Source organism: Kitasatospora sp. NPDC058170 (assembly GCF_042883905.1).
In the GTDB taxonomy this organism is placed as follows: Bacteria; Actinomycetota; Actinomycetes; order Streptomycetales; family Streptomycetaceae; genus Kitasatospora.
On the sequence record NZ_JBHVUV010000004.1, the window covers coordinates 226,948 to 337,854 of the forward strand.

The following is a 110,907-nucleotide window of genomic DNA, read 5'->3' on the forward strand; positions in this document are numbered from 1 at the left end:
TGCTGTTTATCAGACCCAGCCGCCGCGGCGGCGCTGGGGCGCCGTGTCGCCCCGCCCCCCCCGGCGTCACCCCCCGGGGTGGGGGACGTCGCCCCCCCCGACTCCCCACTCCTCGGCTGCAAACGAGCGCGGCCCCCGCTCGGTGAGCGAGGGCCGCGCAACGCCCGTCCATCAGGTCAGAGCCAGGAACCCCGAGCACGCTTCAGGGGATCCGGCCGAGCCGACGGTGGACGGTCAGGCCTTGCGGATGGAGTAGGCCATGCCGCTGCCGACGCAGCTGTTGGTGCTGTACGACCTCGTGACGACCCAGCCGGTGGGGATCGGCGAGAAGGAGCACACGTCGGCGCCGGTGAGGTTGGCGGTGTTGTTGATCGTGTAGCCGACGCCGGTGCCGACGCAGCTGTTGGTGCTGTACGACCAGGTGACGACCCACCCCGGCGGGATCGGCGTCATCGAACACACGCTCATGCTGCTGGCGTTGGCGGTGTTGTTGATCGTGTAGCCGACACCGGTACCGATGCAGCTGTTGGTGCTGTACGACCAGGTGATCACCCACCCCGGCGGGATCGGGGTCATCGAACACACGCTCATGCTGGTCGCGTTGGCGGTGTTGTTGATCGTGTAACCCACCCCGGTGCCGACGCAGCTGTTGGTGCTGTACGACCAGGTGATCACCCACCCCGGCGGGATCGGCGTCATCGAACACACGCTCATGCTCGTGGCGTTGGCGGTGTTGTTGATCGTGTAACCCACCCCGGTACCGGCACAGCTGTTACTGCTGTACGACCAGGTGATCACCCACCCCGGCGGGATCGGCGTCATCGAACACACGCCAATGCTGGTCAGCCCGGTCGAGTCGGTGATGCTGTAGGCGACTCCGGTGCCGGGACAGCTGCTGCTGCTGTACGACCAGGTGATCACCCACCCCGCCGGGATGGGGGAGTTGGAGCAGACGGTGGTACTGGCGGTGACCCGCTGCGGGGCCGCCTGCGCCTGCGCACCGGCGGCGGTCATCACGCCCAGCAGGAGGAGCACGGCCGCCAGCAGATGCGGGATGCGGTTCCGTAAGGTCTTCATTTCAGCCTCAGATCATCTCGACGCTCTACGACTACGTTGATGCAGGTGAGATGACCATCGGCTTACTTGTCTGATCATCTCGGCTGAGATGGTGTCAGAGTTGTTCCAGGGGTACCAGAGTGCCTCGGAGCACCCCGCCCCGCTTCGGACATCGCTGCCCGGCCCCCTCTGACCAGCGGGTTTCCCCAGACCTTGGAGGAGTCGACCGGCCCCCGCTCAGCGAGCGGGGGCCGCGCCGCGAAGACCAGCCGTCACCCGAGGTCCAGCAGCTGCTCGTAGAAACCGCCGAAACCGCGCTCCCTGTCGACCAGGTGCAGCTCCAGGATCCAGTGGCAGACCGCACCCGTCCGGTCCGTCCGGCGCAGCGGGTTGTGGTTCTCCGGCGTGATGTACGACTCCGACTTGGCGCCGTCGTTGGTCTCGTGGGGGAACTCCCCGACCAGGTGGCCCGCGTGCCAGATGCCGATCGCCCAACCCGCCTCGGTGGCAAGGCGGTCGACCTCCGCGTACAGCTGCGCGCCGGTGATGTCCGGGTGCGCGGCGAAGAACGCCCGCCCGGCGTCGAAGATCCGCGGGAGGTCCTGCGCCAGCCGGTGCTTCTCGGCGTCCTCGCCGAAGACGTACGTCCGCCCGAAGTCGGCCTCGTACTCCTCGAAGATGGGCCCGAAGTCGGCGAAGGCGATGTCGTCCGCACCGATGATCCGGTCCGGCGGGTTGTCCTTGTACGGCGCCAGGGTGTTCGGCCCGGAGCGGATGATGCGCTTGTGCCAGTGCTTGGTGGTACCGAACAGCTCGTTGGCCAGGTCGCGGATCCGGTCGCTGACCTCCCGCTCGCCGACGCCCGGGGCGACCAGGCCGCGGGCCTCCATCTCGGCGAACAGCGCGATCGCCTTCTCCTGCGCCGCCACCAGGCCCTCGGCCCGCCCGGCCTCACGCGCCGCCTGGGATATCTCAACTGCCATGTCGGATGACCTCTTTCGGGATGTGATGGTGCTGCCACCAGCGCGGCGGGCCGGCCGGGCCGCACCCACACCCCGACCCCGCCCTCCTCCACCCCATGATCGCAATCCGCTTGGCACGCGCAAGGCCTTATCGGCGAACACCTGTGGCCGGCGCCCGTACGGCGCCGGCCACATCGGACCAGAGGACGGTCGGCCCGGAGTCCGCCTGCCGGGACAGCCGGGCCGACCGGGCCGACTACGAGGACGGCTCGCCATCCGCCTCCGGCTCGGCGGTGTCGTCCGCGGGCGTCTCGGGCTTCACATGGAGGATCTCCCGGGCCTGCTCGGCGGCGCGGGTGATGCTCTCGCTGACGAAGTCGAGGAAGCGGGCGATGTTCTCCAGACGGTTACCGGCCGGGGTGGCCCCGCCGAGGATGCCGACGCCCTCCCGTGCGATCTCGACGAGTTGGGCGGTGGAGCGGGCGCTGGCCATCATCGACTGGTACCAGACGTCGTCGTCGACGGCATAGCGCTCGCGGCGGCGCTCGTCGCGCTCCCGGCGGACCAGGCCCTGGGCGTCGAGGAACATGATCGCCTTGGAGATGGACGCCGGACTGACCTGGAGGTGCTGGGCGAGTTCGGACGCGGTGAGGCTGCCGGCATCGGTGAGGGTGAGGCAGGCCATCACCCGGCCCATCATCTTGGGCATGCCGGACGCTATCAGGAGCGTGGTGAACGTTTCCTCGAACTCGCGCACGGCCTCGGCGTCGCGCCCGTGGGTCTGCGGGGAGGACGCCGGCCCCCGGGGTGCGGCCTGCCTGCGCCGGTGGGTCCGGCGCTCGGTGGCGCGGTGGGCCAGGTCGGCGCGGTAGGCGGTGGGGCCGCCGTTGCGCATGACCTCGCGCGTGACGGTCGAGGTCGGACGGTCGAGACGTCTGGCGATCTCCGCGTAGGCGAGGCCGTCGGCCACCCCCAGCGCGATCTGCTGGCGTTCCTGCTGGGTGAGTCTGCCTCCCGGCATCGTGGTCTCCTTCGTGGTCCGTGGTGGCCTCAGCATAGCGTTCGCTCCCAATTCATTGCAACGACCACACCCCTTGTCATTGCATTTGATTCGAGACCATCGCAACGATATTGGTCCCATGAGCTGCAGTGATGCACATTCTGCGCAACGAATCCATTGCACGGACTTGGAATGCAACGTAGCTTTTCCCTCGTCAGAAACGACGAGCACACAGGAGAGCACGATGCAGAAGTTCGCCACCCCCGCCCCGATCGCCACCGTCCTCGACATCCCCGCGGGGCGCATCCGGTTCATCGCCGCCGACCGCGCCGACACCGTGGTCGAGGTCCTGCCGGCGAACGCCGCGAAGGGCCGCGACGTGAAGGCGGCGGAGCAGACCACGATCGAGTACCGCGACGGCGTCCTGCGGATCGAGGCCACGGCGAAGAACCAGTACCTCGGCGCTTCCGGTTCCGTCGAGGTGACGGTCCAGCTGCCCGCCGGCTCCCGGATCGAGGCGAAGGCGGCCAGCGCCGACCTCCGCGGCGTCGGACGGCTCGGTGACGTCGCCTTCGAGGCCGCGCAGAGCTCGGTCAAGCTCGACGAGGCCGCGAGCGCCCACCTCACCCTCCAGGCCGGCGACATCGCGATCGGCCGCCTGAGCGGCACCGCCGAGCTCAGCACCCAGAAGGGCGACCTCCACATCACCGAGGCCGTCCGCGGCACGGTCACGCTGCGCACCGAGTACGGCGAGATCGCCGTCGGCGCCGCCCGCGGAGCCTCCGCCTCGCTGGACGCCGGCACCTCCTACGGCCGGATCCACAACACCCTCCGGAACACCGACGGCGCCGCAGACCTGAACATCCACGCGACCACCGCCTACGGCAACATCACCGCCCGCAGCCTCTAGCCGTTACGTCCGCCGGACGCCACCGTCCGCAGCCTCCGAAGGAGCACCTCCCATGACCAACCTGGCCATCGCGGCGAACGGGCTGCGCAAGTCCTACGGCGACAAGGTCGTCCTCGACGGTATCGACCTGGCCGTCCCCGAGGGCACGATCTTCTCCCTCCTCGGCCCGAACGGCGCCGGCAAGACCACCGCCGTCAAGATCCTCTCCACCCTCGTCTCCGCCGACGCCGGCGAGCTGTACGTCGGCGGGCACGACCTTGCCACCGACCCGCAGGCGGTGCGCGCCGCGATCGGCGTCACCGGCCAGTTCTCGGCCGTCGACGGCCTGATCACCGGCGAGGAGAACATGCTCCTCATGGCGGACCTGCACCACCTGTCCCGCAGCGAGGGCCGGCGCACCGCCGCCGAACTGCTGGAGCGCTTCGACCTGGTGGACGCCGCGAAGAAGCCCGCCGCCAGCTACTCCGGCGGCATGAAGCGCCGCCTGGACATCGCCATGACGCTGGTCGGCAGCCCACGGATCATCTTCCTCGACGAGCCGACCACCGGCCTCGACCCGCGCTCGCGCCACACCATGTGGGGGATCATCCGCGAGCTGGTCTCCGGCGGCACCACCGTCTTCCTCACCACCCAGTACCTGGAGGAGGCCGACGAACTCGCCGACCGCATCGCCGTCCTGAACGACGGCCGGATCGCCGCCCAGGGCACCGCCGAGGAGCTCAAGCGCCTCGTCCCCGGCGGACACGTCCGACTGCGGTTCGCCGACCCGGCCGCCTACCGGCACGCCGCCACCGCCCTGCCCGAGGCCACCCGCGACGACGAGGCGCTCGCCCTGCAGATCCCCAGCGACGGCAGCCAGCGCGAACTGCGCGCCATCCTCGACCGGTTGGACTCCGCCGGCATCGAGGCGAACGAACTGACCGTCCACACCCCCGACCTGGACGACGTGTTCTTCGCCCTCACCGACACCGCCGCCGCCGGTGCCACCGGCGCCACCACCACCGCCACCGTCCCGAACCAGTCCAAGGAGACAGTCCGATGAGCGCCCTCTCCCTCGCCCTGCGCGACTCGAACACGATGCTGCGCCGCAACCTCCTGCACGCCCGGCGCTACCCGTCGCTCACGCTGAACCTGCTGCTCACCCCGATCATGCTGCTGCTGCTCTTCGTCTACATCTTCGGAGACACGATGAGCGCGGGCATCGGCGGCGGCGCCGCGGACCGCTCCGCTTACATCGCGTACGTCGTCCCGGGCCTGCTGCTGATGACCATCGGCAGCACCGTGGTCGGAACCGCGGTGTCCGTCGCCACCGACATGAACGAGGGCATCATCGCCCGCTTCCGCACGATGGCGATCCACCGCCCGTCGGTCCTGGTCGGGCACGTCGTGGGCAGCGTGCTGCAGTCGGTCGCCAGCGTCGTCCTGGTGGGCGCGGTCGGCGTGGCCATCGGCTTCCGCTCCACGGACGCCACCGCCCTGGAGTGGCTCGCGGCGTTCGGGCTGCTGGTGCTGTTCGCCACGGCACTGACCTGGATCGCCGTCGGGATGGGCCTGATCAGCCCGAACGCCGAGGCCGCCAGCAACAGCGCGATGCCGCTGATCCTGCTGCCGCTGCTGTCCAGCGCCTTCACCCCGATCCACTCCATGCCGGGCTGGTTCCAGCCGGTCGCCGAGTACCAGCCGTTCACGCCCGCCATCGAGACGCTGCGCGGCCTGCTGCTCGGCACGGAGATCGGCCACAACGGCTGGCTCGCCGTCGCCTGGTGCCTGGCCCTCGCGGCGCTCGGCTACCGCTGGTCGACCTCGACGTTCAACCGCGACCCGAAGTAACCGCCATGACCACGCGGGCCGCCTCCCGCAATCCGCACCGCCCCAGGGCGGCGCACACCGACACCGCGTCGGAGTGCGCCGCCCTGTTCGCGTGCGGGGCGGGGGCGGGTCCGGCCGCCGGGGCGCCTCGGGCCGTCGGTGCGCCGGGGCCGAGAAAAAGTGGCGAGACGATACGTCTCGTATTGACATCGGCCCGGCGAGGCATCAGAGTGGAGCTCGCGAGACGATACGTCTCGTTCAGCCACTGGACCACCGAAAGGCCACGACGATGACCCGAAACACCACCGACCGCGTCTGGCTCGTCACCGGAGCCTCCAGCGGCCTCGGCCTCGCCTTCACCCGCGCCGCACTCGCCGCCGGCGACCGGGTGGTGGCCACCGCCCGCCGGACCTCCCCGCTCGACGCCACCGCCTCCGAGCACCCGGGACGCCTGGTCGTCCTCCCCCTCGACGTCACCGACCGCGAGGCCGTCCGCGCCACCGTCGACAAGGCCGCCGCCGCGTTCGGCCGGCTCGACGTCGTCGTCAACAACGCGGGCATCATGGCGAGCGGCACCGTCGAGGAGTTCACCGAGGACGACGCCCGCGCCCAGCTGGAGACCAACTTCTTCGGCGCGCTCTGGGTCACCCAGGCCGTCCTCCCCCACCTGCGCGCCCAGCAGAGCGGACACATCATCCAGATCTCCAGCATCGGCGGCGTGATCGGCTTCGCCACCACCGGCCTGTACAGCGCGAGCAAGTGGGCGCTGGAGGGCATGAGCGAGGCGCTCGCCCAGGAGGTCGCGCCGTTCGGCATCAGGGTGAGCATCGTCGAGCCCGGCGGCTACACCACCGGCCTCTACACCGCGATGCGCACCGAGCCCCGCCACGAGGCCTACGAACCGCTGCACGCCGCGCTCGCCGAGATGTGGGGCGACGCGGAGGACTCCGACCCGGCCGACGCCGCGCGCGCCCTCCTCGCCCTGGTGGACAGCGACGAGCCGCCGCTGCGGCTGGTCCTCGGCGGCGCCATGTACGACGTCGCCCAGCAGGCGGCGGACCGGCGCAAGGCGGACTGGGCCGGTTGGGAGGCCACCAGCCGCGCGGCCGGCAGGTAGCACGGGGCTGCCGGGGGCTATACCTGGTCGAAGTCCCAGACGAGCGCCACCAGGCCCTCCTCCGGTACGCCTCCGGCGCGGCCGTACGTCGCCAGGGCCGCCTCGTTGTCCTCCTCGGTGATCGACCACATGCCGTAGCAGTCGCGCTCCCGCGCCAGGTCCGCGAGCGCCGACACCAGGGCCCGGCCAACGCCGCGGCCGCGGAACGAATCGTCCACGCCCAGCTCGTACAGGAACAGCTCGGTGCCCTTGTCCGGGTGCGTCATCTCGACACCGCTGACCATGCCCGCCGGGACGTCGTCCAGGTAGGCGATCAGCAGGTGGTGTCGTTCGTCCGCCAGGAACCGCTCGGTCGCCCCCCGCCGAGGGGGGGCGTCGAAGAGGTGCCCGGCCGCCTCGACGGCCTCGACCTGGGTGATACGACGGATCTCCATGCGGGGATGGTCCCAGGTTCCGCCGCGATGGCACCGCTATTTCCGAAGAGGTTGGAGAGGTCGGAGAGACAGGGGAGGCCGGGGAGGCCTACCGGGGCGCGATGATCCCCGTCAGCCACCTGAAGGCCGGGACGACCAGCGGCTTCCACGTCGACGTCAGGTGCGGGCCGGTGGTCTCGACCGGGGTCACGGTGGTCGGGCTCTTCGCCGCCTGCTGGAGTGCGGTCGCGTCCTCCAGCCCGTCGCCCCGCTTCCCGGACACGTAGAGCGCGACGTTCGGCGGGGTCGGGGCGTGCGTGAGGAGGTAGAGCGGGTTGGAGGTCTCCCGGAGCCGGCGGTCCTTGGCGGTCAGCGAGGAGGGCTCGCCCGCCGGGTCGTTGTAGCCGGACATGCTGATCCCCGCGCGGTACCGGTTGGGGTGGGCGAGGGCCAGGCGGGAGGCGCAGTGGGCGCCCGCCGAGTAGCCGGCCAGGGCCCAGCGGTCCGGGGTGGTGTCGGCCCGGAAGTTGTCCACGATCATCTGCGGGACGTCCCGCGCGAACCAGGTCTCGGCGTTGACCTTGCCCGGGACGTCGGCGCAGCCGGTGTCGGTACCGCCGAGCAGGGTGACCCGGGGCGCGACCAGGATGAACGGGGTCACCTGACCGGACTTCATCAGCGGTTCGAGCTGGCCGATCGCGTCCATGGTGTCGCCGAACCAGGCGCTGGAGGCGCCCGGGTAGCCGGCCAGCAGCTCGACGACCGGGAAGGTCCTGTCCTTGTGCGCGGGATCGTCGTACTGCGGGGGCGTCCAGACCAGGACCTCGCCGTCGACGCCGGAGAGCCTGCCCTTGAGGTCGGCCTGCTTCACGTTCCTGGGCACGGCGTCCGAGTCCGGGGCGTGGAAGGACTGCGCCACCTTGGGCGGGGCGGTGGCCGCCGGGGCCGCGGAGGCGCCGGGCGTGGCGGTACCGGGCGCCGGGGCCGCGGCCCGGTCCCCGGCGAGGCCCTCGTCCTTCGGCGGCACGGGGACGGCCCGGACATGGTTGGAGGTGCCCAGCAGGTCGCCCCAGCTGTCGTAGAGCTGGTTCTCGTTGTTGACCAGGACGAAGACCATGGCCACGGCGGTGAACTGACAGAGCAGGACCGTCCCCAGGTAGGACAGGACCCGCAGCGGTCCGCGCCGCTGCTCGGCGGCCGCCACCCGCCCGAGGAAAGCCCATCTGCCGCCCCACTGCACCATCGCCAGGGCGATGGAGGCCACGAACAGAACAATCGTGAGAACGAGGAAGGGCGTGCCTGTCAGATTCATCGCGTTCCGGTACCCAGCTCCTGTGCCGCCCGGGCCGAATGCCCGACGACATGGTGGACGGCGCGGAACAGCCGTTCGGTTGCCCGTCCCTGGGAGAAAGCCGAAAGCCCGCCCGGGGGCCGCGAATTCCGTGATGGTTCGTCACGGAACAGGAAACGCCCGGGGAATCCCGCGCCGATGGCGCCCTACCGTCCGCCGCCGGCGTAGCGGGCCGGTGAAGTCCCCACCGCCGCCGTGAAGTCCCGGGTGAAATGCGCCTGATCGGCGTACCCGAGTTCCACCGCGAGCGCCGCCCAGTCGACGTCCGCGCCCTGGTCGGCGCGGCGGGCGGCCTCGTGCAGCCGGGCCCGGCGCAGGACCCACTTGGGCGGGGCGCCGACGTACTCGGCGAACAGCCGCTGCAGCCTGCGCACGGTGATGCCGAACTCCTCGGCCACCTGGTCCACCCGGCGCAGGTCGGCGGCCCCGGTGATGCGCTCCACCATCGCGGCGGCCTGCTCCGCGGCCGGATCGGGCGCGGGCAGGCGGTCGAGGAGGAAGGAGTCGACCCGGGCGGCCAGCGCGGCGAGGTCCTCGACGCCCTCCAGCACCACGTCGTTCAGCCGGTCCACCTCGGGCCCGAAGATCCCGGCCGCGGGCACGGACCGGTCGGCGAGCGCGGACACCGGGCGGTCGGTGAACGAGCGGAAGCCGCCCGGGCGGAACTTGACCCCCAGCGCCCGGCCCGCCCCCTCCAGCCGGCGCACGAACAGCGACCGGTCGACCCCGTAGACGCGGGCCGCCGGCGGCTCGAAGACCAGGTGGACGTTGGGGTGGGAGAGCACCTGCTGCTCGTAGGCGGGCAGGCCCCGGCGGTCCCAGCGCACCATCCAGTAGAACTCGACGACCCGCGCCGGCCCCGGGGCGGGCTCGTGCCGGTCCAGGCTGATCACGGCTGCCGCCCGGTCGGGGTGGAGCACCCCGCGCCCGAGGTCTGTCATACCCACCAGGCTAGCCGTCGCGTTTGTTCAAGACCCCGGCCCGGTGGGCGAACCAGGATCGACCCATGAACGGTCACGCACTCCACCCCCTCATGGCTCAGGCAGCGGCCGAGGCCGCCCGCATCGCCCACGGCGTCCGCGCGGAGCAGCTGGACGGACCCACCCCCTGCACGGGGTTCGACACCCGCGCCCTGGTCGGCCACTGGGTGCTCTACACCTCCCACGGGCTTGAGCACCGGGCCCGCCGGGAGCAGCTGCCGCAGGAGCTGACGGAACGCGACTTCACCGCCGACCCGGCCTGGGCCGAGGGCTACGCGAAGCAGCTGGACCGGGCCGTGGCGGCCTGGGCCGATCCGCGGGCCTGGGAGGGGGAGATCGATCTGGGCGGCGGGGCGGTCATGCCCGCGACGGCGATCGCCCGGATGCTGATCGCCGAACTGCTGGTGCACGGCTGGGACGTCGCCGCGGCCACCGGCCAGCGGGTCGAGGTCACGGACGAGCTCGCCCGGCTGGTGCTCGGGCTGGTCGAGGAGTTCGCGGAGATGTTCCGCCAGTACGATGGCTTCGCCGACCCGGTGGCGGTACCCGCCGCCGCCCCGCTCTTCGAGCGCGCCCTGGCCGCCTCCGGCCGCGACCCGCGCTGGGCTCCGGCCGCCGGCTGACCGGCGGACGGCAGCGGCAGCGGCAGCGGCAGCGGCAGGGGTGTTTGCAAAGTCCCGCCGGGTCCGACGGGACTTTGCAAAGACTCGCTAGCCCTGGACGGCGGGCCGGTAGGTGGCCACGTGCACGCCCGTCTTGGCGGTGACGGTGGAGACCAGCTCCAGCGTGCGCAGCACACCGTCCTCCGGGAAGATCCGCTTCCCGCCGCCGAGGATGACCGGCATGATCATCAGCCGGAGCTCGTCGAACAGGCCCTCGGCCAGCAGGGTACGGACCAGGGTGGGGCTCCCCAGGACGGAGAGGTCGCCGCCCTCGGTCGCGCGCAGCTCCCGGATCCGGGCGAGGGCGTCCCCGCCGGGGATCCGGACGGTGTTGTTCCAGGTCAGCTCGTCATCGCCGAGCGTCCCGGTCACCACGTACTTCCGGAAGGCGTTCATCTGGTCGGCGAACGGGTCGCCGCCCCGCTCGGGCCACGCACCGGCCATGGTCTGCCAGGTGCGGCGGCCGAACAGCAGCGCCTCCGCCCTGCCCGCCGCCTCGCCGATGGCGGCGCCCATGACCTCCGGGTCGAAGAACGGGTGCGACCAGCCGCCGTGGGCGAAGCCGCCGTCGACGTCCTCCTGGGGACCGCCGGGCGCCTGCACGACACCGTCGAGGCTGATGAACTCACTGATCACGATGCGCATGGTGGCGCTCCTTGTTTCTCGCTGCGGGCTTACATGAGGTTGGACCGGCACGCCGACCGGAACTCATCGCTCCCACCGAGACTTCTGCTGTGACCTGGAGCACACCGCCGCGCACCCCTCAGTCCGAAGCCTCCGAAGCCCCGGAAGCCGCGGAAGCTCCCGGCGCCTCCGGAGCTTCCGCGGGCGCCCCCAGGGCGCGCCGCACCAGCCGCGTCGCGGCCGGGACGGCCTCCCGCAGGTCCCCGTCCGGGCCGACCGTCTCGCCCGCCAGCGCGTCGAAGGCCTCGAAGCCGGTGAGGACGAACAGCAGCGCCGCCGCGTCCTGCGGCACACCGTCGAGCCGGCCGACGAGCACCCGCGCGCCCTCGCGCCGCCGGGCGTCGCGCTCGCCGACGACCCGGCCCACCTCCTCGTCCAGTGCGGCCAGCGCCCGCAGCCGGCGGGTGCAGGTCCGGTCCACCGCCCAGAAGCCGCCCATGATCCCGACGAAGCGGTCGACGGCCGCCCAGGGGTCGGCGAGGGTGAACGCCTCGGGGAGCCGCGCCAGCCCGCCCTCGGCGGCGAGCGCGTCGCAGACCGCCTCCAGCAGGCCCGGCTTCGAGCCGAACTGGTAGTAGACGGTGGCCCGGGCGACGTCCGCCCGCCGGGCCACCGCGTCCAGCGAGAGGGTGCCCGCCCCGGTCAACTGATCTCGCGCGGCCCGGACGATCCGCGCACGCGTCTCGTCCACATCCGACTGCCGCTGTCCCATCCGGTAGGCCCGGGGGCTCATGGCGCTCGCCTCCACATGCTCGCCCCGGCCGCGGGCGCGGCCGTGGACACCTCGTGAACAGGCAGTATCGCCGATCCCCCGCGAGCGGCTGCGGGGGATCGGCGAGCTCATGGGCCGGAGGCCTCAGACGATGACCCGGCCGCCGCTGACGTCCAGCGTCTGGCCGGTGATCCAGGAGGACGCGGCGGAGGCCAGGAACAGGGTGGCCGACGCGATGTCCTCCGGTTCGCCGAGCCGTCCGATCGGGTGGGCGGCGGCGACCGCGGCCTGGACCTCGGGCGGCATCACGGCGGCCGTCCGCTCGGTGCGGACCGCGCCGGGCGCGATGGCGTTGACCCGGACGCCGGCGCCCGCCAGCTCCAGGGCGAGGTGGCGGGTGTACATCAGCACCCCCGCCTTGGCGGCCGCGTACGCGGCGGAGGAGCCGCTGGGCAGCCGGCCGGCCGTGGACGCCATCGTGACCACCGAGCCGGCGCCGCGCTTCAGCAGGCCGGGCAGAAAGGCCTGGACGGTCAGGAAGGTGGCGTTGAGGTTGGCGTCCAGCACGGCCCGCCAGTGCTCCTCGGTCTCCCGGACGGTCGGTACGGGGTAGCCGTCGCCCCCGACGAACGCCGCGAGCACGCCGACCGGTCCGAGCCCCTCCTCGATCCGCTCGGCGGCCCGGGCGAGCGCGGCGGCGTCGGTGCAGTCGGCGACCAGGCCGAGCGCCTCGACGCCGATCGCGCGCAGCTCCGCGGCGACGGCGGCGAGGGCCTCCTCGTCCCGGCCGAGGACGGCGACCGCCGCGCCCTGCCGGGCGAACGCGCGGGCGGTCTCCGCGCCGATCCCGCGACTGCCTCCGGTGATCACGACGACCGTGCCGGCCAGGTCGGGGTACTGAACTCCCATGTGCCATCGCTCCTTCGGGTCCGACTGTGGTTCACTGAGTTCAGTCATACAGTCCGTCTGAATGAATTGGCAAGGGCGGACCCGGACCCGAACCCCGAGGAGCAACCCGATGAAACTCGCCGTCGTCGGCGCCGCCGGACGCACCGGCCGCCTGGTCGTCGACCTCGCCCTGGCCGCCGGGCACACCGTCACCGCGGTGGCCCGCACCCCCTCCCGGCTACCGGACTTCGAGCACGGCACACCGCTCACCGCGCAGGCCGACGTCCAGCGGCCCGGCTCCCTGCACGCGCCGCTGGCCGGGCAGGACGCGGTGGTGTCCACGCTCGGCACGACCGGCCGGGCGGCCACCACCGTCTTCTCCGACGGCGCGCGGGAGCTGGTCGCCGCCGCCCGGGCGGGCGGGGTGCGGCACGTGGTGGCGATGTCCTCGGCGGGGCTGGACAGCGACCACCTCCCCCTCGCCCAGCGGGTGGTCACCAGGCTGGTGGTCGACCGGCTCTACCGGGAGGTCCACCGCGACCTCGCCCGGATGGAGGCCGTCCTGACCGACTCCGACACGATCTGGACGGTCGTCCGGGTCCCGATGCTCAAGGACGGTCCGGCCTCGACCGCGCCCTGGGTGTCCTACGGCCTCCCGCTCCCGAAGGCCGGCACCGCCACCCGGGCCACCGTCGCCACCTGGATCGTCGGGCACCTCGGCGCCGCGGAGACCTTCCGTCACCTGGTGTCCATCGCCGACGGCTGACCGGGGGCGCCCACCGGCCGGGCCCCGGCTCCCGGCCCGGCCCCAGCTCAGCCCCCCGGCCCGGCTCCCGGCTCAGCCCTCCTGCGGGACGCGCCGCCGCATCGCCACCACGAACAGGAACGCCGCCGACAGCACCGCCGACACCTTCAGCACCCCGGGGGCGGCCGACCAGGCGACCTGGCCGACCTGCTGGTCAGGCTGCAGCGCCTGGCCCCAACGGCCCTGGGCCCGGCCCCAGAACCAGACGGTGGTCGCGGTCATCGTCATCAGCGGGATGCCCAGGATGGCGAACTTCCGCATGATGTCCGTCAGTTGCCGGGACAGGTAGCCGAGCGCCCAGCCCACCAGCATCGCCAGGATCTGCCCGGTGACCGCGCCGCCCACCAGCACCGCCGCCGACAGCAGCAGCAGCGGCGACGGGCGGCGGGCACCCCGCGCCATCCGGCGCTCCGCCCTGGCCGCCGCCCGCGCCGCAGCCCTCGCCGCAGCCGTCCCGGCCCGGTCCGGCCGCTTCGAGGCGCCCGCCCCGGCCGCTGCCTGCGCCTCCTCGACCGCCTCCCCCGCCGCCGGCGCGCCCTCCTCGGCCGCCCGCTGCTCGGGGATCGGCTTCGCGGGAGCCGGCGGCGCGTCCGAGAAGTTGAGCATCACCAGGTCCCAGCCGCCGGTGTCCGCCGAGGTGTACAGCTGCGGCGGCGGCAGGGCGTCCGGGTCGGCGGCCGGCCGGGGCGGCGGCGCGACGGGCGGCATCCCGGGCACGCCGGGCGCCCCGGAGGCGTACACGCTGTCCTCGTCCGCCGCGTCGCCGACGCCCCCGCCGGAAGCCCCGCCACCCCCGCCAGACGTACCACCGCCACCGGACGCACCGCCACCGACGGCACCGCCACCCGCCGGTCCGCTCCACGGCCCGCGCTTACGCCACCACTCGCCGCCGTCCGACATCACCCGACACCCCGCCTCACCCGAGCCCGCCCACGTCCCCGCTGATCGTGACGCTACCCACCCGGCCGCCGCCCACGCGAGCCCGGCCCGCCCGCAGGCATGACGCCCCGCCGACGGATCCCCACCGCCGGTGTGCCCGACTAACCTAGGTCGAATGACCACACAGCAGGGCCCCCAACGCACCGGCAAGGCGCCCGCCGGCCCCCGCACCCTCGCCGAGGAGCTCCGGACCCGCCCGGACGACGCCCTCGCCACCCTGCTGCGGTCCCGACCCGACCTGCTCAACCCGGTGCCCGGCGACCTCACCCAGCTCGCCGCCCGGCTCTCCTCCCGGGCCTCCGCACTGCGCGCCCTGGAACGCCTCGACCGCTTCACCCTGCAGGTCGCCGAGGCCCTGGCGGCCGCCCCCGACGGCGCGCCGCTGGCCACCGTGCGCACCCTGCTGACCGGCCCGGCCAAGGTCAAGCCGCACCCCGGCGCCACCCCGCTCACCAGCGCCGACCGCGCCGCCGTCGCCGCCGCCCTCCCCCGGGCCCTCACCACCCTGCGCGACCGCGCCCTGCTCTGGGGCCCCGACAACGGTCTGCGCCTGGTCATCGCCGTCCGCGAGGCCCTCGCCCCGACCGCCGCCAACCCCGGGCGCACCGGCCTCGGCCCGACCCTTTCGGACGCCACCGTCGGCATGTCCCCGGCCCGGCTCCAGCAGCTGCTGACCTCCGCCGGCCTGCCGGCCACCCCCGACCCGGTCACCGCCGTCGCCGCGCTCACCGGCCTGCTCACCGACCGCGCCCGCTGCGACGCCCTGCTCGCCACCGCGCCCGAGCCCGCCCTGCGCCTGCTGGAACGCCTGGTCTGGGGCCCGCCCACCGGCACCGTCCCGGACGCCACCCGCCCGGTCACCGCCGAGGACGCGCAGAGCCCGGTCGAATGGCTGCTGGCCCGCGGCCTGCTGCTGCCCACCAGCCCCGGCAGCGTCGTCCTGCCCCGCGAACTCGCCCTGCACCTGCGCGGCGGCCGCACCCACCGCCTGGTCGAGCCCGCCCAGCCCGAGCCCGCCCCGGCCGGGCCGCCGCGCGATCCACAGGCTGTGGACAGCGCCGCGGCCGGCCAGGCCCACACCGCCGTCCGGATCGTCGAGGAACTGCTCGACCTCTGGGGCCTCACCCCTCCGGCCACCCTGCGCGCCGGCGGCCTCGGCGTCCGCGACCTCAAGCGCACCGCACAGGCCCTCGAAAGCACCGAGCAGCAGACCGCCTTCTGGCTCGAACTCGCCTACACCTCGGGCCTGCTGGCCCCCGACGGCGAGGCCGACGAGCACTGGGCCCCGACCCCCGCGTACGACACCTGGCTGCAGCAGGACACCGCCGAGCGCTGGGCCCGGCTCGCCTCCTGCTGGCTCACCGCCACCCGGGTCGCCCCGCTCACCGGCAGCCCCGACGGCAAGGGCCGGCCGCGCGCCGCGCTCGGCCCCGAACTCGACCGTACGCTGGCCCCGTCGGTGCGCCGCGCCACCCTCGCCCTGCTCGCCGAACTCCCGCCCGGCACCCCTGCCACCGCGGACGAGCTGCTGCCCACCCTGCGCTGGCAGCGCCCGCTGCGCGGCGGCCCGGTCAACGCCGAGGGCCGCGAGCTGCGCGACGACCTCACCGCCTGGACCCTCGCCGAGGCCGAGCTGATCGGCGTCACCGGCCGCGGCGCCCTCGCCGCCCCCGCCCGCGCCCTGCTCACCCGCGAGGCCGACCCCGCCGAGGTGCTCGCCCCGCTGCTGCCGCAGCCGCTGGACCACGTCATCCTCCAGCCGGACCTCACCGCGATCGCCCCCGGCCCGCTGCTCACCCCGCTCGCCCAGGCGCTCGCCCTCTGCGCCGACATCGAGTCCAAGGGCGGCGCCACCGTCTACCGGTTCACCCCCACGTCCGTCCGCCGCGCCCTCGACGCCGGCCGCAGCGCCGCCGACCTGCAGGGCTTCCTGGAGCAGCACTCCCGCACACCCGTCCCGCAGCCGCTCAGCTACCTGATCGACGACGTCGCCCGCCGCCACGGCATCCTGCGGGTCGGCGCGGCCTCCTCGTACCTGCGCTGCGACGACCCGGCCCTGCTCGCCGAGGTGCTCGCGGACCGCCGCTCCGTCGACCTGCGGCTGCGGCTGCTCGCGCCCACCGTCCTCGCCGCCCAGGCCGCGCCCGACCTGCTGCTCGCCGCCCTGCGCGGCATGGGGTTCGCCCCGGCCGCGGAGTCCGCCGAGGGCGACGTCCTGATCACCCGCCCGGACAGCCACCGGACCCCGCCGCGCTCGGCCCCCGTCCCCGTCCCGGACGGCCCGCCCACCCCCGACGACACCCTGCTCGGCGCCGCCATCAAGGCCATCCGGGCCGGCGACCGGGCCGCCACCGCCGTCCGCAAGGAGCCGACCCCCGACCCGCGCCACGTCCCGCGGACGGCCGCCGCCGAGACCCTCGCCACCCTGCAGACCGCCGTCCTGCTCGGCGAGCGGGTGTGGATCGGCTACCTCAACGCCGAGGGCCTCGCCAGCCAGCGCATCATCGACCCGGTCAAGGTCGAGGGCGGGTTCGTCACCGCCTTCGACCACCACGCCGACGAGATCCGCACCTTCGCCCTCCACCGGATCACCGGCGTGGCCGAACTGGAGGAGTAGGACCGCGGCCGCCCGGGGGTCCCGGACCGCCCCGCTCGACGGCCCGTCCGCGGACCTCGCGCTCAGTGGCCCTGCTGGGACTCCTTCAGCTTCTCCTTGATCGCCTGGTCGGCCATGCTGCCGACCTCGCCCTTGCCGACCGGCAGGCTGCCGCCGCTGACCACGTCGGCGAGCAGGAAGCCGGGCGCCGCCAGCGGCCCGCCGACACCCTCTCCGATGCCCGCGAGGGCGTGGGCGGAGGTGGCCGAGGAGGCGGTGGCGGCGAAGGCGGTACCGGCGAGGGCGAGAGCGGTGAGGACACGCTTCGACTTGTTCATGCCCTGCTCTAACGAGCGGCGGCGGCGCCGGTCACCGCCCTGCGGTTGACGCACCCGGCAGGGCGGCGTAGTCCGGAAGGCAGGGGGTTTCCCGCAAGGAGGCGTCATGCTCGGAGACCGGATAGGGACGCAGAGCACCACGGAGACCGGTCGGCGCGTGCTGGCCACCGCCGACGGGCTGCACCCCGTGGTGGAGGTCTCGTTCGAGGGGACCGGCACCGTACTCGGCGTCGGGGTCAAGGAGTTCGCCACCTACGAGTCGCAGATGCGCTCCGACGGCACGCTGTTCGGCGAGGGCCAGGGCGTGGGGATGAGCGAGAGCGGCGAGACGTACAGCTGGCACGGCAGCGGCATCGGCCGCTTCACCGGCCCGGGCGGCGCCATGTCCTGGCGCGGTTCGGTCTTCTTCGACAGCGACGCCGAGGCGTTCGTCCAGCTCAACGACACCGTGGGCCTCTTCGAGTACGACACCGACGGCACCGGTGCGGGCAAGGTCCTCGTCTTCGAGTGGAAGTAGCCGCCCGGCTTCCCCGCGGAATGCGCGACACTGGAGGGTCTGCGTCGAACCCGCCGACCCAGCCGACCCAGTGGAGGGCTCCCCCGCGTGAACGACGGACCACTCATCGTCCAGAGTGACAAGACTCTTCTCCTGGAGATCGACCACCCCAAGGCCTCCGACTGCCGCCGCGCCATCGCGCCGTTCGCCGAACTGGAGCGCGCCCCCGAGCACGTGCACACCTACCGGGTCACCCCGCTCGGGCTGTGGAACGCGCGCGCCGCCGGGCACGACGCCGAGCAGGTGGTCGACGCCCTGGTGAAGTACTCCCGCTACCCCGTCCCGCACGCACTGCTGGTCGACGTGGCCGACACCATGGCGCGCTACGGGCGGCTCAAGCTCACCAAGCACCCCGTCCACGGCCTGGTGCTCACCACCACCGACCGCCCGGTGCTGGAGGAGGTGCTGCGCTCCAAGAAGGTCGCGCCGCTGGTCGGCACCCGGGTCGACCCGGACACCGTCATCGTGCACCCGTCCGAGCGCGGCCAGATCAAGCAGGTGCTGCTCAAGCTCGGCTGGCCCGCCGAGGACTTCGCCGGGTACGTCGACGGCGAGGCGCACCCCATCGAGCTGGACCAGGACGGCTGGCAGCTGCGCCCCTACCAGGCCCAGGCCGTCGAGGGCTTCTGGCACGGCGGATCAGGCGTCGTGGTGCTGCCCTGCGGCGCCGGGAAGACGCTGGTCGGCGCCGCGGCGATGGCCGAGGCCAAGTCGACCACGCTGATCCTGGTCACCAACACCGTCTCGGCCCGGCAGTGGAAGCACGAGCTGGTCAAGCGCACCTCCCTCACCGAGGAGGAGATCGGCGAGTACAGCGGGACGAAGAAGGAGATCCGCCCGGTCACCATCGCCACCTACCAGGTGATGACCACCAAGCGAAAGGGCGTCTACGCCCACCTCGAACTCTTCGACGCCCGCAACTGGGGGCTGGTGGTCTACGACGAGGTGCACCTGCTGCCCGCGCCGGTCTTCAAGTTCACCGCCGACCTCCAGGCCCGCCGCCGGCTCGGCCTGACCGCCACCCTGGTCCGCGAGGACGGCCGCGAGGGCGACGTCTTCTCGCTCATCGGGCCCAAGCGCTTCGACGCGCCGTGGAAGGAGATCGAGGCGCAGGGCTACATCGCGCCCGCCGACTGCTGCGAGGTCCGGGTCACCCTCACCGACTCCGAGCGGCTCGCCTACGCGACCGCCGAGCCCGAGGAGCGCTACCGCTTCTGCGCCACCACCGCGACCAAGCGGCGGGTGGTGGAGGCGCTGGTCAAGAAGCACGAGAAGGACCAGACCCTGATCATCGGCCAGTACATCGACCAGCTCGACGAGCTCGGCGAGGTGCTGAACGCCCCGGTGATCAAGGGCGAGACCAGCAACGCCCAGCGCGAGAAGCTCTTCGAGGCCTTCCGCACCAAGGAGATCAGCGTCCTGGTGGTCTCCAAGGTCGCCAACTTCTCCATCGACCTGCCCGAGGCGACCGTCGCCATCCAGGTCTCCGGCACCTTCGGCTCCCGCCAGGAGGAGGCCCAGCGCCTGGGCCGCGTGCTGCGCCCCAAGGCGGACGGCCACTCGGCCCACTTCTACTCGGTGGTGGCCCGCGACACCGTCGACCAGGACTTCGCCGCCCACCGGCAGCGCTTCCTCGCCGAGCAGGGCTACGCCTACCGCATCATCGACGCGGACGACGTGCTCTGACCCGACGCGCTCTGACCCGACGCGCTCCGGCGCAACGCGCTCCGGCGCGACACATGTGACGCCGCCCGGCCGCGCCACCACCGTGCGGCCGTGGCGGTGACGCTCAGTACTTGACGCCGTCGCGCCCGAGGAAGACCACGCGGGCGGCGGTGTCGAGGGCGATCCCCACGTTGCGGACGGCCTTGGCCAGCGGCTTGCGGCGGCGGCCGGGGCCGGCCGCGGCGGTGGCCCCGGCGGGGCGGGCGGGGGCGGACTTCTGGGACGGCACTCGCGGCGCCGTGATGTGTACGGTGCTCATGTCTTCAACGGTAGGTTCCGGATGCGCCGGACACATCACCCCAAAGGCCGTATCCGGCAGGACGTTCGTCGTCCTCCAGGTGTAGGCGGCCCCCGAGGGCTCCTCCGGGCGGCGGGGCTGGAACCCCGAGGCGGACAAGGTCTAGGATCGTTCGTCTGCCCCCTCCCGACCCGTGGTACCTGCTGAGTCCCGCAGGCAGCCGGGGGAGGCGCCGACCGCTCGGCAACCGGTCGGCTGTTCTCACCGTGAGCTCCAACGATCCGCTGCACCCGTACCGGGGCAGCCGGGAAGGTTCGCTGTGCCCGCCACCCCCACCACCACCGACCCCCTCCAGCGCGAACGCGACCACCTGGCCGCCTCCCGGGCCGCGCTGCGTGCGATGCGCGAGGACGTCCAGTCGCTCGACATCCGTGACGTGACCGGCACCTGGGTCACCGCGGTGATCCTCCAGAAGCAGATCGAGGCCCGGATCGCGGCCCTCGCCGACCTCTCGCACACCCCGCTGTTCTTCGGCCGCCTCGACTACCTGCACGCGATCAGCCAGGAGCTGTCCGAGGGCTCCGGCGGCGAGAGCTTCTACATCGGCCGGCGGCACGTCCACGACGCCGACGGCGACCCGATGGTGATCGACTGGCGCGCGCCGGTCTCCCAGCCGTTCTACCGCGCCAGCCGCACCGAGCCGCTGGACGTCGAGCGCCGCCGCCGCTTCGGCTACACCGGCGGCGAGCTGACCGCCTACGAGGACGAGCACCTCAGCGACCCGGCCGAGACCGAGACCTCCTCCGCCCTGCTCGCCGCCGAGATCGAGAAGCCCCGCGTAGGCCCGATGCGCGACATCGTCGCCACCATCCAGCCCGAGCAGGACGAGATCGTCCGCGCCGACATCACCGGCACGGTCTGCGTCCAGGGCGCCCCCGGCACCGGGAAGACCGCCGTCGGCCTGCACCGCGTGGCGTACCTGCTGTACGCGCACCGCGAGCGGCTGGCCCGCACGGGCACCCTGGTGATCGGCCCGAACAACGCCTTCCTCTCCTACATCGAGCAGGTGCTGCCCGCCCTCGGCGAGGTGGAGGTGGCCCAGGCCACCGTGCAGCAGCTGGTGGCGCACGTCGAGGTGCGCGGCGAGGACACCGCCGAGGCGGCCCGGCTGAAGGGCGACGCCCGGATGGCCGAGGTGCTGCGCCGGGCGGTGCGCTCGGGCATCACCACGCCCACCGAGCCCTGTGTGGTGGTCCGCGGCTCCCGGCGCTGGCGCGTACCGGTGTACGAGCTCGACGAGATCGTCGAGGAGCTGAAGGGCCGCGACATCCGCTACGGCGCGGCCAGGGACGCCCTGCCGCAGCGGATCGCGCACGCCGTGCTGGTGAAGATGGAGCAGGGCGGCGAGGCCCCGGACGACCGGGTGCAGGACGCGGTGGCCCGCAACGCCGCGGTCAAGGCGGCGGTCAAGGCCTGCTGGCCGCTGGTGGATCCGGCCAAGCTGGTGCTCCGGCTGCTCTCCGACCCGGAGTTCCTGGCGCAGTGCGCGGACGGCGTCCTCACCCCCGAGGAGCAGCAGGCGGTGCTCTGGCCCAAGCCCGGCCGCTCGGTGCGGACCGCCCGCTGGACGCAGGCCGACGCCGTCCTGGTGGACGAGGCCACCGACCTGGTGCAGCGCACGGCCTCGCTCGGCCACGTGGTGCTGGACGAGGCCCAGGACCTCTCCCCGATGCAGTACCGCGCGGTCGGCCGCCGCTGCACCACCGGCTCGGCGACCGTCCTCGGCGACCTCGCCCAGGGCACCACCCCGTGGGCCACCGCGAGCTGGCCGGAGGCCCTGCACCACCTGGGCAAGCCCGCCGCCCACATCGAGGAGCTGACCAAGGGCTTCCGGGTGCCCGAGGAGGTCATCGCGTACGCCTCCCGGCTGCTGCCCTCGATCGCGCCCGGGCTGGCCCCGGCGAGCTCGGTCCGCGAGTCGCCCGGCTCGCTGACGATCGAGCGCGTCGAGGGCGACGAGAGCGACGGGAACGGCGCGGACGCCGGAGATCTCACGGATGCCGCGGACGGCGTGATGGCGAAGGCGGTGGTCGCGGCCTGCCTCCGGGCGCTGGAGAACGAGGGCTCGACCGGCCTGATCGCCGCCGACGCGCGCATCCCGCTGTTCGCCGAGGCACTGACCCGGGCCGGTCTGGCGTACCTCTCCCCCGGCGCCGAGACCAGCGCCGAGGCCCGGCTGACCCTCGTCCCGGCCTCGCTGGCCAAGGGTCTGGAGTACGACTACGTGGTCCTCGACGAGCCGGCCGCCGTGGTCGCCGGGGAGCCGGACGAGCGGACCGGTCTGCGCCGCCTGTACGTGGCGCTCACCCGTGCCGTCTCCGGGCTGCAGGTGCTGCACGCCGAGCCGCTGCCGGAGCAGCTGGCCTGATCGCCTGATCCCGCCGGGCGCCGCGGCACCCGGCGGGCCGGTGACGTGCGAAGGGGACCGGCGGATACCACCGGTCCCCTTCCCACCGAGCCGGCGGCCGCCGATCCTCAGCCGTCGGCGCTTCCACGCTCAGCCATCGATCAGCGACCGCCACTCGGCGACCTTGGCGGCGTCCACCGGGGACTGCCATCCGTCGACCCGCACCGCGCCGCCGACGTGGAAGGCGTCGAACCCGGCCGCCCGCAGCCCCGGGAGGTGCTCGGCCCGCAGGCCGCCGCCGATCAGGATCCGCTGCCCGTACCCGGGCTCGCCGGCCCGGGCCAGCTCGGCCAGCAGCACCTCGCGGCCCGCGTCCACCCCGCCGGCCGCGCCCGAGGTGAGGAAGGTGTCCAGCCCCGGCAGCGCCCCCACGGCGGCGCGCACGGCGGCCCGGTCCGCACTGTGGTCGACCGCCCGGTGGAAGGTCCAGCGGCAACCGGCCACCGCCTCGGCGACGGCCCCGGTGGCGGCCAGGTCGACCGCGCCGTCGGCGTCCAGGAAGCCGAAGACGAACTCGTCGGCGCCCTCCGCCCGCAGCGCGGCGGCGCGGGCCCGCAGCTCGTCCAGGTCGCCCGGCGCGAAGCCGTCCCGGACGCGCAGCATGACCCGCAGCGGGATCTCCACGGCGGCGCGGATCCTGGCGAAGTCCTCGACCGACGGGGTGAGCCCGTCGGCGGCCATGTCCGTGACCAGTTCGAGCCGGTCGGCGCCGCCCGACTCGGCGGCCTGGGCGTCCTGGGGCGTCAGCGCGATGACTTCGAAAATTGGTCTAGACATATCAGACAGCCTGCCACATCCGACAGCCCCCGGCGAGCCCCCTGGCACCCGGTCGGTCAGGCCACCGACCGGCTACCGCGCACACCCCGGCCACCGACCACGGCCACCGCCATCATCAGCAGCGCCACGGCGCCGAGCAACGGCAACAGGTACCACATTCCACCGACCTCCTCCCAGAGACTGAACAGGCTGAACCCGACGGTCAGCGGCAGCAGCGCCAGGCCGATCGCCGCCGGCACCAGCCAGCCGCGCACCACGGCGAGCACCAGCAGCGCCGGCAGGAGCAGCAGCACGGACGACCAGGGCCCGTTCATCAGGAAGTGCGTGTCGTAGCCGCCCTGGGCGGCGACCACCAGCCCGCCGCCGACCGCCGACGCCAGCACCAGGACGCGGGTGCGCAGCCCCGGCTCGCTCAGCAGCTCGCGCGGCGCGGCGATCACCAGCAGACCGGAGAGCAGGAGGGGCAGCTGCGAGGTGCCCGTGTAGAACACCCACCACCAGCTGAACGCCTCCGGCCGGAACGCCTCCGCCATCCCGATCAGCCCGACCGCCATCACCGCGGCCGAGAGGACCCGCGCGGCCGTCCACCGGCCCAGCAGCGCGGCGACGGCCAGCAGCATGGTCGCCACCGGCTGGGCGAAGACGGTCAGGTGCACCAGGCTCGACGAGGTGCTCTCCAGCCGCCGGGCGACGCCCTCCGAGTCGGTGACCCAGGGGAACAGCCCGAGGCCCGCGAGCGCCCCGGCGATCAGCGGCGCGGCCAGCGCCAGCACCCGGCCGCGCGTGGAGAAGGCGGTGATGCCGGTACGCACCCGCAGGCCGTACGCGGCGAGGTCGAGCATCTCCCGGGCGATCGCGGGCCGGCCCGCCTCGGCCGTGGTGTCGAAGAAGACCGCGGCCAGCTCGTCGCCGCGCTCGCGGCGGTAGCGGGCCGGGTAGACCTGGAGCACGGCACGCAGGGCCGCGGCCGGTATCGAGACGGTCGGCGTGGAGATGGTGGGTGTAGTCATGCCAAGGTTCCCCTGACCCTCGGGCGGATAACGGCGAGGCGGCGCTCCGCCTCGGTGGCGACGGCCCGCAGGCGCTCCGCCTCGGTGGCCAGCGCGGCCCGGCCGGCGACGGTCAGCGCGTAGGAGCGCCGGGCCCGGCCGTCGACCACCTCCTCGGCCGCGACCTCGATCAGACCCTGCTGGAGCAGCCGGTCGAGAGCGCCGTAGAGCGTGCCGGTCCGCATGGTGACCCGGCCGTCGGAGATCGCGGCGACCTCCTGGATCAGGGCGTAGCCATGTCTGGGCGCGTCGGCCAGTGCGGTGAGCAGAAGCAGCGTGGGCTCCTGCATGGAGCGTTCTGTCATACGACTACATATATCGTCAACCTACCTATAGGTCCAGTGGAACCCTCCGATCGACCCCGGGGAACCGCCAGAATGTGGCCATGCCGAACACGCCGGACGCACCCGCCGACGCCCCAGGGGACCTCGCAGCCCCTCCGGCCGACCTGCCGACCGACCCGCCGACCGGGCCGCCGGCCGACCTGCCGACCGGGCCTCCGACCGACCTGCTCGCCGCCTGGGCCGCCCTGCTCCTGCGCTGCGGGGCGAACGCCGACCCCGAGCCGGCCGGGCGCGAACTGCTGCGCCGCTGGGCCGAGCCGCAGCGCCGGTACCACACCGTCGCGCACCTGCGGGCGGTGCTCGCCCACGTGGACACGCTGGCCGGGCACGCCGACGACCCGGACACCGTCCGGCTGGCCGCCTGGTTCCACGACGCGGTCTACCGGCCCGACCGCTCGGAGAACGAGGAGCGCAGCGCCGCCCTGGCCGTCCGGGCGCTCACCGAGGCCGGTCTGCCCGCCGCCCGGGTGGCCGGGGTCGAGCGGCTGGTCCGGCTCACCGTCACCCACCGCCCCGAGCCGGGCGACCGCGACGGCGAGGTGCTCTGCGACGCGGACCTGGCGGTCCTCGGCGGCCTCCCGGAGGAGTACGCGGCCTATGCCGCCGCCGTCCGCGAGGAGTACGCCTTCGTCCCGGAACCCGACTTCCGCGCCGGGCGCGCCGAGATCCTGCGCCGGCTGCTCGCGCTCCCCGCGCTGTACCGCACCCCCGTCGCCCGCGAGCGCTTCGACGCCCCCGCCCGCGCCAACCTGGCGGCCGAGCTCGGCCGGCTCGAACCGTAGCCGTCCGCCCGCCGTCCGCCCGCCGCCGCGGGCCGGGCGGCGGGGTCACCGGATCAGGACAGCCCTCCGACGGGCGCCACCACCGCGCCCTCCTTGCCGCAGACCCAGTGCGGCTCCGGCCCCAGCTCGGGCTCGACGCTCAGTGCGTGCGGGTCCCCGTCGGAGGCGCACCCGGTGCACAGCGGCCAGCGGCCGTACGCCTCCAGCAGCGCGTCCTGGACGTCCTGGGCGACCAGCCCGAGGACGTACTCGGTGCCGTCCGGCCACTGCTCCAGCCACCAGCGCCGGTGCGTCACGGCCTGTTCCACCAGCGACACCACGGCGGCGTCCGCCACGTCCCGGGCGGTCAGGTCGGCGAGGATCAGCGCCCGCGCGCTGTGCAGGGCGGTCTCGATGTCGTCAGCGGTAGCAGCCATCCGCCCATTGTCCCAAAGCCCGGCCCGGACACCGCCCGGAGCCCGAAGGCCCACCCGGGCGCCCACCCGGCGGCCCCCGGGAAACGCCGCACGGGCGGCCCCCCGAAGGGAACCGCCCGTGCGAACGAAGACCGTCCGATCCGCGAGGGGATCAGAAGTCCATGTCACCGCCCGGCATGCCGCCGCCGGCGGCCGCGGAGGCCTTCTCCGGCTTGTCGGCGATGACGGCCTCGGTGGTGAGGAAGAGCGCCGCGATGGAGGCGGCGTTCTGCAGCGCGGAGCGCGTGACCTTGGCCGGGTCGATGATGCCCGCGGCGACCAGGTCGACGTACTCGTTGGTGGCGGCGTTCAGGCCGTGACCGGCGGGGAGGTTGCGCACCTTCTCCACCACGACGCCACCCTCGAGGCCGGCGTTGGTCGCGATCTGCTTGATCGGGGCCTCCAGCGCGACCTTGACGATGTTGGCACCGGTGGCCTCGTCGCCCTCCAGCTCCAGCTTGTCGAACGCGACACCGGCCTGCAGCAGCGCGACGCCACCACCGGCGACGATGCCCTCCTCGACGGCGGCCTTCGCGTTGCGGACGGCGTCCTCGATGCGGTGCTTGCGCTCCTTGAGCTCCACCTCGGTGGCCGCGCCGGCCTTGATGACGGCCACGCCGCCGGCCAGCTTGGCGAGGCGCTCCTGGAGCTTCTCGCGGTCGTAGTCCGAGTCGCTGTTCTCGATCTCGGCACGGATCTGGTTCACGCGGCCGGCGACCTGGTCGCTGTCGCCGCCACCGTCGACGATGGTGGTCTCGTCCTTGGTGATGACCACCTTGCGGGCGGTGCCCAGCAGGTCGACGCCGGCGTTCTCCAGCTTGAGGCCGACCTCCTCGGAGATCACGGTGCCACCGGTGAGGATGGCGATGTCGCCGAGCATGGCCTTGCGGCGGTCACCGAAGCCCGGGGCCTTGACGGCGACGGACTTGAAGGTGCCGCGGATCTTGTTCACGACCAGGGTCGACAGGGCCTCGCCCTCGACGTCCTCGGCGATGATGACGAGCGGCTTGCCGCTCTGCATGACCTTCTCCAGCAGCGGGAGCAGGTCCTTGACCGAGCCGATCTTGGAGTTGGCGATCAGGATGTACGGGTCCTCGAAGGACGCCTCCATCCGCTCCAGGTCGGTGGCGAAGTAGGCCGAGATGTAGCCCTTGTCGAAGCGCATGCCCTCGGTGAGCTCAAGCTCCAGACCGAAGGTGTTGCTCTCCTCGACGGTGATGACGCCTTCCTTGCCGACCTTGTCCATCGCCTCGGCGATGAGCTCGCCGATCTGGGTGTCGGCGGCGGAGATGGACGCGGTGGAGGCGATCTGCTCCTTCGTCGTCACCTCCTGGGCCTGCGCGAGCAGCTGGTCCGAGACGGCCGCGACGGCCTTCTCGATACCGCGCTTCAGGGCCATCGGGTTGGCGCCGGCCGCGACGTTGCGCAGACCCTCGCGAACGAGCGCCTGGGCCAGCACGGTGGCGGTGGTGGTGCCGTCACCCGCGACGTCGTCGGTCTTCTTGGCGACCTCCTTGACGAGCTCGGCACCGATCTTCTCGTACGGGTCCTCGAGCTCGATCTCCTTGGCGATGGAGACACCGTCGTTGGTGATCGTGGGAGCGCCCCACTTCTTCTCCAGCACGACGTTGCGACCCTTGGGGCCGAGCGTGACCTTCACTGCGTCGGCGAGCTGGTTCATGCCACGCTCAAGGCCGCGGCGAGCTTCCTCATCAAAGGCGATGATCTTGGCCATCAGAAGTGGTCCTCCGGGACACGGTCGACTGCTCGGACCAAGGGGTGCCCGCGACGGACGGCCCTGGTGTGCGGGGGTCCTTTCCCCTACCGCTCCCGGGGGCCTCACCGACCCGGTCCGCTGTCACTCTCACGCTGTGAGTGCTAACGCCAATGATTAGCACTCCGGGTAGGCGAGTGCAAGCCCAATCGCCAACCCGCGAGCCGCACCGGCCACCCCGGGCCACCGGATCCGGACATGACTGCGGGCCCGTACGACGTGTCGTACGGGCCCGCAGCGAAGCAAGAGGTGCACCAGCCGATGGGCCGAGCCGAACTCCTGGGACCGGAAAGGTCAGACCGCCGCGCGGACCATGTCCGCCTGCGGGCCCTTCTGCCCCTGAGAGATCTCGAACTCGACCCGCTGGCCCTCCTCAAGGGTGCGGTAGCCGTCCATCTGGATCGCGCTGTAGTGGACGAAGACGTCCGCACCACCGTCGACCGCGATGAAGCCGTAGCCCTTCTCCGCGTTGAACCACTTGACGGTGCCCTGAGCCATTCCGAACTCCCCTAGTGCTGTGCTGGCCCTTCACGCGCCCGCAGGTCTGCGGGCCCGGGTCTGGTTGAGGCCGGCCCGGGGAACCCCCCCTGGGCACAGCCGTGCACGCCGCAATCCCCCGCCGAGCCCATCGGAGGCATCCGATGAACGGGCGATTGCGTCGACCGCGGCTGAATGTATCCGGACCGAAGCCCTCTGCAACAGAGCCCACCGCTGGGAATTCCCTAGGGGTGTCAGGGGACAGGACGGGCGAAAGCGGGAGAAATTCCGCATTCCACGCCGGACATAGCGGACGAATTGCCCAAATCCCCTGAAGAATTCTGACATCTGCCTGACATGTTTCGACGTCGCGGCCCCGGCGCCGGTCTCAGCGGCCGGACAGACACCGGCGGTACGGGCGCGGACGGATTCGACTGCCGGTGAAAGGGGGAGGGGGAGCCCTGTTCCCGGCTGAGCCACACTCTACTCCGACTTGACCGGGAAATATTCCGGCCGGAATGCGACCAGCCGCCCGCGCGTACGGGAAGCGGAATTCCGTACGCGCGAACGGCTGGTCGAAGAAGGAGCGGCTCAGCAGCCGCCGGCCACCGCGGGGATGATCGAGATGCCGGCGCCGTCCTTGATCTCGGTGGCCAGGCCCTCCGCGAAGCGCACGTCGTCGTCGTTGACGTAGACGTTGACGAAACGGCGCAGCTTGCCGGCGTCGTCCAGGATGCGGGCGGCGATGCCCGCGTGGTTCTTCTCCAGGTCGGCGATGACCTCACCCAGGGTGGCGCCCTCGGCGGTCACCTCGGCGACGCCGCCGGTGTAGGTGCGCAGGATGGTCGGGATGCGGACGGTGGCGCTCATGGGGGCTTCTCCTTGCTGCGGGTGGGTCAGGCGGACGCGAGGCCGGCGTCGCGGAACGACGCCAGCGTCGGGCGGATCACGGCGGTCATGCCGGCGTCGGAGACGGCGTCCAGGGTCTTCAGGCCGTCGCCGGTGTTGATCGCGACGGTCTCCTTGGCCGGGTCCAGCTGTCCGGTCTCGACCAGCTTCTTCAGCACGCCGACGGTCACCCCGCCCGCGGTCTCGGCGAAGACGCCCTCGGTGCGGGCCAGCAGCTTGATCGCGGCCACCACCTCGGCGTCGGTGACGTCCTCGACGGCGCCGCCGGTGCGGCGGGCGATGTCCAGCACGTAGGGGCCGTCGGCCGGGTTGCCGATCGCCAGCGACTTGGCGATGGTGTCCGGCTTGACCGGGCGGATCACGTCGTGGCCGGCCTTGAAGGCCGCCGACACCGGGGAGCAGCCCGCCGCCTGGGCGCCGAAGATCCGGTACGGCCGGTCCTCGACCAGGCCGAGCCTGATCAGCTCCTGCAGGCCCTTGTCGATCTTCGTCAGCTGCGACCCCGAGGCGATCGGGATGACGATCTGCTCCGGCAGCCGCCAGCCGAGCTGCTCGCAGATCTCGTACGCCAGCGTCTTGGAGCCCTCGCCGTAGTACGGGCGCAGGTTGACGTTGACGAAGCCCCAGCCCTCGCCGGCCGGGTCCCCGATCAGCTCCGAGCAGAAGCGGTTCACGTCGTCGTAGTTGCCCTCGATGCCGACCAGCTCGCCGCCGTAGACACCGGCCATCACGACCTTGCCCTGCTCCAGGTCGTGCGGGATGAACACGCAGGACTTGAACCCGGCCCGGGCCGCCGCCGCGCCCACCGCACCGGCCAGGTTGCCGGTCGACGAGCAGGACAGGGTGGTGAAGCCGAACGCCCGCGCGGCCTCGATGGCACAGGCCACCACGCGGTCCTTGAACGAGTGCGTCGGGTTGCCCGAGTCGTCCTTGATGTGCAGCTGGGCGGTGAAACCGAGCTCGCGGCCCAGGTTGTCCGCCTTCACCAGCGGGGTCCACCCCGGGTTGAGGTTCGGCTTCCCGGCCACGTCGGCCGGCACCGGCAGCAGCGGGGCGTAGCGCCAGATCGACGCCGGTCCGGCCTCGATCCGCTTGCGCAGCTCCTCGGCGCCCTCGCTGCCGAAGTCGTAGGCGATCTCCAGCGGCCCGAAACACTCCACACAGGCGAAGCTCGGACCGAGCGGGAACCGGGTGCCACACTCCCGACAGGACAGGGCGGCGGCGGGGCCGAGGTCAACGGACGCGGGAGCGGGTGCAACGGTGTCGATAGCCATGATGGCGGAGGCCTCTCTCCTCATCTTCCCCGTGACGCGGGCGCGCCACAGGCCGGAATTGGCACCTGTCCCGCCGGGGCCTGTCGAACAGCCGCGCGAGAAGGTTGCCGGGACGTCAACGGGCCGTTCCCTCAGTCCCTCTGGATGAGCTCTGTGAAGTTGTTGGTCTTGCTCAGCGGTGACCCCGGCGTGCGAAGGTCCGACCGCTGTACGAAGACTGTATCCGAAGGCGTCAAGCCTGAACGGGACCGTCCGCCACGCGAGATGACCCGTCCCACCCGCTCAGCCGAGGAGTGCGCCCGTGCCCGCCGAACCGATCCCCGCGCTGCTACCGGAGGCCGCGTCCTGGCTGCGCCGCCGTTCGTGGAGCGCGGCCGACCGCCCGGTGCGCACCCTGCTGGACGCCAAGCGGGCGGCGGGCCGGGCCGGCACCGTCAGCGTGGTGCTGCCGGCCCTGGACGAGGAGGCCACCGTCGGCGACATCGTCCGGACCATCCGCCGCGAGCTGATGGAGCGCCTGCCCCTGGTCGACGAGCTCGTGGTCGTCGACTCCGGCTCCGCGGACGACACCGCCGCCGCGGCCGCCGCGGCCGGGGCCCGGGTGGTCCACCGCGACGACATCCTGCCGAGGCTGCCCGCCGCCCCCGGCAAGGGCGAGGTGCTCTGGCGCTCGCTGCTGGCCACCAGCGGCGAGATCGTCTGCTTCGTGGACGCCGACCTGCGCGAGTTCGACCCCGCCTTCGTCTCCGGCATCGTCGGCCCGCTGCTCACCGAACCCGGGATCCAGCTGGTCAAGGCCATGTACGACCGCCCGCTGGAGACCGACGGCGCGATCGTGCCGGCCGGCGGCGGCCGGGTCACCGAGCTCGTCGCCCGCCCGCTGCTCAACCTGCACTGGCCGGAACTCGCCGGCTTCGTCCAGCCGCTCGGCGGCGAGTACGCGGCCCGCCGTTCGCTGCTCGAACGGCTGCCCTTCCCCACCGGCTACGGCGTCGAGCTGGGCCTGCTGGTCGACGCCCTGGAGACGGCCGGCCTCGACGCCCTCGCCCAGGTGGACGTCGGCGTGCGACACCACCGCCACCAGGACGGCCAGGCGCTCGGCCGGATGGCCGCCACCATCTACCGCACCGCCCTCGAACGGCTCGACCGCGCCCACCGGCTCAAGGCCTCCGCCGACCTGCTGCACCCGTGGCTCACCCAGTTCACCCGCGACCCGGACACCCGCGCGTTCACCGCCCACACGCACCCGGTCACCGCCGTCGAGCGCCCCCCGATGCACACCGTCCCCGAGTACGTGAACCGCCACCTCCCCCGCTGAGGGGTTTGCGGGCCCGGAGCCACGGCAACGTACCAACCATGGGCGATCTCACGACCGAACGTTCGAGTCCGACCGGCACCGCCCCCGTCCTGGTGGCGTCCAACCGGGGGCCGGTGTCGTTCAGCGCCGCGGACGACGGCACACTGACCCTCCGCCGGGGCGGCGGCGGCCTGGTCTCCGGGCTCTCCGCCATCGACGACCCCAGCGCCGTCTGGGTCTGCGCCGCACTGGGCGAGGCGGACCGCCGGGCGGCCCGGCAGGCCCCCGACGGACGCCTCGACCTCGCCGGCCACGACGTCGGCGGCCAGGCCGTCCGGATGCTGGACATCGACCCGGAGACCTTCGCCCGCGCCTACAACGGCGTCGCCAACTCCACCCTCTGGTTCGTCCACCACCTGCTCTACGCCACCCCCACCGCCCCCGCCTTCGACGCCGGCTTCCGCACCGAGTGGCAGGCCTACCGGGCGTACAACACCGCCTTCGCCGAGGCGCTGGCCGCCGAGGCCGCCCCGGGCGCGGCCGTCCTCGTCCAGGACTACCACCTCTCGCTCGTCCCCGGACTGCTCCGCACGCTCCGCCCCGACCTGCGGATCGGCCACTTCTCGCACACCCCGTGGGCCCCGCCCGAGTACTTCCGGCTGCTGCCCGACGACGTCGCCGAGGCCGTCCTGACCGGCATCCTCGGCGCCGACCGGGCCGGCTTCCTCACCCGCCGCTGGGCGCTGGCCTTCGCCGAGTGCTGCGCGGACCAGCTCGGCGCCACCGTCGACCGGGACGCCCTCACCGTCACCCTCCCCCCGGCCGGGGGCGCCGCCACCGGCCGCACCACCCGGCTCGGCGTGCACGCGCTCGGCGCCGACGCCGACTTCCTGCGCGAGCGGTCCCACCGCCCGGACGTCGACGAACGCCTGGCCACCCTGCGCGAGGCCGTCGGCGGGCGCCGCACCGTCGTCCGGGTCGACCGCACCGAGCTGAGCAAGAACATCGTCCGCGGCTTCCAGGCCTACCGGCACCTGCTGCGCACCCGTCCCGACTGGCGGGACAAGGTCGTCCACATCGCCTTCGCCTACCCCTCCCGCACCGACCTGGCCGAGTACCGGGCCTACACCGCCGAGGTCCGGCGGCTCGCCGAGGAGATCAACGCCGAGTTCGCCACGCCCGCCTGGCAGCCGCTGATCGTGCACCTCGACGACGACTTCCCGCGGTCGCTGGCCGCCTACCGGATGGCCGACGTGGCCCTCGTCAACCCGATCCGGGACGGCATGAACCTGGTCGCCAAGGAGGTCCCGGTGGTCTCCGACCAGGGCTGCGCCCTCGTCCTGTCGCGCGAGGCCGGCGCCCACGCGGAGCTCGCCGACGACGCCGTCACCGTCAACCCGTACGACGTCATCGCCACCGCCGAGGCCCTGCACACGGCGCTCACCATGCCCGCCGGCGAACGCGCCGAGCGCACCAAGCGGCTGGCCGCCGCCGCGACCGCCCTGCCGCCCCAGCAGTGGTTCCTGGACCAGCTCAACGCCCTCGGCTGAGCTCCTCCCCCAGGGCCGTCAGCAGCCCCACCACGCCGGCCGGGCCCGCGACCACCAGGTCGGCCCGGTCGGCGAGCTCCCGCACGGGCGCGTCGCCGTCCACCGTCCCGCTGCACACCAGCAGCCCGGCCAGGCCCTCCCCGCGCAGCTTCTCCACCGCCGCGAAGGCGGGCACGTCCCCCAGGTCGTCCCCGGCGTACAGCACCGCCCGGGCCCCCCGCTCCCGCAGGAAGCCGGTCAGCGCGGCCCCCTTGTCCACCCCCGGCGGCCGCAGCTCCAGCACCAGCCGGCCCGGCTCCACCACCAGCCCGTGCCCGGCGGCCAGCGCCTCCACCGGCGCACGCAGCAGCTCGAACGCCTCCTGCGGCGCCTCCGTCCGCCGGGTGTGCACCGCGAGCGAGCGCCCCTTGTCCTCCACCCACGTCCCGTCCGGCGCCCCGGCCCCGGTCAGCACGCCCGGCAGCACCTCGCGGACCGCCGCCACCCCCGGGTGCACCGGTGGCGCCGTGACCTCGCCCGCCTCCCAGCGCTCGGCGCCGTAGTGCCCGAGCACCACCACGCCCCCGACCGCGCCGAACCCGCCGTACTCCACGGCCAGCGCCGCCGGCCGCCCGGTCACGACGACGATCGACCCGATGTGCGGGGCGAGCCCGCGCAGCGCCCGCGCCACCCCCGGATGCGCCCGCGCCAGGCTCGGATCGGCCACGATCGGCGCCAGCGTCCCGTCGAAGTCCAGCGCGACCACCGCGTCCCGGGGCGAGGCGAGCACCGCCTCCAGCCCCGCGCGCCCGGCATCCGTCCTCGGCAGCGACACGTCCTCAAGGCCCATGTCCGGACCCTACCCACGTCTCCCGGCGGCTAGTGCCGCGTCAGGTGTCCCGTCTCCTGTGTCCCATCCGGCCTATCTGGCCGCCCGCCGGGCCTCCCGCACCCGCCGCAGCCGGTTCACCAGCACCGGTGCGTGCGCCAGCGCCTCCGGCCGGTCCAGCAGCGCGTTCAGCAGCTGGTAGTACCGCGTACCGGAGAGTCCCAGCTCCTCCCGGATCGCCCGCTCCTTCGCCCCCGCGGTGCGCCACTGGCGCCCCTCCAGCTCCAGCACCGCCAGATCCCGCTCGCTCAGCTCACCCATGCCCGACCCGCCTCCGTCCACTACGGAGTGTCATTCTCGCCCCCGGCTCGGACACACTCTGCGCCCTCCACGCCACCGGCCGCCGGGCTAGCGTCGACGGTATGACCGACAGCTTCGCCGTGCACATCCCCACCGCCGACCTCGAACCCGACCCGCTCGACCCGGCCCAGATCGTCTCCGGCACCCCCGAGGTCTCCGGCCGGGTGCTCTGGGAGTCCCCCGACGGCCGCCAGCTGCGCGGCATCTGGCAGATCACCCCGGGCGTGGTCACCGACGTCGAGGCCGACGAGCTGTTCGTGGTGCTCAGCGGCCGGGCCACCATCGAGGTCGACGGCGGCCCGACCCTGGAGGTCGGCCCCGGTGACTGCGCCGTCCTGCGGGCCGGTGACCACACCACCTGGACCGTCCACGAGACCCTCCGCAAGGCCTACGCGATCACCCTCGCCTGAGCCCCCCACACACAGACGGCCCCCCACGGCCCGGGTTCACTTGCGGACCCGGGCCGTCTCCTTCACCGCGGCCTGCTGCAGCCCCTCCAGCACCTGCTTGGCGTCGCCCGTGACGGCCCCGCCGATCCCCGCCTTGATCCGGTTGCTGACGTCCGCCCACGCCGGGTCCCCGAACGGGTAGAAGCTCGCGTTGGTGAGCCCCGCGGCGAACTGCTTCAGGTCGTCGTGCCTGCCGTCCGAGGTCATCGCGGTGAAGGCGTCCTGGGTGACCGGCAGCAGGTTGTAGGTCTCGTCGAACTTCAGCTGGTTGTCCTTGGTGTAGACGAAGGACAGGAACTTCTTGATCTCGTTCTTGTGCCCGTTGGCCTTGAACGCCATCATCCAGTCGGCCACCCCGAGGCTCCCGGTCCTGGCGAGCCCGTCCTTGCGCGGGATCGCCGCCGTCCCGAAGTCGATCTTCCCGGCGGAGGCCATCCGCAGCAGCGTCGGGTGCCCGTTCAGCATCGCCACCTTGCCCGCCGCGAAGTCGGTGAACACCGGCGTGCGGTTCATCTTGCCCGGGTCGGGATAGGTCAGGCCGGTGGAGACCAGGTTGCTGCGCAGCCACCCGAAGGTGGCCTGGTTCTGCGGGCTGTCGATGGTGTAGTTGCCGACGTCGTCGGAGAGGCTGCCGCCCCCGCTCAGGGTCCAGAGCATCGACTCCGCCGGCGCCTCCTCCGGACCGAGCGGCAGCCCGTACGGGGTGACCCCGGGGACCTTCGCCTTGATCTTCTCGGCGGCCTGCTTGAGCTCGTTCCAGGTGGCCGGCGGCTGGGTGATCCCGGCCTTCTGGAAGATCGCCTTGTTGTAGAACAGCACCCGCGAGGAGGAGACGAACGGGATGCCGAACTGCGTGCCGAGCACCTGCCCGGCGTGCGAGAACGACTCCATGATGTTGGCCTGGGTCTCCAGCGAGAGCACGTCCGCGGCGGGGTAGAGGCGTTCCGCGGCGGCCTGGTCGGCGAACCCGCCGGTCTGCAGCAGGTCGGGCGACTTCCCGCTGCCGACCAGGTCGTCGACCCGCTTGCCGATGTCGGTCCAGCTCGTGACCTCGACGTCGATCCGGATCCCGGGGTTGGCGGCCTCGAAGCGCCGGGCGACGTCGTCCCAGTACAGCTTGGAGCTGGTCTCCGGGCTCTCGCCGTAGTCGGCCGCCACCAGCTTGAGGGTGACCGTGCCGTCGTCCTGGCCGCCGCAGCCGGTGAGCAGCAGCGCTCCGGCCAGCGCGGTGCCGAGCAGCCGGGTGGGGGCCTGGGCGCGTCGGTTCAACGCGGGTACCGCCTTCGGGGGGAGAGGAGGGAAAAGCAGCCGGCGGGGGAATCCGGCAGGGGGGAGGCGGCAACACTCCCAAACGCATTGCACAGTGGTCCACACCTGTGGGCGGTACGCGCCGGGTAGTTATCGAAGTGCGGAGGTCATTGCACGATGCGCAATGGCCGCGAGCCGCGAGGAGCCTCGCAAAGTGCCGCACACCACATGGTTATGCGACAAAGCTCACCTACTTTGGACCAGACCAATCCGACAACTGGACTAGACCTCTCCGACCCGACCAAGGGAAACTGTCCTCCGTGAAGCACGTCATCGCACTCGATGTAGGCGGCACCGGCATGAAGGCCGCGCTGCTCGCCCAGGACGGCTCCGTGCTGTTCGAAGCACGCCGACCGACCGGGCGGGAGCACGGCACGGATGCCGTCGTCGCCGCCATCCTCGACTTCGCCGCCGATCTGGCGGACGAGGGCCTCAGCCGTTTCGGCGCCGCCCCGCTGGCGGCGGGCGTCGCCGTCCCGGGGACGATCGACGAGAAGAACGGCATCGCGGTCTTCTCCGCCAACCTCGGCTGGCGGGACCTCCCGCTGCGCAGGCTGCTGGGCGAGCGCCTGGCCGGGCCGGGCGGTGCCCCGATCCCGGTCGCGCTCGGCCACGACGTGCGCTCGGGCGGTCTCGCCGAGGGCCGCCTCGGCGCCGGTCGGGGAGTCGAGCGCTTCCTGTTCATCGCGCTGGGCACCGGCATCGCCGGCGCCATCGGCATCGGTGACCGGATCGAGGCCGGTGCCCACGGCTACGGCGGCGAGATCGGCCATGTGGTGGTCCGCCCCGGCGGACCGCAGTGCGGCTGCGGCGCCCGGGGCTGTCTGGAGACCCTGGCCTCCGCCTCCGCCGTCTCCCGGGCCTGGGCCGCGGCCAGCGGGGACCCCGACGCCGACGCGGCATCCTGCGCCGTCGCGGTGGACGCCGGGGACCCCCGCGCGGTCGCGGTCTGGCAGCACGCGGTGGACGCCCTCGCCGACGGGATCGTGCTGGCCCAGAGCCTGCTCGACCCGTCCACGGTGATCGTCGGCGGCGGGCTGGCCGAGGCCGGCGACACCCTCTTCACGCCCCTGCGGGCGGCGGTCTCCGAGCGGCTGACCTTCCAGATGCCCCCCGAGGTCGTGCCCGCCATGCTCAAAGACACCGCCGCGTCCCTGGGCGCCGGCCTGCTCGCCTGGGATCTGCTCTCCATGGAGGTGACCGCGTGACCGCGGACCGAACTGCACTGGCCGGCGCCCGCCTGGTCCTGCCCGGCGGCACCGTCGACGGCGGCCGGATCACCATCGAGGGCGAGCGGATCACCGCCCTCGGCGGCCCGAACGAGCCCGGCGACCTCGACCTCACCGGATACACCGTCGTCCCCGGCTTCGTCGACCTGCACGTGCACGGCGGCGGCGGCGCCTCCTACGCCTCCGGGATCGCCGAGGAGGCCCTCAAGGCCGCCCGCACCCACCTCGAACACGGCACCACCACCACCATCGCCTCCACCGTCACCGGCGAGATCGACGAGGTCGCCCGGCAGGCCGCCGTCCTGTCCGAGCTCGTCGAGGACGGCACCCTGGCCGGCATCCACTTCGAGGGCCCCTTCATCTCCCCGGGCCGCTGCGGCGCCCACCGCCCCGACCTGCTGCGCGACCCCGACCCGGCCCTGGTGCGCAAGCTCGTCGACGCCGCCCGCGGCCACGCCAAGATGGTCACCCTCGCCCCCGAGCTGCCCGGCGGCCTGGACTCCGTGCGGATGCTCGCCGACCTCGGCGTGATCGCCGCCGTCGGCCACACCGACTCCGACTACGCCAAGACCCTCGAGGCCATCGAGGCCGGCGCCACCGTCGCCACCCACCTCTTCAACGCCATGCCCGGCATCGCCCACCGCGCCCCCGGCCCGATCGTGGCCCTGCTGGAGGACGAGCGGGTCACCGTCGAGCTCATCAACGACGGCATCCACCTCCACCCCTCCGTCCTCGACCTCGCCTACGGCACCGCCGGCGCCTCCCGGGTCGCCCTGATCACCGACGCCATGGGCGCCGCCGGCATGGGCGACGGCCTCTACCCCCTCGGCCCCCTCCAGGTCGAGGTCAAGGCCGGCGTCGCGCGCCTGGTGGAGGGCGGTGCGATCGCCGGCTCCACGCTCACCCTGGACGTGGCGTTCAAGCGCTCGGTGACGGTCAACGGCCTGACGCCGGACCAGGCGGTGGAGTCGCTCTGCGCCGTCCCGGCCCGCCTGCTCGGCCTCGCCGACTCGGTCGGCTCGCTGGAGACCGGCAAGAACGCCGACCTCGTCGTCCTCGACTCCGACAGCTACGACCTGGTCGCCGTCGTCCGCCGCGGCCGGTGGATCACCGGCCGCGACCGGTTCGCCGCGGTGAAGCCCGCCTGAACCGTCGACCGCCCGACCGCCCGAGCCGCTGACGGCCGGGCCCTGGACCGCCCGGCCGCCGGCCCCGACCATCCGGTCGTCCGGGCAACGCACCGCGGCCGCCCGCCCCCGACAGGGGAACGGGCGGCCGCGGTGCGTGCGGGGCCGAAGCCCGGCCGCAGAAGGTCAGGCGGCCTCCAGGACCACCTGGTCGATCAGCACCGTCCCGCCCGAGGGCCCCGAGATGGTGATCGTGTTCGGACCGGCCTGCAGCTGCGGGAGTATGAAGGTCGTGTACCAGGACGCGGCGGCGTCCTTGCCCGGCGAGTAGTTCTTGAAGGTCAGACCGCTCGGCCAGTCCTTGCCGTTCACCGTCGCCGCGGCCTTCACGTCGGTCGCGGGGTTGTTGAAGTGCACCGTGAGCTTGTAGGTGCCGGCCGCCGACACCTCGCCCGCCCAGGTGACCGAGCCGCCCGGCTGGAGCGTCAGGTAGCCGCCGTCCGCCGACTTGGCGCCCTTGACGGTGTTCCCGGACGGCGCGTTCTGGCCCTGCAGCTGGGTGGCGTCGTAGGTGCCCGGCCCGGCCGCGGTGGCACTCGCCGAGGAGGTGGCGGAGGCCGAGGCCGAGGGGCTGCCCGACCCGGAGCTCGGGACGACCGGCGCGGCGCTGGAGGTGCCGCCCTTGGCCTTCTTGTCGTCCGGGTCCCCGGTGGACAGCGCTATGCCCGCGCCGATCGCGATGGCCGCGACCACCGCCACCGCGCCGATCACCGCACCCTTGCCCCGGCCGCCGCTCGGCCGCTCCTCGCCCGGCTGCGGGCGGGAGTGCTCGGCGTAGCGGGTCTGCTGGGTGGGGGGCATCGCGCCGCCGTGCTCGGGCTGCTGCCCGTACGGCTGGCCGCCCTGCCCGCCCTGCGGGTACGGCTGCTGCTGCGGCGGGTACGGCTGCTGCGGGCGCGCCTGCTGCCCGTACTGGGCGCGGCCGACCTCCATCGGGCGGTTGTACGACGTGCGCGGAACGCCCTGCTGGGGCTCGGCCGGCTGCGCGGAGGCGCCTTCGGCCGGACGGTAGAGGTAGCCGAAGGGATCGTCGTCCTGCGGGGCACCGCCCTCCGGGCTCTCGGGCACTCCGTTGTTGCCGGCGGTCGTCACGGTGGTCAACTCCCCCGTCGCGTTCGCGCCGCCCGGCTGCCGTGCCGCCGGCGCAAGTGGTGGTCGCTCGTACCCGGGAACCCTACCTGCCGGGCGCGACCCTCGGAAAAGACCCCTTGACAACCCGCGAGTAGCTTTCCGCGCCGGGGGCGTGCGGCAGGGGGGCGCTCAGCCCGCCCGGCGGTGCGAGCGCTCGCCCCGGGCCCCGCGCATCGCGCCGCCCCGGGCCCGCTTCTCGTCGTACATCCGCTCGTCCGCCGTGTGCAGGACCTCCTCGGTGCTCATCCCGCAGCCCGCCCAGCCGACGCCGAGGCTGACCCCGACCCGCATCGCCCGGCCGTCGATCCGCATCGGCGGGATGATCGCGTTGCGCAGCCGGTGGGCGAGGTCCTTGGCCTCCTCCCGGCCGATGCCGTCGGCCAGCACCACGAACTCGTCGCCGCCGAGCCGGGCCACCGTGTCGCCGTCCCGGACGGCCTGGCTGAGCCGGCGGGCGACCTCGACCAGCACCGCGTCGCCCGCGTTGTGCCCGAACCGGTCGTTGATCGACTTGAAGCCGTCGAGGTCGCAGAAGAGCACCGCGAGCCCCTTCTCCGCCGTGGCCGCGCCGCCGGAGCGGAACGGGCCGGCCCAGGCGTCGCCGCCCGAGCCGAGGTCGGCGGGCACCACCGCGTGCACGTGCTCGCCGTAGCCGCCCGGCCGGTCCGCCCCGGCCAGGCCGGGACCGGGGTGCCCCTCGGGGGCCCCGTAGCCGTGCACCTGCCCCGGCCGCGGGTCCGTCCCCTCCAGTCCGTCGTACGCCGCGTGCGCGCTGTAGGAGTCGGCGGGGTAGCCCGCGTACTGCGGCGGGTACGGGCTCTCGGCGTGCGCGGCGACGGCGGTCTGCGGCTCGCCGCACAGCCGCCGCCCCAGCCGGGCCCTGAGCTCGGCGCTGTTCGGCAGGCCGGTGAGCGCGTCGTGGCTGGCCCGGTGGGCGAGCTGCAGCTCGTGGCGCTTGCGGTCCTCGATGTCCTCGACGTGGGTGAGCAGGAAGCTCGGGCCCTCGGCGGCGTCGGCGACGATCGAGTTGCGCAGGCACACCCACTGGTAGCCGCCGTCCCGCCGGGACAGTCGCAGTTCGGCCCGGCCGCTCTCGGCGCTGGTGCGCTCCAGCAGCGCGCGGTCCTCGGGGTGCACGAGGTCGGCGAAGCTCTGCTGGCGCAGCACCGCGCGGGGGCGGCCGAGCAGACGACAGAGCGCGTCGTTGACTCTGGTCAGCTGGCCTCGCCCGGCGCCGTGCAGCTCGGTGATGGCCATCCCGCTGGGCGCGTACTCGAAGGCCTGGCGGAAGCTCTCCTCGCTGGCCCGCAGCGCCTGCTGCTCCTTCTCCAGCCGCGCCAGCGCGCGCTGCATCTCGGCGCGCAGCCGGGCGTTGCCGATCGCGATGGAGGCCTGGAGGGAGAACATCTCCAACGCCTCGCGGGTCCAGGCGCCGGGCCGCTTGCCGCTGCGCGGGCGGTCCACCGAGAGAACGCCGAGCAGGTCGCCGCCGGCGCTGTACATCGGGGCGAGCAGGCCGTCGGCGGGGTGCCAGTCGTTGGCGTAGACGGGCAGCGAGCCGTCGCCGATCCAGCGCGGGATGTCGCTGGCGACGGCCCAGCCCCGGTCGTAGGGCAGGAAGCGGAGGGTGCCCCAGTGGTCGCTGACGCCGAGCAGCCGGTCCCAGGACTCCCGGGAGCCGACCTGGCCGAGCAGGACGGAGGGGCCGCCCATGGCGCTCTCCTCCAGCTCCCAGACGGCCGCCACCACGAGGTCGCCGTCCGGCCGGACCAGGCTGACCGCGGCGGCGTCGAATCCGAGCCCGTGGACCGCGCCCTCGACCACGGCCTGCAGCGTGCCCGCCAGGCTGCGGGCAGCGTTGAGGTCCGCCACGACCCGGTGCAAGGTGCGGAGGGTCGCGAGACGGACGTACGGCTCCGACTCGGCTTCCATGCGGGGGCTCCCCGGCTGCTTCGGATAGTTCTTGAATGGTTATCGTCCGATTGCCAGAAGAACTGAATCACAGGGAGCACAGCGTTCGGCACGCTCGGTCAGCAATAGGCAGCCACTTGTGACTTAAATCACACGACACTTATGCGCCCTTAATCAGCTCATCCGCCCCATAACAGGACATATGGCTTCATCGGAACATTTCTCGTGGTCGGCCGCATTGGCCGCACACTGAAGTCGACTGACGCCCGCCAGGCCCTCACCTTCACTCCCAGGGGTGAGCATCGCCGCCGGCCGTAACCTTCTGCAGCCCTGGTCCTACGACCACGGCCCGATGCCGTTCCCCCCGGCCGCCGACTACCGTGCGGTACGTGTACTCGTCCCCGCAGCCCGAGGCTGCCTCCCAAGCGACGCCCGACGAGTTCCGGGCTGCGCTCTCCCAGCTCGCCTCCGGAGTGAGCCTGGTGACCGTCCACGACCCGGAGGACGGCGAGGACGTCGGCATGACCGCCACGTCCTTCCTCTCCGTCTCGCTGGAGCCGCCGCTGGTGCTGATCTCCGTCCGCGAGGACTCCCGGATGGACGAGGTGCTCTCCCGGGCCGAGACCTGGGCGGTCTCGCTGCTCGCCGAGGGGCAGAAGGCGCTCGGCTCGCGGTTCGCGATGAAGGGCCGGCTCAGCGACCGGCTGCTCTTCGCCGACACCCCGCACCACCGCGGCCCGGCCAGCGGCGCACCGCTGATCGACGGCGCGCTGGCCACCGTGGAGTGCCGCACCGAGCAGCGGATAGCCGCCGGCGACCACACCCTGCTGCTCGGCCGCGTCCTGGAGGCCGTGGTGCCGAACCCGGGCGGCCGCCCGCTGCTCTACTTCCGCGGCGGCTACCGGCAGGTCGGCTGAGCTACTCGCCGCCCTGCGCGCGCCGGCCCTGCTTCAGCTCGGAGCGGTGCCGCTTGTTGGACAGCCGCCGCTCGACCATGCCCCGGCTGGGCTTGGTCGCCCGACGGGCCTTCGGCGGCGGCGCGGTCGCCTCGCCCAGCAGCGATGCCAGCCGGGCCGCGGCGACCTCGCGGTTGCGCCACTGCGAGCGGTGCTCGGAGGCGCGCACCACCAGGACCCGCCCGTCCACCAGCCGGCCGGCCAGCCGCTCCAGGGCGCGCTGCTTCCACACCTCGGGCAGCGCCGCGGAGGCGGCCAGGTCGTAGCGCAGCTCGACCTGGGTGTCGGAGGTGTTGACGTGCTGGCCACCGGGGCCGGAGGAACGGGAGAAGCGCCAGACGAGCTCGGCGTCAGGGACGACCACCGATCCCCGGACGCGAATGGGCTCGGGCATGGGCCCATCATCCCGCGCCCGGGCCCGCCGGGTCACCCGGTTATCCGGCACCGCCCGCAGCCCCGACAATGGCCTACGTGATCGAGCTCGGCTACTCCCTCTCCAACCGTTTCCCCGACCCCCCGCAGACCGACTACCGCAGCGCCTCGGTGCACGCCCTGCGGTACGACCTCTTCTGCGGCGACGTCTACCTCGACGCCGACGGGGCGGAACTGTCCACAGCCTGGGGCTGGGTGCCGGTCCTCGACTTCGCCTGGGCGCTGTGCGACATCGCCGAGGAGCTGGACCGCGATCCGGACGGCGGCCGCGCCGCCCGGGTGCAGAGCGCCGACCTCGACTTCACCCAGAACACCGAGCTGCTGCGCTTCGCCCGCCGCTTCAACTGGGTCGAGGTCAGCGCCACCTGGCTGCCGGACGAGCCGCCCGCCGTCCTGCGCCACGGCGACCTGCGGCGGGAGGCCCGGGACTTCCTCCAGGACACGCTCGCCGATCTCTTCGACATGCACCCCGACCTGGCCGACAATCCGAACATCTGGTCACTGCAGGGCCGCTTCCGCCGAATCTGACCGGGTTTCGATCCAGCCATTGCCCCGCCCTGATCCGCCCCGAAGAATTTGGCACAGGGCGCGGAACCAAGCCCGTGGTCTCTCGCGTTATCCCGGGCAAAAGCAACGAAGGGACAGCAAACACCATGCCAGTGAGCCTCTCCAAGGGTGGCAACGTCTCGCTGACCAAGGAGGCCCCCGGCCTGACCGCGGTCACCATCGGCCTCGGCTGGGACGTCCGGACCACGACCGGCGCCGAGTTCGACCTCGACGCCAGCGCGATCGTGCTGAACGCGGACGGGAAGGTGCTGTCCAACAGCCACTTCGTGTTCTTCAACAACACCAGCACCCCGGACAGCACCGTCGTCCACACCGGTGACAACCGCACCGGCGAGGGCGCGGGCGACGACGAGGCGATCAACGTCAACCTGGCCGGCCTCCCGGCCGAGGCCGTCAAGATCACCTTCCCGGTCTCGATCTACGACGCGGTGGCCCGCTCGCAGAACTTCGGCCAGGTCCGCAACGCCTACATCCGCGTGATCAACGCGGCCGGCGGTGCCGAGATCGCCCGCTACGACCTCTCCGAGGACGCCGCCACCGAGACCGCCATGATCTTCGGCGAGCTCTACCGCAACGGCGCCGAGTGGAAGTTCCGCGCCGTCGGCCAGGGCTACGCCTCCGGCCTGGCGGGCATCGCCCAGGACTTCGGCGTCCAGATCTGACGCCCGACCGCGAAGCGCCCGGCCCCCCTCCGTCAGGGGCCGGGCGCTTCGGCGTTCCCCGCCGGTGACGGGCCGGCCGGCGGCTCCCGCAACGACAGACGCGGCGCAGGACACCGGCCGGGCCGGTGTCCTGCGCCGCGTCGGAGCGGGGCTGCGGTTCAGCGCGAGGCGCGCAGCTCCGGGAGCTGGAGCAGCTCGGTCTCGTCGTGCGGCGTCAGGTCGACCACCTCCGGCACGGCCTGCTCCTCCTCGGCCTGCTCGACCTCGGCCAGGTCCACCACGGGCTGCTCGACCGGTGCCGCCGCCACGGGCTGCGCCTTGGCCGCGGCGACCGCCTCGTCGCCCACCACGTCCGCCAGGTCCGTGCGCTCGCCCAGCTCGGCGATGCTCCCGACGCCCGGCGCCGGAGCCGCCGCCCGGACGGCCGCACCCGAGGCACGGCCGAAGAAGCTGAAGCCCTGCCCCCGGGCCTGCCCGGCCTGCGGACGCGGCCGCTGCCGTTCCGCCGCCACGGGCGCGGGCGCGGCCTGCGCGGCGGGTGTCCCGCCCAGCTGTCCGACCGTCGCCGTCAGCACCGGCCGCACCGGCGTCGCCCCGACCGCGGGCCGCTCGGCCACCCCGGCGGCGGGCGCCGGCGTCGGCACCGTGGGCGCCACCGGAGCCGGCACCGCGGCGGCGGGCACCTGGGCGGCCGGCGCGGCGGCCACGGGGGCCGCCTCGGGCGAAGGCCGCGCCGCCCGCAGGGCGACCTGCGTACCGGCCGCGCGCTCGCGCTGCGCCTCCTGCTGCGCCGCGCGCCGCTCCAGGTGCCGCAGCACGGCCGCGGCACGGACGAAGGCCGCCGGGCTCGCGGGGTACTTGGGCCGGCTCGCGGCCAGGGCCTTCTGGGCCGCCTCGGCCTCCTTGAGGGCCTGCTCGGCGACCGCCACGGCGCGCTCGCGCAGCAACCGGGCGATCTCGGTCTCGGCCTTCGCCAGCCGGGACTTCTCCGCGGTCAGCCGCCGACCGAACCGGGTGGCCCGCTCCTCGGCGACCTCAGCGGCGTACTCGGCCTCGGCGAGCTGCTCCTCGAAGCGCTCCTCGGCCCGCAGCCGCTGGGCGGCGGACAGCTCGACGGCGGCCCGGGCGGCGCGGTCGCGCTGCCGCAGCAGCACCCCGATCCCGAGCGTGGCGAGCACCGCCGCGACGCCCACCGAGCGGACCAGGACGGTGTCCTGACTGAAAAGCAGCGCAGCCACCGCGGCGACGATGAGCACGCCGGCGGCGGTGGGGGGAAAGACCCGGCCGAGGACGGAGGAATGACGATGGCGTCCGCGAGACATGCCAAGAAACTAGCGTGCGAATTGGGGCCGTGTCAGCCCAGGGTGCCCTTTAACCCTTGACACTCCGCGAGCTTTACCGCACGTGCCCGGGCCTTCACCCAAGATCACAGAAAAGTGCCTGCTCAGCGGTGGGTGGCCGCGGGGCCCGTCGGGTCGTCGTGATCCTCCGGCAGCTTGCAGACGTGCTGCAGCCACAGCGCCGCCGCGATCACCGCCGCGCCGGCCAGCACCGCGAAGCCCGCCGTGATGGCCTGGTCCTGGCGCGCGGGCACGTCCAGCTCGCCGAGCAGGTAGATGCCGGCGCCCGCGTAGACGCCGGTGACCACCGCCGAGACCAGCGCGCTCGCCTGGCCCAGCACCACCGCCCGGGCCGCGCCGATCGGGTCGACCCCCTTGGCCCCGGGCTGCCGCTCCCGCGCCGCCTTCAGCCGCGACCGCAGCGAGATCGCGGTGGCCAGCAGGATCACCGCCACCGCGGCCAGCACCACCGGCGCCGCCGCCGGGACCGCGGGCAGCGTGTCCAGGGAGGCCCACAGCTTGGCGCCGGCCCAGGACAGCGCCGTCGTAGCGGCGGTGATGCCGACCAGCAGACGGAGGCGAAGCAGCTTCACTCGGACAGGGTCCTTCCCGGGTACCGGAGACGGGCGCCGCCCCGAACCGGGGTGCGGCGACGTCAGGCCACCGTACCGGGCCGCGCCTGACGGGCACCCGCGCGTGCGGCGGACACCTACTCGTACGGCCGGGCCGCCGCCCGAGTTCCCCGGCCGCCCGGCCGGCCCCGGGAGCGGACCGGCCGGCACCGGTCGGCTACTCCGGCAGCGTCAGCCGGATGTCCTCGCGGCGGCGGACGCCCTGGGCGACCTCCCCGCCGAGCGCCTGCAGCAGCTCGGCGACCTGGCCGCGGCCGGGCACCTCCGCCTCCGGCTGGGCGTCCAGCCAGGGGGCGAGGACGAAGGCCCGCTCGTGCGAGCGCGGGTGCGGCAGCAGCAGCTGCGGGTCGTCACTGGTGACGCCCTCGTAGGCCAGGATGTCGACGTCCAGGGTGCGCGGACCCCAGTGGACGGTGCGGACCCGGCCGAAGGCGTCCTCGATCGCGTTGCCGCGCTCGAGCAGGTCGCGCGGCGGCAGGCTGGTGCGCAGCACGACCACCGCGTTGTAGTAGTTGGGCTGCTCGTCGGGGCCCCCGACGGCCTCCGTCTCGTACACGGCGGAGACGGCCTTGATCCTCAGCCCGGGAGTGTCGGCGAGCGCGTCCACCGCGCCCTGCAGCGTCTCCAGGCGGTTGCCCAGGTTGCTGCCGAGGGCGATCACGGCGCAGCGCTGGCCGTGCAGCGTGGTGTCGACCGAGTCCACCCGGCGCTCCAGGTCGAACGTGGTCGGCGAGGCGGTCGGGTCGCTGGTGCTCATCGGACTTCCCCTGCAACTGGAATGGGCTCTGCGGCTGGCACGGTGCGCGCGGCGGTCATCCGCGGCCCCGGTGGATGGTCACGGTCACGTCGTCGAACGGCACGGTGATCGGGGCGTCCGGCTTGTGCACGGTGACCTCGACCTCCTCCACCGCGTCGTGCTTGAGGCACTGGTCGGCGATGCGCTGGGCGAGGGTCTCGATCAGGTCGACGGGCTCACCGGCGATGATCGCGGTGACCTCCTCGGCCACGACGCCGTAGTGCGCCGTGCGGGTGAGGTCGTCTCCGGACGCGGCGGGGCGGGTGTCCAGGTACAGCACGAGGTCCACCACGAAGGTCTGGCCCTCGACGCGCTCACGCTCGAAGACGCCGTGGTGACCCCGGGCACGCAGGCCCCGCAGGGTGACGCGGTCCAGCAAACGAATCACTGCTCCCAGTCGGACGGACCCTGCACGGCAACGGTCACAGGCAGGGCGAAGGCGGGCGTCGCGCCCGTCACTCCGTTTCGAATCTACCCGCGAGCACGGACAACGCCTGACCGTCCTACCCGGCACGAACCGTCGCCACGCCCGCCGGAATGGCGATTGACGTGAACGTTCGGTGACCGCTCGGGAATTCCCGGGCCAAATCCGGGCGCAATCGGCCGACCTGTGCCGGGTCTAGTCCTCGTCCTCGTCGTCACCGCTGGTCAGGACGGGTGAACCGTGGTGCGACCAGAGCTTCCACCCGGCCGGGGTACGCCGGAAGAGATTCGTCGAAACGACCTTTCCCCCGACCAGCGGGCCGAGTTCGCCCTCCTCCTCCGCCTCACCGCCGGAGAGGATGTTCTCGGTGCACGTGACAAGGGCCACATCACCGTGCACCTCGGCCTCGACATCGGTCAGGAAGAACTGGATGTACTCCGTGTTCATCATGATCAGCATGTACGAGCGGGTCACCTGGGCCCGTCCGCGCAGCATCGGCCAGCCGGGGTGCACGCACACCACGCCGCCCTTGTCGTCGGCGTCGGCGGCGCCCAGCCAGGCCTCCTCGACCGCCTCCAGATCGCCGTTCTCCATCGCCTCGTAGAACGCCTGGTTGGCCGCCAGGACGGCCTCCCGGTCCGCCTCCCGCGCCCGCTGACCCGCGGTCTCTCCGCTCAACCTGCCGTCACCTGCCACAGGACCTCCCCTCTCAGCCGCCCTCCGTGCCCGCCGACGGGCCGGAGACGTCCGGCCCGGCCGCGCGCTGCCAGGCGGCTACCACCCGGACGGCGTCCGCCGTTCCGGACACGTCGTGCACCCGCACCGCCCAGGCTCCGGCCCGGGCCGACAGCACCGACACCGCGGCGGTCGCGTCGTCGCGCTCCCTGGCCGGGCGCAGTTCCCCGGTTTCCGGGTCGGCGAGCAGCGTACCCAGGAACCGCTTGCGCGATGCGGCCACGAGGACGGGACGGCCGAGCGCGGTGAGCGCGTCGAGCCGGCCGAGCAGGGCCCAGTTGTGCTCGGCGGTCTTGGCGAAGCCCAGGCCCGGGTCCAGGATCAGCTGCTCCTCCTTGACGCCGGCCGCCTCCAGCGCCTCCACCCGGGCGGTCAGCTCGCCGAGCACGTCGGAGACCACGTCCCGGTAGACCGCCAGGCGGTCCATGTCGGCGGACTGGCCGCGCCAGTGCATCACCACGAAGGGCACCCCGGTCTCGGCCACCACCCGGGCCATCGCCGGGTCGGCGAGGCCGCCGGAGACGTCGTTGACGATCCGGGCGCCGGCCGCGACGGCCTGCTCGGCGACCGAGGCACGCATGGTGTCGACGGAGACCACCACCCCGGCCTCCGCCAGCTCGCGCACCACCGGGACCACCCGGCGCAGCTCCTCCTCCTCGGGCACCCGCTCCGAGCCGGGCCGGGTCGACTCGCCGCCGACGTCGACCAGGTCCGCGCCCCGGGCCCGCAGCGCCAGGCCGTGGGCGATCGCGCGCGCGGGGTCGTGCCACAGCCCGCCGTCCGAGAAGGAGTCGGGGGTCACGTTGACCACGCCCATCACGGCGCAGCGGTCGAGCCGCGGCAGCCCGGCCGGCAGGGTGAACGACAGCGGAGTGCTCATGCGCCCATTATCTGACGACTCACCCCCGCACCGCCGGGGCAGCCGGCCCGGGACGGCCGGGGCCCCCGCCGAGGAAGCTCGACGGGGGCCCGCGGGACGGCGGCGGCTCAGGCCGCCTCGGTGACCTCCGGGCGGGCCGGGGCGGGCATCAGGCCCTCCCGCTGGCGCTTGCGGCCGAAGCGCGGCATGCCGAGGGTGATGAAGGCCTCGGCCTGCATCGCGGCGAAGCCGATCCTGGGCAGGTCCCGGTTGTTCGGGAAGACCAGGAAGCGCGGCTCCCACTCGGGCTGGAACTTCGCGTTGAACTTGTACAGCGACTCGATCTGGAACCAGCGCGAGGAGAACACCAGCAGCCCGCGCCAGGCGCGCAGCACCGGACCGGCGCCGATCCGCTCACCGCGCGCCAGCGCCGAGCGGAACATCGCGAAGTTGAGCGACACCCGGCGGACGCCCAGCGCGGGCACCGCCTGCAGGGCCGCGACGATCAGCAGCTCGTTCAGGCCCGGGTCGGCGGCCCGGTCGCGGCGCATCAGCTCCAGCGAGATGCCGTCCGGCCCCCACGGCACGAAGTGCAGCACGGCCTTCAGGTCGTCGCCGCTCTCGCCCTCCTCCGGGGCCTTGTGGGCGGTGACCACCACGCACTCGTCGTCGCCCGGGTCGCCGAAGCGGCCCAGCGCCATCGAGAAGCCGCGCTCGGTGTCGGTGCCGCGCCAGCGGGCGGCCGCCTCGGCGACCCGGTACTTCTCGTCCGGGGTGAGCTCGGAGACCCGGCGCACCTGGCAGGAGTAGCCGTTGCGCTCGATCCGCTTCACCATCTGGCGGACGTTGCGCATGGCCCGCCCGGCGAGCGAGAAGGTGGTGGCGTCGACGATCGCCTCGTCGCCCAGCTCCAGCGCGTCCAGGCCCGCCTCGCGGGTCCAGACCTCGCCGCCGACCTCGCTGCAGCCCATCACGGCCGGCACCCAGGCGTGCTCGCGGGCCTCGGCCATGAACACCTTGATCGCGCCCGGCCAGGCCTCCACGTCGCCGACCGGGTCACCGGAGGCGAGCATCACGCCGGAGACCACCCGGTAGGAGATCGCCGCCTTGCCGGTCGGCGAGAACAGCACGCTCTTGTCGCGGCGCAGCGCGAAGTAGCCCAGCGAGTCCCGCTCGCCGTGCCGGGCGAGCAGCGCGCGGACCTTCTCCTCGTCCTCGGCGGTCAGCTCCGGCTTGGGCTTCTCCGGGCGCAGCGCCAGGTAGGCGGTGGTGAAGGCGGTGATCAGGCCCATCGCGCCGAGCAGGTAGCCGACCAGGTCGCCCATCCGGTCCGAGGTGTAGTGGACCGGTCCTTCGAAGCCGAACAACCCGTACCCGACATGCTCCAGGCGCTTCAGCAGGCCCGGGTGGCCGATCTCGTACCCGGTCCTGGTGCTGACCACCAGCAGGCCGAGCAGCACGCTGACGGTGCCGGTCACCACCAGGTTGACCGCCGCCCGCCAGCGGGTGCGCGGGTCGGCCTTGGCGTAGAACTCGCGGCGGTGCACCAGCATCACCGCGAACAGCACCAGCGAGACCACGGCCGGGCCGATCTGGTGCCAGCGCAGGATGTGCAGCGCGGCGCCGACCGGCAGCAGCACGCAGACCGCCCGCCAGGCGCGCACCTTGCGGCGGCGCAGCGCGTGGGCGAGCAGCACCAGCAGCAGGCCGACCATCAGGGTGCCGGCCGCGGCCAGGGTGGTGGTCCCGCCGGGCAGCTGCCCGGCGAAGGTGTGCATCTTGGTGTGCCGGAGCTTGGGGAACACCGCGCTCGCGATGTCCACCAGCCCGATCAGCAGGCAGGCATAACCGACCGCACCGGGGAGCCAGGCCCTCGGGACGGCGGCCGCTTGGGTACGAAGTGCCTGCAGACCGCGACGGCGGGGCGGCTGCTCGGGGCTCGGCTCAACGGACACGGGAACGCTCATGGGGGTTCAGCGTAGAGGCTTCGGAGCGCTGTCCTGTCACTCCGGAGGAGGAGTTGTGATGGACCTTCATGCCTTTTCCTTCATCAGGCAATGCGCACACCAAGGAACCGGAAACGGACGGTAACCGGTGCCGATCGCGCGCTGCGATTGAGCCGTGGGGTGGGAGCCGGGGCCCCGCGCCGCGTGGCGCGGCGGGACGTCGCGCACGCGGTACGTACGGTGGACGCCGCATTCTAGGGCGCCGGTTGCGTACCACTGCCACCGGCCTCCTGGCCCGCCCCGGCGTCCGGACAGCCTAGTCGCGCTGGCCCGGGCTGACGCACCGCCAGACGATGAAGCCTGCACCGACAGCGTCCCACCGGAAGGCCGACGGCATGGAACTGACCAGCGACGCACTGGTGAACTCGCTGCTCGCACTCGGTGCGGCGACCCTCGTCACCACGCTCTGGATCTGGCCCAGACTCGGCCGGCAGCGCCCGCTGCCGGTCCTCGGACGGGTCGCCCTGCTGACGGTCATTCAGGTGACCGCCCTCGCCGTGCTGGCGCTGTCCGTCAACAACTCCTTCGGCTTCTACACCTCCTGGGACGACCTGCTCAACCCCGGCGGCACCAAGCTCGCCCTGACCAGCAACGAGAACCAGAAGGGCGCGACCCCCGCCGACGAACTGCTCCAGCCGACCAACGAGGGCGGCCTGGAGACCATCACGGACCTGCCCAAAGGGGCACCCGAGGAGGTCGGCCGGGTGGAGGCGGTGAAGATCACCGGCCCCGAGAGCGGACTCTCCGACCAGCTGTTCGTCTACCTGCCGCCCGAGTACTTCAACCCGAAGTACGCCAAGGTGCGCTTCCCCGTGCTGCTCACCCTCTCCGGCTTCCCCGGCACCACCCTGCACCTGCTGAAGGAGCTGCCCGTCCCGCAGACCGCCTGGGAGCTCCAGCGCACCGGCAGGATGGCGCCCACCATCATCGTGATGGCCCGCCCGACCGTCGCCCCGCCGCGCAACACCGAGTGCGTGGACGTGCCCGGCGGCCCGCGCACCGAGACCTGGTTCGCCAAGGACGTCCCCGAGGCGCTGCGCTCCGCCTACCGGGTCAGCCGCTCCGCCGCCTCCTGGGGCGTGCTCGGCTACTCCACCGGCGGCAGCTGCGCCCTGCGGCTGGCCATGCGCTACCCCGATGTCTACCGCAGCGCGACCGGGATGCACGCCGACTTCAAGGTCGCCGAGGACGCCGGCACCGGCGGCAACCTGTTCGGCGGCGACCAGACGCTGACGAACCACAGCGACCTCTCCTGGCGGCTGCACAACCTGCCCGCGCCGGAGCTCTCGCTGCTGGTGGTCTCCACCCGCAAGGAGACCGACTACCCGGAGACGGTGAAGTTCGTCGACCTGGCCCAGCAGGTCGCGACCGGCAATCCGCAGTTCACCGTCGAGTCGCTCTACCTGGACGACGGCGGCCACAACTTCGACAGCTGGAGCCGCGAGCTGCCCGCCGCCCTGGAGTGGATGAGCGCCCGCCTCGCCTGGACGTAGGGGGTCCGTGGCACTCGTCCGGCCGCCGTCCGGGCCCGCAGCCGGGTGATTACCGGCCGGTCGGGCGCGGCGCGCCCCGCCGCGGGGGAACGTATCGCGACCGCGCCGCCGAACGGCCGGCGCCGCCCCGGATCCGGGCAGGAGGCCCCATGCTCAGCACCCGATCACTCTTCAACGAGATCTACCAGAACGACGAGGCGTACCAGCTGTTCTGCAGCATCGCCGCGGGCGGCGAGGACCAGGGCGGCTGGGAGAACGAGCGGATCACCGCGCTCACCCGCGACCCGGTGCTCGCCCCCAAGATCGCCCGGCACGGCGCCGACGAGCGCAAGCACGGCCGGATCTTCACCCAGCTGCTGAACAAGCGAGGTCTGCCCAAGGTGGACGTCCCCGCCGAGGCCGACTACTGCATGCTGCTGGAGCGCCGGGGCGTCGGCCTCTCGCACGAGCGGCTGAACGGCGAGGCGCCGCTGGCCGAGCGCGAGATCATCACCTACCTCGTGCACAGCCGGGTCACCGAGCAGCGCGCGGCCGAGCAGATGCGCCAGCTGGTCAAGGTCTACGCGGACAACCCGGACCTCGGCCGGGCGATGCGGATGATCTCGGCCGACGAGGACAACCACCTCGCCTACTGCCACGAGGAGCTGCTGCGGCTCTCCGCCGAGGGCCACGGCCCGTTCATCCGGCACGCCCTGGAGCACAGCGCGCGCGGCGAGATCCGCACCCACCGGGACGTCGGGCTCGCGGTGACCGCCCGGCTGGCGCGCATCCTCGGGTGGCCGCGCTGGCAGCGGGCGGTGGTCACCGCCGGGGTGCACGCGCTGTACCTCTACGACCTCGCGTACGGCTGGCGGCGGATGGTGCGGCTGCGGATGCCCGAGCGCCGCAACGCCCTGGGCACCCCGGCCCCGCCGCACGCCGCGTACGACGCGGTCTGACCGGTACCGCCGGCGGCTCCTGCCGCCGGCTACCCGGCTACCGCCCGATGATGAGGCTCATCGCCTCGGCCCGGGTGGCCGGGTCGCGCAGCTGGCCGCGCACGCAGGAGGTGATGGTCTTGGCACCGGGCTTACGGATGCCGCGCATCGACATGCACATGTGCTCGCACTCGACCACGACGATCGCGCCGCGCGGTTCGAGGATCCGCATCAGCGCGTCGGCGACCTGGCTGGTGAGCCGCTCCTGCACCTGCGGGCGGCGGGCGTAGACGTCGACCAGCCGGGCCAGCTTGGACAGGCCGGTGATCTTGCCGCTGGTGGACGGGATGTACCCGACGTGGGCCACACCCCGGAACGGCACCAGGTGGTGCTCGCAGACGGAGGTCAGCTCGATGTCCTTGACCAGCACCATCTCGTCGTGGCCGAGGTCGAAGGTGGTGGTCAGGACATCCTCCGGCTCCTGCCAGAGACCGGCGAATATCTCCTTGTAGGCCCGGGCGACCCGGGCCGGGGTCTCCAGCAGGCCCTCGCGGTCCGGGTCCTCCCCCACGGCGAGCAGCAGCTCGCGGATGGCGTTCTCGGCCCGCTTCTGGTCGAAGGTCCCGACGGTGGACGGACCGTCGAGCGTCACCGGGTCGATCATGCGAGCCTCGCTAACTAGTGAAACGAACTTGGGCTGAACAGCACGGATGCCGCGCCTCCAGGGTACAAACCCTGGTGACGCGGCATCCATTCCGTACGGTGCCCTGCGGGCCGGTCAGCCCTCGACGGGCGGCTCGGCCGGCAGCGGCGGGAGCTTCACCACGTCGACCGGGGCGGCCTCGGCGGCGATGGCGGCGGCGCCGTTGGTCAGCGCCAGCTCCTTCGGGGACTGCACCGGCGGCCGGGTGGACGGCGTCCGACGGGACGAGCCCGTCCAGGCCGGCCGGGCCGGGCGCTTGACGATGGTCGCGAAGATCTCGGCGATCTGCTCCTTGTTGAGGGTCTCCTTCTCCAGGAGCTCCAGGACCAGGTTGTCGAGCACGTCGCGGTTCTCGACCAGGATCTCCCAGGCCTCGTTGTGCGCGTTCTCGATGAGCTTCTTGACCTCTTCGTCGACCAGCCCGGCGACCTCTTCCGAGTAGTCGCGCTGGTGACCCATCTCACGACCGAGGAACGGCTCCGAGTTGTCCGAGCCGAACTTGATCGCGCCGAGGCGCTCGGTCATGCCGTACTGGGTGACCATGGCCCGCGCGGTGGCGGTGGCCTTCTCGATGTCGTTCGACGCACCGGTGGTCGGGTCGTGGAAGACGAGCTCCTCCGCCGCGCGCCCGCCCAGCATGTAGGCCAGCTGGTCGAGCATCTCGTTGCGGGTGGTGGAGTACTTGTCCTCGTCCGGCAGCACCATGGTGTAGCCGAGGGCCCGACCGCGGGACAGGATCGTGATCTTGTGCACCGGGTCGCTGTTGGGGCACGCCGCCGCCACCAGGGCGTGGCCGCCCTCGTGGTACGCGGTGATCTTCTTCTCCTTCTCGGACATGATCCGGGTCCGCTTCTGCGGTCCGGCCACGACGCGGTCGATCGCCTCGTCCAGCGTGAGGTTGTCGACCAGCTTCTTGTCCGAGCGGGCGGTCAGCAGAGCGGCCTCGTTGAGGACGTTCGCCAGGTCCGCACCGGTGAAGCCGGGGGTGCGCTTGGCGACGGCCGAGAGGTCGACGTCCGGCGCGACCGGCTTGCCCTTCTGGTGCACCTTGAGGATGTCCAGACGGCCCTGGAGGTCGGGGCGCTCGACCGCGATCTGGCGGTCGAAGCGGCCCGGGCGCAGCAGCGCCGGGTCCAGGATGTCGGGGCGGTTGGTCGCCGCGATCAGGATCACGCCGCCCTTGACGTCGAAGCCGTCCATCTCGACCAGCAGCTGGTTGAGGGTCTGCTCGCGCTCGTCGTGGCCGCCGCCGAGACCCGCACCGCGGTGCCGGCCGACGGCGTCGATCTCGTCGACGAAGACGATCGCCGGGGCGTTCGCCTTGGCCTGCTCGAAGAGGTCGCGGACCCGGCTGGCGCCGACACCGACGAACATCTCCACGAAGTCCGAGCCGGAGATCGAGTAGAACGGCACCCCGGCCTCGCCCGCGACGGCGCGTGCCAGCAGGGTCTTGCCCGTCCCGGGCGGGCCGTACAGCAGCACGCCCTTCGGGATCTTGGCGCCGACCGCCTGGAACTTGGCCGGCTCCTGCAGGAACTCCTTGATCTCGTGGAGTTCCTCGACCGCCTCGTCCGCGCCTGCGACGTCCGAGAAGGTGGTCTTCGGGGTGTCCTTGGTGAGCAGCTTGGCCTTGGACTTGCCGAACTGCATGACGCGCGAGCCGCCGCCCTGCATCTGGTTCATCAGGAACAGGAAGACCAGGACGATGATCACGATGGGGAGCATCGACAGCAGCAGGCTGACGAAGGTGCTCTGCTTCTCCGGGCTGATGGTGTAGCCCTCGGAGAGCGTGCTCTGGTCGTTGTCGTTGATCTGGGCCTGGAGCTTGTCGGCGATCGCAACACCCTGGTCGCCGATGTACGAGGCCTGGAACTTGCTGCCGGACGGGGTCTTGCCCGTACCGGCGTTGGACAGCGTGGCGCCGTCCTTCAGCTGGATCTTGATCGTGTTCGAGTCACCGGTGGTGATCTGCGCCGACTTGACCTGCTTGGCATCGATCGCTGCGACGACCTGCCCGGTGTCCACCGTCTTGTAGCCGTTGGAGTCGGAAACGACCTGCATCAGCACGATGACGGCGAGGACGGCCAGCACGATCCACATGATCGGCGCACGGAAGTATCGCTTGACGTCCATCCATGCGGGGCGTTGCCGCCCCGTCCCTCCTGCCACTCAACGGCGCCGCGGGGCCGTGGCCGCCGGCGCATCCGGTCTGTGCTCATGTGAAGAGCGGTTTTATTGGACCGTACCGCAGTCCGACCCGCCCGTGGCGGGAGCACAGCGACACGACGTATTACTTTGTCCCCCTCCAACGGGCGGGAACGGCGTACTGTTCCCGCCCGTAACCCGAACGGGTCCCGGGCGCCCTCAGCCGCCGTAGACGTGCGGCGCGAGGGTGCCGATGAAGGGGAGGTTGCGGAGCTTCTCCGCGTAGTCCAGGCCATAGCCGACCACGAACTCGTTGGGGATGTCGAAACCGACGTACTTGACGTCGATCTCGACCTTGGCCGCGTCGGGCTTGCGCAGCAGGGTGCAGACCTCCAGCGAGGCCGGGCCGCGCGAGCCCAGGTTGCCCAGCAGCCAGGACAGCGTCAGACCGGAGTCGATGATGTCCTCGACGATCAGGACGTCCCGGCCGGCGATGTCGGTGTCGAGGTCCTTGAGGATCCGCACCACGCCGGAGGACTTGGTGCCCATGCCGTACGACGAGACCGCCATCCAGTCCATGGTCACCTGCGAGTGCAGGGCGCGGGCGAGGTCCGCCATGACCATCACGGCCCCCTTGAGGACGCCGACGATCAGCAGGTCCTTGCCTGCGTAGTCCCGGTCGATGCGCTCGGCCAGCTCCAGGAGCTTGGCGTCGATCTCGTCCTTGCTGATGAGCACCTTCGCGAGGTCAGCGCCCATGTCGTTCTGGTCCACCGGGGATACGTCCTCAAACGTTCGGGGTCTGTGTGGCCGACGGCCCGGCGCCCCCGGGGCATGCCTGCCCGTCAGTCGCCCTGCCGCCGAAAGACCAGCGTGCCACACCTGCGGGTGGCTTCGACGCCCCCGGGTAGGTGCAGCGGCCCCTGACCGCGCCACCCGGTGACCAGCAGATCGATCGTTTCGAGGTGCCGCGCGAAGAGGTCCCCGGCCGGACAGCCCGCCCGCAGCGCGGCTCTGCGCAGCACCCGGCGGCGGACCGCCGGAGGCAGTTCGGCCAGTTTCACGGCGTCCAGGGTGCCTTCGCCCGTCCGGAGGTCGCGCTCGGCCAGCACGGCCCACTGGTCCAGCGCGTCGGCGTCGTCGCGGAACAGCCGGGCGGTGCGGGCCAGCGCCTCGACCACGCCGCCGCCCAGGTGCTTCTCCAGCACCGGCAGCACCTCGTGGCGGACCCGGGAGCGGGTGTAGGCGGGGTCGCAGTTGTGCGGGTCGTCCCAGACCGGGATCGCCTGGGCGGAGCAGGCCTGCCGGGTGGCGGCGCGGTCCAGCTCCAGCAGCGGGCGCCGGTAGCGGCCCTTCTGGGCGGGCATGCCGGCCAGCGAGCGGGAGCCGGAGCCCCGGGCCAGGCCCAGCAGCACCGTCTCGGCCTGGTCGTCGCGGGTGTGGCCGAGCAGGACGGCGACCGCGCCGTGGCGCTCGGCGGCGGCGTCCAGCGCGGCGTAGCGGGCGTCCCGGGCGGCGGCCTCGGGGCCGCCCTCCCGGCCCACCCGGACGGGGACCGCCTCCACCGGGTCCAGCCCGAGCGAGCGCAGCCGTTCGGCCACCTGGGCGGCGCGGTCGGCGGAGCCGCTCTGGAGGCCGTGGTCGACGGTGACGGCGCCGACCCGCAGGCCCAGCTTGGGCGCCTCGAAGGCGGTCGCGATGGCCAGCGCCATGGAGTCCGCACCGCCGCTGACGGCGACCAGGACCAGCGGGGAGCCGGGTGCGGCCGGGGTGCGGGGCAGCCCCGAGGGGTGGCGGTGGGCGTTGCCGATCAGGGTGGTCCCGACGGCGGCGACCGCCAGCGGCGCCCCGGTCGGGCGGTCACGGGGCTCGCGCACGGGCGCGGTGAAGGTGGTGCCGGCCTCGCTGGCGAGGTCGGTGAGCGTGCGGCGTACGGCCAGGCGTATCGCTGCGACGGCGGGGTGTGGGCCCACGGCGGACGACTCCTCGGCGGAGGGGGAACAGGACGGCGGGGGCGCGGCGGAGCGGCACACATCGTGAGCACCGTGTTACCGGGCGCTCACAGATGGTGGCAGAAAGGAGGCACCCGCTACGCCACCCGCGCCACCGGTACGACCACCGTCCCACGTACGGGTGAATGAAGAAACGTATCTTCACCCGCCATCTGCACGATTGGACCACTCGTACGAACGGGTTTGACCGCTGCCGACCGCCCTTCGGACCGAAGGCCCGCGCCCCGGGCCGCCGACGCCCGCCGGCGCCGGAGGCAGCGGGCGGGCGGGGGCGCGACCGGGGCGCGGCGGAGGAGCTGCCCGGGGGCGGAACGGGCGGGTGTCAGCGGCCCACCCGGGCGACCCAGGCGGCCGGGTCGTGGATCTCGTCCTTGGTCGGCAGGGTGTTCGGCGACGTCCAGACCCGGTTGAAGCCCTCCATGCCCACCCGGTCCACCACGCCGCGGACGAAGACCGCGCCGTCCTGGTACTGGCGCAGCTTGGCGTCCATGCCGAGCAGCCGGCGCAGCACCAGGTCCAGCCGGTTGGCACCGCGGTCGCGGCGCTGCTGGAACTTCTCCCGGATCTCCGCCACGCTCGGCACCACGGCCGGGCCGACCCCGTCCATGACCACGTCCGCGTGGCCCTCCAGCAGCGACATCACCGCCGTCAGGCGGCCCAGGATCTCGCGCTGCGCGGGCGACTGGACGACCTCCAGCAGCGTGCCGGGGGCCGCGCCGTCGCCGCGGCCGCCGAGGCCGGGCAGGCCTCCGCCGAGCGCGCCGGCCGCGTCCCGCAGCCGGTCCAGCAGGGCGCCCGGGTCCACGTCCGTCTCGGACAGGAAGGACTGCACCTCGGACTGGATGTGGTCGCGCAGCCACGGCACCGCGGTGAACTGGGTGCGGTGGGTCTCCTCGTGCAGGCAGACCCAGAGCCGGAAGTCGGCCGGGTCGACGTCCAGCTCCCGCTCGACGTGCACGATGTTCGGCGCCACCAGCAGCAGGCGGCCGGGGCCGGGGCCGTCCGGGCCGAGCCGGGGCTTGTCGAACAGCGCGGCCGGGCTGTCCGGCGCCTCCAGCGAGGGCTCCGCCGGGGCGAAGGTCTCGTACTGGCCGAGCACCTTGGTGGACAGGAAGGCCAGCAGCGCGCCCACCTCGATGCCGGTGGCCTTCTCCCCCACCGTGCCGAGGACACCGGCCGCGGCGCCGCCCGTCCGGCGCGCCTGGAGCTTCTCCACCAGCGGCTGGACGATGGTGCGGAAGCCCGCCACGTTGGCGCGCACCCAGCCGGGGCGGTCCACGATCAGGACCGGGGTGGCGGCCGCCTCGGTGAGGCTGCTGGAGCGCATCCCGGTGAACTCCCGGACGTGCTCCTCGGCCTCCAGGGCGTGGCGGCGCAGCTCGGCCACCACGGCGGCCGCCTCGGCGCGGCTCACCTCCGGCCCGGGCCGCACCAGCCTGGTCGCGGTTGCGACCGCGAGATTCCAGTCGACCATGTCAGCACCGCCGCTCGCGCTCGTCATGCCCTCACCGTACGTGCTCCCGCCCATCGGGGGGAGCCACAGGTGCCGACGTCTCGCGGAGCGCGCCGTTCGGCGGCGGGGTGCCCGGGCCCGCGGGCGAACCCGCCTGCGGCGTACAGGCGGAGCCCCCGGTCAGTGGCAGCCGCAGGCGGCGAGCCTGGCGACGATGCGGTCCATGGCGGCGCGGGCGGTGTCGACGGGCGCGGCGGTCCTGGTCATCACCGCGAAGGAGAGCTGTCGCCCCTCGGCGTCCACCACCAGCCCGGCCAGCGTGTTGACCCCGCTCAGGCTGCCGGTCTTGGCCCGCACCAGGCCGGCCGCGTCGCCCGCGCCCGAGCCGGAGCCGAAGCGCTTGCCGAGGGTGCCGGTGAAGCCGGCGATCGGCAGGCCCGTCAGGACCGGGCGCAGCTGCGGGTACTGCTCCGAGGCGGCCAGTGCGAGCAGCCGGACCAGAACGGCCGGCGGGATCGCGTTGCCGGGGTGCAGGCCGCTGCCGTCGTTGAGCACCACGCCGGTCATCGGGACGCCGAGCCGGGCGAGTTCCTGGGTGACGGCGGTGGCGGCGCCCTCGAAGCTGGCCGGCTGGTGTGCGGCCAGCGCCGCCTGACGGGCGATCGCCTCGGCGAGCGTGTTGTCGGAGGTGGTCAGCGTGCGCTCGATCAGCCGGGTGACGGTCGGCGAGTCCACCCGGCCGAGGACGGGGGCGGTGGCGGCCGAGGGGGCCGCCGACGGCTTGGGCGCGCCCTCGACCGTGATGCCCTGCGCCTTCAGCAGGGCGGCGAAGGCCTCGGCGGCCCGCCCGGCCGGGTCGGCGACCCGGGCCGGCGCGTCCTCCCGGCTCTTCGGGTCGACCCGGCCCTCGTCGACCATCAGCGGAACGACCAGGGCGATGTTCGCCGCGTCGTGGTTCTTGTGCTGCGGGTTGCCCGCGTAGAGGGCGAGGTCGTAGTCCAGCTTGACGGTGGCGGTGCCGGACGCCCTGAGGGCCGCGACGGTCTGCCGTGCCAGGGCGTCCAGCGAGGCCGGGGCGGTGTCGGCGTCGGCGGGCGCGCCGCCGATCTGCACCTGGTCGGCGGGCAGCGCGGTGAGGGTCGGGTCGCCGCCACCCACGAGGGTGATCTCGCCGGGGTTCGCGCCCTTGACGACCCGGGTGCTCAGCCGGGTGTCGCCGGGGATCAGCGAGAGCGCCGCGATCGCGGTGGCGAGCTTGGTGGTGGAGGCGGGGGTGGCGGGGGTGTTCTCCCCTGAGCCGTACAGCAGTTGACCGCCGGCGGGGTCCGCGACGGCGAAGGTCACGGTGCCGAGGTTCTTGTCGGCGAGCGCGGCGGCGAGCGCCTGCTGCAGGCCCTGCGCGGTCGGCACCACGGCCGCCGGTCCGGCGTCGGCGGAGGCCAGGACGGCCCCGGCGGCGGGCGCCGGGCGGGCGGCCCCGGACTGGGCGGCGGACTGGGCGGCCGACGGCGCGGCCGAGCCGCCGGGGGCCGTCGTACCGGTGCCGGTCCCGCCCGGCGGCGGGGAAGGCTGCGCGTACGCACCGCCCGAGGTCAGCACCGTACCGGCGACCAACAGCGCCGCTCCGAACAGCCCCGGGGCCGTCCCCCTGCGACGTCGCCCCACCCCGACCCCAGCTCCCACCGACAGGCCCCTTTCCTGAGCACTCACTCCCGTAGGAGACACTTGGATTCTGTCAGTACCTACCTTGGAGGAACCGTTGGAGTTCGACGTCCTGATCGAGATCCCGAAGGGCTCCCGCAACAAGTACGAGGTCGACCATGAGACCGGTCGCCTTCGTCTGGACCGGATGCTCTTCACCTCGACCCGCTACCCGGCCGACTACGGCTACGTCGAGGGCACCCTCGCGGACGACGGCGACCCGCTGGACGCGCTGGTCATCCTCGAGGAGCCGACCTTCCCCGGCTGCCTGATCAAGTGCCGCGTCATCGGCATGTTCAAGATGACGGACGAGGCCGGCGGCGACGACAAGCTGCTCTGCGTCCCGGCGACGGACCCGCGCTGGGAGCACCTGCAGGACATCCACCACGTGTCGGAGTTCGACCGTCTGGAGATCCAGCACTTCTTCGAGGTCTACAAGGACCTGGAGCCGGGCAAGTCCGTCGAGGGTGCCAACTGGGTCGGCCGCGCCGAGGCCGAGGCCGAGGTCACCGCGTCGATCAAGCGCCTGGCGGAGTCGGGCGGCCACTGAGCCGTGGTACCGATCTCGTTCGCCCAGGGCAGTTCGAGGTAGGTCGAGGCAGTCGGAGGCCGGGGTGTCGCGGAATCGTCCGCGGTCCCCGGCCTTCGCCGTACCCGGGCCCGGTTTTACCGACACCATGTCGGCATCACGTTGACTTAGGTTAGGCTAACCATAACAATCAGGGATGATCCCGATCTCTGGAGGCCGCATGTCCACGCCCGAGCAGCCCGTCCCGTTCTCCACCGTGCTCCGCACCGCGAGCAGCGAGGAGCACGAGGCGGCGGAGCAGTCCTCGTTCATGAGCCACCTGCTCGGCGGACGGCTCGGGGTCGATGCCTACGCGGACCTCACCGGCCAGCTCTGGTACGTCTACCGCGCCCTGGAGGGCCGGGCCGAGGAGCTGGCGGAGCACCCGCTGGCCGGGCCGTTCATCGACCGGGCGCTGCTGCGCACCGCCGCCATCGAGCGGGACCTGGCCCACCTGCGCGGTCCGGACTGGCGTACGGGGCTCACCCCGCTGCCCGCCACCGCCGCGTACGTCGCCCGGGTGGAGGAGCTGGCCGCCGAGTGGCCGGCCGGGTACGTCGCGCACCACTACACCCGCTACCTCGGGGACCTCTCGGGCGGTCAGATCATCCGCGGCATAGCCGAGAGGACCTGGGGCTTCGAGCGCAAGGGCGACGGCGTGCGGTTCTACGTCTTCGAGGAGGTCGACAACCCGGCCGCCTTCAAGCGCGACTATCGGGCCAGGCTGGACGCCGCCGGGCTGGCGCTGGACGACATCGAGCGCCGCCGGGTGGTCGAGGAGTGCAAGCGGGCCTTCGTGCTCAACGGCGCCATCTTCCGCGACCTGGACGCGCGCTACCCGCTGAGTGCATAAACGTTTCCCCCCGACAGCGGGTCGGCCCCGGCGAGCAGGTGCTCGCCGGGGCCGCGTGCGTGTGCGGGACCGTCAGGCCCGGGCCTCGGCCCGGGCGCCGCGACGGCGGACCAGGACGGTGGCGCTGCCGCCGAGCAGCAGCAGGCCGACGGCGGTGGCCAGCAGCGGCACCACGGGGGTGTCCGAGCCGGTGGAGGCCAGCGAGGCGCCGCCGGTGGTGCTCAGCGAGGCACCGCCGACCGTGCCGGCGCCCGCACCCGAGCCGGAGCCCGTGCCGGTGCCGGTGCCGGTGCCCGCGTTGGCGCCGCCGCCCGCCGTGGTGCCGGCCGGGACGGTGGGCGGCAGCTTGGCGTTCCTGTCGAAGACCAGGGCGATGGTGACCGGGTCGAGGGCCTCGCCCGCCGGGTAGTTGGCGAAGGCGGGCACGCCTTCGGCGGTCAGCGCGGCCGGCACGGCGGAGAGCGTCACCACGCCGTTGACCGGGGCGACGTTCGCCTTGGACAGGTCCAACCTGGCGATCCGCGCGGCGCTGAGCGCGGTGTCGGGCGCGCCGTTGCGGCCCTTGCCCTTGACGTCGGCGGTCAGGTAGGCGCCGTCCCCGTCGATCCGCACGCCGAACCCGGAGAGGGTGGTGTCCAGCTCGTAGGCGCCGGCCCTGTCGGCGTGGCCGAGGAAGCGGACCGAGCCCTTGAAGCCGGCCGACACCACGTGGGTGGTGGTGTTGTAGGTGCCGGTGGCACCGCCGAAACGCCAGTCGGCCGCGCCGCCGCCGAACTCCACCTTGCCGTTGGCCAGCGGACCCGTCAGGTACTTGCGGAAGCTCTCCTTGACCGACCAGTCCAGGGCGCCGTCGACGATGGCGAGTTCACCGTTGGAGCTCGGCGCGGCGGTGGTGGACGGGCTGCCGGTGGTGGAGGGGGTGGCCGTCGCGGTCGGGCTCCCGGTCGCCGGGGCGGTGGAGCTCGCGGACGGGGACCGGGTGCCGGAGGGGCCGGTGGTCGCCGTCGGCGAACCGGTGGCGGTCGGCGAGGTGGTCGCGGACGGCGAGGTCGAGCCGCTCGGCGAGGTGGTGGCGGACGGGCTGCCGGTGGCGCTCGGCGAGGCGGTCGCGCTCGGGGACCGGGTGGCCGACGGCGTGGCGGTCGGCGACGGGGTGGTCGGGCTCTGCGCCAGCAGCAGCGCCAGCGGGTCCATCGCCGAACCGGCCGGGTAGAAGCCGGCGAACACCTTGGCGCCCTGCTCGGTGAGCGTGGTCGCGGTCGACGTGCCGTTGGTGGTGTCCCGCCCGACGGTGAAGGTCGCCAGCGGCACGTCGTCCCGGCGGGTGACGTCCGGGGAGCTCATCGACTCCTTGGAGGCGGTGTCGGCGGTGATCGTGCCGGTCGTGCCCGCCGTGGTGATCCGCAGGTCGGTCAGCGCGATGTCCAGCGCGCCGTGGTGCGCGGAGAAGTGCACGCCGCCGGTGAAGGACGAGCTGAGCACGTGGGTGGCCAGGTCGTACGAGGCGCCGGCCAGGCCGAAGTGGAAGCTGCCGTCGGCGTTGCTTGTGGCGCCGCCGGTCAGCTCGACCGAGCCCTGGCCGATCGGGCCGGTCACGTAGCTGCGGAAGCTGGCCTTCACGCCCCAGTCCAGCGCGCCGGTGTCGTACGTGACGCTGCTCGGACCGCCCGCACCGAAGGCCGGCGCGGGGGCGCCGAAGGCGGTCAGGCCGAGGCCGGCGGTGGCCGCCGCGAGGGCGGCCAGCCTGGTCCGGTTGCGGCGGCCCGTGCGCGGGGCGGTGCTGCGGGACATGGTGGTACTCCGATCGATCGACGGGGAAAGGTGGCGGAGCGTCAGGACGCTTCGGGGGTGGCGGACTTGTCGCGCCGGCGCCAGGCGAGCACGCCGCCGGTCGCGGCCAGCGCGGCGACGAGCAGGCCGCCGACCAGCGCCACCGGCGGGACGCCGCCCGAGGTGGAGGCCGCGGCGGCGGGTGCCGCGGCGGGCGAGGTGCTGGCGGACGGGGCCGGCGCGGTGGCGGGGGCGCTGCCGATGTCCGGCAGCGGGGGCAGCGCGGCGGCCGGGTCGAGGGCGACGGCGAAGCTCAGCGGATCCATCTCGGTGCCCGCCGGGTAGAGGCGGCCCAGCGCCCGGGCGCCCGCCTCGGTGAGCTTCAGCGGGAGCTCGGAGGCCTTCAGCAGGCCGCCCTCCGGCTTGAGCCCGGAGGCGTCGAATTCACCCAGCTCCACGGCGTCGAGCTGCTGCGAACTGCCGTCCGGCGTACGGCCGGAGACGTCCGCGGTGAGGTGGCCCCGGCCGTCCGCGACCCGTACGCCGGGGTTGCCGAGGGTCAGGTCGAGGCCGTACGCCCCGCCGTCCTGCAGGCCGGTGAAGCGGACGCTGCCGCCGAAGGCCGCGGTGAGGGCGCCGGTGGCGGGGTCGTAGCCGCCCCTGGCCGGGGCCCAGCGGAAGAACGCGCCGCCGTCCGCCGAGCCGCCGCCGAGCTCCCAGCGGCCCTTGGCGATCGAGCCGGTGACGTAGTCCCGGAAGGTGCGCCGGACGCCCCAGTCGAGCACACCGGCCGTGAACTCGGTGCGGGCCGGCTCCTGCGGGGCCGCGGTCGGGGCGGGAGGGACCGGGGCGTCGGCCGGCGCAGCGGTCGTCGGCGCGGCAGTCGTCGGGGCGGCACTGGCCGGGGCAGCGCTGGTCGGCGCGGCGCTCGGGGTGGCGGACGGGGCGGACGCGGGCAGGTTGACCGAGAGCGTGAGCGGATCCAGCGCCGTCCCGGCGGTGTAGAAGTTGCCGAAGGCCCTGGCCCCCGCGTCCGTCAGGGTCGCGGGCACGCTGCTGAGCGTCAACGTCCCGGCCGCGCCGCGCAGATCGAGACCGGACAGCGCGAGGTCGGCGAGCCTGGCCTGGCTGACGCTGCTGACCTGGCCGGTCTCCTTGGACTTGCTGCTGACGTCGGCGTAGAGCCCGGCCGCACCGCCCTGGACGGCCCGGAAGGTCAGCCGCCCGATGCTCAGGTCGAGCGCGTCGACGCCGTTCTCCCGGTGGCCGGTGAACCGCACGCCGCCGGAGAACGAGGCGCTCAGCGCGCCGGTCGCCGGATCGTAGGAGCCCTGCGCCGAGTGGAACCGGAAGGTGCTCCCGCCCACCGTGGCCGCACCCCCGGTCAGCCCCCAACTCCCCTTGGCGATCGGACCGGTGACATACGTCAGGAAGGACTGCCTGATCCCCCAGTCCAGCCGTCCGCCGGAGACCCTCCCCTCCGCGGCCGCGGCCTGGCCGGGCAGTGCCGCCACCACCAGGAGGGCGGCGATGGCGGCCACCAGGCGGGCGGCCAGACGGCGGAGCCGACTGGGCAGCGGCACGGCGGATCACTCCTCGGCATGACGGGGGAAGGGGTCGGCGAAGGCCGACCCCCTTGCGAAGCTCAGGTAAGGCTAACCTAATATATGAGTCAAGAGGCCCCGACGGTCACCCCGGTTGCACGGCGGCCGACGACGGCAAATCCCAAGGAAGGGACGCATGTTGAGCAGCACGATCCGACACCGGGCGGCCCGCGGGCCCGCCCTCCTGCTGCTCGCCCTCGGCCTGCTGCTCGCCCTCGTCGGCTGCGGCCCGGACGCCGGCAAGCCCGCGGCCGGCGCCTCGCGCGCCCCGGACGCGGTCGAGCCGCTGCCCGTCGCACCCGCCCCGCAGCTGCCCGCCACCACGGCGTCGGCCGACGGCCCTCAGGTCACCGTCGCCAGCGCCGAGCGGATCATCCCCCTCAACGGCAGCCTCGCCGAGATCGTGTTCAGCCTCGGACTCGGCTCCAAGGTGGTCGCCCGGGACGTCTCCACCACCTTCCAGCAGGCAGCCGCGCTGCCGGTGATCACCCAGGCCCACGACGTCTCCGCCGAGGGCGTCCTCTCGCTGCACCCCACCGTCGTCCTCGCCGACCGCTCCACCGGACCGGCCGAGGCCGTCGCGCAGATCCGCGCGGCCGGCATCCCGCTGATCGTCCTCGACGACGCCAAGCGGCTCGCCGACATCGACGGCCGGATCGACACCGTCTCCGCCGCCCTCGGAGTCCCGGACGCCGGGCGGCAGTTGAAGGAGCGCACCGAGCAGCGGCTCGGCGCCGCCAAGGCCGCGCTGCCGACCGGGGGCGGCCACCCCAAGGTCGCCTTCCTCTACCTGCGCGGCAGCGCCTCGGTGTTCCTGCTCGGCGGGCCGGACTCCGGCGCCACCTCGCTGATCGAGGCCGTCGGCGGCGAGGACGCCGGCAGGACGGCCGGACTCACCGGCGACTTCACCCCGCTCACCAGTGAGGCGCTGGTCAAGGCCGCCCCCGACGCCATCCTGGTGATGAGCAAGGGCCTGGAGTCGGTCGGCGGCGTGGACGGCCTGCTGAAGCTCCCCGGCGTCGCCCAGACCCCCGCCGGGCTGGACCGCAGGATCGTCTCGATCGAGGACGGCCAGCTGCTCAGCTACGGCCCGCGCACCCCGCAGGTGCTCGGCGAGATCGCCGCACAGCTCTACCCGGCGGCCGCCAAGTGAGCGCCACGGCGCAGAAGCGGACCGCCTCGGTCGCGGCCCCCCGCCGCACCACCGTGATCGTCGCCGCCCTCGCCGCCGCCCTGGTGCTCTGCGCCCTGCTCGCGGCCGGGATCGGCGCCTACCGCATCCCGCTCGGCGACATCCTGGCCTCCTTCGCCCACCGGCTCGGCCTCGGCGGGCACGCCCTGGACCGCGTCCCCGAGTCGGTGCTCTGGAACGTCCGCCTCCCCCGGGTGGTGCTCGCCCTGCTGGTCGGCGGCTCGCTCGGCTGCGCGGGCGCCCTGATGCAGGGAGTCTTCGGCAACCCGCTCGCCGAGCCCGCCGTGATCGGCGTCTCCTCCGGCGGCGCGGTCGGCGCGGTGGCCTGCATCGTGCTCGGCCTGGACTCCCTGGGCAGCTGGACGATCACCGTGTCCGCCTTCGCCGGCGGTCTGCTGACGGTCTTCGCGGTGTACGCGATGTCCCGGGCGAACGGCCGCACCGAGGTCGTGACGCTGATCCTCACCGGGGTCGCGGTCAACGCCTTCTGCGGTGCGCTGATCGGCCTCTTCCTGTTCACCGCCGACTCCGCCGCGATCAGCCAGGTGACGTTCTGGCAGCTCGGCTCGCTCTCCCAGGCCACCTGGGGCAAGGTGCTCGCCGTCCTCCCGTTCGCCGTGGCCGGACTCGCCGTCGCCCCGCTGTACTCGGGCCGGCTGGACCTGCTGGCCCTCGGCGAGCGCCCCGCCCGCCACCTCGGCGTGGACGTCGAGCGGATGCGCCTGGTCCTGGTCACCGTGGTCGCCCTGCTCACCGCCGCCGCCGTCGCGGTCAGCGGCATCATCAGCTTCGTCGGCCTGGTCGTCCCGCACCTGCTGCGGATGCTGGCCGGACCGGGCCACCGCTTCCTGCTGCCCGCCTCCACCCTCGGCGGCGCCCTGGTGCTCGTCGTCGGCGACCTCGCCGCCCGCACCATCGCCGAGCCCGCGGAACTGCCGCTCGGTGTGCTCACCGCGCTGATCGGCAGCCCGTTCTTCTTCTGGCTGCTGCGCCGCACCCGGACCAAGCAGGGAGGCTGGGCATGAGACTGCGCACCGGCAAGGCGGTACCCGAGCGGCCGCTCCTCGGAGCGGAGCTGCTCACCGCCGAGGCCGTCCGGCTGGCCGTCGGCGGCCGCGAGCTGCTGGCCGGGGCCTCGGTACGGGTGACGGCGGGCGAGGTGCTGGCCCTGCTCGGCCCGAACGGCGCCGGCAAGTCCACCCTGCTCTCGGTGATCGCCGGCGACCTCCCGCCGACCGGCGGCGAGGTCCGGCTGCGCGGCCGCCCGCTGGCCGACTACCGCACGGTCGAACTCGCCCGGCACCGCGCGCTGCTGCCGCAGTCCGCCGCGCTGTCCTTCCCCTTCCCCGCCGGCGAGGTGGTCCGGATGGGCCGCGCCCCCTGGGCGGGCACCGCGGCGGCCGCCGAGGACGAGGCGGTGATCGCCGAGGTGATGGCCGCCACCGACTCCACCGCCTTCGCCGAGCGCCCGTTCACCGCGCTCTCCGGCGGCGAACGGGCCCGGGTGGCACTCGCCCGGGTGCTGGCGCAGCGCACCCCGCTCCTGCTGCTCGACGAGCCGACCGCGGCCCTCGACCTGCGCCACCAGGAGCTGGTGCTGCGGGTGGCCCGGGAGCGGGCCGCCGCCGGGGACGCCGTGGTCGTCGTCCTGCACGACCTCTCGCTGGCGGCGGCCTACGCCGACCGGGTGGTGCTGCTGCGGGCCGGGGCCACCGTCGCGGACGGACCGGTGGCGGAGGTGCTGCGCGCGCCGCTGCTCAGCGAGGTGTACGGCCACCCCGTCGAGGTGCTGCCGCACCCGCGCACGGGCGTCCCGCTGGTGCTGCCGGAGCGCCCGTAGTCCCGGGCCGCTCGAAGCCCGCAGAGCCTGCGGAGCCCGTCGGGTCGGTGGAGCCCAGGGCCGGTCAGCCCTCGTCGTCCAGCCGGAAGCCGATCTTGAGGCCGACCTGGTAGTGCTCGATCCGGCCGTCCGCGAGGTGGCCCCGGACCTGCGTCACCTCGAACCAGTCGAGGTTGCGCAAGGTCCGGGAGGCCCGCTCGACCCCGTTGCGGATCGCGGCGTCGATGCTCTCGGTGGAGGACCCGACGATCTCGGTGACCCGGTACACGTGCTCGCTCATGGCGGACTCCTCAGCTGTGCGACGGCCCCCGGTCCACCGTGCACCGCCCGCGGGCCGCCCGCACCCCGGCCGCCGCCGACCGGGCCGGCCCGGCCCGCCCGGTCAGAGCGGCCCGCCCGCGAGCAGGTCGTCGACCCGCGCCTCCCCGTCGCGGTACCGCCGGGTGATCTCGGCGCTGCAGCCGTCCGCGGTCCGCTGCAGCCGCTGCCGGCGCCCGGAGACCTCGCGCTCGTGCGCGCGCAGCCGCTCCAGCGCGGCCAGCAGCTCCTCGGCGGGGTGCGCGGCGAGGTCGGCCAGCTGGACGTCGCCCATCAGGGTGTCCGCCTCCACCTGGGACTGCTGGCCGCGCGGCGGCCCGAGCGTGACGTGCCGGGCGGAGAGCCGGACAGAGGACGGTGCGTCGGTGAGGATGGCCGGCAGCCGGTCCAGCAGCGCCGCCCCCGGTCCCTCCGCCCCGGCCGCCGCCAGCACCGCGCCACCGTCGGGGCGCCGGTCCAACTCGGCCCGCAGGATGTCCATCCGCCCGTGCAGCAGCCGCCGGAGGTAGGACAGGTCGGCCTCCTGCTCCAGGGTGTCCCGGCGCAGGGTCCGCAGCTGGTCCAGACCCAGCCGCCCCAGATCGGGCTCGCCTCCGCCGCCCGCCACCGCACAGGAGGGGCCCCCCGCCGGCTCCGGGATCCCGGGCGCCCGCCCGGACCGGTCCTGCGCCGCGCTGCTCGCGTCCATCAACCAACCACCTGCCGTTGTCCCGAATCCCGCCCGATCCCGCCCGCTCGCGGCACCCCGTCGCCTGCCGCGTTGTCCGGTCCGTCTCCGGCCTGCCGTCGCGCGTACCGCCTGGTGCACGCCCGGGCACCCCCTGAGGGTTCCCGCCCCGCACCGATGCCACCCGCCGGGGCGACACCGCCAGAACGCCTGACCTACCGGCTCGACCGCCCGGCCGACCCGGCCCCGGCGCAGCGGTCCGGCGGGTGCCTGGCCCCAGCGTGCCACCCCGCCCGGCGCCCGTGCACCGCCCGTGCACCCGAACGGCCCCCTGGCGAACGGGGGTGGCTGATATGACCAGGGCTTTCCGCAGCAAGAGCGGCGCCAGCGGCAGCGCAGGCGCACGCCACCCAGCGCTCGCCAAGCTTTCGCACGCCCCCGAGGGGGCCTCTCCGGCCTCGGGGGACAGCGGTCGGCGCCAAGGGAGCGACCCGGCCGGCCGGTCCCCGCGGGCCACGGGACCGCGAGGACGCCGCGGTCGGTGGTCAGCCCCGCACGTGCAGCCCGAACCCCGTGCGGCCCGCGGGCTCCAGACCCTCCTTCAGGTGCAGCGAGGGGATCTCGTAGTCACCGAAGTTCTGCCGCCGGAACGGGATCGGCTCGGTCGACTCCAGGGTGAGCAGGCGCTGCTCCCAGGCCTTGGCGACGAGGGCGTAGTCCTCGTCGGTCATCCGGTCGGTGCCGTGCAGCACGAACGGCGGCAGCGGCTCGATACCCGGGTAGTAGAGGATGCCGTGGTGGATCGGGAACAGCAGGTCGTCGATGGGGCCGTTGATCCCGCGAGCGGCGTAGTGCGACTCCGGACCGCCCACGGTCACCGACAGCAGGGCCCTGCGGCCCGCGAGGGTGCCTTCGCCGAAGCGGTCGCCGTACCTGGTGTCACTGTGCTCGCCGACGCCGTACGCGAAGCCGTAGCTGAAGACCCGGTCCACCCAGCCCTTGAGGATCGCGGGCATCGAGTACCACCACATCGGGAACTGGAAGATGATCGTGTCGGCCCACAGCAGCTTCTCCTGCTCGGCGCGGACGTCCGGGGTGAGCGTCCCGGCCTCGAAGGCCCGGCCCGAGTCCCGGGCGACCCGCAGCGGGCTCGATGCCTGGGGGCCGTAGTCCCCGGCGTCCACGACCGCCTTCCAGTTCATCGCGTACAGGTCGCTCACCCGCACCTCGTGCCCGGCGGCCTCCAGGGTGGACACCGCGAGGTCCTTCAGCGAGCTGTTGAGCGACTGCGGCTCCGGGTGGGCGTGGACGATCAGCGTCTTCATGGGGGACTCCTTCGGCTCGGTGCCTCCGATTCTGGGCACCGCGGCGCCCCGCGTTCAGGGGCGCCGCTTCCGTAGGACCGGACTTCCTGGTACTGGCAGGGCCACCTTCACGGGCCGTACCCGAGGCCATACTTGGGGGCATGGACGATCTCGCGGGTTTCCTGCGGACCCGGCGCTCCCGGGTCGACCCGGCCACCGTCGGCATCCCCGTCGACAGCCGCCGCCGGGTCGCCGGGCTGCGCCGCGAGGAGGTCGCGCACCTGTCCGGGGTCAGCGTCGACTACTACGTACGCCTGGAGCAGGGCCGCGCGACCCAGCCCTCCGAGCAGGTCCTCGACGTGCTCGCCCGCGTCCTCGGCCTCGACGAGACCGAGCGCGGGCACCTCCACCGGCTCGCCCGGCAGCGCCGCCGCCGCGCCAAGGCCCCGGGCGGGCGGGTCCGGCCGGAGCTGCTGCGGGTCCTCGGCCTGGTCCCCGACGCCCCCGCGCTGATCATGGACCACCGCCTGGACGTGCTCGCCGGGAACCGCCTCGCCGGACTCCTCTACGGCCGGCCGATCCCGGGCCTGAACATCGCCCGGCACCTCTTCCTGGAGGAGTCCGAGCTCGGCCTCTACGCGGACTGGGAGACGTGCACCCTCGACGTGGTCGGGCACCTGCGCCTGGCCGCCGGAAAGTACCCCGAGGACCCCCGGCTGGCCTCGCTCGTCGGCGAGCTGGCGATGGGCAGCGAGCGCTTCCGCCGCCTCTGGGCCCGCGCGGACGTGCGCGCCCGCGCCCACGGACGCAAGGCGTACCGGCACCCGCTGGTCGGACTGCTGGAACTCCACCAGGAGAACTTCGCGCTCCCGGACGAACCGGGCATGGAGCTGCTGGTGCTGTCCGCGGCCCCCGGCAGCCCCGCCGAGGACGGGCTGCGGCTGCTCGCGGGCCTGGGCGCGGACAGCGGCGACGCCCGGCCCGCGGTGGACGCCCGGGTCAGCGAGTAGGCCGGGTCAGCGAGTAGCCCGGCCGCGCTCCGCGACCGTCCGGGGGCCGTCCGGGGGCGGTACCCCGGCTCCGGCACAATGGCCGCATGCGAGCAGTGGTGCAGCGAGTGACCGAGGCCAGGGTGACGGTGGCCGGCGAGACCGTCGGCGCGATCGAGGGGCCCGGGCTCTGCGTCCTGGTCGGCGTGACCCACGAGGACACCCCCGCCAAGGCGGCCCAACTGGCCCGCAAGCTCTGGACGCTGCGGCTGCTGGAGGCCGACGCGAACGGGGTCGAGCAGTCCTGCTCCGACCTGGCCGCACCGCTGCTGGTGATCAGCCAGTTCACCCTCTACGGGGACGCCCGCAAGGGCCGGCGCCCGACCTGGAACGCGGCCGCGCCCGGCCCGGTCGCCGAGCCGCTGGTGGACGAGGTGGTCGCCCGGCTGCGGGAGCTCGGCGCCAAGGTGGAGACCGGCCGGTTCGGCGCCGACATGCAGGTGGCACTGGTGAACGACGGCCCGTTCACCGTCCTCGTCGAGGTCTGAGCCGTCCCGGGTCCGGATCTCAGCCGTCCCGGTCCGGGCCCGACGTACCCGTCGAGGTCCGAGCGGCGCTCCCACGGGGGCGGCCCTACTGCGGGACGATCACGTCCTGGGTCCCCGGCACCCGCCCGGCCAGCAGCACGGCGTCCACCGGGACGTTGCGCTTGACGATCGCCATCGCGATCGGCCCCAGCTCGTGGTGGCGCGCCGAGGAGGTCACGAAGCCCAGCGCCCGCCCGTCCGGGTCCGAGGCGAGCCGCACCTCCGTCCCGTGCGGGGGCAGCATCTCCTCGGTGCCGTCCAGGTGCAGGAAGACCAGCCGGCGCGGCGGCCGCCCCAGGTTGTGCACCCGGGCGACCGTCTCCTGCCCCCGGTAGCAGCCCTTCTGCAGGTGGACGGCGGTGCCCAGCCAGTCCACCTCGTGCGGGATGGTCCGGTGGTCGGTCTCGAAGCCCAGCCGCGGCCGGTGGCCCTCGATCCGCAGCGCCTCGTACGCCCAGACGCCGGCCGCCGGACCGTACCCCTTGGTCAGCGCCTCCAGCTCGGCGCGCGGCAGGAAGAGGTCCCGCCCGTACGACAGCTCGCGCACCGCCGCCGCGCCGTCCGCCGGGGCGGTGGAGCCGGCCGGCAGGTGGACCACCGCGTAGTCGGCGGTCGCGTCCGCGACCTCCACCCGGTAGAAGAACTTCATCCGCTCCAGGTACCCGACCAGCTCCGGCGCGGTCCCCGGCTCGACGTGCGCCCAGGTGGTGGTGCCGTCGTCGACCAGGTACAGGGCGTGCTCGACGTGCCCGTTCGCGGAGAGCACCAGCGCCTCGGTGGCCTGCTGCGCCGGAAGGGCGCTGACGTGCTGGGTGAGCAGGAGGTGCAGCCAGCTCAGCCGGTCCTCGCCGGTGACGGTGACCACGCCCCGGTGCGAGAGGTCCACGAAGCCCGTGCCCTGCGAGAGGCTCCGCTGCTCGCGGAAGATGTCACCGTAGTGGGCGGCCACGCCCTCGTCGGTTCCCTCGGCGGGGACGGCACCGGGCAGGGCAAGCAGCGGGCTCTTCATACCGGCCAGCTTACGACCGGTCCCCGGCGTGCTTGGCGGCGCAGTCGGCACAGCGGCCGAAGATGGCGAAATGCTTGAGGTCGGTGTCGAACCCGTGCTTCTCGCGCAGGCTGTCGATCAGCGGCTGGGCGATCTCGGTACTGGTCTCGGTGACCTTCTCGCAGTCCCGGCAGACCAGGTGCAGGTGGTGGTGGCGCCCGGCCAGGTGGTACGTCGGGGCGCCGTGCCCCAGGTGCGCGTGCGAGACCAGGCCCAGCTCCTCCAACAGCTCCAGGGTCCGGTAGACGGTGGAGATGTTGACGCCGCTGGCGGTCTGCCGGACGTGGCAGAGGATGTCGTCCGGGGTGGCGTGGTCGAGCACGTCGACGGCCTCCAGGACGAGCTGCCGCTGGGGCGTGAGGCGGTACCCGCGCTCGCGCAGGTCGGCCTTCCAGTCGCCGGAGAGCTGCCAGTCGGTGGTGCCGGTGTCCGCCACGGTGCTGTCCCTGCCAAGGTCGGGGGTCCTGAGGCAAGTGTAGGGACCGACCCGCGGCCGGTCCCTACCTCATGCGTGATGAGCCGTGCTCAGCGCAGGGCTGTGCTCAGCGGAAGGCTGTGCTCAGCGGAAAAACGCGATGCCGTCGTCCGGCAGGTCGTTGATGTCCTTGATCAGCTGGGCGGGGCTGAGCACCTTCTTGAGCTGCGCGGACATGTACGGGCGCAGCGGCACGTTCGGCGCGGACTTCTCGCCGACCCAGAGCAGCTCCTCGTTGACGAAACCGAAGAGGCGCTTGCCGCCCGAGTACTCCGGCGAACCCTCGATCCGGGCCACCGCGTCGGTGGAGACCTCGATCTGCGGCTTGCCGTCGGCCAGCTCGCCGTACCAGATCTCCACGGTGCCGTCGTCACGGACGGAGGAGATCTCGATCCCGCGCGCACCGCTGGTGCCGTGCTGGTTGCTGGTGATGCGCCAGAAGGCGTGCTCGTTCTCCAGCGGGCGGACCTTCTCGCCCTCGTTGTCCAGCACCCAGGTGCGGGAGCGGAACTCCAGGAAGGGCCGGCCGTCGTGCCGGATGACGATCTCCTGGCCGAAGTTGCACTTCTCCGTGCCGGGGAAGTCGTAAACGCCCGCGCCCTCCCAGGTACCGAGGAGGAAGGCGAGCGGGACGACGTCCTTGTGGAGGTCAGAAGGGATCTCGATCATGTTCCTGGTTGCTGTCGTCGGTGTGGGGCAGCTTCAACCGTACGGCAGCTGCTCAGCGCTGGCCCTGGTACAGCTTCATCACCGAGAAGATGGCGAACCAGGTGATCAGCACGGCCATGAGGGCCAGCAGACCGTCGAAGAAGATTTCCAGACCGGACACGGGGGGCTCCCAGGGCGGCGACAGTGTGGTGGATTTTGCTGTCGCTCACTCTATCCGCCGGGGGTCGACGGGTCTCGGTGAGCCCCACCACGTCGGGGTTTTCCCGGGATCCAGGGCTCTAGGGTTGGCGCCATGTCGAAGAAACTGGTCATCAAGGTCACTGCCGGAGCCGACGCGCCGGAGCGGTGCTCGCAGGCGTTCACGGTGGCGGCGGTCGCCGTCGCCAGCGGGGTCGAGGTCTCGCTCTGGCTGACCGGGGAGTCGTCCTGGTTCGCGCTGCCCGGGCGCGCCGCGGAGTTCGAGCTGCCGCACGCGGCGCCGCTGCCGGATCTGCTGGAGTCGATCCTGGCGGCCGGCACCGTCACCCTCTGCACCCAGTGCGCGGCGCGGCGCGGGATCGAACAGCAGGACACCGTCGAGGGTGTCCGCATCGCGGGCGCCCAGGTCTTCGTCAGCGAGATCATGGCGGACGGCGTGCAGGCGCTCGTCTACTGAGGCCGGCCGCCGTCGGGGCGGTCCCGGTCGTGGCCGGGCTCGTCCCACTTCGGGTCGTCCCAGCGCGGGTCGTTCCACCAGTCGTCCTCCGGGTCCCGCTTGTTGGCGAAGACCGCGGCGGCCGGGGGGATGACCATCGCGAACAGGCAGAGCCCGACGGCCGCCGGGACGGACCAGAACCGCACCACGCCCCAGGCGAGCACGAACAGGCCGATGCAGACGCCCATCATGGCGAAGTAGTAGCGATGCCGCCGGCGTGCCTGCACCTCTCCACGGTATGCCCGAGGGCCCCTGCGCGGCAGGGGCCCTCGGATGTGTCCACAGCGTGGATCAGACGGCGATCGCGACCTCGGTCAGGTTGCCCTGGGAGGCGACGACCTGGCGGTCCACGGTCTGGCCCGGGACGAGCGCGCGCAGCGTCCACTTGCCCGGACGGGCGAAGAACCGGAACTGTCCGGTCGCCGAGGTGGGCACCTCGGCCGTGAACTCGCCGCCCTCGTCGAGCAGACGGACATAGCCGTTGACCGGCTCTCCGTCGCGGGTCACGGAACCCTGGATGATCGTCTCGTTCGCCACGTCAACTCCTGCCAGGTCCGGGCCGCCGGCCTTCGCACCGCACATAGTGTGTCTTCCCTTCTGACTTACGGATCGAGCCGGTGGCTCAGTTGCCGAGCTCGATCGGCACGCCCACCAGGCTGCCGTACTCGGTCCACGAACCGTCGTAGTTCTTCACGTTCTCCTGGCCGAGCAGCTCGTGCAGCACGAACCAGGTGAGCGCGGAGCGCTCGCCGATGCGGCAGTACGCGATGGTGTCCTTCGCCAGGTCGATGCCCTCGGCCTCGTACAGGGCCTTGAGCTCGTCGTCGCTCTTGAAGGTGCCGTCGTCGTTGGCGTTCTTGGCCCACGGGATGTTGCGGGCGCTCGGCACGTGGCCGGGGCGCTGCGACTGCTCCTGCGGGAGGTGGGCCGGGGCGAGCAGCTTGCCGGAGAACTCGTCGGGCGAGCGGACGTCGACCAGGTTCAGGCTGCCGATGGCGGCGACCACGTCGTCGCGGAAGGCGCGGATCGAGGAGTCGACGGCCTGCGCCTTGTACTCGGTCGCGGTGCGGACCGGCACCTCGGCGACCAGGTCGCGGGAGTCCAGCTCCCACTTCTTGCGGCCGCCGTCCAGCAGGCGGACGTCGCCGTGGCCGTACAGCTTGAAGTACCAGTAGGCGTACGAGGCGAACCAGTTGTTGTTGCCGCCGTAGAGCACCACGATCTGGTCGTTGGCGATCCCCTTGGCGCTGAGCAGCGCCTCGAAGCCGGCCTGGTCGATGAAGTCGCGGCGGACCGGGTCCTGGAGGTCACTCTTCCAGTCGATCCGGACGGCGTTGCGGATGTGGTTCTTCTCGTAGGCGGAGGTGTCCTCGTCGACCTCGACGATGACGACCTTCGGGTCGTCCAGGTGGGCCTGGACCCAGTCGGCGTCGACCAGGACGTCGCTGCGGCTCATGGTGATGTTCTCCATCCGGGGGCGGTTTGCGGAAGGTGCTGCTGCTGGCTGCTCGGCCGGTGGCCGGTCCGAATCCCTGTCCGAATACTGGGACGGACAGGAGGAGCGCATGGTACCGAGCGATGGTCTGCGGTGTGCGATGGCGGCGACCGGCGTCAACTACCGGGCCAGGTCACCGGGAAAATCGGCGGCGGGAGTGAACTGCCCCGCAAAAACGCCGAGTTAGCGCATTCGACACAGACAGGCGGACACGCGGCACAGGTCTACCGCCCGCCGCTTCGTGAGGTCCGTCTGTCGCTTCATGCCGACGATGCTAGGGACACCGGGCACCTGCTGTCATTAGCGTATCGAATAGTGAGACCAGATAGCTCGAATACCGAGATTTGGCTCTTTTGCGGCCGCCCGGATTCAGCCGGCGGCCCGACGGGGGCCCGCGCGGCGCCGCCCCGGGCCGGAAACGACACCGCTCCGCGGACGGCGCTGGACAGCGCGTCTCGCGGAGCGGAACGGGAACGCGGGCCGCCGGATCAGCCGATCAGGGTGACGCCGTCGCCCTGGAAGGCCAGCTGGAGACCGTCCTCCTGCGGCGTCACGCCGGACAGCTGGAGCCCGGCCGGGAGCCGGTCCAGGGTGAAACTCACCGGCTCGATCTTCTGGTTGGCCAGGCCGGCCACCATCGCGGCCACCCCGGTGAGCTGGAAACCGTCCGCCGTGACGGTGTTGCCCTGGCTGTGCACCGACCCCTCGCCGACCGCGAGCGGGCCCAGCGACGCCTTGATCTTGCCCGGTCCGCCGTACGACAGGCTCAGCCGGGTGCCGGCGCCCACCGGGAGCCGGCCCGCGCCGGGCATCATCTGGGACGCCGGCGGCAGCAACTGGGCGAGGTCCGCGTACGAGATCAGGCCGCTGCCGCTGCCCTTGGCCACCTTGGCGCTCTTCATGCTGTCGCTCACCGCGACCCCGGACAGCTTCGCCCGGAAGGAGTGCAGCGCCACCTGGCGGCTGCCGTCGCCGACGGTCAGCCCGTCGGCGGAGATTCTCAGGTCGTCGACCTTCATCGAGACCAGGTCGGTGAGGAACGGGAAGTCGCCGATCGACACGTCCGGGCGCTGGCTCATCCGGCCGCTCTTCACCAGCTGGTCGGCGACCTCGTCCTCGGCCAGGCCCACGGCGATCCGGTCGGCCCCCACCAGGAGGCCGGAGAGCACCACCAACCCGATCGTCGCCTTCACCCAACCGCGCATCGCTCTCCCCCGTCGTCGCCCGTCGCCGTCGTGGACGCCCCGGCTCTGGTCCGGCCCGCCCGCGTACGGCCGCTGTCGCACGACCGTACGACGTCCCGCCCCGGAGCATGGTTCCGGGGCGGGAGGCCGGTGCGGCGTGCCGGGGTCAGCCGGCCAGCAGGCGGGTGGCGATCCAGATCAGCGGCGAGGCCACCGCCAGCGGCAGCGCGACGCCCGCCGTCATGTGCACGAACCGGGACGGGAAGTCGTACCCGGCCACCCGGCGGCCGACCAGCGCGCCGAGGCCCGCCAGCACGCCCAGCGCCGGCGGCGCGCCCACGGCCAGGCCGAGGACCACGGCCGCGACCAGGCCGAGCACCGGGCCCAGCTGCTTCGGCCCCGGCAGCGGCGCCGCGGCCAGGACGGTGGCCAGCGCGACCGCGCCGACCGCCGCCGGCACCCAGTCGGCCAGCAGCAGCGCGGTGCAGAGCACCGTCACCACCGAGGCGGAGCCGAGCACCGTGAGCGCGTAGAACCGCTCCTTCGGGTCCGAGGGGCGGAACGTCTGCAGCACCAGGACCAGCAGGAAGAACCCGCCGAGGGTGCCGACCACGGCCGCCGCACCGCCGTCGGAGTCGGCCAGCAGTACCGCCGCGTCCGCGGTCAGGCCGACCAGTGCGGCGAGGGCGATGCCCTGCCGGGCCGGCCACATGCCGTTCAGCCGGAACCAGCCGGCCGCGGTCAGCCCCTGGAGCAGCACGACCACCAGGGCCAGTGCCACCTGGCCGAGCGCCGCGCCGCCGGCCAGCAGCGCGGCCGCGCCCGCCGTGATCAGGGCGGGCTGCAGACCCGGGTCGATGATCGGCGAGCCGGTCCGGGCGGGCGGCGCCGCCGGGGCGGACTGCGCGGGCGAGGGCTGCACCGGAACGTGCGGTGCCGGAGCGTGTTGTGCCGGAGCGTGCGGTGCCGGGCCCGGGGCGCGGCGGCGGCCGGAGCCGGGCGGCACGGCGGGGGCACCCGGCGGGACCGGGAGCGTCGGGCGCTTGAGCGTCATGGTCGGCGGGTCGAAAACGGGCGCGGGGGCCGGAGCCGGCGCGGGGGCCGCGGCCGCCACCGGGGGGATCAGCGCCGTCGGGGCGTCGTCGGCGGCCGACGGCACCGGGGGGATCAGCGCGGTCGGCGCGTCACCCGCGGGCGGCCGCCCGTACGGCTCGTGGCCCTGGTGGCCGTAGGGGTCTCCGGCGGCCGGCGGCCGACCCGCCCCGGGGGCGTAGGGCTGCGCGCCGTACCCCTGCTGCGGGTACGACTGCGCCGGCGCGGGGGCCTGCTGCGGGGCGTACGGGTGCTGCGGCTGCGCCGGTCCCTGCTGCGGGTACTGCGGATGCTGAGGCTGCTGGGACTGCTGCTGCAGGTGCTGCTGGGGGTTCGGCCAGCCGCCCTGGCCCGCGCCCTGCGGGTCGGCCGGGGCCGGCCGGTGTCCGCCGAAACCGTCGTTCGCGTCACTCATGTCGGTCACGGCGCTCACCCTCCCGCGAACGGCGGGAGGACCTCGACCGTGCCGCCCTGGCTGAGGGCGACGGTCGTGTGGTCGCGGCCGCCGACGGGGGAGCCGTCCACCAGGTACGAGCAGTGCCCGAGCAACCGGACGAGCTTCGGCCGGTCGGCGTGCCGCTGCCTGGCCGCCGCCAGCGCCTCCGCCAGGGTCGCGGCCTCGTACGGCTCCTCGGCCAGTCCGGCCTCGGACTTGGCCGCCGCCCAGTAGCGGATCGTCCCGCTCACCCGCGCGGCGTCCGCCGGCTCGGTGGTCGCACCCATGGCAACCCCTTCTCCTCGTCGTCGCCCGGTCCCGGTACCCGGTCCGGGTCCACATCGGAGCCGCCACACAATCACTCGAAAGGTGTATGCGCACGGTGGCGCCGATGTGCGTCCCATGATGGCGGGTCGGCCGCCCCGACCGGCAACCGCCCTGGCCGGAGCGGTGCCGGCGCGCGGCCGGAGCTGTGGCCAGGCTCACCCGGTCGGCGCCCGGAATGGCCGATGCGCCGCATTCGAGCCCTCCCGGTGCGGGAGCAGGTCGGCTATCCTCGACGCCTAAGGGATCCGGGCAGAGTCGCCCCCGGGTCCTTTTGTGCTTTCAGGACGCCAGTACGGACGTCCTTGCGATTCGTCGGCCCACCCCCGGCGCGGAGCAGGGACCGCCCCGCCATTTCCCGGCACAACGGAGTGCCCGGACCAGGCGGGGTGTCGAAACCCGGCGCCGGGCCGCCGCCCGACGCGGGACAGACCGGAGGGTTCACGGGATGAGCAGGGCAGAAACGGTGCATCAGGGGTTGCGGGACCTCCGGCACGCCCCCGGTTCTGCCGTGCACGCCGGCGAATCCCCCGGTGCGGGCCTGGCGCCCACCGTCTTTCCCCCACCCTCGCCGCCCGCCGCCGCCCCTCCCGGGGCGCGCCGCGCGCGACACCTCCTCAAACGTGCGCCAGCCGGCTGTGGCGGCAGCCGTACAGCGACCGCGACGACCCGGAAAGGGGACTACCGGGTATGAGTTCTCTGCTCCTCCTCACCAACGCGCTGCAGCCCTCCGCTGAGGTGCTGCCGGCCCTCGGCCTGCTGCTGCACTCCGTCCGGGTGGCACCGGCCGAGGGTTCGGCCCTGGTCGACACCCCCAGCGCCGACGTCATCCTGGTCGACGGCCGGCGCGACCTGCCGCAGATCCGCAGCCTCTGCCAGCTGCTGCGCTCCACCGGCATCGGCAGCCCGCTGATCCTGGTGGTCACCGAGGGCGGCCTGGCCGCCGTCACCGCCGAGTGGGGCGTCGACGACGTCCTGCTGGACACCGCCGGCCCGGCCGAGGTCGAGGCCCGGCTGCGGCTGGCGCTGGGCCGGCTCCAGGTGGTCACCGACGACAGCCCGATGGAGATCCGCAACGGCGACCTCTCGGTCGACGAGGCCACCTACTCCGCCAAGATCAAGGGCCGGGTGCTCGACCTCACCTTCAAGGAGTTCGAGCTGCTCAAGTACCTCGCGCAGCACCCCGGCCGGGTCTTCACCCGGGCGCAGCTGCTCCAGGAGGTCTGGGGCTACGACTACTTCGGCGGCACCCGGACGGTGGACGTCCACGTCCGGCGCCTGCGGGCCAAGCTCGGCGTCGAGCACGAGCAGCTGATCGGCACCGTGCGCAACGTCGGCTACCGCTTCGTCGTCCCGGAGAAGCCGGACAAGGGCGAGCGGCCCGACCTCGGCCAGCGCTCCTCCGCGCCGGCCGCCCGCGAGGGGTGACCGGAGGCCGGGCGGGCGGGCCCCGCCCGGCTTATCCGCATTCGCCCGGCCGCTCCCCGTGCCCTACCGGGCGGTAGCCACGTCCCACTGCCCGGCCGAACGCCACACGCGTAGACTCCCCTCGTGGCCAAAGTGACGCGCGACGATGTAGCCCGGCTGGCTGGTACCTCGACCGCGGTCGTCAGCTACGTCATCAACAACGGGCCGCGCCCGGTCGCGCCCGCGACCAAGGAGAAGGTCCTCGCGGCGATCGAGCAGCTCGGCTACCGGCCGAACAGCGTCGCCCAGGCGATGGCCTCCCGCCGCACCAACCTGATCGGCATGGTCGTCCCCGACGCCCGCCAGCCGTTCTTCGCCGAGATGGCGCACGCCGTGGAACGAGCCGCCTCCGAGCGCGGCAAGCTCGTGCTGATCGGCAACTCCGACTACGTGGACGACCGCGAGGTGCACTACGTCCGCGCCTTCCTCGGCATGCGGGTCTCCGGCCTGATCCTGGTCAGCCAGGGCCCCTCGCAGCGGGCCGCCGAGGAGTTCGCCGCGATGGAGGGCGCCAAGGTGGTGCTGCTGCACCGCCGGCCCGAGGCGATCGACGACGTCGCGGTGGTCACCGACGACGTGGGCGGCGCCGAGGCGGTCGTGCGCCACCTGCTGGAGGTGCACGGGCACCCGTACGTGGCCTGCTTCGGCGGCCCGGTCGAGTCCCCCGCCCCCGGCGACCCGGTGATCGACCACGTCGAGGGCTGGCAGCGCGCCATGGACGCCCACGGCCTGCCCGCCGAGCCGCACCTGATCGACGCCCCGTTCCACCGCTACGGCGCCTACGAGGTCGCCCTCGGCCTGCTCGGCTCGGCGGACCGCCCGCCGGCGATCTTCTGCTCCACCGACGACCAGGCGATCGGCGTCCTGCGGGCCGCCCGCGAGCTCGGCCTGCGGGTCCCCGACGACCTCGCGGTGGCAGGCTTCGACGACGTGCCCGAGGCCGCGCTCGCCGACCCGCCGCTGACCACCGTCGCCTCCGACCGCGACGCGATGGCCCGGGCCGCCGTGGACCTGGTCCTGGACGACTCGCTGATGGTGCCGGGCTCGGACACCGAGCGGGTCCGGAAGTTCCCGTCCCGCCTGGTCATCCGCCGTTCCTGCGGCTGCTCCGGACCGCAGCCGGAGGCCGGCACCGAAGCGGAATAACCCACTCCGCCCCCGGGCCGCCGACAGGCCGCCTGACCAGGCTTTATGAGAAGTCAACGGGCTTCTCTCCCCGTTCTGAGCCCGCTCTCATCGGATCCTCATCCGCCGGGCGGACGTTGGTCGGCATGAGCGATCAGCAGCAGCGCGGCGACCAGGACGACCGGCACCACCAGGACGGCCTCCCCGGCGGCTACCCGCCCCCGGGTGCCCACCCGCACCGGGACCGGGTGATCGAGGGCACCGTCGTCGAGAGCGGCCCCGCCGCCCACAGCCACCGCGAGGACCACTCCGGCGGCGGCTTCGACGGCCCGCCCCCTCCCCCGGCCGCGGCTCCCCCGATGCCCCCCGCACCGCCGGTACCGCCCGAGGCCGGCGGACCGGCCCCGCACGGCGGCCACCGCGGCGGCCGCGGCCGCCGCGGGCTGCTGCGTGGCCGGCTCGGCCTGGTCACCGCCGTCGCGGCGGTCGCCGCCGTCCTCGGCGGGGTGACCGGCGGGGTCGTCGCCGCCGAACAGCACGGCTCCGGCAGCCGGACCACCACCGTCGCCAGCCCGATCTCGGCCCGCTCCGACGGCAGCGCCGACGTGGCCGCGATCGCCTCGGCGGTCTCGCCGAGCGTCGTCCAGATCACCGTGAAGAGCGCGAGCGGCACCGCCACCGGCACCGGCGTGGTGCTCACCAGGAGCGGGCAGATCCTCACCAACTACCACGTGGTCTCCGGCGCGGCCGCCGGCGGACAGCTCTCCGTCACCTTCCAGGACGGCTCCACCGCCAAGGCCACCGTCACCGGCACCGACAAGGCCCTGGACGCCGCCGTGATCACCGCGAGCGGCCGCGGCGACCTCACCCCCGCCACCCTCGGCGACTCCTCCGCCGTCTCGGTCGGCGACCCGGTCGTCGCCATCGGCAACCCCGAGGGCCTCACCGGCACCGTCACCTCGGGCATCATCAGCGCCGAGAACCGCGAGGTCACCGTCCAGCTCGACGAGGGCAGCACCAGCGGCAACGGCGGCTTCGGCTTCCCCAACCTGCCCGGCCTGCGCGGCAACACCCCGCAGAACAGCGGCGACACCACCACCTACAAGGCCTTCCAGACCGACGCCGCGCTCAACCCCGGCAACTCCGGCGGCCCGCTGATCAACGCGAGCGGCCAGGTCATCGGCATCAACTCGGCGATGTACTCGGCGGCCGGCTCCAGCTCCACGGCCGACAGCAGCAGCGCCGGCAGCGTCGGCCTCGGGTTCGCCATCCCGATCGACGACATCAAGCAGGTGCTGCCCGAGCTGCAGGCCGGCCAGAACATCTAGACGGACAATTACTCCGAGCAGGTGCTCCTCCCACAGGCGCTCCTCCGCAGACCCCCCTCCACAGGCCCTCCGACGACCGAGAAAGGGCAACCGCCCATGATCCCGTCCGCCGACGACCGCACCTCCGCCGAGCACGGGCAGGCCACCGCCCGGCTCCTCGTGGTCGACGACGAACCCGCCCTCCGGGACGCCCTGGAGAGCAGCCTCGCCTTCGAGGGCTACGAGGTCGCCACCGCCACCGACGGCTACGAGGCACTGGAGTCCGTCGAACGCGACAGGCCCGACCTCGTCCTGCTCGACATCATGATGCCCCGGATGGACGGCCTCACCGCCGTCCGCCGGATGCGCTCGCGCGGCGACACCGTCCCGGTCCTGATGCTCACCGCCCGCGACGCGGTCGGCGACCGGGTCACCGGCCTGGACGTCGGCGCGGACGACTACCTCGCCAAGCCCTTCGAGCTCGACGAACTGCTGGCCCGGGTCCGCGCCCTGCTCCGCCGCAACGCCCTCGCCACCGAGGCCGCCGCCCGGGCCGCCGCGGTCGAGGACGACAGCGAGGTGCTGGCCTTCGCCGACCTGCGGATGAACACCGCCACCCGCGAGGTCACCCGGGCCGGCAAGCCGGTCGAGCTGACCCGCACCGAGTTCATGCTGCTGGAGATGTTCCTCTCGCACCCCCGCCAGGTCCTCACCCGCGAGCAGATCCTCAAGGCGGTCTGGGGCTTCGACTTCGAGCCGTCCTCCAACTCCCTGGACGTGTACGTGATGTACCTGCGCCGCAAGACCGAGCAGGGCGGCATGCCGCGGATCATCCAGACCGTCCGCGGCGTCGGCTACGCCCTCCGCCCGGCCGCCGGCACCCCCGCGTGAGCGACACCGCCGCCGCGCCGCCCCCGCTGGTCCCGCCCCGGGCCCCCCGCCGTCGGCGGCTCGCCCACTGGTACCGGGCGCAGTCCCTGCGCAGCCGGCTGACGTTCCTGACGGCGGCGGCGGTCGCGGTGGCGATCGCGCTGTCGGCCGTGGCCTGCTGGTTCCTCGTCGAGAAGCAGCTTTACGGACAGGTACAGCACGACCTGGAGAACGTCCCGCCTCCCCGCGTGGCACCGCGGCCCATCCAACTCCCGTGCGACACGACGCCGGAGGCCGCCCTGAAGTCCGTCCAGGAGAACCAGGCGGCAGGCGCGCTGTCCGAGCCTCCAGGCGGTGGTCCCGCGTCCCGGGACACCCAGTTCGTCTGGACCGACCCGGCCTGCGTCACCCTGCCGGCCACTGCCACCAAGGCCATCACCATCCAGGCGGACGACGTCCGGGCGCTCGCGCTCCGACCGAACCAGTCGATCATCCGCGACGGCCGCTTCACCAACGGTGAGCCGGCCATGGTCAAGATCTCGCTCGCCCGCGCCTCCAACCACTCCTCCGTGCTCATCATGGTCGCCTCGCCGACCAAGGCCACGGAGGAGTCCCTCAACCGGCTCGCCCTGATCCTCGGCGGCGTGGCCCTCGGCGGCATCATCCTCGCCGGACTCGCCGGCCGGCTGGTCGCCCGCTCCGCGCTCAGGCCCGTCGACCAGCTCACCGACGTCGTCGAGCACATCGCCCGCACCGAGGAGGTCGGCACCACCATCCCCGTACACGGCGACGACGAGATCGCCCGGCTCTCCGCCTCGTTCAACTCCATGTCCACCGCGCTCGCCAACTCCCGGGACCGCCAGACCCGTCTGATCGCCGACGCCGGGCACGAGCTCCGCACCCCGCTCACCTCGCTGCGCACCAACGTCGACCTGCTGATCCGCAGCGACGACACCGGCCGCCCGCTGCCCCCGGCGACCAAGACCAAACTGCTCGGCAACATGAAGGCGCAGATGCAGGAGCTGACCGTCCTGATCGGCGACCTGCTCCAGCTCTCCCGCCCCGACACCCCCCGACCGGAGCGGATCCTCGCCGTCGTCGCGCTGCACGAGCTCGCCGACCGGGCGGTGGCCCGGGCGAAGCTGCGCGGCCCGGGACTGGTCTTCGAGACCGCCGTCGAGCCCTGGTTCGTCCACGGCGACGCGGCCGCCCTCGAACGCGCCGTGATCAACCTGCTGGACAACGCCGTCAAGTACAGCCCGCCCGGCGGGGCCATCGACGTCCGCCTCCGGCAGGGTGTGCTGACCGTCCGCGACCACGGTCCGGGCATCCCCTCGGACGAACTCCCCTACGTCTTCGACCGGTTCTGGCGCTCCCCGTCCTCCCGCCAGCTCCCCGGCTCCGGGCTCGGCCTGTCGATCGTGGCGCAGAGCGTCCGGGAGGCCGGCGGCGAGGTCTCGCTCGGCCCGGCCCGGGACGGCGGACCGGGCACCCAGGCCACCGTGCGGCTGCCGGGCGGACCGTCCCCGGCGTAGCGGGGAAACGGAACGGGCGGGGCGCCCCGACAGCGCCCCGCCCGTTCCGTTCCGGCTCTCGGTCAGTCGAGGTCGCTGCCCGGGCCGAGGACCTTGATGCGATCCTGCGCGGGGGCCTTCAGCGGCGCGGCGGCCGAGCTGTGGGCACCCAGGTAGGTGGCGAAGACGTCCAGGTCGGAGGCGCCGACCAGCTTGTCGGTGCCGGCCGCGAACGCCGGGAAGCCGTCGCCGCCGCCGGCCAGGAACTCGTTGGCCGCGACGCGGTACTTGGCGGCCGGGTCGACCGGCGCGCCGTTCAGCCGGATCGAGTCCACCAGAACGCGGTCCGCACCGGCCTTGCGCATGTCCAGGGTGTAGGTCAGGCCCTTGGAGGACTGCAGGACCTTCGGCGAGGCCGCGTTGGAGCCGCTCACCTGCTGCTGGAGCAGCTGGACCAGCTGGGCGCCGGTCAGCGTCTTGACCTGCATCATGTTGGTGAACGGCTGGACGGTGAACGCCTCGCCGTAGGTCACCACGCCGTCGCCCTCGGCGCCGCTGGCCTTGTAGACCAGGTCCGAGCGGATGCCGCCGGGGTTCATGAAGGCGATCTGCGCGCCGCCCTTGTCGGCGGGCGCCAGGCCCTCCAGCTGGGCGTCGGCGATCACGTCACCGAGCGGCTTCTCCAGGTCGCTGTTGCCACGGCCGTTGATGTCCGAGGCGATGAAGCCGAGCGGACGGTTGGCGATCGGGGCGGCCAGCTTGGAGTAGCGGTCGATCAGCGCCGTCATGTCCGGGGCCTTCTCGACCGTGCGGCGCACGACGTGGTTCTCGGCCTTGACCGAGGGGCGCACGATGCTGCCGGTGGTCTTGTCGAGCTTCAGGTCGATCTCGGTGTAGAGCCGGCCGAAGGAGGCCGCGCTGGTCACCGAACGCGGCACGCCCTGCGGGTCGGGGATGCTGCAGGCGTACGCGTTGTGGGTGTGGCCGGTGACGATGGCGCCGATCGCCGGGTCCAGGTTCTTCGCGATGTCGACGATCGGGCCGGAGATGCCCTGGCCGGCGGCGCCGCAGTCGTAGTTGTAGGTGCTGCTGGCCGGCAGCCCGCCCTCGTGGATCAGGGCGACGATCGAGTTCACGCCCTGCTTCTTCAGCTCGGCCGCGTACTTGTTGATCGTGGCGACCTCGTTGCCGAACTTCAGGCCCTTGACGCCCTCGGCGGTCACGATGTTCGGCGTGCCCTCCAGGGTCGCGCCGATGAAGCCGACCTTCACGCCCTGCGACTTGGTCACCCAGTACGGGGCCAGGACGGGCTTGCCGGTCTTCTCGTAGGTGACGTTGGCGGCGAGGTAGTTGAAGTTGGCGCCCTTGAACTTGCGCCCCTCCTCGTAGCAGCCGTCCACCGGGTGGCAGCCGCCCTCCTGGAGGCGGGTGAGCTCCTTGGCGCCCTCGTCGAACTCGTGGTTGCCGACGGCCGTGACGTCCAGGCCGAGCTTGTCCATCGCCTCGATGGTCGGCTCGTCGTGGAAGAGCGCCGAGGTCAGCGGGCTGGCGCCGACGATGTCACCGGCCGCGACGGTGATCGAGTCGTCGGCCGGGATCCGGGCCTGGCGCAGCGCGGTGGCCAGGTACTCGATACCGCCGGCCGGGGTGGAGACCACCTGGCCGGTCGCCGGGTCGATCTCCCGGATGGTGCCGGACGAACCGGCCGGGGGCTCCAGGTTGCCGTGGAAGTCGTTGATCGCCAGCAGCTGGAGGTTGACGGTCTTGTGGCGGTTGGCATCCGCGGCCTGGGCCGCGGTCGGCACGGCCACCGAGCCGAGCAGCCCGGCGGCGGCGACTGCGGCCAGGCCCGCACGTCGGGATCTGACGGTGAACATTCTGAGGGTCCCCTACCCCTAGAGCGCCCGGGCTGTGGTCGACCGGCGGGCGCTGGCAGCTGTCATGAGTGACCCGTGCAGCCTAGGGTCAACGCGCGTAGCTGTCAGGGTCCCGTACGTAACAAGAGGGTTTCCGGCAGCTGACGATCCGTCCATCTCTCGACATTGCGGCAAGTTGAACGCGTTCAAAACATCTGCAAGGATGAAATCACCGGACGATCACCCGTTCGGGGGGACATCGGGGGGAACCATGAAGGCCACACCACGCCCCACCAGGGCCGCCGGGATCGCGCTCGGGATCGCCCAGTCCGTCGGCGACCCCGACGGGTGCCGGTTCCACGTCCCGACCAGGAACAGCTGAGCACCCGTCCGGGCGGTCCGCCCCGCCGGCCGCACCCGCCGCGGCTGCACCGCGCCCCGCTACACCCCGGGTTCGGCCGCCAGGTACCGCTCGGCGCGCACCCGTTCGGCGACCGCGTCCTCGGTCATCGCCCGGTCGGTGTACACCAGCGGCCGCTCGGCCTCCGTGATGATGTGCTTCACCACCTGAACGTTGCCGTTCACGTCCCAGACCGCGATGCCCGGCGACAGGGTGGGGATGATCTCCACCGCCCAGCGCGGCAGGCCCAGCACCCGGCCGGTGGCCCTCGCCTCCTCGGCCTTCTGCATGTAGATCGTCCGGGTGGAGGCCATCTTCAGGATCGCCGACGCCTCCTTGGCCGCCGCGCCGTCCACCACGTCCGACAGGTGGTGGACCACCGCGACGAAGGAGAGGCCGAGCCGGCGCCCGAACTTCAGCAGCCGCTGGAACAGCTGGGCCACGAACGGGCTGTTGATGATGTGCCAGGCCTCCTCGACCAGGAAGATGCGCTTCTTCCGGTCCGGCCTGATCCAGGTGTGCTCCAGCCAGACCCCGACGATCGCCATCAGGATCGGCATCGCGATCGAGTTGCGGTCGATGTGCGACAGGTCGAAGACGATCAGCGGCGCGTCCAGGTCGATGCCGTCCGTGGTCGGCCCGTCGAACATGCCGCGCAGGTCACCGTCGACCAGCCGGTCCAGCACCAGCGCCACGTCCAGGCCCCAGGACTGCACCTCGTCGACCGCCACGCCCAGCGACTCCAGCGAGGACAGCTCCGGGCTGCGCAGGGTGTCGATGATGTCGTCCAGCACCGGCTGGCGGTCGGTCACCGTCGCCACCACGTGGGCGTGCGCGGCCTTCAGCGCGAACCCGGCCCGCTCCTCCAGCCCGCGCCCCATCGCCACCTCGATGATGGTGCGCAGCAGCGACAGCTGACCGGTCTGGGTGATCGCCGGATCCAGCGGGTTGAGCTTCACCCCGCCGTCCCGGGCCGCCATCGGGTCGAGCCGGATCGACTTTATGCCCAGCGCGTTGGCGATCAGGTTCCACTCGCCGACGCCGTCCTCGCCCTGCGCGTCCAGCACCACGACCTGCCGGTCACGGAACCTCAGCTGGCGCAGCACGTACGTCTTCTCCAGCGCCGACTTGCCGTTGCCGGACTCCCCGAGCACCAGCCAGTGCGGGGCCGGCAGCTGCTGCCCGTACAGCTGGAACGGGTCGTAGACGTACCCCTTGCCGCTGTACACCTCGCGGCCGATGATCACACCCGAGTCGCCCAGCCCCGGCGCGGCGGTGGGCAGGTACACCGCCTGCGCCTGGCCGGTGGAGGTGCGCACCGGCAGGCGGGTGGTCTCCACCTTGCCGAACATCAGGCTGGTGAACGCGTCGGTGAGGTTGCCGAGCGCCATGGGCGGCCTCCTGGTGTGTCAGCGGTGCGGTGGATCAGCGGGTGGGCCGGCGGGGTGGACCGGCGCGGGGTGGACCGGCGGCCGTAGGGCTCAGCGGCGGATGCCGGTGGCGAACGGCAGGGTGTTGACGAACGCCCGGTGGTGCTCGCGGTCGCACCACTCCAGCTTGAGGTAGCTCTTGCCGGCCGAGGCGCGGATGGTCCGCTTGTCCCGGGCCAGCGCCTCCGGGCTGCGCGAGGAGACCGTGATGTAGCCGACCAGGTTGACCCCGGCCGCGCCGGACGCCAGGTCGTCACCGCGCTGGTCCACCCGGCCGGTGTGGGCCAGGTCGCGCGGGTCGACCGTGCGGTTCATCTTGGCGGCGCGGCTGGCCTCCGCCTCGTCGTTGGTCTTCTCGGTCAGCATCCGCTCGATCGCGACATCGGTCGGCTCCAGGTCCATCGTCACGGCCACCGTCCGGATCACGTCCGGGGTGTGGACCAGCAGCGGCGCCAGGAAGTTGACGCCCACCGGGGTCAGCGGCCACTCCTTGACCCACGCGGTGGCGTGGCACCACGGCTCGCGGGTCACCGACTCCCGGGTCTTCGCCTCCAGGTACTGCGGGTGGGTCGCGTCCAGCTCGGCCGGCCAGGCGTTGCGCCGGGACATCGCCTGGATGTGGTCGATCGGGTGGTCCGGGTCGTACATCGAGTGCAGCAGCGAGGAGAGCCGGGCCTGGCCGAGCGGCTGGCGCACCCGGATGTCCGCCTCGGCGAGGCGCGCGCAGATGTCGGTCAGCTCACGGGCCATCACCGCGGCCAGCCCCTCGTCGTCCCGGGCCCGCCGCCCGGTCGCCGTCCGGCCCATCGCGTGCGCCTCGGCGGCCAGGTCGCGGGTGTAGTGCATGCAGGCCACCAGGTACGCCCGGTGCTGCTCCGAGGAGGTCGACACCATCGACTGCAGCTGGTCGTACGAGTCCTGCAGCCAGCGCGGCGCGTCGTGGTCGCCGCGCCGCTCCACGTCCTTGGCGTGCGCGTCCGGGTCGGCCGGCAGCGTCCGGGCCAGGATCTGCAGCCGGGTCACGAAGCCGTCCCCGTTGGCGACGTGCTTCAGCAGCGTGCCGAACCGGTCGACCAGGGCCTCCTGGTCCTCCGAGTCGCGCAGGCCGACGCCCGGGCCCTCGATCTCGATCGCGGCCGTCACCGTGCGCCGCTCCAGGTGCATCAGCACCCCGACCTCGTCCGGCCCGAACGGCGCCGCCAGCCAGCGCAGCCGCCCCACCCCGGGCGGCGGGCCGACCTCCACCTCACGGCCGTCCAGCCGGGTGCCGGCGTCCATCACGTCCGACTTCCACACCGCCCGGCCGCTGCGGACCGTCCGGCGGTAGGTGCGGTTGATCTCCGCCCACTTGTAGAACGTCCGGCGCCGGTAGGGCACGTAGACCGCCCCGATGGCCAGGGCGGGGAGGCCGACCAGGCCCGCGATGCGCAGCGGCAGGATCGGCATCATCAGGCCCCAGACCATGCCGAGGAACGCTCCGAAGATGATCAGGACGATCTCGCCGGACTCCCGGTTGCGGCCGATCGGCGCGTTCGGGCGGGCCTTGCCGATCAGGTAGGTGCGGCGCTGGTGCACGTACGGCTGGGCGTACTGGGCGCCGTACTGGCCGAGTGGTTCGCTGCTCACTTACCCGTCACCCTCCCTTCGCTGGATTGCTGTCGCGGATCGGGACCGACGCCGGGGGCGCGGCCTGCTTCGGTGGCGCGGGGGTCCGCGCGGCGTGCGCGGCGATGCCGGGCGCGACCGAGCCGCCACCCGCACCCGGGCTGCCCCCGCCGCCCTGCGGGCCGCGGTCGCCGTGGGTGCTGATGCCCTGCTTCATCAGGTTCGCGGTGCCGTTGATCATCGCCGAGCCGGCCGAGACGGCGCTGGCCCGGGCGTTGCGCATGTTCATGATCTCGTCGCCGAAGCCCGGCACGAAGCGGTAGACGGCCGTGCTCGCGAAGATCGACAGGAAGAGGATCGCCAGACCCGACAGCACCCGGGCGAAGTCGTCGGTGGCCCCGGCGCCGGTCGCCACCGCGCCGGCCAGCCCGAGGATGATCACGATGATCGGCTTCGCCAGGTCCACCGCCACCATCACCCCCGCCCAGCGGCGCACGTGCTTCCACAGCTGCTTGTCCACCAGCCCCGCGTACACCGCGGTGCCCAGCAGGGCGCCCACGTAGAGCATCGCGGCCCGGATCAGCAGCTCGATCCAGAGCACCGCCGCGGCCAGCACGGCCACCAGCGACACGATGATCAGGATGAGCGGGCCGCCGCCCATGTCACCCTTCTCCAGGGTGTCCGCGAACCCGCCCAGGTACGTCCCGGTGTCCGACTTCGTCCCCACCGCGATCGCCTTGGTCAGCCCGTCCGTCGCGCTCACCACGGTGTACAGGATCAGCGGCGTGAACGCGGACGCCACCACGGTCAGCCACAGGAAGCCGATCGCCTCCGAGATCGCCGTCGTCAACGGCGCCCCGCGCACCGCCCGCTTCGTCACCGCCAGCAGCCAGAGCACCAGCGTGATGATCGTCGACCCGGCGAACACCACCGCGTACTGCTGCAGGAAGGACGCGTTGGTGAAGTCCACCTGCGTCGTCCCGTCGATGGCGCTCGACAGCTTCCGCACCACCCACGCCGCCGCCTGCGCACACCCCTTGGCCAGCGACCCCAGCGGATCGGTGACACTCCCCACCGCACCACTCCCGGGCAGCGAGGCGCCGCCTCCGCCGGGGGCACAGTAGACATCGTTCCCCGGCAGGGGCACCCCGGGGCAGCTGGTATTGGTCACGCTGGGGCTCGATGTGGGCGACGGCTCGGCGAACGCACGCTGCGCCGTCAAGACCACCGAGGCGAGACCGACCATCAGCGTTCCGGCAAGCCGGCCCGCTACTCGGCTCACGCGACCGGATCCACCGTCAGCGGGCATAGCGGAAGCCTCCGAACTGCTCGACGGCACCAGTGATCTCCTCAGAGGTCGCGGCCTGCTGATCCGGTGGGACAGGTGCAGGACCCGCCACCCGGCTGAAGTCGGTGAGCTTCCAGTCCGCACCGGTCCAGCGCAGGCTGAGGGTGAGGGTGAACCACTCCTCCGAGACCGGACGGATCGAACGCTCACCGGCCAGGCCGAAGAGCCCGGTACACCAAACCTCGATCTTGGCGCTCTCGGCGCTGTAAGCGGCGCTCTTGGTGCCGACCGGGATGGTCCGGCTGACAAACGTCATGCCCTTGGGGGGGTGCCCTTGGGCGTCAACGCCGAACCTGGCCGCGGTCTCAGGGGAGAACCCCTGGTCCAGCCTGCTCTGGAGGCCCGCCACCGCGCCCGGGTCGGCGACCGTGGCGACGATGGTGTGGCGGCTGTCGGTGCGGAACATGTCGGCCGAGCCGATGGCCACGGCGTAGTTGGCCGCCGCCGACTGGGCCCCCTGGTCGGTGTGCGGGAAGCCGCCGGCGACGCCGTTGGTGGTGGTGCTCACCGGCTGGTCGCCGCTGGGCGCGGGGCCCGCCCCGGAGGCGGCGGTCGCGGTGGCGGCCGCGCCGTCGGCGGAGCGGGGGGCGCCGGACGGGTCGGCCTTGCCCCGGTTGGCGATGGAGATCGCCACGACCAGCAGCGTGACGACCACCAGGACCGTCAGCAGCGTCCGCATCGGCCGCGCCTGACGCGTACTCATCTGGGACGAGGGCTGTTCGCCGACCGGCAACCGCGTACGGGTGTGCGGCTGGTCGTCGGACAACGGCACGGCGGCCCTCCTGGTGCAGGGAGCCGGGTGGCGGCTCCAGGGGCCCCTCCGGCCGTGGGCGGGCGCGGAGGGAGGGGTGGTGGGTGGACTCCTGGCGGGACTCCGGCCGGACCTCCGGTGGAGCTCCACCGGGACCCCGGCGGCCGCTCCGGCCGGTCCCGGCGGCCGGACGACAGGCGGACCTCCCGCCTGCTGTCCGATCGTCAGATGGCCATGCCGTAGACAATGGTGAACAGAGTGCCAAGTGATCCAATGATGAACACGCCGGTCAGCCCGGCGATGATCAGCCCCTTGCCCTGTTCGGCGCCGAAGCTGTCGCGCATCGCGGTGGCGCCGATCCGCTGCTTGGCCGCGCCCCAGACCGCGATGCCGAGGCACCCCAGGATGGCCACGGCCATGACGACCTCCACCATCACCCGTGCCTCCGACCCGAGACTGGCGAAGGGACCCCAGTCCGGGGCGATCCCACCGATGATGGTGTCGATATTCGGTTTCTTAGGAGGGTCTTCGGCCAGGTGGCCGATCGCGATGCTGTCCACGCTGCTCAGGTTCATTTCCATCTCACCGCCCGATCAGGCAAATTCAAGAGCCCGGACCCCGCCCGCGCGAAGGGCCGGTACCTATTCTTGGCCAGATCTGATGTCGACTTGGCTGCTTCTCGCGGATTGGTCGTGAGGCATCGGACACGTAGGCCAGGATGTCCACCGTACGAAGGATAGCGCTCACTCTTTGTATCTCTGATGATTGCGGTGAGCAACGCCTTCCGGGACACTTCGACTGACGACTCGTCGGGATGGTGCTGATGGTACTCCGGAAGGCCGGTACGGCCGCCGCCGCTGCGGGAGTTGTCGCGTTCGGGTTCGTCGGTCTGGTGACCGTCGGGACGTATGCGGCGAGTGGTACGCCACAGCAGTCCGCCAATCGCGCCGCGCTCTCCCCGGGCACGGTCCCGGCCGCCTACCAGGCGCCGTTCCAGCAATGGGGCGCGCTCTGCCCGGACATCTCGCCGCCGATGCTCGCGGCCCAGCTGTACCAGGAAAGCGGTTTCGACCCGGGCGCCCGATCGCCCGTCGGAGCGCTGGGAATGGCGCAGTTCATGCCGGGCACCTGGGCAACGTTCGGTACGGACGGCAACAATGACGGCAAGAAGGACATCTGGGACCCGGTCGACGCGATCGCCTCGGCGGCGACCTACGACTGCGCGCTCGCCCGCGACGTCTCCAAGGTGCCGGGCGACCGCCAGGCCAATGTGCTGGCCGCCTACAACGCGGGCCCGTACGCGGTGGAGAAGTACGACGGGGTGCCGCCGTACAAGGAGACCCAGGGCTATGTGAAGAACATCAAGGCGCTGACCATGAGCTTCGCCGCGCCCACCGCGCCGGTGGAGGTCTCCCAGCAGTCGGCCGCCGCGATCTACTTCGCCCAGACCAAGCTCGGCACCCTGTACCTGTGGGGCGGCGAGGGCCTGCCCTCGCAGGGCGGGCGGTTCGACTGCTCGGGGCTCACCCAGGCCGCGTACGCCAGCGTGGGCATCGTCCTCCCCCGGGTCGCCAACGACCAGTGGTACGCCGGCCCGCACCCCTCGCGCGACCAGCTGCGCCCGGGCGACCTGGTGTTCTGGGCGACGGACCTGAACGACCCGCGCAGCATCCACCACGTCGGCATCTACGTCGGCGGCGGATACATGATCAACGCGCCGCACACCAACGCGGTGATCCGCTACGACAAGATCGACACCAAGGAGTACATCGGCGCCACCCGGGTCACCTCGGACGGCGCGGCGGCGCTGCCGGTGCGCAACGCGGACGGCACCATCACCGGCAAGGGCGGCCCGACCGCACCGGACGCACCGACCTCGCCCCCGCCCTCCGCCCCCGCCGTCCCGGCTGCCGCCGCCCGCCCGGCGCCGGCCGGTCCGGCGCCGGCCGCCGCCACTCCGACAGGTCCAGGTCAAACACCCGCAAAGAGTTGAGCCGCCCCGGGGCGCCGGGTGTGAGCGCGCTGTGGACGCTGAGTCAAGTTTCGATAACCGCGCGTTTCCGTGGAACGCTGCACCCCGGTTATGACGTTGTGTCCGATGGCCCCGCGTCAGCTTCCCGAGCCGGGCGGGCCCCGGCCGGAACGACCAGGTGCAACGGACCAGAAGGAGGTACGGCGTGTCGACGCCGCTTGCCGACACGACCAACCCCGACCTCGGACTGCTCTACGCGGTCAACGGCCTGGCCAAGCACGCCCCGGAGTGGCTGGACCACCTGGTCTCCTGGATCGGCGAGTACGGCATCCTGATCGGCCTGGCCCTACTGGGCCTGGTCGGCTGGCTGCAGGCCAGACGCCGCCCGGACGCCCCGGTGGCGGTCGCCGGACTGCTCTGGGCGCCGCTCTCGGTCGCGATCGCCGAGCTGGCCAACCTGCCGATCGCCGCCATAGTGGACCGCCCGCGCCCCTTCGTCGACCACACCGGCCTGGACGTGCTGGTGGAGGGCAAGGAGGGCACGCACTCCTTCGTCAGCGACCACTCGACGATGTCGATGGGCATCGCGGTGGCACTGTTCCTGGTGAACCGTCGGCTGGGCTGGATCGCCGGCGGCCTCGCCCTGCTGCAGGGCTTCTGCCGGATGTACATGGGCGTCCACTACCCCACCGACGTGGTCGGCGGGTTCGCGCTCGCCACGGCGGTCGTGCTGCTGCTGGCGCCGATCGCGATGGCCGTCCTGGTGCCGCTCTGCCACGCGCTGAGCCGCACCGTCGCCGCGCCGCTGATCCGGGCCCCCGCCGGCGGCCCGCGCCCGCGCCGTCGTCGGCGCGGCGGCGAACGCGGCACCGTCCGCGCCGACGAGCAGCCGCCGGAATCGGACCTCGCGGCATAGGTCCCCAAGGCCCCCGAGGCCCCCGGGAGGGCTCTCGGGGCCCCGGCCCCGACCGGCTGGATCACGGCGCCGTCGGGCCGCTCTCGGCGAGGTGGTCGGCGGCCTCGCGTCGGGTCAGGTCCCGGGAGCGCCGGGCCGGGGAGAACCAGCCACAGCTGCAGATCGCGTAGCAGAAGGAACCGCGCTCGCTGATCGCCACGCGGTGCTCGGGCAGAGGGGTGGTGCCGGGGGCAGCCGGCAGCTCACTGTGCACGTGCTTCACCGTAACGCCCCCGGCACCCGGCGCGCGACGCCCGGTGCGCGCCGGGTTCCGCGTAACCCTTCACACCTCAACTCGTTTGCCCGGAAAGAGCTCTGCCCACCCGGGGTGGTGGTGGCGGGGCAGTCGGGCCCGAGGGGGTTGTCGCGAGGATGAAGATGACCGACCAGCAGCGCGACGGGCGGCGATCGCGCCGCCCGCTGCCGCACCTGCGCTCGGCGGCCGGGGCCGCCCTGTTCGCCGCCGCACTGGCCGCACTGGCCGGCTGCTCGCCCGGAGCCTCCGGCGGCGGCTCCGCCGACCGGCAGGCGGCCGTCCCCGACAAGCTGTCCGCCGACCCGGTCACGGCCGTCCGCAACTCCCCCGACATCACCGGTCGGACGGGCTCCGCGCACTCCGCCACCGAGCTGGTCACCGAGTCCGCGGAGAAGAAGGCCGTCTTCAGCGGCACCGGCGGCTACGACTACGTGAAGCGGATCGGCCGCCTGGAGGTGCAGGTGCCGCCCGGCGCGGCCACCACCGGGAAGATCGTCGAGGTGGTCCTGCCCGGCACCGTCTACCTGCAGAACAGCGGGGCGAAGGTGCCCGAGGGCAAGTGGGTCAAGCTGGACGTGCGCCAGCTGCCGGACGGCAACCTGGTCAGCAGCGGCGCCACCGATCCGGCCTCCGCCGCGGGCGCGCTGCGGGGGGCGCAGAAGGCCGACCTGGTCGGCACCGAGACGGTTGACGGGGTGGCGCTCAAGCACTACCGGGGCACCCTGGACCTCGCCAAGGCGGCCGATGCCACCGGCGGCCGGGGCGGCGACGGCCTGCGGATGGCCGGCCAGACCTTCACCGTCCGGGACGTCCCGTACGACGCCTGGCTGGACGAGCAGGGGCGGCTGCACAAGGTGGTCGAGGAGTTCACCTTCGCCGGGGTGGCCGGGTCCAAGGAGGCGAAGGACCAGGTGAAGGTGACGTCGACCACCTCGCTGACGGACTTCGGCAAGCCGGTCGAGGCGGCCGAGCCGCCCGCCTCGGACATCTACTCGATGAAGCCCACGGAGAGCCCGAAGTAGGCCCGGTACAGGCCCGGACACGGTCCCGGCACACGCCTGCCGCGGGCCCGCGGTGGCCCCGGCACCGGCCCGGAGCCGCTTCGAGGAGGAGCGCCGCCGGAACGGGTGGGACGTCGGACGGTCACGGCCCACCCGTTTCGGCGGCGCCGAGATGGCCCGTCCGTGCCATGTGGCCGGGCTCCGGAGTGCCTAGGCTGGACGTCGGGTGGCTGCCGCCCGGGCTGGCAGGGCGCTGAAGGGGTGGTGCAGGTGGTGTCGTCCACAGGTGGCCGCAGCGGCGGCCACGACGACGCGGCCCTCGACGAGATCGACCTGGCCGGTGAGCTGATGATCGCCGCGACGGCCAGCGCCGGCGAGCGGCTGCCGACCGAGCGGATCGACGAGGTGCTGTTGGACCGGCCCGACGGCGGCTCGGCCGCCGGACCGTCACCCGGGCGGGACCGGGAAGGGGCCCCGGCGCAGACCCCGGGACCGGCCCGGCAAGATCGGCCGGACAGGGCCTAGCCGGCCCCCGCGGCGGCAGGCGGTCAGCTGCGCAGCAGCCGGCCGATCGCGGCGGTGGCCTCCGCCACCTTGGCGTCCAGCTCCGCCCCGCCCTGCTCGGCGGCCGCCGCGACGCAGTGCCGCAGGTGCTCCTCCAGCAGCGAGAGCGCGAAGGACTGCAGTGCCTTGGTGCCGGCCGAGACCTGGGTGAGCACGTCGATGCAGTAGACGTCCTCGTCGACCATCCGCTGCAGACCCCGGATCTGGCCCTCGATCCGGCGCAGCCGCTTGAGGTGGGCGTCCTTCTGCGCGCTGTACCCGTGCGGCCCGTGGCCGCCGTGCGCCCCGGCGGCGGCCCCGGCCACGGCCTCGGCGGCGGGGTCTGCGGCGGGGTCTGCGGCGGGGTCGGCGTGCGGCTCGTTCCCGGGCGCGTGGTCCGGCTCGGTGCGCGCTTGCGTCGTGGTCATCGGCCCGCCTTCGTCTGAGTGCCTGGTGGCTGCGTCGGCCTCCAGTGTCCAACACAAGGGCCCCCCGTGGTGTTCCCCCGTACGGGCGGCCACCCGGTCTTCGGCGCTCCGGACGGGCGCAATCCCGGCGAGGTTCCGTCAGACTGGGGGCTCATGTCCGCACATGGGTGTGCGGGCCGGGCGCGCTGGTGCGTCGACCAAACGGAAGGGGAGCCTCCGGCTCCCCTGTCACCACCCCGTTTGCACAATTGCGCTTGGTTGCACCTAGCATCGTTCAGTCCCTACCCCGCACATCGGAGATTTCCGTGCGTTTTAGCCTGACCCCGAAGGAGACGAGCTTCTACGACATGTTCTCCGCAGCCGCGGAGAACCTCGTCGTCGGATCGAAGCTCCTGCTGGAACTGCTGGGATCAGACGTGTCGGCCCGCGCGGAGATCGTCGAGCGCATGCGCGCCGCCGAGCACGCCGGGGACGACACCACCCATGCGGTGTTCCACCAGCTGAACTCCTCCTTCATCACGCCCTTCGACCGCGAGGACATCTACAACCTCGCCTCGTCGCTGGACGACATCATGGACTTCATGGAGGAGGCCGTCGACCTGGTCGTCCTCTACGACATCCAGACCCTCCCCAAGGGCATCGAGCAGCAGATCGAGGTGCTCGCCCGGGCCGCCGAGCTCACCGCCGAGGCGATGCCCAACCTGCGCACCATGTCCAACCTGACCGAGTACTGGATCGAGGTCAACCGGCTGGAGAACCAGGCCGACCAGATCCACCGCAAGCTGCTCGCCCACCTGTTCTCCGGCCAGTACGACGCGATCGAGGTGCTCAAGCTCAAGCAGGTCGTGGACGTCCTTGAGGAGGCGGCGGACGCGTTCGAGCACGTCGCCAACACGGTGGAGACCATCGCCGTCAAGGAGTCCTGACCCTCGTGGACATGGCAGCACTCATCGCCGTCCTCGGCGTGGCGTTCTTCTTCACCTACACCAACGGCTTCCACGACTCGGCGAACGCCATCGCCACCTCGGTCTCCACCCGGGCGCTGACGCCGAAGGCCGCGCTCGCGATGGCCGCGGTGATGAACCTGGCCGGCGCCTTCCTCGGCAGCGGGGTGGCGCACACCGTCTCCAGCGGCATCATCGCGACGCCGGTGGGCAACCAGGGCATGGCGATCCTGTTCGCCGCCCTGGTCGGCGCGATCACCTGGAACCTGGTCACCTGGTACTTCGGTCTGCCGTCCTCCTCCTCGCACGCGTTGTTCGGCGGCATGGTGGGCGCGGCCCTGGCCGGCGGCACCGAGGTGATCTGGAGCGGCGTCGTCGACAAGATCATCATCCCGATGATCGTCTCGCCGGTCGTCGGCCTGTTCGGCGGCTTCGCGGTCATGCTGGCGATCCTCTGGATCTTCCGGAAGGCCAACCCGCACCGCGCCAAGCGCAACTTCCGGGTCGCCCAGACCGCGTCGGCCGCCGCCATGGCCCTCGCGCACGGTCTGCAGGACGCCCAGAAGACCATGGGCATCGTGGTGATGGCCCTCACCATCTCGGGCCACCAGACCACCAGCGACATCCCGGTCTGGGTGAAGATCTCCTGCGCCACGATGCTCTCGCTGGGCACCTACGCGGGCGGCTGGCGGATCATGCGGACCCTCGGCCGCAAGATCATCGAGCTGGACCCGCCGCAGGGCTTCGCCGCCGAGGCCACCGCCTCGACGGTCATGTACATCACCTCGTTCGTCTTCAAGGCGCCGATCTCCACCACCCACGTGATCACCTCGGCGATCATGGGTGTCGGCGCCACCAAGCGGATCCGCGCGGTCCGCTGGGGCGTGGCGAAGAACATCGTGCTCGGCTGGTTCATCACCATGCCGGCGGCCGCCGTCGTCGCCGCGCTGATGTACTGGTTCGTCCACCTGTTCTGGGGCTGACCCCGTAGCGACAGAGGAAAGGGCCCGCCCCCACATCTCGGGGGCGGGCCCTTCTCATACTCCGCGGCGGCACCGCCATGCAGCACCGCGAAGCAGCTCGCGGACTCCGGTCTAGCCGAAGCGGCCGGAGATGTAGTCCTCGGTGGCCTGCACCGACGGGTTGGAGAAGATCCGCTGGGTGTCGTCCAGCTCGACCAGCTTGCCCGGCTGGCCGACGCCGGCCAGGTTGAAGAAGGCGGTGCGGTCGCTGACGCGGGCCGCCTGCTGCATGTTGTGGGTCACGATGACGATGGTGAACTGGGACTTCAGCTCGCCGATCAGGTCCTCGATGGCCAGGGTGGAGATCGGGTCCAGGGCCGAGCAGGGCTCGTCCATCAGCAGGACCTGCGGCTCGACCGCGATGGCGCGGGCGATGCAGAGGCGCTGCTGCTGGCCACCGGAGAGGCCGGCACCGGGCTTGTTCAGCCGGTCCTTGACCTCCTTCCAGAGGTTGGCGCCCTTGAGGGACTTCTCCACCACGTCGTCCAGGACGGCCTTCTTGCGGACACCCGCGAGCTTCAGCCCGGCGACCACGTTGTCGTAGATCGACATGGTCGGGAACGGGTTCGGGCGCTGGAAGACCATGCCGACCGCGCGCCGGACGGCGACCGGGTCGACCGAGGCACCGTAGAGGTTCTCGTCGTCCAGGAGGACCTTGCCCTCGACGCGGGCGTTGGGGATCACCTCGTGCATCCGGTTGAGGGTGCGCAGGAAGGTGGACTTGCCGCAGCCGGAGGGGCCGATGAAGGCCGTCACCGACCGGGGTTCGATGCTCATCGAGATGTCCTCGATGGCCTTGGTGGTGCCGTAGAAGGCGGACAGTCCGCTGACGTCGATGCGCTTGGCCATGATCTTTCGTCTTCTCTCGCCCGCGGCAGGGCCGCTGATGAATTCTGGTTCGTACGTCAGTCGGAGGCTCAGTGTCCGCCCTTGGGCGAACGCCAGCGCGCGATGCCCCGGGCGATGAGGTTGAGCCCCATCACGAAGGCGATCAGCACCAGTGCGGCACCCCAGGCGCGGGCGTAACCGTAGTCGTTGTTGACCATGGAGTACTGCTGCCAGATGTACATCGGCAGCGACTGCTGCGGCCCGTCGAACGGGTTCTCGTTGATGTACTCGGCGCCGAACACCAGCATCAGCACCGGGGCCGTCTCACCCGTGATGCGCGCGACCGCGAGCATCAGACCGGTGGTGATGCCGCCGATCGCGGTGGGGAGGACGATCCGCAGGATGGTCTTCCACTTCGGCACACCGAGCGCGTACGAGGCCTCGCGCAGCTCGTTCGGGACCAGCTTCAGCATCTCCTCGGTGGAGCGGACCACGACCGGCATCATCAGGATCGCCAGTGCGAGGGAGCCCGAGAAGCCGGAGTAGTTGAACCCGAGGGCGATGTTCCACAGGGAGAGGACGAACAGACCGGCGACGATCGACGGGACACCCGTCATGACGTCGACGAAGAAGGTGACGACCTTGGCGAGCGTGCCGCGGCCGTACTCGACCAGGTAGACGGCGGTCAGCAGACCGATCGGGGCGGCCATCGCGGTGGCCAGCAGGACCTGCTCCAGGGTGCCGATCAGCGCGTGGTAGATGCCGCCGCCGGGGCCCGAGGAGAGGACGCCCTTCATGGAGTGGGTCAGGAAGAAGCCGTCGACCACCCCCGCGCCCTGCTGGAAGGTGTAGACGGTCAGCGCGACCAGCGGGATCACGGCCAGGATGAAGGCGACCCAGACCACCGAGGTGGCGAAGCGGTCCTTGGCCTGGCGGCGGCCCTCGACCCGGGCCGCGAGCCCGTAGCTGATCGCCAGGAACAGCAGCGCGGAGATCAGGCCCCACTGCAGGTGGCTCTCCAGGCCGCCGACCGCGCCGATCGCGCAGCCCAGGGCGATCGAGCCGGCGGCGACGGCGGCGGGGGCCCAGGAGGGCAGCCGGTTCGCGGTCAGCGGGCGGCCGACCGGGCGGGCGTCCGCCGGAACGGTAGTGGTCGCGGCGCTCATGCGTTGGCCCCCGAGTACTCCTTGCGGCGGGCGACGATCAGCCGCGCGGCGCCGTTCACCAGCAGGGTGATCACGAACAGGACGAGGCCGGAGGCCATCAGCGCGTCCCGGCCGAAGGGCTGGGCCTCGCTGAACTTCAGCGCGATGTTCTGCGCGAAGGTGCCGCCGCCCGCGTCGAGCAGGTGCAGCGAGAGGACGTTGTTCGAGGAGAGCACCACCGCGACCGCGATGGTCTCGCCGAGCGCGCGGCCGAGGCCGAGCATCGAGGCCGAGATGATGCCCGGGCGGCCGAACGGCAGCACCGCGGTGCGGATCATCTCCCAGCGGGTCGCGCCGAGCGCGAGCGCCGCCTCCTCGTGCATCCGCGGCACCTGCCGGAAGACCTCGCGGCTCACCGCGGTGATGATCGGCAGGATCATGATGGCCAGCAGGATGCCGACGGTGAACAGGGTGCGCGGCGCGGCGCCCGTCTTGGACTGGTCGAAGATGTACGTCCAGCCGAGGTACTCGTCCAGCCAGCTGGTCAGCCCGTACAGGTGCGGCACCAGGAAGAGCGCGCCCCAGAGGCCGTAGATGATGCTGGGCACGGCCGCCAGCAGGTCCACCAGGTAGGCGAACGGCTGGGCGATCCGGCGCGGCGCGTAGTGCGAGATGAACAGCGCGATCCCGATCGCCACCGGGACGGCGATCGCCATGGCGATGGCCGCGCTGACGATGGTGCCGAACGCGAGGACGGCGATGCCGAAGACGGGCTTCGGGGCGTCCGGCGTCCACTCGAAGGTGGTGAGGAAGTTGCCCTCGTTCTTGCCGAGGGCGATGCCGGACCGCCAGGTCAGGAACCCTGCGATGGCGGCCATGACGGCCAGCAGCAGGATGCCCGAGCCTCGCGCGGCATTCATGAAGATCTTGTCGCCGAAACGGCTGTCGCGCTTGCGGCGTTCCCTGCCTCGCGGGGCGGCAGGGGAGGATGAAGTCATTGGTCTACTCCGGTCTGGTGGTGCTGCCCCGAGGGGGCGGCACCCTGGCGGCGGTGCCCCGGACGTGCTACTTCGGACGTGCGTCCCGGTGGGGGCGGCCCCGGCCCCCCTCGTTCACGGGGCCGCCCTCACCGGGAGGGTGCTACTGGATCAGGCGAGGGTCGGGATGACGGCGTTGACCTTGTCGGTCAGCTCCTTGGGGAGCGGCACGTAGCCCTTCTCGCCGATCGCCTTCTGGCCGGCGTCGCTGATGCCGTAGGACAGGAAGGACTTCAGGGCGTCGAGGGTGTCGGCCTTGTTGCCCTTGTCGCAGACGATCTCGTAGGTGACCAGGACCAGCGGGTAGGCACCCTCGTCCTTGGTCGCGTAGTCGAGGGTCAGCGCCAGGTCGCTGCCGGTGCCGGCGATCTTCGCCTTGGCGAAGGTGGTGGCGGCGTTGGCGGCGGTGGCCTCGACCGGCTTGGAGGCGCCGGTGCTGATCGCGGCGCTCTTCAGGTTGTTGGTCTGGGCGTAGGCCAGCTCGGCGTAGCTGATCGAGTTCTTGACCTGCTTCACCTGGGCCGCGACACCGGCGGAGCCGTTGGCGCCCTGGCCGCCCTTGCCCGCCCACGCCTTGGCCGGCGGGTAGGACCAGGCGCCGCCCGAGACCTTGGCGAAGTACTTGGTCAGGTTCTCGGTGGTGCCCGAGTCGTCCGTGCGGTGGACGGCCTGGATGTCGGCGTCCGGCAGCTTGGCGCCCGGGTTCAGCGCGGCGATCGCCGGGTCGTTCCACTTGGCGATCTGCGAGTCGAAGATCTTCGCGATGGTCGGGCCGTCCAGGACCAGGTTGTCGACGCCGTCCACGTTGTAGACGATCGAGACCAGGCCCGCGACGAGCGGCAGGTTGATGCCCTGGCCGCCGGTGCAGACCTTCTTGCTGTCCTCGACCTCGGCCGGCTTCAGCGCCGAGTCGGAGCCCGCGAACTGGATCTTGCCCTGGTTGAACTGCTGGACACCCGCGCCCGAGCCGCCGCCGCCGTAGTTGACGGAGGAGTCCTTGCAGGCCGCGCTGAAGTTGGTCTTCAGGACGTCGATCGCGGTGCCCTGCGCGGTGGAGCCCGCGGACAGCAGGGCGGCGGGCTTGGTGCCACAGTTGATCGCGGCCGGGGCAGCCCCGCTGGTGCCGCTGGCGGCGTTGTTGTTGTTCTCGTCCGAACCGCAGGCGGCGAGCGACAGCGAGCTGACGAGCGCCATGGCACCGATGGCGAGGGCCTTGGAGCGGCCGTTCCGCTGGAGCTTCACAGGGGTGTCCCTTTCTGTGGCATTGCCCGGCGCGCGGGCCGTACGAACACGGCGGAGCGCGGGTTTTGCTGTGGTCCGGGGCCCGTTCGGCCCTCCGGTAACCCCGAAGTTAGGCCGGGTAAGTGACACGTCAGCCGGTCAGAAGTGAACGGAGAGTGAACCTCGAACGGATGGCAGGAAACTACGCCAGGTAGTAACGGTTGCGTCACGGCAAGAACGCGGCGAGATCACTTCTACCGTTCCTTCACCGCACCGGTCACCGGCCGTGCACCCAGCAGCTCAAGCAGCGCGTCGACCAGCACCCGGTCCCGGTGATGGGTCAGCCGGGCCCGCGCCTTCCCGGCCGGCAGCCACTCCAACCGGTCCACCTCACGGTTGGGACGGAACGCGCCACCGGACGGCACCGCCGCCCAGTACCTGACCTCCTTGGGCCGCCCCTGCGCGAGATAGTGCTGGGCCGGCAGCTCCGGGCCCAGCACACAGCCGAAGCCGGTCTCCTCGCGGACCTCGCGCAGCGCCGCCTCGACCACGCTCTCGCCCGGGTCGAGCTTCCCCTTCGGCAGGCTCCAGTCGTCGTACTTGGGCCGGTGGATCACGGCGATCCGCGGCCGGCCCAGCCGACCGCTCTTCTTCGGCCGGCCCGGCAGCCACAGCACCGCACCGGCGGCCAGCACCACCGGCAGCCGCCCGGTACCCGCCCCGCTCGTCGTCTGACCTTCGCCCTGCTCGGTGCTCAGGCGGTTGCGCACGTCATGCCATCCGTCGTTCATGCCATCCGGGATGCGGGGGCCTGCCCCCGACCCTCGGCCGGGGGTACCTCCACCCAGCCGTCCAGGCCGGGCGGGAGCTCGGGCCACCGGCGGCCGAAGGCGTACCGTGCCGCCTCGACCTCCAGTCGCTGATCAGCATGCACCACCCCGAGCACGTACGCGGTCGCCGGGGTGATCCTCGGCGTACGCGCCGCCGTGGCCGCCGTGACCGCGGCGTCCGCCGCCTCCTGGTGCCGGCCCAGCACCCCGTCGAGGTCGTCCAGCTCGGGGGCCGTCCCCCCGCACACCTCCAGCGCGTACCGCGCCCGCTTCACCAGGATCCGCGTCCGGTGCCACGGCGCGTCGTCCGCCGCCAGCGCCGCGTCCGCGTCCACCGCCCCCCGGGCCTGCGGCACCGCCCCCAGCCGGCGCAGCCCGTCCCCGCCGTACGGCCTCGCCGCCCGGTGCAGGGGGAGCTGCTGGGCGCCCGCCGCCAGCGTCGTGAACGCGGTGGCGGCCTGCGGCAGCAGCACCGAACCGACCGACCCGCCCGCCGACTCCAGCAGCGGCGCGTCGCCGACCAGCAGCGTCATCCGGTCCGCCAGCGCGTGCAGCCGGGCCGACCGCAGATCCTGCAGCACCGTCGAGTGCGCCCTGGTCCGGGCCAGGGTGAGCTGCCGGTCCAGCAGCGCCCGGGCCTTCGGTGCCCCGGCGTGCCCGGCGAGCATCCCCGGGCCGTCCGCCTCGGAGCCGGTCAGCGAGTCCAGCGCGCCCAGCAGCCGGGCCGAGCGCCGGACGTACCCCGGCTCCAGCGCCAGCAGGTTGAGCAGCCAGCGCAGCTCGGTCCGCGACTCCTGCGCCCACAGCGGGTCGAACGACGCACCGAAGGTGTGCAGCAGCCCGCCGATCCGCCGGACCGTGCTCAACAGGTCGGCCGTCCCCGCGGACGGGACGGCGACCGTCCCCGGTCTGGCGCCGACCTCGCCCACCGCCAGCGGCAGGGCGCGCAGGAACGCACCGGCCTGGGCGGTGAGATGGCTGGAGAGGATGTCCCCGGCGGTCGCTGTGGACGCCGCCTGGGCCGTCATCGGCGCATCGGTCATGACTGGATAGATCCCCGTTCCCCCGGGGCCGTCCCCCGGGGCTGGTGGCCTACCGCTGGAGCGGGTCCCCCGACCGCTCCGCGGCTCGCGACAGTGAATCGTGGTCGGCGCGTCGCGGTCAGCGGGCGGCTGAGGCCCGACGGCGCTGACGCGAGTCGATCAGCAGGTCCTGGACGTGCCGCAGCCGCTTGCCTTCGGCGTCCTGCGCGCGCCGGGTCCAGGTGCCGTCCGGCCCGAGGTGCCAGGACTCCGTCTCGTCCGACACCCCGAGGTCGATCAGCCCGGACAGCTCGGCCCGGTGCGCGGGATCGGTGATCCGCAGCAGCGCCTCGATCCGGCGGTCCAGGTTGCGGTGCATCATGTCGGCGCTGCCGATCCACACCTCGGGATCGCCGTTGTTGCCGAACACGAAGATCCGTGAGTGCTCCAGGAACCTGCCCAGGATGCTCCTCACCCGGATGTTCTCGCTGAGCCCCGGCACGCCCGGGCGGATCGCGCAGATCCCGCGCACCCAGACGTCCACCGGCACGCCGGCCTGCGAGGCCCGGTAAAGCGCGTCGATCACGGCCTCGTCGACGATCGAGTTGACCTTCAGCTTCACGTACGCCGGACGGCCGGCCCGGTGGTGGACGATCTCGTTGTGGATCCGGGAGATCAGCCCGTCCCGCAGGCCGCGCGGCGCGGTCAGCAGCCGGCGGTAGGACTCGCGGCGCGAGTACCCGGACAGCCGGTTGAAGAGGTCCGAGAGGTCCGCGCCGACCTGCGGGTCCGAGGTCAACAGGCCGATGTCCTCGTACAGCCGGGCCGTCTTCGGGTGGTAGTTGCCCGTCCCCACGTGCGAGTAGCGGCGCAGGGTGTCACCCTCCTGGCGCACCACCAGCGACAGCTTGCAGTGCGTCTTCAGCCCGACCAGGCCGTAGACCACGTGGCAGCCGGACTCCTCCAGCTTGCGGGCCCACTTGATGTTGGCCTGCTCGTCGAAGCGCGCCTTGATCTCGACCAGGACGAGGACCTGCTTGCCGGACTCGGCGGCGTCGATCAGCGCGTCGACGATCGGCGAGTCACCGGAGGTCCGGTACAGCGTCTGCTTGATCGCCAGCACGTCCGGATCGCCCGCGGCCTGCTCCAGGAAGGCCTGCACCGAGGTCGAGAAGCTGTCGTACGGGTGGTGCAGCAGGACGTCCCGCTCGCGCATCGCGGCGAAGATGTCCGGCTGCGAGGCCGACTCCACGTCGGTCAGCCCGCGGGCCGTGCCCGCCACGAACTTCGGGTACTTCAGCTCGGGGCGGTCCAGGTCGGCGATGCCGAACAGGCCGGTCAGGTCGAGCGGACCGGGCAGCGGGAAGACCTCCGCCTCGGTGATGTTCAGCTCCCGCACCAGCAGGTCCAGGATGTAGGGGTCGATCGACTCCTCGACCTCCAGGCGGACCGGCGGGCCGAAGCGCCGCCGCATCAGCTCCTTCTCCAGGGCCTTGAGGATGTTCTCGGTGTCGTCCTCCTCGACCTCGAGGTCCTCGTTGCGGGTCACCCGGAAGGCGTGGTGCGCGAGCACCTCCATCCCGGGGAACAGCTCCTCCAGGTGCGCCCCCATCACGTCCTCCAGCGGGACGTACCGCTGCGGCGACGCCTCCAGGAAGCGGGCGAGGGACTGCGGCACCTTCACCCTGGCGAAGTGCTTGTGCCCGGAGACCGGGTTGCGCACGACCACGGCAAGGTTGAGCGAGAGCCCGGATATGTACGGGAAGGGGTGCGCCGGGTCGACCGCCAGCGGGGTGAGCACCGGGAAGATCTTCTGGCGGAAGAGGGTGTGCAGCCGGGCCTGCTCCTTCTCGGCCAGCTCCGGCCAGCGGACCAGCTCGATGCCCTCCGTCGCGAGGTCCGGGAGCACCTCCTGCTGGAAGGCGGCGGCGTGCCTCGCCATCAGCTCGCGCGAGCGGGTCCAGATGAGGTCCAGCACCTCGCGCGGCTGGAGGCCGGACGCGCTGCGCTGGGCGACGCCGGTGGCGATCCGGCGCTTGAGGCCGGCCACCCGGACCATGAAGAACTCGTCCAGGTTGCTGGCGAAGATCGCGAGGAACTTGGTCCGCTCCAGCAGCGGGATCCCCGGGTCCTCGGCCAGCTCCAGGACGCGTTCGTTGAAGGCGAGCCAACTGCGCTCGCGGTCCAGGAAGCGGCCTTGCGGCAGTTCGTCGAAGTCCTGCTCGTCCGCGGTCGGCAGCTCCGGCGGTATACCCAGCGCACTGGACATCCGGGCCGGCGGGGACAGCGGGGCAGAGACGGGGCGAGGGATGCTCATGGGCTCCAGCTCCTCCAGCAGGACGGCGTCCGGACGCGATGGGCTCTGCGGGCCGTCGTCCTCGCCCAGCGCCAGCGCCCACCCACCCGGCGCGGTCTGCACAGGACCGGCCGGCGGGTGTCGGTCAGCGCTGCACGAGCGAGACACTACGGACTTCATCCTGTGATCTTCGCGGCAGCAATTGAATCCACGGTAAACACCGCATGGCCAGGAGGAAAGCTGAATCGGTCGGGGCCGGAGGAGTCCGCCCTCTGCGGTTGCCCCGGCGCCGCCGCTCCGCTAGGCCGCCCGGTCCGCGCGGTACTGAACGCGGTACATCAGGTCCACCTCGTGAATGGCGAACCCCAGTCGTTCATATACCCGCACGGCGGCCGGGTTGTCGGCATCCACGTAGAGAAGTACGGTTTCCAGCCCGCGCTCGCCCGCACCCGTCCCGGTGAGGTGTCGCAGACCGGCGGCGGTCAGCGCCCGGCCGAGGCCGCTGCCCTGTTCCGCCGGGTCGACGCCGACCACGTACACCTCGCCGAGGGCGGGTTCGGTGGTGCTCCCCTGGTGCACCTTGGTCCAGTGGAAGCCCACCGCCCTGCCGTCCCGGGTGGCGAGGAAGAAGCCGGCCGGGTCGAACCAGGGCTCGGCGAGCCGGTCGGCCAGGTCCTGCGCGGTCCAGGAGCCCTGCTCCGGGTGGTGTGCGAAGGCCAGCGCGTTCAGCCGCAGCCATTCGGCGTCGTCCTCACCCGGGCGGAAGGTCCGGAGCTCGATCCCGTCCGGCACCGGGACGGCCTCGGTCTGCGGGCCGGTACGGCGCATCTGCCGCAGCTCGCGGACCAGCTCGGCCCCGTACGACTGGGCCAGGTGGCGGGCGGCCGGGTGACCACCGTGCACCCAGAAGTCGACGTACTCGCCACCGGCGGCGTGGGCCTCGGCGAGCACGGCGTCCACCAGCGGCCGGCCCAGGCCGCTCCCCCGGGAGGCCGGTGCCACCACCAGCTCGGCCGACGGGTTGCCGCCGCCGCCCTGCGGCACCTCCAGCTGCCCGTATCCGAGCGCGCCCGCGCCCTGGACGAGGTGGACCACTCCCGGCCGGGCCGCATCGGAGGACCGCAGGCGCAGCCGCCCCTGCTCGGAGACCGCCGCCCGGCCGTCCACCGCCTGGGCGTCCGCCAGGACGCGCAGTGCCGCGTCGCGCCACTCGGGCCGCAGGACCCCGTGGGCGACGACCGCGCGTTCCTCGGTCGCCGGCGTTCCGTCGTAGACCCGTGCCTGCTGAGCGTCCTGATCGTCCATGCCCTGACGATACGTCAACGGGTCAGGCAGGCGGGGTCACGCAATTCACTTCGGGCAATTCCCTGGAGGACAAACGCAAAGAACCCCCACCCGGAATCGGGTGGGGGTTCTTCGGAATGATTGTTCGGCGGCGTCCTACTCTCCCACAGGGTCCCCCCTGCAGTACCATCGGCGCTGTGAGGCTTAGCTTCCGGGTTCGGAATGTAAC

The 110,907-nt window shown here is 72.8% G+C and carries 110 protein-coding genes, 1 rRNA gene and 1 riboswitch; of the genes, 40 read left to right on the forward strand and 71 right to left on the reverse strand.

Annotation, left to right across the window (positions count from 1 at the left end):
- Positions 1–234 precede the first annotated feature (234 nt).
- The 3 genes from ACFVVX_RS07155 to ACFVVX_RS07165 form a co-directional block, all read right to left on the reverse strand.
- Positions 235–1,077 carry a hypothetical protein gene (locus ACFVVX_RS07155; protein ID WP_387942307.1) on the reverse strand — a complete coding sequence of 281 codons (843 nt, stop codon included), beginning with the start codon at positions 1,075–1,077 and terminating at the stop codon, positions 235–237.
- Between the two features lie 251 nt (positions 1,078–1,328).
- The gene (locus tag ACFVVX_RS07160; protein ID WP_387942309.1) at positions 1,329–2,039 is read right to left on the reverse strand and encodes a M24 family metallopeptidase; all 711 of its coding nucleotides are present in this window, start codon (positions 2,037–2,039) and stop codon (positions 1,329–1,331) included.
- A gap of 235 nt (positions 2,040–2,274) precedes the next feature.
- Positions 2,275–3,039 (reverse strand): helix-turn-helix domain-containing protein, encoded by a 765-nt coding sequence (locus ACFVVX_RS07165; protein ID WP_387942310.1) that lies wholly within the window; start codon positions 3,037–3,039, stop codon positions 2,275–2,277.
- 223 nt (positions 3,040–3,262) lie between these two features.
- On the opposite strand from ACFVVX_RS07165, the gene ACFVVX_RS07170 reads away from it, so the two are divergent.
- From ACFVVX_RS07170 to ACFVVX_RS07185, 4 genes are all read left to right on the forward strand, one after another.
- Positions 3,263–3,928, forward strand: coding sequence for a DUF4097 family beta strand repeat-containing protein (locus ACFVVX_RS07170; protein WP_387942312.1), 666 nt, complete (start codon positions 3,263–3,265; stop codon positions 3,926–3,928).
- A 52-nt stretch (positions 3,929–3,980) separates the two neighbouring features.
- The gene (locus tag ACFVVX_RS07175) at positions 3,981–4,970 is read left to right on the forward strand and encodes an ATP-binding cassette domain-containing protein (RefSeq protein ID WP_387942314.1); all 990 of its coding nucleotides are present in this window, start codon (positions 3,981–3,983) and stop codon (positions 4,968–4,970) included.
- Positions 4,967–5,758, forward strand: coding sequence for an ABC transporter permease (locus tag ACFVVX_RS07180; RefSeq protein ID WP_387942316.1), 792 nt, complete (start codon positions 4,967–4,969; stop codon positions 5,756–5,758). Before ACFVVX_RS07175 ends, ACFVVX_RS07180 begins: the two co-directional genes overlap by 4 nt.
- 268 nt (positions 5,759–6,026) lie before the next feature.
- Positions 6,027–6,854, forward strand: coding sequence for an SDR family NAD(P)-dependent oxidoreductase (locus ACFVVX_RS07185; RefSeq protein WP_387942318.1), 828 nt, complete (start codon positions 6,027–6,029; stop codon positions 6,852–6,854).
- 17 nt (positions 6,855–6,871) lie between these two features.
- On the opposite strand, the gene ACFVVX_RS07190 is transcribed toward ACFVVX_RS07185, so the two are convergent.
- The 3 genes from ACFVVX_RS07190 to ACFVVX_RS07200 all read right to left on the reverse strand — a co-directional run bounded on the left by ACFVVX_RS07190 (position 6,872) and on the right by ACFVVX_RS07200 (position 9,559).
- Positions 6,872–7,288, reverse strand: a complete 417-nt coding sequence (locus ACFVVX_RS07190; protein WP_387942320.1) for a GNAT family N-acetyltransferase — start codon at positions 7,286–7,288, stop codon at positions 6,872–6,874.
- A gap of 88 nt (positions 7,289–7,376) precedes the next feature.
- A complete protein-coding gene (locus tag ACFVVX_RS07195; protein WP_387942322.1) occupies positions 7,377–8,531 on the reverse strand; it encodes an alpha/beta hydrolase in 1,155 nt (384 codons plus the stop codon).
- A 233-nt stretch (positions 8,532–8,764) separates the two neighbouring features.
- Entirely contained in the window at positions 8,765–9,559 is a 795-nt protein-coding gene (locus ACFVVX_RS07200; protein ID WP_387942324.1) for a DUF6597 domain-containing transcriptional factor, read from the reverse strand.
- Positions 9,560–9,624: 65 nt separating this feature from the next.
- On the opposite strand from ACFVVX_RS07200, the gene ACFVVX_RS07205 reads away from it, so the two are divergent.
- Entirely contained in the window at positions 9,625–10,221 is a 597-nt protein-coding gene (locus ACFVVX_RS07205) for a TIGR03086 family metal-binding protein (RefSeq protein WP_387942326.1), read from the forward strand.
- 87 nt (positions 10,222–10,308) lie between these two features.
- Here ACFVVX_RS07205 and ACFVVX_RS07210 read toward each other — a convergent pair whose 3' ends face one another.
- The 3 genes from ACFVVX_RS07210 to ACFVVX_RS07220 form a co-directional block, all read right to left on the reverse strand.
- On the reverse strand, positions 10,309–10,905 hold the full coding sequence (locus ACFVVX_RS07210; RefSeq protein WP_387942328.1) for a dihydrofolate reductase family protein: 597 nt from the start codon (positions 10,903–10,905) through the stop codon (positions 10,309–10,311).
- A 118-nt stretch (positions 10,906–11,023) separates the two neighbouring features.
- Positions 11,024–11,677 (reverse strand): TetR/AcrR family transcriptional regulator, encoded by a 654-nt coding sequence (locus tag ACFVVX_RS07215; RefSeq protein ID WP_387942330.1) that lies wholly within the window; start codon positions 11,675–11,677, stop codon positions 11,024–11,026.
- Positions 11,678–11,800: 123 nt separating this feature from the next.
- Positions 11,801–12,565: an SDR family NAD(P)-dependent oxidoreductase gene (locus tag ACFVVX_RS07220; protein ID WP_387942332.1), complete on the reverse strand. Its 765-nt coding sequence runs from the start codon at positions 12,563–12,565 to the stop codon at positions 11,801–11,803.
- Positions 12,566–12,674: 109 nt separating this feature from the next.
- On the opposite strand from ACFVVX_RS07220, the gene ACFVVX_RS07225 reads away from it, so the two are divergent.
- The gene (locus ACFVVX_RS07225) at positions 12,675–13,310 is read left to right on the forward strand and encodes an NAD(P)-dependent oxidoreductase (RefSeq protein WP_387942334.1); all 636 of its coding nucleotides are present in this window, start codon (positions 12,675–12,677) and stop codon (positions 13,308–13,310) included.
- 72 nt (positions 13,311–13,382) lie between these two features.
- On the opposite strand, the gene ACFVVX_RS07230 is transcribed toward ACFVVX_RS07225, so the two are convergent.
- Positions 13,383–14,090 (reverse strand): hypothetical protein, encoded by a 708-nt coding sequence (locus ACFVVX_RS07230; protein ID WP_387942336.1) that lies wholly within the window; start codon positions 14,088–14,090, stop codon positions 13,383–13,385.
- Positions 14,091–14,403: 313 nt separating this feature from the next.
- Here ACFVVX_RS07230 and ACFVVX_RS07235 point away from each other — a divergent pair, with 313 nt between their 5' ends.
- Positions 14,404–16,905 (forward strand): helicase-associated domain-containing protein, encoded by a 2,502-nt coding sequence (locus tag ACFVVX_RS07235; protein ID WP_387942338.1) that lies wholly within the window; start codon positions 14,404–14,406, stop codon positions 16,903–16,905.
- A 62-nt stretch (positions 16,906–16,967) separates the two neighbouring features.
- Here ACFVVX_RS07235 and ACFVVX_RS07240 read toward each other — a convergent pair whose 3' ends face one another.
- Positions 16,968–17,222 carry a hypothetical protein gene (locus ACFVVX_RS07240; RefSeq protein ID WP_387942340.1) on the reverse strand — a complete coding sequence of 85 codons (255 nt, stop codon included), beginning with the start codon at positions 17,220–17,222 and terminating at the stop codon, positions 16,968–16,970.
- A gap of 106 nt (positions 17,223–17,328) precedes the next feature.
- Here ACFVVX_RS07240 and ACFVVX_RS07245 point away from each other — a divergent pair, with 106 nt between their 5' ends.
- Positions 17,329–17,739 carry a hypothetical protein gene (locus ACFVVX_RS07245; RefSeq protein WP_387942342.1) on the forward strand — a complete coding sequence of 137 codons (411 nt, stop codon included), beginning with the start codon at positions 17,329–17,331 and terminating at the stop codon, positions 17,737–17,739.
- An 87-nt stretch (positions 17,740–17,826) separates the two neighbouring features.
- Complete coding sequence (locus tag ACFVVX_RS07250) at positions 17,827–19,464, forward strand: DNA repair helicase XPB (RefSeq protein ID WP_387942344.1); 1,638 nt, start codon at positions 17,827–17,829, stop codon at positions 19,462–19,464.
- Between the two features lie 103 nt (positions 19,465–19,567).
- Here the strand turns inward: ACFVVX_RS07250 and ACFVVX_RS07255 are convergent, their stop codons facing one another.
- Positions 19,568–19,762 (reverse strand): hypothetical protein, encoded by a 195-nt coding sequence (locus ACFVVX_RS07255; RefSeq protein WP_387942346.1) that lies wholly within the window; start codon positions 19,760–19,762, stop codon positions 19,568–19,570.
- Positions 19,763–20,141: 379 nt separating this feature from the next.
- Between ACFVVX_RS07255 and ACFVVX_RS07260 the strand changes: the two genes are divergently transcribed.
- Entirely contained in the window at positions 20,142–22,169 is a 2,028-nt protein-coding gene (locus tag ACFVVX_RS07260) for a HelD family protein (RefSeq protein WP_387942537.1), read from the forward strand.
- A 129-nt stretch (positions 22,170–22,298) separates the two neighbouring features.
- Here the strand turns inward: ACFVVX_RS07260 and ACFVVX_RS07265 are convergent, their stop codons facing one another.
- The 3 genes from ACFVVX_RS07265 to ACFVVX_RS07275 are packed head-to-tail and all read right to left on the reverse strand — an operon-like array spanning position 22,299 to position 24,339.
- A complete protein-coding gene (locus ACFVVX_RS07265) occupies positions 22,299–22,985 on the reverse strand; it encodes a copper homeostasis protein CutC (protein ID WP_387942348.1) in 687 nt (228 codons plus the stop codon).
- A 56-nt stretch (positions 22,986–23,041) separates the two neighbouring features.
- Positions 23,042–23,995, reverse strand: coding sequence for a hypothetical protein (locus ACFVVX_RS07270; protein ID WP_387942350.1), 954 nt, complete (start codon positions 23,993–23,995; stop codon positions 23,042–23,044).
- Positions 23,992–24,339 carry a PadR family transcriptional regulator gene (locus ACFVVX_RS07275; protein ID WP_387942352.1) on the reverse strand — a complete coding sequence of 116 codons (348 nt, stop codon included), beginning with the start codon at positions 24,337–24,339 and terminating at the stop codon, positions 23,992–23,994. Before ACFVVX_RS07275 ends, ACFVVX_RS07270 begins: the two co-directional genes overlap by 4 nt.
- Before the next feature lie 80 nt (positions 24,340–24,419).
- On the opposite strand from ACFVVX_RS07275, the gene ACFVVX_RS07280 reads away from it, so the two are divergent.
- Positions 24,420–25,160 carry a hypothetical protein gene (locus tag ACFVVX_RS07280; protein WP_387942354.1) on the forward strand — a complete coding sequence of 247 codons (741 nt, stop codon included), beginning with the start codon at positions 24,420–24,422 and terminating at the stop codon, positions 25,158–25,160.
- Between the two features lie 53 nt (positions 25,161–25,213).
- On the opposite strand, the gene ACFVVX_RS07285 is transcribed toward ACFVVX_RS07280, so the two are convergent.
- The 5 genes from ACFVVX_RS07285 to thrC form a co-directional block, all read right to left on the reverse strand.
- A complete protein-coding gene (locus tag ACFVVX_RS07285) occupies positions 25,214–25,576 on the reverse strand; it encodes a hypothetical protein (protein ID WP_387942356.1) in 363 nt (120 codons plus the stop codon).
- 151 nt (positions 25,577–25,727) lie between these two features.
- The gene (gene groL / locus ACFVVX_RS07290; protein WP_387942358.1) at positions 25,728–27,350 is read right to left on the reverse strand and encodes a chaperonin GroEL; all 1,623 of its coding nucleotides are present in this window, start codon (positions 27,348–27,350) and stop codon (positions 25,728–25,730) included.
- 333 nt (positions 27,351–27,683) lie between these two features.
- Positions 27,684–27,887, reverse strand: coding sequence for a cold-shock protein (locus ACFVVX_RS07295; protein ID WP_030289665.1), 204 nt, complete (start codon positions 27,885–27,887; stop codon positions 27,684–27,686).
- A 570-nt stretch (positions 27,888–28,457) separates the two neighbouring features.
- A complete protein-coding gene (locus ACFVVX_RS07300; protein ID WP_387942360.1) occupies positions 28,458–28,736 on the reverse strand; it encodes a MoaD/ThiS family protein in 279 nt (92 codons plus the stop codon).
- Positions 28,737–28,762: 26 nt separating this feature from the next.
- Positions 28,763–30,049, reverse strand: a complete 1,287-nt coding sequence (gene thrC, locus ACFVVX_RS07305; protein WP_387942362.1) for a threonine synthase — start codon at positions 30,047–30,049, stop codon at positions 28,763–28,765.
- A gap of 17 nt (positions 30,050–30,066) precedes the next feature.
- Positions 30,067–30,200: riboswitch (SAM riboswitch) on the reverse strand.
- Positions 30,201–30,374: 174 nt separating this feature from the next.
- Here thrC and ACFVVX_RS07310 point away from each other — a divergent pair.
- Positions 30,375–31,367, forward strand: a complete 993-nt coding sequence (locus tag ACFVVX_RS07310; protein ID WP_387942539.1) for a glucosyl-3-phosphoglycerate synthase — start codon at positions 30,375–30,377, stop codon at positions 31,365–31,367.
- 38 nt (positions 31,368–31,405) lie between these two features.
- The gene (locus ACFVVX_RS07315) at positions 31,406–32,896 is read left to right on the forward strand and encodes a trehalose-6-phosphate synthase (RefSeq protein WP_387942364.1); all 1,491 of its coding nucleotides are present in this window, start codon (positions 31,406–31,408) and stop codon (positions 32,894–32,896) included.
- Here ACFVVX_RS07315 and otsB read toward each other — a convergent pair.
- Positions 32,880–33,725 carry a trehalose-phosphatase gene (gene otsB / locus ACFVVX_RS07320; RefSeq protein WP_387942366.1) on the reverse strand — a complete coding sequence of 282 codons (846 nt, stop codon included), beginning with the start codon at positions 33,723–33,725 and terminating at the stop codon, positions 32,880–32,882. The two genes, ACFVVX_RS07315 and otsB, sit on opposite strands and share 17 nt — an antisense overlap.
- 72 nt (positions 33,726–33,797) lie before the next feature.
- A complete protein-coding gene (locus ACFVVX_RS07325) occupies positions 33,798–34,025 on the reverse strand; it encodes a DUF3263 domain-containing protein (RefSeq protein ID WP_387942368.1) in 228 nt (75 codons plus the stop codon).
- Positions 34,026–34,126: 101 nt separating this feature from the next.
- Here ACFVVX_RS07325 and ACFVVX_RS07330 point away from each other — a divergent pair, with 101 nt between their 5' ends.
- Positions 34,127–34,474, forward strand: a complete 348-nt coding sequence (locus ACFVVX_RS07330) for a cupin domain-containing protein (protein ID WP_387942370.1) — start codon at positions 34,127–34,129, stop codon at positions 34,472–34,474.
- A 36-nt stretch (positions 34,475–34,510) separates the two neighbouring features.
- Here the strand turns inward: ACFVVX_RS07330 and ACFVVX_RS07335 are convergent, their stop codons facing one another.
- Positions 34,511–35,782 (reverse strand): extracellular solute-binding protein, encoded by a 1,272-nt coding sequence (locus ACFVVX_RS07335; protein WP_387942372.1) that lies wholly within the window; start codon positions 35,780–35,782, stop codon positions 34,511–34,513.
- A gap of 299 nt (positions 35,783–36,081) precedes the next feature.
- Here ACFVVX_RS07335 and ACFVVX_RS07340 point away from each other — a divergent pair, with 299 nt between their 5' ends.
- Complete coding sequence (locus ACFVVX_RS07340; RefSeq protein WP_387942374.1) at positions 36,082–37,029, forward strand: ROK family protein; 948 nt, start codon at positions 36,082–36,084, stop codon at positions 37,027–37,029.
- Complete coding sequence (gene nagA, locus ACFVVX_RS07345; RefSeq protein WP_387942376.1) at positions 37,026–38,198, forward strand: N-acetylglucosamine-6-phosphate deacetylase; 1,173 nt, start codon at positions 37,026–37,028, stop codon at positions 38,196–38,198. Before ACFVVX_RS07340 ends, nagA begins: the two co-directional genes overlap by 4 nt.
- A gap of 165 nt (positions 38,199–38,363) precedes the next feature.
- Here nagA and ACFVVX_RS07350 read toward each other — a convergent pair whose 3' ends face one another.
- Together ACFVVX_RS07350 and ACFVVX_RS07355 are read right to left on the reverse strand one after the other, a co-directional pair.
- Positions 38,364–39,329, reverse strand: coding sequence for a carbohydrate-binding protein (locus ACFVVX_RS07350; RefSeq protein WP_387942378.1), 966 nt, complete (start codon positions 39,327–39,329; stop codon positions 38,364–38,366).
- 168 nt (positions 39,330–39,497) lie between these two features.
- The gene (locus tag ACFVVX_RS07355; RefSeq protein WP_387942380.1) at positions 39,498–41,300 is read right to left on the reverse strand and encodes a diguanylate cyclase domain-containing protein; all 1,803 of its coding nucleotides are present in this window, start codon (positions 41,298–41,300) and stop codon (positions 39,498–39,500) included.
- A 368-nt stretch (positions 41,301–41,668) separates the two neighbouring features.
- On the opposite strand from ACFVVX_RS07355, the gene ACFVVX_RS07360 reads away from it, so the two are divergent.
- Positions 41,669–42,196 (forward strand): flavin reductase family protein, encoded by a 528-nt coding sequence (locus tag ACFVVX_RS07360; RefSeq protein WP_387942382.1) that lies wholly within the window; start codon positions 41,669–41,671, stop codon positions 42,194–42,196.
- 1 nt (position 42,197) lies between these two features.
- Here ACFVVX_RS07360 and arfB read toward each other — a convergent pair whose 3' ends face one another.
- Positions 42,198–42,629 (reverse strand): alternative ribosome rescue aminoacyl-tRNA hydrolase ArfB, encoded by a 432-nt coding sequence (arfB, locus tag ACFVVX_RS07365; RefSeq protein WP_387942384.1) that lies wholly within the window; start codon positions 42,627–42,629, stop codon positions 42,198–42,200.
- A gap of 68 nt (positions 42,630–42,697) precedes the next feature.
- Between arfB and ACFVVX_RS07370 the strand changes: the two genes are divergently transcribed.
- Positions 42,698–43,195: a hypothetical protein gene (locus tag ACFVVX_RS07370; RefSeq protein WP_387942386.1), complete on the forward strand. Its 498-nt coding sequence runs from the start codon at positions 42,698–42,700 to the stop codon at positions 43,193–43,195.
- Positions 43,196–43,320: 125 nt separating this feature from the next.
- The gene (locus ACFVVX_RS07375; protein WP_387942388.1) at positions 43,321–43,896 is read left to right on the forward strand and encodes a TerD family protein; all 576 of its coding nucleotides are present in this window, start codon (positions 43,321–43,323) and stop codon (positions 43,894–43,896) included.
- Positions 43,897–44,054: 158 nt separating this feature from the next.
- On the opposite strand, the gene ACFVVX_RS07380 is transcribed toward ACFVVX_RS07375, so the two are convergent.
- From ACFVVX_RS07380 to ACFVVX_RS07410, 7 genes are all read right to left on the reverse strand, one after another.
- The gene (locus ACFVVX_RS07380) at positions 44,055–45,134 is read right to left on the reverse strand and encodes a hypothetical protein (RefSeq protein ID WP_387942390.1); all 1,080 of its coding nucleotides are present in this window, start codon (positions 45,132–45,134) and stop codon (positions 44,055–44,057) included.
- Between the two features lie 206 nt (positions 45,135–45,340).
- Complete coding sequence (locus ACFVVX_RS07385; protein WP_387942392.1) at positions 45,341–45,829, reverse strand: DUF3180 domain-containing protein; 489 nt, start codon at positions 45,827–45,829, stop codon at positions 45,341–45,343.
- Between the two features lie 196 nt (positions 45,830–46,025).
- Entirely contained in the window at positions 46,026–46,625 is a 600-nt protein-coding gene (gene folK / locus ACFVVX_RS07390; RefSeq protein WP_387942394.1) for a 2-amino-4-hydroxy-6-hydroxymethyldihydropteridine diphosphokinase, read from the reverse strand.
- 55 nt (positions 46,626–46,680) lie between these two features.
- Positions 46,681–47,040 carry a dihydroneopterin aldolase gene (folB, locus tag ACFVVX_RS07395; protein WP_387942541.1) on the reverse strand — a complete coding sequence of 120 codons (360 nt, stop codon included), beginning with the start codon at positions 47,038–47,040 and terminating at the stop codon, positions 46,681–46,683.
- Positions 47,041–47,283: 243 nt separating this feature from the next.
- A complete protein-coding gene (locus ACFVVX_RS07400) occupies positions 47,284–47,766 on the reverse strand; it encodes a nuclear transport factor 2 family protein (protein WP_387942396.1) in 483 nt (160 codons plus the stop codon).
- Between the two features lie 31 nt (positions 47,767–47,797).
- Positions 47,798–48,703 carry a dihydropteroate synthase gene (gene folP / locus ACFVVX_RS07405; RefSeq protein ID WP_387942398.1) on the reverse strand — a complete coding sequence of 302 codons (906 nt, stop codon included), beginning with the start codon at positions 48,701–48,703 and terminating at the stop codon, positions 47,798–47,800.
- A 107-nt stretch (positions 48,704–48,810) separates the two neighbouring features.
- Positions 48,811–50,649 (reverse strand): phosphatidylglycerol lysyltransferase domain-containing protein, encoded by a 1,839-nt coding sequence (locus tag ACFVVX_RS07410; protein WP_387942400.1) that lies wholly within the window; start codon positions 50,647–50,649, stop codon positions 48,811–48,813.
- Between the two features lie 374 nt (positions 50,650–51,023).
- Here ACFVVX_RS07410 and ACFVVX_RS07415 point away from each other — a divergent pair, with 374 nt between their 5' ends.
- Both ACFVVX_RS07415 and ACFVVX_RS07420 read left to right on the forward strand, forming a co-directional pair.
- Entirely contained in the window at positions 51,024–52,181 is a 1,158-nt protein-coding gene (locus ACFVVX_RS07415; RefSeq protein WP_387942402.1) for an alpha/beta hydrolase, read from the forward strand.
- Positions 52,182–52,330: 149 nt separating this feature from the next.
- Positions 52,331–53,119 carry a ferritin-like domain-containing protein gene (locus ACFVVX_RS07420; protein ID WP_387942404.1) on the forward strand — a complete coding sequence of 263 codons (789 nt, stop codon included), beginning with the start codon at positions 52,331–52,333 and terminating at the stop codon, positions 53,117–53,119.
- Between the two features lie 37 nt (positions 53,120–53,156).
- Here ACFVVX_RS07420 and folE read toward each other — a convergent pair whose 3' ends face one another.
- From folE to dacB, 6 genes are all read right to left on the reverse strand, one after another.
- Positions 53,157–53,762 (reverse strand): GTP cyclohydrolase I FolE, encoded by a 606-nt coding sequence (gene folE, locus ACFVVX_RS07425; protein WP_380647818.1) that lies wholly within the window; start codon positions 53,760–53,762, stop codon positions 53,157–53,159.
- A 114-nt stretch (positions 53,763–53,876) separates the two neighbouring features.
- Positions 53,877–55,934 (reverse strand): ATP-dependent zinc metalloprotease FtsH, encoded by a 2,058-nt coding sequence (gene ftsH / locus ACFVVX_RS07430; RefSeq protein ID WP_387942407.1) that lies wholly within the window; start codon positions 55,932–55,934, stop codon positions 53,877–53,879.
- A 231-nt stretch (positions 55,935–56,165) separates the two neighbouring features.
- Entirely contained in the window at positions 56,166–56,720 is a 555-nt protein-coding gene (gene hpt / locus ACFVVX_RS07435; protein ID WP_030059589.1) for a hypoxanthine phosphoribosyltransferase, read from the reverse strand.
- A 71-nt stretch (positions 56,721–56,791) separates the two neighbouring features.
- On the reverse strand, positions 56,792–57,919 hold the full coding sequence (gene tilS / locus ACFVVX_RS07440) for a tRNA lysidine(34) synthetase TilS (RefSeq protein ID WP_387942409.1): 1,128 nt from the start codon (positions 57,917–57,919) through the stop codon (positions 56,792–56,794).
- A 361-nt stretch (positions 57,920–58,280) separates the two neighbouring features.
- On the reverse strand, positions 58,281–59,459 hold the full coding sequence (locus ACFVVX_RS07445; RefSeq protein WP_387942411.1) for a zinc-dependent metalloprotease: 1,179 nt from the start codon (positions 59,457–59,459) through the stop codon (positions 58,281–58,283).
- A 132-nt stretch (positions 59,460–59,591) separates the two neighbouring features.
- On the reverse strand, positions 59,592–61,025 hold the full coding sequence (dacB, locus tag ACFVVX_RS07450; protein WP_387942413.1) for a D-alanyl-D-alanine carboxypeptidase/D-alanyl-D-alanine-endopeptidase: 1,434 nt from the start codon (positions 61,023–61,025) through the stop codon (positions 59,592–59,594).
- A gap of 145 nt (positions 61,026–61,170) precedes the next feature.
- Between dacB and ACFVVX_RS07455 the strand changes: the two genes are divergently transcribed.
- Positions 61,171–61,662, forward strand: a complete 492-nt coding sequence (locus tag ACFVVX_RS07455) for an inorganic diphosphatase (RefSeq protein ID WP_387942415.1) — start codon at positions 61,171–61,173, stop codon at positions 61,660–61,662.
- Between the two features lie 199 nt (positions 61,663–61,861).
- Positions 61,862–62,533, forward strand: coding sequence for a heme oxygenase (biliverdin-producing) (locus tag ACFVVX_RS07460; protein WP_387942417.1), 672 nt, complete (start codon positions 61,862–61,864; stop codon positions 62,531–62,533).
- A gap of 72 nt (positions 62,534–62,605) precedes the next feature.
- On the opposite strand, the gene ACFVVX_RS07465 is transcribed toward ACFVVX_RS07460, so the two are convergent.
- Both ACFVVX_RS07465 and ACFVVX_RS07470 read right to left on the reverse strand, forming a co-directional pair.
- Positions 62,606–64,324: an HtaA domain-containing protein gene (locus ACFVVX_RS07465; protein ID WP_387942419.1), complete on the reverse strand. Its 1,719-nt coding sequence runs from the start codon at positions 64,322–64,324 to the stop codon at positions 62,606–62,608.
- A 41-nt stretch (positions 64,325–64,365) separates the two neighbouring features.
- Entirely contained in the window at positions 64,366–65,886 is a 1,521-nt protein-coding gene (locus ACFVVX_RS07470; RefSeq protein ID WP_387942421.1) for an HtaA domain-containing protein, read from the reverse strand.
- A gap of 157 nt (positions 65,887–66,043) precedes the next feature.
- Between ACFVVX_RS07470 and ACFVVX_RS07475 the strand changes: the two genes are divergently transcribed.
- From ACFVVX_RS07475 to ACFVVX_RS07485, 3 genes are read left to right on the forward strand one after another with little or no spacing between them, the layout of a single operon-like run.
- A complete protein-coding gene (locus tag ACFVVX_RS07475; RefSeq protein WP_387942423.1) occupies positions 66,044–67,060 on the forward strand; it encodes a hemin ABC transporter substrate-binding protein in 1,017 nt (338 codons plus the stop codon).
- 53 nt (positions 67,061–67,113) lie between these two features.
- Complete coding sequence (locus ACFVVX_RS07480) at positions 67,114–68,124, forward strand: FecCD family ABC transporter permease (RefSeq protein ID WP_387942543.1); 1,011 nt, start codon at positions 67,114–67,116, stop codon at positions 68,122–68,124.
- Entirely contained in the window at positions 68,121–68,939 is an 819-nt protein-coding gene (locus tag ACFVVX_RS07485; RefSeq protein ID WP_387942425.1) for a heme ABC transporter ATP-binding protein, read from the forward strand. The genes ACFVVX_RS07480 and ACFVVX_RS07485 overlap by 4 nt, the downstream gene beginning before the upstream one ends.
- Before the next feature lie 64 nt (positions 68,940–69,003).
- Here ACFVVX_RS07485 and ACFVVX_RS07490 read toward each other — a convergent pair whose 3' ends face one another.
- The 3 genes from ACFVVX_RS07490 to ACFVVX_RS07500 all read right to left on the reverse strand — a co-directional run bounded on the left by ACFVVX_RS07490 (position 69,004) and on the right by ACFVVX_RS07500 (position 71,249).
- A complete protein-coding gene (locus ACFVVX_RS07490; RefSeq protein WP_387942427.1) occupies positions 69,004–69,219 on the reverse strand; it encodes a dodecin in 216 nt (71 codons plus the stop codon).
- 102 nt (positions 69,220–69,321) lie between these two features.
- Positions 69,322–69,945, reverse strand: a complete 624-nt coding sequence (locus ACFVVX_RS07495) for an ABC transporter substrate-binding protein (protein WP_387942429.1) — start codon at positions 69,943–69,945, stop codon at positions 69,322–69,324.
- A 524-nt stretch (positions 69,946–70,469) separates the two neighbouring features.
- Complete coding sequence (locus tag ACFVVX_RS07500) at positions 70,470–71,249, reverse strand: NAD(P)H-dependent oxidoreductase (protein ID WP_387942431.1); 780 nt, start codon at positions 71,247–71,249, stop codon at positions 70,470–70,472.
- A 140-nt stretch (positions 71,250–71,389) separates the two neighbouring features.
- On the opposite strand from ACFVVX_RS07500, the gene ACFVVX_RS07505 reads away from it, so the two are divergent.
- Entirely contained in the window at positions 71,390–72,238 is an 849-nt protein-coding gene (locus tag ACFVVX_RS07505) for a helix-turn-helix transcriptional regulator (protein WP_387942433.1), read from the forward strand.
- Between the two features lie 86 nt (positions 72,239–72,324).
- The gene (dtd, locus tag ACFVVX_RS07510; RefSeq protein ID WP_387942435.1) at positions 72,325–72,765 is read left to right on the forward strand and encodes a D-aminoacyl-tRNA deacylase; all 441 of its coding nucleotides are present in this window, start codon (positions 72,325–72,327) and stop codon (positions 72,763–72,765) included.
- A gap of 85 nt (positions 72,766–72,850) precedes the next feature.
- On the opposite strand, the gene ACFVVX_RS07515 is transcribed toward dtd, so the two are convergent.
- The 3 genes from ACFVVX_RS07515 to ACFVVX_RS07525 form a co-directional block, all read right to left on the reverse strand.
- Positions 72,851–73,813, reverse strand: a complete 963-nt coding sequence (locus ACFVVX_RS07515; RefSeq protein ID WP_387942437.1) for a YgfZ/GcvT domain-containing protein — start codon at positions 73,811–73,813, stop codon at positions 72,851–72,853.
- A gap of 10 nt (positions 73,814–73,823) precedes the next feature.
- Positions 73,824–74,288, reverse strand: a complete 465-nt coding sequence (locus ACFVVX_RS07520; RefSeq protein ID WP_387942439.1) for a Fur family transcriptional regulator — start codon at positions 74,286–74,288, stop codon at positions 73,824–73,826.
- Positions 74,289–74,411: 123 nt separating this feature from the next.
- Entirely contained in the window at positions 74,412–74,996 is a 585-nt protein-coding gene (locus ACFVVX_RS07525; protein ID WP_387942441.1) for an FABP family protein, read from the reverse strand.
- A gap of 292 nt (positions 74,997–75,288) precedes the next feature.
- On the opposite strand from ACFVVX_RS07525, the gene ACFVVX_RS07530 reads away from it, so the two are divergent.
- Positions 75,289–75,651 (forward strand): DsrE family protein, encoded by a 363-nt coding sequence (locus ACFVVX_RS07530; RefSeq protein ID WP_387942443.1) that lies wholly within the window; start codon positions 75,289–75,291, stop codon positions 75,649–75,651.
- Here the strand turns inward: ACFVVX_RS07530 and ACFVVX_RS07535 are convergent.
- From ACFVVX_RS07535 to ACFVVX_RS07565, 7 genes are all read right to left on the reverse strand, one after another.
- A complete protein-coding gene (locus tag ACFVVX_RS07535) occupies positions 75,645–75,917 on the reverse strand; it encodes a DUF3099 domain-containing protein (protein ID WP_387942445.1) in 273 nt (90 codons plus the stop codon). The genes ACFVVX_RS07530 and ACFVVX_RS07535 overlap by 7 nt on opposite strands.
- Positions 75,918–75,981: 64 nt before the next feature.
- A complete protein-coding gene (locus ACFVVX_RS07540; RefSeq protein ID WP_093861460.1) occupies positions 75,982–76,272 on the reverse strand; it encodes a DUF1416 domain-containing protein in 291 nt (96 codons plus the stop codon).
- A 40-nt stretch (positions 76,273–76,312) separates the two neighbouring features.
- A complete protein-coding gene (locus tag ACFVVX_RS07545) occupies positions 76,313–77,146 on the reverse strand; it encodes a sulfurtransferase (RefSeq protein ID WP_387942447.1) in 834 nt (277 codons plus the stop codon).
- Positions 77,147–77,368: 222 nt separating this feature from the next.
- Positions 77,369–77,449 carry an Ms5788A family Cys-rich leader peptide gene (locus ACFVVX_RS07550; protein WP_353652343.1) on the reverse strand — a complete coding sequence of 27 codons (81 nt, stop codon included), beginning with the start codon at positions 77,447–77,449 and terminating at the stop codon, positions 77,369–77,371.
- Positions 77,450–77,673: 224 nt separating this feature from the next.
- Positions 77,674–78,390, reverse strand: a complete 717-nt coding sequence (locus tag ACFVVX_RS07555) for a DUF2993 domain-containing protein (protein WP_387942449.1) — start codon at positions 78,388–78,390, stop codon at positions 77,674–77,676.
- 145 nt (positions 78,391–78,535) lie between these two features.
- Entirely contained in the window at positions 78,536–79,885 is a 1,350-nt protein-coding gene (locus ACFVVX_RS07560) for a hypothetical protein (protein ID WP_387942451.1), read from the reverse strand.
- Positions 79,886–79,890: 5 nt separating this feature from the next.
- Positions 79,891–80,184: a MoaD/ThiS family protein gene (locus ACFVVX_RS07565; protein WP_387942453.1), complete on the reverse strand. Its 294-nt coding sequence runs from the start codon at positions 80,182–80,184 to the stop codon at positions 79,891–79,893.
- Positions 80,185–80,911: 727 nt separating this feature from the next.
- On the opposite strand from ACFVVX_RS07565, the gene ACFVVX_RS07570 reads away from it, so the two are divergent.
- The 5 genes from ACFVVX_RS07570 to ACFVVX_RS07590 all read left to right on the forward strand — a co-directional run bounded on the left by ACFVVX_RS07570 (position 80,912) and on the right by ACFVVX_RS07590 (position 86,525).
- Positions 80,912–81,649 carry a response regulator transcription factor gene (locus ACFVVX_RS07570; RefSeq protein ID WP_387942455.1) on the forward strand — a complete coding sequence of 246 codons (738 nt, stop codon included), beginning with the start codon at positions 80,912–80,914 and terminating at the stop codon, positions 81,647–81,649.
- A 123-nt stretch (positions 81,650–81,772) separates the two neighbouring features.
- Positions 81,773–82,834 (forward strand): LacI family DNA-binding transcriptional regulator, encoded by a 1,062-nt coding sequence (locus tag ACFVVX_RS07575; protein ID WP_387942457.1) that lies wholly within the window; start codon positions 81,773–81,775, stop codon positions 82,832–82,834.
- Between the two features lie 125 nt (positions 82,835–82,959).
- Positions 82,960–84,141, forward strand: coding sequence for a S1C family serine protease (locus ACFVVX_RS07580; protein WP_387942459.1), 1,182 nt, complete (start codon positions 82,960–82,962; stop codon positions 84,139–84,141).
- 96 nt (positions 84,142–84,237) lie between these two features.
- Positions 84,238–85,011, forward strand: a complete 774-nt coding sequence (locus ACFVVX_RS07585) for a response regulator transcription factor (RefSeq protein ID WP_387942461.1) — start codon at positions 84,238–84,240, stop codon at positions 85,009–85,011.
- On the forward strand, positions 85,008–86,525 hold the full coding sequence (locus ACFVVX_RS07590) for a sensor histidine kinase (protein ID WP_387942463.1): 1,518 nt from the start codon (positions 85,008–85,010) through the stop codon (positions 86,523–86,525). The genes ACFVVX_RS07585 and ACFVVX_RS07590 overlap by 4 nt, the downstream gene beginning before the upstream one ends.
- A 62-nt stretch (positions 86,526–86,587) precedes the next feature.
- Here ACFVVX_RS07590 and ACFVVX_RS07595 read toward each other — a convergent pair whose 3' ends face one another.
- The 6 genes from ACFVVX_RS07595 to ACFVVX_RS07620 form a co-directional block, all read right to left on the reverse strand.
- Positions 86,588–88,381 (reverse strand): bifunctional metallophosphatase/5'-nucleotidase, encoded by a 1,794-nt coding sequence (locus ACFVVX_RS07595; protein WP_387942465.1) that lies wholly within the window; start codon positions 88,379–88,381, stop codon positions 86,588–86,590.
- Positions 88,382–88,801: 420 nt separating this feature from the next.
- Positions 88,802–90,151 (reverse strand): ATP-binding protein, encoded by a 1,350-nt coding sequence (locus tag ACFVVX_RS07600; RefSeq protein ID WP_387942467.1) that lies wholly within the window; start codon positions 90,149–90,151, stop codon positions 88,802–88,804.
- A 90-nt stretch (positions 90,152–90,241) separates the two neighbouring features.
- Positions 90,242–91,816 carry an SCO6880 family protein gene (locus ACFVVX_RS07605; RefSeq protein ID WP_387942469.1) on the reverse strand — a complete coding sequence of 525 codons (1,575 nt, stop codon included), beginning with the start codon at positions 91,814–91,816 and terminating at the stop codon, positions 90,242–90,244.
- A gap of 7 nt (positions 91,817–91,823) precedes the next feature.
- On the reverse strand, positions 91,824–92,870 hold the full coding sequence (locus ACFVVX_RS07610; RefSeq protein WP_387942471.1) for a hypothetical protein: 1,047 nt from the start codon (positions 92,868–92,870) through the stop codon (positions 91,824–91,826).
- A gap of 223 nt (positions 92,871–93,093) precedes the next feature.
- Entirely contained in the window at positions 93,094–93,915 is an 822-nt protein-coding gene (locus ACFVVX_RS07615) for a hypothetical protein (RefSeq protein ID WP_387942473.1), read from the reverse strand.
- Between the two features lie 203 nt (positions 93,916–94,118).
- Positions 94,119–94,469, reverse strand: a complete 351-nt coding sequence (locus ACFVVX_RS07620; RefSeq protein WP_387942475.1) for a hypothetical protein — start codon at positions 94,467–94,469, stop codon at positions 94,119–94,121.
- Positions 94,470–94,717: 248 nt separating this feature from the next.
- On the opposite strand from ACFVVX_RS07620, the gene ACFVVX_RS07625 reads away from it, so the two are divergent.
- Together ACFVVX_RS07625 and ACFVVX_RS07630 are read left to right on the forward strand one after the other, a co-directional pair.
- On the forward strand, positions 94,718–95,887 hold the full coding sequence (locus tag ACFVVX_RS07625) for an NlpC/P60 family protein (RefSeq protein WP_387942477.1): 1,170 nt from the start codon (positions 94,718–94,720) through the stop codon (positions 95,885–95,887).
- A gap of 184 nt (positions 95,888–96,071) precedes the next feature.
- Complete coding sequence (locus tag ACFVVX_RS07630; protein ID WP_387942479.1) at positions 96,072–96,782, forward strand: phosphatase PAP2 family protein; 711 nt, start codon at positions 96,072–96,074, stop codon at positions 96,780–96,782.
- A 61-nt stretch (positions 96,783–96,843) separates the two neighbouring features.
- Here ACFVVX_RS07630 and ACFVVX_RS07635 read toward each other — a convergent pair whose 3' ends face one another.
- The gene (locus tag ACFVVX_RS07635) at positions 96,844–97,035 is read right to left on the reverse strand and encodes a hypothetical protein (protein ID WP_387942481.1); all 192 of its coding nucleotides are present in this window, start codon (positions 97,033–97,035) and stop codon (positions 96,844–96,846) included.
- 164 nt (positions 97,036–97,199) lie between these two features.
- On the opposite strand from ACFVVX_RS07635, the gene ACFVVX_RS07640 reads away from it, so the two are divergent.
- Together ACFVVX_RS07640 and ACFVVX_RS07645 are read left to right on the forward strand one after the other, a co-directional pair.
- Positions 97,200–98,099, forward strand: a complete 900-nt coding sequence (locus tag ACFVVX_RS07640) for a hypothetical protein (protein WP_387942483.1) — start codon at positions 97,200–97,202, stop codon at positions 98,097–98,099.
- Positions 98,100–98,348: 249 nt separating this feature from the next.
- Positions 98,349–98,603, forward strand: coding sequence for a hypothetical protein (locus tag ACFVVX_RS07645; protein WP_387942485.1), 255 nt, complete (start codon positions 98,349–98,351; stop codon positions 98,601–98,603).
- A 23-nt stretch (positions 98,604–98,626) separates the two neighbouring features.
- Here the strand turns inward: ACFVVX_RS07645 and ACFVVX_RS07650 are convergent, their stop codons facing one another.
- Positions 98,627–99,049, reverse strand: a complete 423-nt coding sequence (locus ACFVVX_RS07650; protein WP_387942487.1) for a metal-sensitive transcriptional regulator — start codon at positions 99,047–99,049, stop codon at positions 98,627–98,629.
- A 305-nt stretch (positions 99,050–99,354) separates the two neighbouring features.
- On the opposite strand from ACFVVX_RS07650, the gene ACFVVX_RS07655 reads away from it, so the two are divergent.
- Positions 99,355–99,975 carry a DUF47 domain-containing protein gene (locus ACFVVX_RS07655; protein WP_387942489.1) on the forward strand — a complete coding sequence of 207 codons (621 nt, stop codon included), beginning with the start codon at positions 99,355–99,357 and terminating at the stop codon, positions 99,973–99,975.
- 5 nt (positions 99,976–99,980) lie between these two features.
- Positions 99,981–100,976, forward strand: coding sequence for an anion permease (locus ACFVVX_RS07660; protein WP_387942491.1), 996 nt, complete (start codon positions 99,981–99,983; stop codon positions 100,974–100,976).
- Positions 100,977–101,087: 111 nt separating this feature from the next.
- Here ACFVVX_RS07660 and pstB read toward each other — a convergent pair whose 3' ends face one another.
- The 9 genes from pstB to rrf all read right to left on the reverse strand — a co-directional run.
- Positions 101,088–101,864, reverse strand: a complete 777-nt coding sequence (pstB, locus tag ACFVVX_RS07665) for a phosphate ABC transporter ATP-binding protein PstB (RefSeq protein ID WP_387942493.1) — start codon at positions 101,862–101,864, stop codon at positions 101,088–101,090.
- Positions 101,865–101,932: 68 nt separating this feature from the next.
- Positions 101,933–103,009: a phosphate ABC transporter permease PstA gene (gene pstA / locus ACFVVX_RS07670; protein WP_387942495.1), complete on the reverse strand. Its 1,077-nt coding sequence runs from the start codon at positions 103,007–103,009 to the stop codon at positions 101,933–101,935.
- Positions 103,006–103,986: a phosphate ABC transporter permease subunit PstC gene (gene pstC, locus ACFVVX_RS07675; protein ID WP_387942497.1), complete on the reverse strand. Its 981-nt coding sequence runs from the start codon at positions 103,984–103,986 to the stop codon at positions 103,006–103,008. Before pstC ends, pstA begins: the two co-directional genes overlap by 4 nt.
- A gap of 150 nt (positions 103,987–104,136) precedes the next feature.
- A complete protein-coding gene (gene pstS, locus ACFVVX_RS07680; RefSeq protein WP_387942499.1) occupies positions 104,137–105,267 on the reverse strand; it encodes a phosphate ABC transporter substrate-binding protein PstS in 1,131 nt (376 codons plus the stop codon).
- Between the two features lie 233 nt (positions 105,268–105,500).
- On the reverse strand, positions 105,501–106,037 hold the full coding sequence (locus ACFVVX_RS07685; protein WP_387942501.1) for an NUDIX hydrolase: 537 nt from the start codon (positions 106,035–106,037) through the stop codon (positions 105,501–105,503).
- Complete coding sequence (locus tag ACFVVX_RS07690) at positions 106,034–107,119, reverse strand: CHAD domain-containing protein (protein ID WP_387942503.1); 1,086 nt, start codon at positions 107,117–107,119, stop codon at positions 106,034–106,036. The genes ACFVVX_RS07685 and ACFVVX_RS07690 overlap by 4 nt, the downstream gene beginning before the upstream one ends.
- Positions 107,120–107,237: 118 nt before the next feature.
- Positions 107,238–109,415, reverse strand: a complete 2,178-nt coding sequence (locus ACFVVX_RS07695) for an RNA degradosome polyphosphate kinase (protein ID WP_387942505.1) — start codon at positions 109,413–109,415, stop codon at positions 107,238–107,240.
- A gap of 279 nt (positions 109,416–109,694) precedes the next feature.
- Entirely contained in the window at positions 109,695–110,699 is a 1,005-nt protein-coding gene (gene mshD / locus ACFVVX_RS07700) for a mycothiol synthase (protein ID WP_387942507.1), read from the reverse strand.
- A 122-nt stretch (positions 110,700–110,821) separates the two neighbouring features.
- A 5S ribosomal RNA gene (gene rrf / locus ACFVVX_RS07705) occupies positions 110,822–110,907 on the reverse strand; the annotation flags it as partial.

Excerpts from the sequence above, each read along its gene's own strand:
- ACFVVX_RS07640 (WP_387942483.1), top strand. The coding sequence starts at position 97,200 with ATGACCGACCAGCAGCGCGACGGGCGGCGATCGCGCCGCCCGCTGCCG.
- ACFVVX_RS07420 (WP_387942404.1), top strand. The coding sequence starts at position 52,331 with ATGCTCAGCACCCGATCACTCTTCAACGAGATCTACCAGAACGACGAG.
- ACFVVX_RS07315 (WP_387942364.1), top strand. The coding sequence starts at position 31,406 with ATGGGCGATCTCACGACCGAACGTTCGAGTCCGACCGGCACCGCCCCC.
- groL (WP_387942358.1), bottom strand. The coding sequence starts at position 27,350 with ATGGCCAAGATCATCGCCTTTGATGAGGAAGCTCGCCGCGGCCTTGAG.
- ACFVVX_RS07445 (WP_387942411.1), bottom strand. The coding sequence starts at position 59,459 with ATGACGAGCGCGAGCGGCGGTGCTGACATGGTCGACTGGAATCTCGCG.
- ACFVVX_RS07375 (WP_387942388.1), top strand. The coding sequence starts at position 43,321 with ATGCCAGTGAGCCTCTCCAAGGGTGGCAACGTCTCGCTGACCAAGGAG.
- ACFVVX_RS07600 (WP_387942467.1), bottom strand. The coding sequence starts at position 90,151 with ATGGCGCTCGGCAACCTCACCGACGCGTTCACCAGCCTGATGTTCGGC.
- ACFVVX_RS07295 (WP_030289665.1), bottom strand. The coding sequence starts at position 27,887 with ATGGCTCAGGGCACCGTCAAGTGGTTCAACGCGGAGAAGGGCTACGGC.
- ACFVVX_RS07225 (WP_387942334.1), top strand. The coding sequence starts at position 12,675 with ATGAAACTCGCCGTCGTCGGCGCCGCCGGACGCACCGGCCGCCTGGTC.
- ACFVVX_RS07465 (WP_387942419.1), bottom strand. The coding sequence starts at position 64,324 with ATGTCCCGCAGCACCGCCCCGCGCACGGGCCGCCGCAACCGGACCAGG.
- ACFVVX_RS07170 (WP_387942312.1), top strand. The coding sequence starts at position 3,263 with ATGCAGAAGTTCGCCACCCCCGCCCCGATCGCCACCGTCCTCGACATC.
- folP (WP_387942398.1), bottom strand. The coding sequence starts at position 48,703 with ATGAGCACTCCGCTGTCGTTCACCCTGCCGGCCGGGCTGCCGCGGCTC.
- ACFVVX_RS07650 (WP_387942487.1), bottom strand. The coding sequence starts at position 99,049 with ATGACCACGACGCAAGCGCGCACCGAGCCGGACCACGCGCCCGGGAAC.
- ACFVVX_RS07625 (WP_387942477.1), top strand. The coding sequence starts at position 94,718 with ATGGTACTCCGGAAGGCCGGTACGGCCGCCGCCGCTGCGGGAGTTGTC.
- folE (WP_380647818.1), bottom strand. The coding sequence starts at position 53,762 with ATGATCGACCCGGTGACGCTCGACGGTCCGTCCACCGTCGGGACCTTC.
- ACFVVX_RS07220 (WP_387942332.1), bottom strand. The coding sequence starts at position 12,565 with ATGGGAGTTCAGTACCCCGACCTGGCCGGCACGGTCGTCGTGATCACC.
- ACFVVX_RS07685 (WP_387942501.1), bottom strand. The coding sequence starts at position 106,037 with ATGAACGACGGATGGCATGACGTGCGCAACCGCCTGAGCACCGAGCAG.
- ACFVVX_RS07570 (WP_387942455.1), top strand. The coding sequence starts at position 80,912 with ATGAGTTCTCTGCTCCTCCTCACCAACGCGCTGCAGCCCTCCGCTGAG.
- ACFVVX_RS07525 (WP_387942441.1), bottom strand. The coding sequence starts at position 74,996 with ATGATCGAGATCCCTTCTGACCTCCACAAGGACGTCGTCCCGCTCGCC.
- ACFVVX_RS07325 (WP_387942368.1), bottom strand. The coding sequence starts at position 34,025 with ATGGGTGAGCTGAGCGAGCGGGATCTGGCGGTGCTGGAGCTGGAGGGG.
- ACFVVX_RS07545 (WP_387942447.1), bottom strand. The coding sequence starts at position 77,146 with ATGAGCCGCAGCGACGTCCTGGTCGACGCCGACTGGGTCCAGGCCCAC.
- ACFVVX_RS07460 (WP_387942417.1), top strand. The coding sequence starts at position 61,862 with ATGTCCACGCCCGAGCAGCCCGTCCCGTTCTCCACCGTGCTCCGCACC.
- ACFVVX_RS07485 (WP_387942425.1), top strand. The coding sequence starts at position 68,121 with ATGAGACTGCGCACCGGCAAGGCGGTACCCGAGCGGCCGCTCCTCGGA.
- dtd (WP_387942435.1), top strand. The coding sequence starts at position 72,325 with ATGCGAGCAGTGGTGCAGCGAGTGACCGAGGCCAGGGTGACGGTGGCC.
- ACFVVX_RS07285 (WP_387942356.1), bottom strand. The coding sequence starts at position 25,576 with ATGGCTGCTACCGCTGACGACATCGAGACCGCCCTGCACAGCGCGCGG.
- ACFVVX_RS07300 (WP_387942360.1), bottom strand. The coding sequence starts at position 28,736 with ATGAGCGCCACCGTCCGCATCCCGACCATCCTGCGCACCTACACCGGC.
- ACFVVX_RS07330 (WP_387942370.1), top strand. The coding sequence starts at position 34,127 with ATGACCGACAGCTTCGCCGTGCACATCCCCACCGCCGACCTCGAACCC.
- pstC (WP_387942497.1), bottom strand. The coding sequence starts at position 103,986 with ATGACTTCATCCTCCCCTGCCGCCCCGCGAGGCAGGGAACGCCGCAAG.
- ACFVVX_RS07260 (WP_387942537.1), top strand. The coding sequence starts at position 20,142 with ATGCGCGAGGACGTCCAGTCGCTCGACATCCGTGACGTGACCGGCACC.
- ACFVVX_RS07235 (WP_387942338.1), top strand. The coding sequence starts at position 14,404 with ATGACCACACAGCAGGGCCCCCAACGCACCGGCAAGGCGCCCGCCGGC.
- ACFVVX_RS07200 (WP_387942324.1), bottom strand. The coding sequence starts at position 9,559 with ATGACAGACCTCGGGCGCGGGGTGCTCCACCCCGACCGGGCGGCAGCC.
- ftsH (WP_387942407.1), bottom strand. The coding sequence starts at position 55,934 with ATGGACGTCAAGCGATACTTCCGTGCGCCGATCATGTGGATCGTGCTG.
- ACFVVX_RS07565 (WP_387942453.1), bottom strand. The coding sequence starts at position 80,184 with ATGGGTGCGACCACCGAGCCGGCGGACGCCGCGCGGGTGAGCGGGACG.
- ACFVVX_RS07255 (WP_387942346.1), bottom strand. The coding sequence starts at position 19,762 with ATGAGCACCGTACACATCACGGCGCCGCGAGTGCCGTCCCAGAAGTCC.
- mshD (WP_387942507.1), bottom strand. The coding sequence starts at position 110,699 with ATGGACGATCAGGACGCTCAGCAGGCACGGGTCTACGACGGAACGCCG.
- ACFVVX_RS07495 (WP_387942429.1), bottom strand. The coding sequence starts at position 69,945 with ATGGACGCGAGCAGCGCGGCGCAGGACCGGTCCGGGCGGGCGCCCGGG.
- ACFVVX_RS07280 (WP_387942354.1), top strand. The coding sequence starts at position 24,420 with ATGCCGAACACGCCGGACGCACCCGCCGACGCCCCAGGGGACCTCGCA.
- ACFVVX_RS07620 (WP_387942475.1), bottom strand. The coding sequence starts at position 94,469 with ATGAACCTGAGCAGCGTGGACAGCATCGCGATCGGCCACCTGGCCGAA.
- ACFVVX_RS07475 (WP_387942423.1), top strand. The coding sequence starts at position 66,044 with ATGTTGAGCAGCACGATCCGACACCGGGCGGCCCGCGGGCCCGCCCTC.
- ACFVVX_RS07175 (WP_387942314.1), top strand. The coding sequence starts at position 3,981 with ATGACCAACCTGGCCATCGCGGCGAACGGGCTGCGCAAGTCCTACGGC.
- ACFVVX_RS07595 (WP_387942465.1), bottom strand. The coding sequence starts at position 88,381 with ATGTTCACCGTCAGATCCCGACGTGCGGGCCTGGCCGCAGTCGCCGCC.
- ACFVVX_RS07580 (WP_387942459.1), top strand. The coding sequence starts at position 82,960 with ATGAGCGATCAGCAGCAGCGCGGCGACCAGGACGACCGGCACCACCAG.
- ACFVVX_RS07160 (WP_387942309.1), bottom strand. The coding sequence starts at position 2,039 with ATGGCAGTTGAGATATCCCAGGCGGCGCGTGAGGCCGGGCGGGCCGAG.
- ACFVVX_RS07355 (WP_387942380.1), bottom strand. The coding sequence starts at position 41,300 with ATGGAAGCCGAGTCGGAGCCGTACGTCCGTCTCGCGACCCTCCGCACC.
- ACFVVX_RS07245 (WP_387942342.1), top strand. The coding sequence starts at position 17,329 with ATGCTCGGAGACCGGATAGGGACGCAGAGCACCACGGAGACCGGTCGG.
- ACFVVX_RS07240 (WP_387942340.1), bottom strand. The coding sequence starts at position 17,222 with ATGAACAAGTCGAAGCGTGTCCTCACCGCTCTCGCCCTCGCCGGTACC.
- arfB (WP_387942384.1), bottom strand. The coding sequence starts at position 42,629 with ATGCCCGAGCCCATTCGCGTCCGGGGATCGGTGGTCGTCCCTGACGCC.
- ACFVVX_RS07165 (WP_387942310.1), bottom strand. The coding sequence starts at position 3,039 with ATGCCGGGAGGCAGACTCACCCAGCAGGAACGCCAGCAGATCGCGCTG.
- ACFVVX_RS07410 (WP_387942400.1), bottom strand. The coding sequence starts at position 50,649 with ATGAGCGTTCCCGTGTCCGTTGAGCCGAGCCCCGAGCAGCCGCCCCGC.
- ACFVVX_RS07155 (WP_387942307.1), bottom strand. The coding sequence starts at position 1,077 with ATGAAGACCTTACGGAACCGCATCCCGCATCTGCTGGCGGCCGTGCTC.
- ACFVVX_RS07270 (WP_387942350.1), bottom strand. The coding sequence starts at position 23,995 with ATGACTACACCCACCATCTCCACGCCGACCGTCTCGATACCGGCCGCG.
- ACFVVX_RS07275 (WP_387942352.1), bottom strand. The coding sequence starts at position 24,339 with ATGACAGAACGCTCCATGCAGGAGCCCACGCTGCTTCTGCTCACCGCA.
- ACFVVX_RS07370 (WP_387942386.1), top strand. The coding sequence starts at position 42,698 with ATGGCCTACGTGATCGAGCTCGGCTACTCCCTCTCCAACCGTTTCCCC.
- ACFVVX_RS07205 (WP_387942326.1), top strand. The coding sequence starts at position 9,625 with ATGAACGGTCACGCACTCCACCCCCTCATGGCTCAGGCAGCGGCCGAG.
- ACFVVX_RS07555 (WP_387942449.1), bottom strand. The coding sequence starts at position 78,390 with ATGCGCGGTTGGGTGAAGGCGACGATCGGGTTGGTGGTGCTCTCCGGC.
- ACFVVX_RS07530 (WP_387942443.1), top strand. The coding sequence starts at position 75,289 with ATGTCGAAGAAACTGGTCATCAAGGTCACTGCCGGAGCCGACGCGCCG.
- ACFVVX_RS07265 (WP_387942348.1), bottom strand. The coding sequence starts at position 22,985 with ATGTCTAGACCAATTTTCGAAGTCATCGCGCTGACGCCCCAGGACGCC.
- ACFVVX_RS07540 (WP_093861460.1), bottom strand. The coding sequence starts at position 76,272 with ATGTGCGGTGCGAAGGCCGGCGGCCCGGACCTGGCAGGAGTTGACGTG.
- ACFVVX_RS07190 (WP_387942320.1), bottom strand. The coding sequence starts at position 7,288 with ATGGAGATCCGTCGTATCACCCAGGTCGAGGCCGTCGAGGCGGCCGGG.
- ACFVVX_RS07210 (WP_387942328.1), bottom strand. The coding sequence starts at position 10,905 with ATGCGCATCGTGATCAGTGAGTTCATCAGCCTCGACGGTGTCGTGCAG.
- ACFVVX_RS07185 (WP_387942318.1), top strand. The coding sequence starts at position 6,027 with ATGACCCGAAACACCACCGACCGCGTCTGGCTCGTCACCGGAGCCTCC.
- ACFVVX_RS07505 (WP_387942433.1), top strand. The coding sequence starts at position 71,390 with ATGGACGATCTCGCGGGTTTCCTGCGGACCCGGCGCTCCCGGGTCGAC.
- ACFVVX_RS07500 (WP_387942431.1), bottom strand. The coding sequence starts at position 71,249 with ATGAAGACGCTGATCGTCCACGCCCACCCGGAGCCGCAGTCGCTCAAC.
- otsB (WP_387942366.1), bottom strand. The coding sequence starts at position 33,725 with ATGGGCCTTGAGGACGTGTCGCTGCCGAGGACGGATGCCGGGCGCGCG.
- ACFVVX_RS07690 (WP_387942503.1), bottom strand. The coding sequence starts at position 107,119 with ATGACCGATGCGCCGATGACGGCCCAGGCGGCGTCCACAGCGACCGCC.
- pstB (WP_387942493.1), bottom strand. The coding sequence starts at position 101,864 with ATGGCCAAGCGCATCGACGTCAGCGGACTGTCCGCCTTCTACGGCACC.
- ACFVVX_RS07550 (WP_353652343.1), bottom strand. The coding sequence starts at position 77,449 with ATGAAGCGACAGACGGACCTCACGAAGCGGCGGGCGGTAGACCTGTGC.
- ACFVVX_RS07515 (WP_387942437.1), bottom strand. The coding sequence starts at position 73,813 with ATGAAGAGCCCGCTGCTTGCCCTGCCCGGTGCCGTCCCCGCCGAGGGA.
- ACFVVX_RS07695 (WP_387942505.1), bottom strand. The coding sequence starts at position 109,415 with ATGAGCATCCCTCGCCCCGTCTCTGCCCCGCTGTCCCCGCCGGCCCGG.
- ACFVVX_RS07415 (WP_387942402.1), top strand. The coding sequence starts at position 51,024 with ATGGAACTGACCAGCGACGCACTGGTGAACTCGCTGCTCGCACTCGGT.
- ACFVVX_RS07585 (WP_387942461.1), top strand. The coding sequence starts at position 84,238 with ATGATCCCGTCCGCCGACGACCGCACCTCCGCCGAGCACGGGCAGGCC.
- folK (WP_387942394.1), bottom strand. The coding sequence starts at position 46,625 with ATGAGCACCAGCGACCCGACCGCCTCGCCGACCACGTTCGACCTGGAG.
- ACFVVX_RS07180 (WP_387942316.1), top strand. The coding sequence starts at position 4,967 with ATGAGCGCCCTCTCCCTCGCCCTGCGCGACTCGAACACGATGCTGCGC.
- pstA (WP_387942495.1), bottom strand. The coding sequence starts at position 103,009 with ATGAGCGCCGCGACCACTACCGTTCCGGCGGACGCCCGCCCGGTCGGC.
- ACFVVX_RS07215 (WP_387942330.1), bottom strand. The coding sequence starts at position 11,677 with ATGAGCCCCCGGGCCTACCGGATGGGACAGCGGCAGTCGGATGTGGAC.
- ACFVVX_RS07490 (WP_387942427.1), bottom strand. The coding sequence starts at position 69,219 with ATGAGCGAGCACGTGTACCGGGTCACCGAGATCGTCGGGTCCTCCACC.
- thrC (WP_387942362.1), bottom strand. The coding sequence starts at position 30,049 with ATGGCTATCGACACCGTTGCACCCGCTCCCGCGTCCGTTGACCTCGGC.